This is a genomic window from Acinetobacter sp. Ac_3412 (assembly GCF_013072675.1).
In the GTDB taxonomy this organism is placed as follows: domain Bacteria; phylum Pseudomonadota; class Gammaproteobacteria; order Pseudomonadales; family Moraxellaceae; genus Acinetobacter; species Acinetobacter higginsii.
Map to the genome: position 1 here is coordinate 1 of NZ_LXUJ01000007.1, position 115,343 is coordinate 115,343.

General features: G+C 42.1%; 94 protein-coding genes and 4 pseudogenes. 68 read left to right on the forward strand and 30 right to left on the reverse strand.

The features are described from left to right. The 9 genes from A7P54_RS03435 to A7P54_RS03475 all read left to right on the forward strand — a co-directional run. Positions 1-934 (forward strand): DUF2345 domain-containing protein (locus A7P54_RS03435; protein ID WP_171548663.1); only part of this gene is annotated, 934 nt, incomplete at its 5' end. A gap of 70 nt (positions 935-1,004) precedes the next feature. Then, a complete protein-coding gene (locus A7P54_RS03440; RefSeq protein WP_171548664.1) occupies positions 1,005-5,783 on the forward strand; it encodes an RHS repeat-associated core domain-containing protein in 4,779 nt (1,592 codons plus the stop codon). A gap of 13 nt (positions 5,784-5,796) precedes the next feature. Next, positions 5,797-6,294 (forward strand): hypothetical protein, encoded by a 498-nt coding sequence (locus A7P54_RS03445; protein ID WP_033134565.1) that lies wholly within the window; start codon positions 5,797-5,799, stop codon positions 6,292-6,294. A 47-nt stretch (positions 6,295-6,341) separates the two neighbouring features. Beyond that, positions 6,342-6,764 carry a hypothetical protein gene (locus tag A7P54_RS03450; protein WP_050511496.1) on the forward strand — a complete coding sequence of 141 codons (423 nt, stop codon included), beginning with the start codon at positions 6,342-6,344 and terminating at the stop codon, positions 6,762-6,764. Positions 6,765-6,790: 26 nt separating this feature from the next. Further along, complete coding sequence (locus tag A7P54_RS03455) at positions 6,791-7,243, forward strand: hypothetical protein (protein WP_171548665.1); 453 nt, start codon at positions 6,791-6,793, stop codon at positions 7,241-7,243. A gap of 42 nt (positions 7,244-7,285) precedes the next feature. Further along, complete coding sequence (locus A7P54_RS03460; RefSeq protein ID WP_171548666.1) at positions 7,286-7,756, forward strand: hypothetical protein; 471 nt, start codon at positions 7,286-7,288, stop codon at positions 7,754-7,756. A gap of 179 nt (positions 7,757-7,935) precedes the next feature. Then, complete coding sequence (locus A7P54_RS03465) at positions 7,936-8,394, forward strand: hypothetical protein (protein WP_171548667.1); 459 nt, start codon at positions 7,936-7,938, stop codon at positions 8,392-8,394. Positions 8,395-8,398: 4 nt separating this feature from the next. Further along, positions 8,399-8,782, forward strand: coding sequence for a hypothetical protein (locus tag A7P54_RS03470; RefSeq protein ID WP_171548668.1), 384 nt, complete (start codon positions 8,399-8,401; stop codon positions 8,780-8,782). A 166-nt stretch (positions 8,783-8,948) separates the two neighbouring features. Next, positions 8,949-10,133: a porin gene (locus A7P54_RS03475; RefSeq protein WP_171548669.1), complete on the forward strand. Its 1,185-nt coding sequence runs from the start codon at positions 8,949-8,951 to the stop codon at positions 10,131-10,133. A 52-nt stretch (positions 10,134-10,185) separates the two neighbouring features. Here A7P54_RS03475 and A7P54_RS03480 read toward each other — a convergent pair whose 3' ends face one another. Further along, the gene (locus A7P54_RS03480; RefSeq protein WP_171548670.1) at positions 10,186-11,019 is read right to left on the reverse strand and encodes a DMT family transporter; all 834 of its coding nucleotides are present in this window, start codon (positions 11,017-11,019) and stop codon (positions 10,186-10,188) included. Between the two features lie 75 nt (positions 11,020-11,094). After that, the gene (locus tag A7P54_RS03485; protein WP_171548671.1) at positions 11,095-12,075 is read right to left on the reverse strand and encodes a LysR substrate-binding domain-containing protein; all 981 of its coding nucleotides are present in this window, start codon (positions 12,073-12,075) and stop codon (positions 11,095-11,097) included. A gap of 100 nt (positions 12,076-12,175) precedes the next feature. Here A7P54_RS03485 and A7P54_RS03490 point away from each other — a divergent pair, with 100 nt between their 5' ends. The 6 genes from A7P54_RS03490 (at position 12,176) to cntB (ending at position 19,703) form a co-directional block, all read left to right on the forward strand. Further along, a complete protein-coding gene (locus A7P54_RS03490; RefSeq protein WP_171548672.1) occupies positions 12,176-13,288 on the forward strand; it encodes a tartrate dehydrogenase in 1,113 nt (370 codons plus the stop codon). Between the two features lie 39 nt (positions 13,289-13,327). Next, positions 13,328-14,983, forward strand: a complete 1,656-nt coding sequence (locus A7P54_RS03495; protein WP_171549187.1) for a BCCT family transporter — start codon at positions 13,328-13,330, stop codon at positions 14,981-14,983. Then, positions 14,980-15,933: an alpha/beta hydrolase gene (locus A7P54_RS03500; protein ID WP_171548673.1), complete on the forward strand. Its 954-nt coding sequence runs from the start codon at positions 14,980-14,982 to the stop codon at positions 15,931-15,933. The genes A7P54_RS03495 and A7P54_RS03500 overlap by 4 nt, the downstream gene beginning before the upstream one ends. Before the next feature lie 64 nt (positions 15,934-15,997). Beyond that, on the forward strand, positions 15,998-17,113 hold the full coding sequence (gene cntA / locus A7P54_RS03505) for a carnitine monooxygenase subunit alpha (protein ID WP_005204619.1): 1,116 nt from the start codon (positions 15,998-16,000) through the stop codon (positions 17,111-17,113). A 77-nt stretch (positions 17,114-17,190) separates the two neighbouring features. After that, positions 17,191-18,642, forward strand: a complete 1,452-nt coding sequence (locus A7P54_RS03510) for an NAD-dependent succinate-semialdehyde dehydrogenase (protein WP_171548674.1) — start codon at positions 17,191-17,193, stop codon at positions 18,640-18,642. Positions 18,643-18,746: 104 nt separating this feature from the next. Further along, on the forward strand, positions 18,747-19,703 hold the full coding sequence (cntB, locus tag A7P54_RS03515; protein WP_171548675.1) for a carnitine monooxygenase, reductase subunit CntB: 957 nt from the start codon (positions 18,747-18,749) through the stop codon (positions 19,701-19,703). Positions 19,704-19,779: 76 nt separating this feature from the next. Here cntB and A7P54_RS03520 read toward each other — a convergent pair whose 3' ends face one another. Next, a complete protein-coding gene (locus tag A7P54_RS03520) occupies positions 19,780-21,381 on the reverse strand; it encodes a bifunctional aspartate transaminase/aspartate 4-decarboxylase (protein WP_005204615.1) in 1,602 nt (533 codons plus the stop codon). Between the two features lie 50 nt (positions 21,382-21,431). Next, complete coding sequence (gene aspT, locus A7P54_RS03525; protein ID WP_171548676.1) at positions 21,432-23,117, reverse strand: aspartate-alanine antiporter; 1,686 nt, start codon at positions 23,115-23,117, stop codon at positions 21,432-21,434. A 530-nt stretch (positions 23,118-23,647) separates the two neighbouring features. Between aspT and A7P54_RS18900 the strand changes: the two genes are divergently transcribed. Together A7P54_RS18900 and A7P54_RS03570 are read left to right on the forward strand one after the other, a co-directional pair. After that, complete coding sequence (locus tag A7P54_RS18900) at positions 23,648-32,713, forward strand: ESPR-type extended signal peptide-containing protein (RefSeq protein ID WP_252728585.1); 9,066 nt, start codon at positions 23,648-23,650, stop codon at positions 32,711-32,713. A 63-nt stretch (positions 32,714-32,776) separates the two neighbouring features. Continuing rightward, complete coding sequence (locus A7P54_RS03570) at positions 32,777-33,577, forward strand: OmpA family protein (RefSeq protein WP_171548677.1); 801 nt, start codon at positions 32,777-32,779, stop codon at positions 33,575-33,577. Between the two features lie 181 nt (positions 33,578-33,758). On the opposite strand, the gene pcaU is transcribed toward A7P54_RS03570, so the two are convergent. After that, positions 33,759-34,583 carry an IclR family transcriptional regulator PcaU gene (gene pcaU / locus A7P54_RS03575; RefSeq protein WP_005213079.1) on the reverse strand — a complete coding sequence of 275 codons (825 nt, stop codon included), beginning with the start codon at positions 34,581-34,583 and terminating at the stop codon, positions 33,759-33,761. 252 nt (positions 34,584-34,835) lie between these two features. Between pcaU and A7P54_RS03580 the strand changes: the two genes are divergently transcribed. The 18 genes from A7P54_RS03580 (at position 34,836) to A7P54_RS03665 (ending at position 54,429) form a co-directional block, all read left to right on the forward strand. Then, positions 34,836-35,519, forward strand: coding sequence for a 3-oxoacid CoA-transferase subunit A (locus A7P54_RS03580; protein ID WP_171549189.1), 684 nt, complete (start codon positions 34,836-34,838; stop codon positions 35,517-35,519). 2 nt (positions 35,520-35,521) lie between these two features. Further along, positions 35,522-36,175 carry a 3-oxoacid CoA-transferase subunit B gene (locus tag A7P54_RS03585; RefSeq protein WP_171548678.1) on the forward strand — a complete coding sequence of 218 codons (654 nt, stop codon included), beginning with the start codon at positions 35,522-35,524 and terminating at the stop codon, positions 36,173-36,175. A gap of 86 nt (positions 36,176-36,261) precedes the next feature. Then, on the forward strand, positions 36,262-37,470 hold the full coding sequence (gene pcaF, locus A7P54_RS03590; protein WP_171548679.1) for a 3-oxoadipyl-CoA thiolase: 1,209 nt from the start codon (positions 36,262-36,264) through the stop codon (positions 37,468-37,470). A gap of 8 nt (positions 37,471-37,478) precedes the next feature. Further along, positions 37,479-38,828, forward strand: a complete 1,350-nt coding sequence (locus tag A7P54_RS03595; RefSeq protein ID WP_171548680.1) for a 3-carboxy-cis,cis-muconate cycloisomerase — start codon at positions 37,479-37,481, stop codon at positions 38,826-38,828. A gap of 4 nt (positions 38,829-38,832) precedes the next feature. Next, positions 38,833-39,618, forward strand: coding sequence for a 3-oxoadipate enol-lactonase (gene pcaD / locus A7P54_RS03600; protein ID WP_171548681.1), 786 nt, complete (start codon positions 38,833-38,835; stop codon positions 39,616-39,618). Positions 39,619-39,659: 41 nt separating this feature from the next. Further along, positions 39,660-41,012, forward strand: a complete 1,353-nt coding sequence (locus A7P54_RS03605; RefSeq protein WP_171548682.1) for an MFS transporter — start codon at positions 39,660-39,662, stop codon at positions 41,010-41,012. Between the two features lie 32 nt (positions 41,013-41,044). Continuing rightward, on the forward strand, positions 41,045-41,458 hold the full coding sequence (gene pcaC, locus A7P54_RS03610; RefSeq protein ID WP_005187383.1) for a 4-carboxymuconolactone decarboxylase: 414 nt from the start codon (positions 41,045-41,047) through the stop codon (positions 41,456-41,458). Between the two features lie 10 nt (positions 41,459-41,468). Further along, positions 41,469-42,194 carry a protocatechuate 3,4-dioxygenase subunit beta gene (gene pcaH, locus A7P54_RS03615; RefSeq protein ID WP_004806145.1) on the forward strand — a complete coding sequence of 242 codons (726 nt, stop codon included), beginning with the start codon at positions 41,469-41,471 and terminating at the stop codon, positions 42,192-42,194. Positions 42,195-42,206: 12 nt separating this feature from the next. Continuing rightward, the gene (gene pcaG / locus A7P54_RS03620; RefSeq protein ID WP_171548683.1) at positions 42,207-42,836 is read left to right on the forward strand and encodes a protocatechuate 3,4-dioxygenase subunit alpha; all 630 of its coding nucleotides are present in this window, start codon (positions 42,207-42,209) and stop codon (positions 42,834-42,836) included. 166 nt (positions 42,837-43,002) lie between these two features. Continuing rightward, positions 43,003-43,842, forward strand: coding sequence for a type I 3-dehydroquinate dehydratase (gene aroD, locus A7P54_RS03625; protein ID WP_171548684.1), 840 nt, complete (start codon positions 43,003-43,005; stop codon positions 43,840-43,842). 20 nt (positions 43,843-43,862) lie between these two features. Beyond that, complete coding sequence (locus tag A7P54_RS03630) at positions 43,863-45,323, forward strand: right-handed parallel beta-helix repeat-containing protein (protein WP_171548685.1); 1,461 nt, start codon at positions 43,863-43,865, stop codon at positions 45,321-45,323. Positions 45,324-45,341: 18 nt separating this feature from the next. After that, positions 45,342-46,670, forward strand: a complete 1,329-nt coding sequence (locus tag A7P54_RS03635; RefSeq protein WP_171548686.1) for a carbohydrate porin — start codon at positions 45,342-45,344, stop codon at positions 46,668-46,670. A gap of 16 nt (positions 46,671-46,686) precedes the next feature. Continuing rightward, a complete protein-coding gene (locus tag A7P54_RS03640) occupies positions 46,687-49,110 on the forward strand; it encodes a glucose/quinate/shikimate family membrane-bound PQQ-dependent dehydrogenase (protein WP_171548687.1) in 2,424 nt (807 codons plus the stop codon). 181 nt (positions 49,111-49,291) lie between these two features. Then, on the forward strand, positions 49,292-49,792 hold the full coding sequence (uraD, locus tag A7P54_RS03645; RefSeq protein WP_005204591.1) for a 2-oxo-4-hydroxy-4-carboxy-5-ureidoimidazoline decarboxylase: 501 nt from the start codon (positions 49,292-49,294) through the stop codon (positions 49,790-49,792). Next, entirely contained in the window at positions 49,792-50,127 is a 336-nt protein-coding gene (gene uraH, locus A7P54_RS03650; protein ID WP_171548688.1) for a hydroxyisourate hydrolase, read from the forward strand. Before uraD ends, uraH begins: the two co-directional genes overlap by 1 nt. Before the next feature lie 50 nt (positions 50,128-50,177). Further along, positions 50,178-51,545, forward strand: coding sequence for a nucleobase:cation symporter-2 family protein (locus A7P54_RS03655; protein WP_171548689.1), 1,368 nt, complete (start codon positions 50,178-50,180; stop codon positions 51,543-51,545). 197 nt (positions 51,546-51,742) lie between these two features. Next, complete coding sequence (locus tag A7P54_RS03660) at positions 51,743-53,038, forward strand: OprD family outer membrane porin (RefSeq protein WP_171548690.1); 1,296 nt, start codon at positions 51,743-51,745, stop codon at positions 53,036-53,038. A gap of 17 nt (positions 53,039-53,055) precedes the next feature. After that, complete coding sequence (locus A7P54_RS03665; protein ID WP_171549190.1) at positions 53,056-54,429, forward strand: 8-oxoguanine deaminase; 1,374 nt, start codon at positions 53,056-53,058, stop codon at positions 54,427-54,429. Between the two features lie 49 nt (positions 54,430-54,478). On the opposite strand, the gene A7P54_RS03670 is transcribed toward A7P54_RS03665, so the two are convergent. The 4 genes from A7P54_RS03670 to A7P54_RS03685 all read right to left on the reverse strand — a co-directional run bounded on the left by A7P54_RS03670 (position 54,479) and on the right by A7P54_RS03685 (position 57,898). Beyond that, complete coding sequence (locus A7P54_RS03670) at positions 54,479-55,039, reverse strand: dihydrofolate reductase family protein (protein ID WP_171548691.1); 561 nt, start codon at positions 55,037-55,039, stop codon at positions 54,479-54,481. 34 nt (positions 55,040-55,073) lie between these two features. Then, positions 55,074-55,436: a hypothetical protein gene (locus A7P54_RS03675; RefSeq protein ID WP_216077028.1), complete on the reverse strand. Its 363-nt coding sequence runs from the start codon at positions 55,434-55,436 to the stop codon at positions 55,074-55,076. Between the two features lie 407 nt (positions 55,437-55,843). Then, a complete protein-coding gene (gene hpxO, locus A7P54_RS03680; RefSeq protein ID WP_171548692.1) occupies positions 55,844-57,001 on the reverse strand; it encodes an FAD-dependent urate hydroxylase HpxO in 1,158 nt (385 codons plus the stop codon). A gap of 180 nt (positions 57,002-57,181) precedes the next feature. Beyond that, positions 57,182-57,898 (reverse strand): FCD domain-containing protein, encoded by a 717-nt coding sequence (locus tag A7P54_RS03685; protein ID WP_005204580.1) that lies wholly within the window; start codon positions 57,896-57,898, stop codon positions 57,182-57,184. 164 nt (positions 57,899-58,062) lie between these two features. Here A7P54_RS03685 and alc point away from each other — a divergent pair, with 164 nt between their 5' ends. The 5 genes from alc to A7P54_RS03710 all read left to right on the forward strand — a co-directional run bounded on the left by alc (position 58,063) and on the right by A7P54_RS03710 (position 61,839). Further along, the gene (alc, locus tag A7P54_RS03690) at positions 58,063-59,076 is read left to right on the forward strand and encodes an allantoicase (protein ID WP_171548693.1); all 1,014 of its coding nucleotides are present in this window, start codon (positions 58,063-58,065) and stop codon (positions 59,074-59,076) included. Positions 59,077-59,275: 199 nt separating this feature from the next. Then, a complete protein-coding gene (locus A7P54_RS03695) occupies positions 59,276-59,812 on the forward strand; it encodes an ureidoglycolate lyase (RefSeq protein ID WP_171548694.1) in 537 nt (178 codons plus the stop codon). Between the two features lie 259 nt (positions 59,813-60,071). Beyond that, positions 60,072-60,560: a hypothetical protein gene (locus tag A7P54_RS03700; protein WP_005204574.1), complete on the forward strand. Its 489-nt coding sequence runs from the start codon at positions 60,072-60,074 to the stop codon at positions 60,558-60,560. A 133-nt stretch (positions 60,561-60,693) separates the two neighbouring features. Beyond that, positions 60,694-61,176, forward strand: coding sequence for an Imm9 family immunity protein (gene imm9, locus A7P54_RS03705; protein ID WP_004806186.1), 483 nt, complete (start codon positions 60,694-60,696; stop codon positions 61,174-61,176). Positions 61,177-61,239: 63 nt separating this feature from the next. Continuing rightward, entirely contained in the window at positions 61,240-61,839 is a 600-nt protein-coding gene (locus tag A7P54_RS03710; protein WP_171548695.1) for a hypothetical protein, read from the forward strand. A gap of 45 nt (positions 61,840-61,884) precedes the next feature. On the opposite strand, the pseudogene A7P54_RS03715 reads toward A7P54_RS03710, so the two are convergent. Further along, positions 61,885-62,132: pseudogene (locus tag A7P54_RS03715) on the reverse strand (2OG-Fe(II) oxygenase family protein); the annotation flags it as partial. A gap of 110 nt (positions 62,133-62,242) precedes the next feature. Between A7P54_RS03715 and A7P54_RS03720 the strand changes: the two are divergent. Continuing rightward, positions 62,243-63,013, forward strand: coding sequence for a hypothetical protein (locus tag A7P54_RS03720; protein WP_005204569.1), 771 nt, complete (start codon positions 62,243-62,245; stop codon positions 63,011-63,013). A gap of 72 nt (positions 63,014-63,085) precedes the next feature. Here the strand turns inward: A7P54_RS03720 and A7P54_RS03725 are convergent, their stop codons facing one another. Further along, positions 63,086-64,099 carry an isopenicillin N synthase family oxygenase gene (locus tag A7P54_RS03725; RefSeq protein WP_171549192.1) on the reverse strand — a complete coding sequence of 338 codons (1,014 nt, stop codon included), beginning with the start codon at positions 64,097-64,099 and terminating at the stop codon, positions 63,086-63,088. A 456-nt stretch (positions 64,100-64,555) separates the two neighbouring features. On the opposite strand from A7P54_RS03725, the gene A7P54_RS03730 reads away from it, so the two are divergent. The 5 genes from A7P54_RS03730 to A7P54_RS03750 all read left to right on the forward strand — a co-directional run bounded on the left by A7P54_RS03730 (position 64,556) and on the right by A7P54_RS03750 (position 70,038). Continuing rightward, a complete protein-coding gene (locus A7P54_RS03730) occupies positions 64,556-65,416 on the forward strand; it encodes a DUF4240 domain-containing protein (RefSeq protein WP_171548696.1) in 861 nt (286 codons plus the stop codon). A gap of 492 nt (positions 65,417-65,908) precedes the next feature. Further along, the gene (locus A7P54_RS03735; protein WP_171548697.1) at positions 65,909-66,901 is read left to right on the forward strand and encodes an ABC transporter substrate-binding protein; all 993 of its coding nucleotides are present in this window, start codon (positions 65,909-65,911) and stop codon (positions 66,899-66,901) included. A gap of 77 nt (positions 66,902-66,978) precedes the next feature. Continuing rightward, positions 66,979-67,800 carry an ABC transporter ATP-binding protein gene (locus A7P54_RS03740; RefSeq protein WP_171548698.1) on the forward strand — a complete coding sequence of 274 codons (822 nt, stop codon included), beginning with the start codon at positions 66,979-66,981 and terminating at the stop codon, positions 67,798-67,800. Beyond that, complete coding sequence (locus A7P54_RS03745) at positions 67,793-68,587, forward strand: ABC transporter permease (RefSeq protein ID WP_004806223.1); 795 nt, start codon at positions 67,793-67,795, stop codon at positions 68,585-68,587. Before A7P54_RS03740 ends, A7P54_RS03745 begins: the two co-directional genes overlap by 8 nt. Then, positions 68,584-70,038, forward strand: coding sequence for an amidohydrolase family protein (locus A7P54_RS03750; protein WP_171548699.1), 1,455 nt, complete (start codon positions 68,584-68,586; stop codon positions 70,036-70,038). Before A7P54_RS03745 ends, A7P54_RS03750 begins: the two co-directional genes overlap by 4 nt. 138 nt (positions 70,039-70,176) lie before the next feature. On the opposite strand, the gene A7P54_RS03755 is transcribed toward A7P54_RS03750, so the two are convergent. From A7P54_RS03755 to A7P54_RS03785, 7 genes and pseudogenes are all read right to left on the reverse strand, one after another. Next, the gene (locus A7P54_RS03755; protein ID WP_171548700.1) at positions 70,177-70,917 is read right to left on the reverse strand and encodes a hypothetical protein; all 741 of its coding nucleotides are present in this window, start codon (positions 70,915-70,917) and stop codon (positions 70,177-70,179) included. Between the two features lie 101 nt (positions 70,918-71,018). Next, positions 71,019-71,384: a hypothetical protein gene (locus A7P54_RS03760; RefSeq protein WP_252728587.1), complete on the reverse strand. Its 366-nt coding sequence runs from the start codon at positions 71,382-71,384 to the stop codon at positions 71,019-71,021. A gap of 324 nt (positions 71,385-71,708) precedes the next feature. Continuing rightward, a pseudogene (locus A7P54_RS19055) lies at positions 71,709-72,884 on the reverse strand (OmpA family protein). 135 nt (positions 72,885-73,019) lie between these two features. Continuing rightward, a complete protein-coding gene (locus tag A7P54_RS03770; RefSeq protein WP_005312984.1) occupies positions 73,020-73,265 on the reverse strand; it encodes a zinc ribbon domain-containing protein in 246 nt (81 codons plus the stop codon). 226 nt (positions 73,266-73,491) lie between these two features. After that, complete coding sequence (locus A7P54_RS03775; protein ID WP_171548701.1) at positions 73,492-74,052, reverse strand: dihydrofolate reductase family protein; 561 nt, start codon at positions 74,050-74,052, stop codon at positions 73,492-73,494. Positions 74,053-74,152: 100 nt separating this feature from the next. Then, positions 74,153-75,103 carry an allantoinase PuuE gene (gene puuE / locus A7P54_RS03780; RefSeq protein WP_171548702.1) on the reverse strand — a complete coding sequence of 317 codons (951 nt, stop codon included), beginning with the start codon at positions 75,101-75,103 and terminating at the stop codon, positions 74,153-74,155. 128 nt (positions 75,104-75,231) lie between these two features. Continuing rightward, a complete protein-coding gene (locus A7P54_RS03785) occupies positions 75,232-76,164 on the reverse strand; it encodes a LysR family transcriptional regulator (RefSeq protein ID WP_171548703.1) in 933 nt (310 codons plus the stop codon). 164 nt (positions 76,165-76,328) lie between these two features. On the opposite strand from A7P54_RS03785, the gene A7P54_RS03790 reads away from it, so the two are divergent. From A7P54_RS03790 to A7P54_RS03830, 9 genes are all read left to right on the forward strand, one after another. After that, positions 76,329-77,384, forward strand: coding sequence for an aromatic ring-hydroxylating dioxygenase subunit alpha (locus tag A7P54_RS03790; protein ID WP_171548704.1), 1,056 nt, complete (start codon positions 76,329-76,331; stop codon positions 77,382-77,384). Positions 77,385-77,532: 148 nt separating this feature from the next. Next, entirely contained in the window at positions 77,533-78,285 is a 753-nt protein-coding gene (hutC, locus tag A7P54_RS03795) for a histidine utilization repressor (protein ID WP_101236395.1), read from the forward strand. Beyond that, positions 78,282-78,863: a HutD family protein gene (locus tag A7P54_RS03800; protein WP_171548705.1), complete on the forward strand. Its 582-nt coding sequence runs from the start codon at positions 78,282-78,284 to the stop codon at positions 78,861-78,863. The genes hutC and A7P54_RS03800 overlap by 4 nt, the downstream gene beginning before the upstream one ends. 238 nt (positions 78,864-79,101) lie before the next feature. Beyond that, the gene (gene hutU / locus A7P54_RS03805; RefSeq protein WP_005204526.1) at positions 79,102-80,778 is read left to right on the forward strand and encodes a urocanate hydratase; all 1,677 of its coding nucleotides are present in this window, start codon (positions 79,102-79,104) and stop codon (positions 80,776-80,778) included. 84 nt (positions 80,779-80,862) lie between these two features. After that, positions 80,863-82,401: a histidine ammonia-lyase gene (gene hutH / locus A7P54_RS03810; protein ID WP_159883088.1), complete on the forward strand. Its 1,539-nt coding sequence runs from the start codon at positions 80,863-80,865 to the stop codon at positions 82,399-82,401. 64 nt (positions 82,402-82,465) lie between these two features. After that, positions 82,466-83,878 (forward strand): amino acid permease, encoded by a 1,413-nt coding sequence (locus A7P54_RS03815; protein ID WP_005212992.1) that lies wholly within the window; start codon positions 82,466-82,468, stop codon positions 83,876-83,878. 51 nt (positions 83,879-83,929) lie between these two features. Then, entirely contained in the window at positions 83,930-85,135 is a 1,206-nt protein-coding gene (hutI, locus tag A7P54_RS03820) for an imidazolonepropionase (RefSeq protein WP_171548706.1), read from the forward strand. A gap of 34 nt (positions 85,136-85,169) precedes the next feature. Then, positions 85,170-86,090, forward strand: a complete 921-nt coding sequence (gene hutG, locus A7P54_RS03825; protein WP_171548707.1) for a formimidoylglutamase — start codon at positions 85,170-85,172, stop codon at positions 86,088-86,090. A gap of 32 nt (positions 86,091-86,122) precedes the next feature. Continuing rightward, complete coding sequence (locus A7P54_RS03830) at positions 86,123-87,394, forward strand: Glu/Leu/Phe/Val dehydrogenase (protein WP_171548708.1); 1,272 nt, start codon at positions 86,123-86,125, stop codon at positions 87,392-87,394. Positions 87,395-87,490: 96 nt separating this feature from the next. On the opposite strand, the gene A7P54_RS03835 is transcribed toward A7P54_RS03830, so the two are convergent. Then, entirely contained in the window at positions 87,491-88,126 is a 636-nt protein-coding gene (locus A7P54_RS03835) for a hypothetical protein (RefSeq protein WP_171548709.1), read from the reverse strand. 73 nt (positions 88,127-88,199) lie between these two features. Here A7P54_RS03835 and A7P54_RS03840 point away from each other — a divergent pair, with 73 nt between their 5' ends. The 3 genes and pseudogenes from A7P54_RS03840 (at position 88,200) to A7P54_RS03850 (ending at position 90,991) form a co-directional block, all read left to right on the forward strand. After that, entirely contained in the window at positions 88,200-88,559 is a 360-nt protein-coding gene (locus A7P54_RS03840) for a hypothetical protein (protein ID WP_005313002.1), read from the forward strand. 1 nt (position 88,560) lies between these two features. Beyond that, positions 88,561-89,971: pseudogene (locus A7P54_RS03845) on the forward strand (hypothetical protein). Positions 89,972-90,553: 582 nt separating this feature from the next. Further along, positions 90,554-90,991 (forward strand): hypothetical protein, encoded by a 438-nt coding sequence (locus tag A7P54_RS03850; protein ID WP_171548710.1) that lies wholly within the window; start codon positions 90,554-90,556, stop codon positions 90,989-90,991. 109 nt (positions 90,992-91,100) lie between these two features. Here A7P54_RS03850 and A7P54_RS03855 read toward each other — a convergent pair whose 3' ends face one another. Together A7P54_RS03855 and A7P54_RS03860 are read right to left on the reverse strand one after the other, a co-directional pair. Further along, positions 91,101-91,928 carry an NAD(P)-dependent oxidoreductase gene (locus A7P54_RS03855; RefSeq protein ID WP_171548711.1) on the reverse strand — a complete coding sequence of 276 codons (828 nt, stop codon included), beginning with the start codon at positions 91,926-91,928 and terminating at the stop codon, positions 91,101-91,103. A gap of 36 nt (positions 91,929-91,964) precedes the next feature. Then, complete coding sequence (locus A7P54_RS03860; RefSeq protein WP_171548712.1) at positions 91,965-92,681, reverse strand: enoyl-CoA hydratase/isomerase family protein; 717 nt, start codon at positions 92,679-92,681, stop codon at positions 91,965-91,967. A 118-nt stretch (positions 92,682-92,799) separates the two neighbouring features. On the opposite strand from A7P54_RS03860, the gene A7P54_RS03865 reads away from it, so the two are divergent. Continuing rightward, the gene (locus A7P54_RS03865; protein ID WP_171548713.1) at positions 92,800-93,882 is read left to right on the forward strand and encodes an AraC family transcriptional regulator; all 1,083 of its coding nucleotides are present in this window, start codon (positions 92,800-92,802) and stop codon (positions 93,880-93,882) included. Here the strand turns inward: A7P54_RS03865 and A7P54_RS03870 are convergent. Genes A7P54_RS03870 through A7P54_RS03880 form a run of 4 tightly spaced genes read right to left on the reverse strand, consistent with a single transcriptional unit; the run spans position 93,843 to position 97,912 of the window. Beyond that, positions 93,843-95,273, reverse strand: coding sequence for a PLP-dependent aminotransferase family protein (locus tag A7P54_RS03870; RefSeq protein ID WP_171548714.1), 1,431 nt, complete (start codon positions 95,271-95,273; stop codon positions 93,843-93,845). The genes A7P54_RS03865 and A7P54_RS03870 overlap by 40 nt on opposite strands. 60 nt (positions 95,274-95,333) lie before the next feature. Next, complete coding sequence (locus tag A7P54_RS19015) at positions 95,334-95,456, reverse strand: hypothetical protein (protein ID WP_005154018.1); 123 nt, start codon at positions 95,454-95,456, stop codon at positions 95,334-95,336. Positions 95,457-95,469: 13 nt separating this feature from the next. Next, complete coding sequence (gene cydB, locus A7P54_RS03875; RefSeq protein WP_171548715.1) at positions 95,470-96,474, reverse strand: cytochrome d ubiquinol oxidase subunit II; 1,005 nt, start codon at positions 96,472-96,474, stop codon at positions 95,470-95,472. Beyond that, entirely contained in the window at positions 96,467-97,912 is a 1,446-nt protein-coding gene (locus A7P54_RS03880; RefSeq protein WP_171548716.1) for a cytochrome ubiquinol oxidase subunit I, read from the reverse strand. The genes cydB and A7P54_RS03880 overlap by 8 nt, the downstream gene beginning before the upstream one ends. Before the next feature lie 363 nt (positions 97,913-98,275). Between A7P54_RS03880 and A7P54_RS03885 the strand changes: the two genes are divergently transcribed. From A7P54_RS03885 to A7P54_RS03905, 5 genes are all read left to right on the forward strand, one after another. After that, the gene (locus A7P54_RS03885; RefSeq protein WP_216077042.1) at positions 98,276-99,094 is read left to right on the forward strand and encodes a hypothetical protein; all 819 of its coding nucleotides are present in this window, start codon (positions 98,276-98,278) and stop codon (positions 99,092-99,094) included. A gap of 43 nt (positions 99,095-99,137) precedes the next feature. Next, entirely contained in the window at positions 99,138-99,311 is a 174-nt protein-coding gene (locus A7P54_RS03890) for a cbb3-type cytochrome oxidase assembly protein (RefSeq protein ID WP_171548717.1), read from the forward strand. 225 nt (positions 99,312-99,536) lie between these two features. After that, positions 99,537-101,945 (forward strand): FdhF/YdeP family oxidoreductase, encoded by a 2,409-nt coding sequence (locus tag A7P54_RS03895; protein WP_171548718.1) that lies wholly within the window; start codon positions 99,537-99,539, stop codon positions 101,943-101,945. Positions 101,946-101,974: 29 nt separating this feature from the next. Continuing rightward, positions 101,975-102,763: a formate dehydrogenase accessory sulfurtransferase FdhD gene (gene fdhD / locus A7P54_RS03900; RefSeq protein WP_171548719.1), complete on the forward strand. Its 789-nt coding sequence runs from the start codon at positions 101,975-101,977 to the stop codon at positions 102,761-102,763. Positions 102,764-102,847: 84 nt separating this feature from the next. Next, positions 102,848-103,789 carry a Dyp-type peroxidase gene (locus tag A7P54_RS03905; RefSeq protein ID WP_171548720.1) on the forward strand — a complete coding sequence of 314 codons (942 nt, stop codon included), beginning with the start codon at positions 102,848-102,850 and terminating at the stop codon, positions 103,787-103,789. Between the two features lie 44 nt (positions 103,790-103,833). On the opposite strand, the gene A7P54_RS03910 is transcribed toward A7P54_RS03905, so the two are convergent. The 4 genes from A7P54_RS03910 to A7P54_RS03925 form a co-directional block, all read right to left on the reverse strand. Next, entirely contained in the window at positions 103,834-104,229 is a 396-nt protein-coding gene (locus tag A7P54_RS03910; protein ID WP_171548721.1) for a thioesterase family protein, read from the reverse strand. 85 nt (positions 104,230-104,314) lie between these two features. Continuing rightward, complete coding sequence (gene adeC, locus A7P54_RS03915; RefSeq protein WP_171548722.1) at positions 104,315-105,715, reverse strand: AdeC/AdeK/OprM family multidrug efflux complex outer membrane factor; 1,401 nt, start codon at positions 105,713-105,715, stop codon at positions 104,315-104,317. Between the two features lie 79 nt (positions 105,716-105,794). Next, positions 105,795-108,905, reverse strand: coding sequence for a multidrug efflux RND transporter permease subunit AdeB (gene adeB, locus A7P54_RS03920; protein WP_171548723.1), 3,111 nt, complete (start codon positions 108,903-108,905; stop codon positions 105,795-105,797). Then, positions 108,905-110,074, reverse strand: a complete 1,170-nt coding sequence (locus A7P54_RS03925; protein WP_171548724.1) for an AdeA/AdeI family multidrug efflux RND transporter periplasmic adaptor subunit — start codon at positions 110,072-110,074, stop codon at positions 108,905-108,907. The genes adeB and A7P54_RS03925 overlap by 1 nt, the downstream gene beginning before the upstream one ends. Positions 110,075-110,217: 143 nt before the next feature. Here A7P54_RS03925 and adeR point away from each other — a divergent pair, with 143 nt between their 5' ends. Beyond that, positions 110,218-110,946, forward strand: a complete 729-nt coding sequence (gene adeR / locus A7P54_RS03930) for an efflux system response regulator transcription factor AdeR (RefSeq protein WP_171548725.1) — start codon at positions 110,218-110,220, stop codon at positions 110,944-110,946. 23 nt (positions 110,947-110,969) lie between these two features. On the opposite strand, the pseudogene A7P54_RS03935 reads toward adeR, so the two are convergent. Beyond that, positions 110,970-111,241 (reverse strand): annotated as a pseudogene (locus A7P54_RS03935) (transporter suffix domain-containing protein). Positions 111,242-111,388: 147 nt separating this feature from the next. Between A7P54_RS03935 and adeS the strand changes: the two are divergent. The 3 genes from adeS (at position 111,389) to A7P54_RS03950 (ending at position 115,190) form a co-directional block, all read left to right on the forward strand. Next, complete coding sequence (gene adeS, locus A7P54_RS03940; protein WP_171548726.1) at positions 111,389-112,459, forward strand: two-component sensor histidine kinase AdeS; 1,071 nt, start codon at positions 111,389-111,391, stop codon at positions 112,457-112,459. Between the two features lie 236 nt (positions 112,460-112,695). Next, a complete protein-coding gene (locus tag A7P54_RS03945) occupies positions 112,696-114,051 on the forward strand; it encodes an LLM class flavin-dependent oxidoreductase (RefSeq protein WP_171548727.1) in 1,356 nt (451 codons plus the stop codon). An 89-nt stretch (positions 114,052-114,140) separates the two neighbouring features. After that, positions 114,141-115,190 carry an NADP(H)-dependent aldo-keto reductase gene (locus A7P54_RS03950; RefSeq protein WP_171548728.1) on the forward strand — a complete coding sequence of 350 codons (1,050 nt, stop codon included), beginning with the start codon at positions 114,141-114,143 and terminating at the stop codon, positions 115,188-115,190. Positions 115,191-115,343 lie beyond the last annotated feature (153 nt).

The window sequence follows — 115,343 nt, forward strand, 5'->3', positions numbered from 1 at the left end:
GCAGAATGGCATTAAACAAGTTGCTGCCAAAGGTAAGTTTGAAGTCCAAGCACAGTCGGATGGTATGGATTTACTTGCCAAGCAAGGGATTCAGATTATTTCAACTGAGGACCGTATTGAGATCAGCAGTCCGAAAGAGATTGTGATTACTGCGGGTGGTTCTCAGATTAAGCTGAATGGTTCAGGTATTTTCCCTGTGACCAGTGGTAAGTTTGAAGCAAAAGCAGGTCAGCATTTACTTGCCTCAGGTGCGAGTGCAAGTAGCAATGCACCCCAGTTACCACAAGCAAAATCACTGAAAGGCGCACTACAGTTATTAAGAAGTTATGGGGGAGATAATTTCTTTAAGCAGAACAGCTATAAAGTGATTGATTCTCTAGGTAAGCAACTGACTGGCAAACTGGATGGAAATGGTTTTGCTCAAGTGACAGGCATTGCACCAGGCGCAGCCAAGGTCATTTTTGAAAAAGATGAGACCAGTGCATGGGCATCAAGTAGTGACTTTAAACGTGATTATACTTGGGCAGAGCCAGTAGAAAAAGTTGCCGCCTCATTAAGCAGTGCATTGGGACAGAACATGAAGCAACAGCTGACCAGCAGTTTAGTTTCGATGGATAAAAATAGCCTTAAAAATATAGGTAAAAATACCTTAAATGGTTTGGTTGAGCAGACGGTTGGTCAAATCAAGGATCAAGTCAGCAATACCGCTTTAAGTGCTGTTTCAAAGCAACTGAACCTTAATATTTCTCCAGATCAAATGAAAAGCTTGGCGCAACTCGCCATGAATCCGAGCCAGTCGGTTGACATGATCAAAGCACAAGGTGTGGGTTTTGTAAAAGATCAGGCAGCAACAAAATTGGCGGAGGCCACCCAAATGGATTCGATTCTTCAACAAGGCATCGTTGATCGTTTTCATGGTCAGAACAATGGTTAGGACAGATTTTAATTCACGCGCAGCAATTTAAAAAATAGATGTATTGAAATAAATTAAGGGTTTGAGATTGATGGCTACGGAAAAAACACAACAGGCAACAGATCAAAAAGCGTCGAAGGTTGAACTTGCTGTTTTTAATTTGGACAGCGTACACACGGTAACTGACCTGCAAATGATTGCCAAGCAAATCCAGCTTTATTTACAGGTATGTGGGAATACCAGTCTAGAACAATTACAAGGTAGTGCGAATACTGCAACGGTAGCCAATATTTTTGCTTTAACCGGCAGTGTGCTGGATTTAATTTTATATGCGACCGACAGCAAGACAGAGGATGCTGCGGTTCAACAGGGTGCATTGCTCGCTGCAAATTTAATTGGTTTATTTGCTGAACCAAGCAATGAAGCACATGCGCGTATGGCATTACGTCCGATGTTTGGTCTAATGTCGCAATGTTTATATCCTGAAAATGGAAAGATTAAAGAAGCGGATATTAAACGCTTGGGCCTGCATCTGAATGCGATGGTCGCAGGTGATTTAGAAAAGTTTTTACAAGAAACACAAGCCAAATTAGCGACCTTACTCTCACAGGCAACGATCTTAGGCAGCAGTATTCTGACGAGCTTGTCTGTGCCTGCGACAGCAATAAGTGCGAGCATGGCTGCAACGTCGGCAGGTGCAACAGCAGAGAAAAGAGACCCCAAACTCAAATTTAGCAATTGGGCTGCACCTCTCATTGATTTAATCGGTAAACCGAGTCAGGCAGATTTAACCCCTAAACTACAACCAAATATTCAAACTCACCTGCAACAGAAAGCAACACAAGCAATTGCAACTTTAAGCCAGACTTTACAGCAGCAAGCCAATGCAGGGCAGAAATATAGTTTGGCTTGGTTATTACAACAAACTTTAACTGCGATTCAGGCCAGCGAAAATAAAGGCAATGCCAGTGTGCCGATTAATCAGACGGGAGAATATGAGCGCCATACCAAAGGGGATACCTTAGAGTTTGTGAGCTTACAGGCGGATGCGTTGAATGCACCGCCTTGTGAAGGTAATGGTTCAGAGACGGGTAAGAGTATCAGTTATTCAATTGGCGCAGAGCGGGTTCAGCATGCCGATTTCTATTTACCTAAAGTTGGTTTTGTATTTAGTCGCCAATATAACTCGCAAATGGATGAGTTTGATCAGGGGATGATTGGTGCTCGTTGGATGATGCCTTTTTCCAATGTGATTCTGCCAAAAGAACAAGGTTACGTCTTTATTGATGCGAAAGGGCGTAAACATGCCTTACCATCTACGATTTTGCAGCAGGCTTACACCGTTCCTTATGAAGGAATGACGGTTCATCCAGTTGGAAATGGCGATTTGCTATTAGATTTCGGCGGTGACTGGAATTTCCATTTTCATCAATTTGGTCTTGGTCAGCCCTATCATTTAATTCAACAATTTAATGAAAACACCAATGAAAAAATTAGCCTAAGTTATCTTTTGGCAGATGGTGTTGCTTATCTGCAAACTATTAATTTCCAATTTGAACAGGCTCAGCACCAACTAAAATTTGCCTTTAATGAGCAAGTTAAGATTATTGCTGTATTTGTGGATGATCAAATTGAGCCTTGGGCACGCTATCACTATGATGCACAAGGTAATCTGATTACAGCTTTCGATCAAAATGGGTATGCACGTCAATACGAATATAATCAGGCGCACCAATTAACACGCTATACCGATCGTACAGGACGTGGACAAAATATTCGTTATGAATCGACGTTGCCAAATGCCAAAGCTATTGAAGAGTGGGCGGATGACGGCAGTTTCCATACCAAACTGAAATGGCATCCGCGGTTACGCCAAGTTACGGTTTACGATGCTTATGATGTAGCAACCTATTATTATTTCGATTTGGATGGTTTTACCTATCGTACTCGTTTAGCCGATGGTCGAGAGTCTTGGTATTCTCGTGACGGTGAGAAACGCATTACTCGACAAATTGATTTTGAAGGTCGAGAAACTCAGCAAGAATATAATGATCAAGGGCAACTGGCGAAAATTGTACAGCCGAATGGTGGCGTGATTCGCTTTGCTTATGATGAACAAGGCAATTTAACCGAGACCAAAGATCCAGAAGGCAATATCTGGAAACGTGAATATGATGCACAAGGCAATGTCAGCAAAGAGATTAATCCTTTAGGTCATCTCACTCAATATAAATACAACAGCAATAATCAGGTGGTGGAAGTGGTTGATGCCAAAGGAGGTATCAAGAAAATCCAGTACAATGATCAAGGGCAAATGCTGTCTTATACCGATTGTTCAGGCAAAAGCAGTACATGGGAATATGATGAAGAAGGTGATCTAAGTGCCCAACAAGCGGCGAATGAACAGAAAGTTCAATATCTGTATAGTATGCAAGGCAAAGATAAAGGTCAGCTTCAAGCCATCGTGTATCCAGATGGCTTGAAAGAGCTATTTGAGCATGATCAAGAAGGTCGCCTGCTTAATCACACCGACACCAACGGCTTAACCACTCAATATCAATACAATACTGTCGGCCTGTTAGAACAACGCATTGATGCCAATCAGCATCGTGTGGGCTATCAATGGGATAGACAGGGTCGTATCCAAAAGCTTATTAACCAGAATCAGGCGGAATACCAGTTTGGCTATAACAAGTTTGGTCAGTTGGTCAGTGAACAAGCCTTTGATGGTGAAGAAAAGCACTATAGCTATAGTGAAAATGGGCTATTGTTCCAGATTCGCCAACCCAATATTCTGACCGAATTTAGCTATTATGATGATGGACAGATTGCTTCTAAAACATATACCAATCTGCATACTCACCAAAGCCAGACAGAGCAATTTGAATATAATTTAAATCAACAATTAAGCTCAGCCAGTAATGCTGAGAGCCAAGTTCAACTGTATCGTAATCAGCTTGGACAATTGGTGCGTGAACACCAGCATTATAAGATGTTGAATCTAACGGCTGTACTGCGTTATGAATATGATGAACTGGGAAATCTGGTTAAAACCATTCGCCCTGATGGACAGCAGCAGACCAATCTGAGCTATGGTTCAGGACATATCTACGGAATTGCGTTTAACAAACAGGATGTTGTTTCTTTCCAACGTGATGATTTGCATCGTGAAACGGTACGTTTCTTGGCAAATGGTTTGGTACAAACCAAGCATTATAATGATGTCGGGTTACTGATTTCTCAACAGATTGAGCCTGAGCAAGAAACCTCAGATCGACTCCATTATCAAGCACATAGACATTATCAATACGATAAAAACTATTTGCTCACTCAAGTTGAAGACAGTCGTTTAGGACAGCTTAATTATCAATATGATCCGATTGGACGTTTGATTTCAACCCAGAGTCAGCATAAAAACGAAAGTTTTAAGTTCGATCCAGCGGGGAATCTGATTGACACAATCAACCAGACAACACATGCCAAAAACAATTTAATCAAGCAGTATCAAGGCAAGCATTATCAATATGATGTACAAGGCAACGTGATTGAAACCACGCAAAATGGTAAGGTCTTAAAGCTGACTTGGGACAATCATAACCGTTTGATTCAAAGTAACTTGAATGGGAAAGTGACTCAGTATGGTTATGATGTCTTTGGACGTCGTTTATATAAGAAATCATCAAACCAAGATTTCACTTTATTTGGTTGGGATGGTGATTTGATGATTTGGGAATCTAGCCAAAATTCGAGCCATCCTGAGAGCAGTTATACCAAACATTATGTCTATGAGCCTGATAGCTTTGTACCGTTAATGCAGGCAGGGTATCAGGGCTTTATTCAACTGATAGAAACCCCTGATTATAGTGAATATCTCAACAAGCCTTATTCGGTTTATAAAGATCCGATCTGGAGCAGCGATACACGTAAAAACCGTGTGGCTTTAGAGCAAACCACTTTTTATCATTGTGACCAGGTGGGAACACCACAAACACTGAGCAATGCCGCAGGTGAATGTGTTTGGGAAATTACTCATGATACATGGGGGACCGCACTCGAGATTCAAATGCTAAATAAGGACAATCCATTTGAGCAGAGTAATCTTAGATTCCAAGGCCAGTATTACGATAATGAAACAGGACTGCATTATAACCGTTATCGTTATTATGAGCCGTATAGTGCAAGGTATATGAGTAAAGATCCGATAGGACTTGAGGGCGGTATGAATACCTCTGCTTATGTAAATAATCCGAATCAATGGATTGATCCGAAAGGATTAAATGGAATGAATTTTGGTGAGATGTTTGGTATTCCTGCTAGTGCTCAATCTGGTTTAGCGTACCAAGGAAGGAAGAATTATGATTGTTACGCTGAAACTGGAGAGCTATGTAAGTTAAATATACCACCATTATTTGATTATGTTGCATGTAGTGGTGGCGGATTAGGAGTAGGTGTTGGCTTTGTAAAAAATCAATGGACTGGTGAGTATTATATGAGTGGTTCTAAGGATTCTATTTTAGCACCTGTGGCAAAATCAGCTGCACAAAACAAACCATTTAGCGCTAAAGATTTAGCGGGGATTAGTTGTGTAGGTGGTAATATTCATAATATTCCAAGTTATACAAAATCAATGATGACGATGGGAGAAATTACAAACGAATTTGTAAGTGGAGCTTCTGTCTCAGTTGGAGGTGGAGCTTATGGTGCAGTAGCAAACTTAGTTGTTCCATTAGTAAACAAAAGTAGTCCCGTGCGAGGAGCATGGGCTTCTGAATTTGGTGTAGGAACACCAGGGGTAAATGTTGGAGTCAGTGGCACAGTTAGTGTTGATACAATTTTAGATGCAGTCAAACCTAATAGAGAAAAGAATTAAGAGAGTAATTGTAATGTCTATTATAGTAAGAAATTCGGTTTTGAAATTTATATTATTAATTTTAATTAGCTTAGGTTTTTCTGGGTGTGACTTTAGAAAAAAAAATGAAGTCAAAATTCTCGATAACAACAAGACAATAATTAAAAAATTTGAAAGTGATGCTAACTATGTTTTTGGCGATCGCATCTTAGATAAACATTCATTCTCATCATATAATGCAGATAGATTAATATTTCAAATTCAGAGTGATGGTGGTATTGGCGAAATAGATTTTTTAAACAATATTGAATCTAGTCTTAAAGAAAAAGGATGGGTATATAAAGAAAAATATAAGGAAGCATATATTTACTGTGATAAAAAAAATAATCAACTGGAACTAGTATCTCCAGTTAAATTAGATACTTATAGTTCTGCTGGTGAAGGACAGTCATTAAACCAGTTGGTTGGGTATTGGAATGTGGGTTTTATTCACTCTAGACAGAAACGCTATGTGTGTAATATTGATAGTTAATATTGTTTAAATTCGGTTTTAAGTTGATGATAAGATTTATAAAACTGATGTCTATCTTTACTTTTAGTATTGGTTTATTTGGATGTGATGATAGTGAAGTACTGGATTTGAAGAGGTTCTCCAATGAGTTGTTTGGTAAATATGAGTACGAATATGATACTGATAGGGAAAAGAGCTCAACTCAACTTTTAGTAGTGAAAATAAAAAAACAAGATTTTTCTAGCAAAGATTATGAGGGTGTAAAAAATGATCTACTAAAGAGGAAGTGGGATTTGGTAGACTCTTATAATAGTTATTATAATTTTTGTAAAACCAACCATTATTCGATAGACATATTAAATCCGATTTATGATAAGCATTATACACGAGACGGTGAAGAAGTTAATTTTAAAAGTAAAGATTATTGGTACTTTTCAATTTATTACAATAAGCTAGGCGTTAATAATTGTATGGAGTATTATAGTAAGTAATTATTTTTTATTTTGATTTGGCTTGTATGAAAAAAATTATTTTAATCCTCTCATTTCTGTTAGTCGGATGTGATAAGGAGGTAGAACGAAAACCCTATATAGATAAAGTAAATCAGGACTTTGTAAATGAGGCTAATGTCCTTTTTGATGGTAAAGCTGGCGATCTAAAGGGTTATTCATCTTATAGCTCGAATACGGTTTCATATAAAATTAAAGCAGATGAATTTAAGATCAATAATTTCTTAAACAAGGAAGGTAAACAATTAAAAAAAATGGGATGGGAATATTATCAAAAATATAATGAAAGTTATATATTTTGTAGGAATAAGAGTCAACTTGAAATTATTGCACCGCTAGTTGTTGTGGGTAATAAAGAATTGGCCGAAGGTTCTGTTGCAATGCAATTAAATGATGGTTGGCATGTAATATTTTATAAAGCAAATAATACAACCTCATATATATGTCATAATTATAAATAGAGATGAGTATGTTGAATATTTTGTTTTTAGGTTATTTTGTAAATGAAAAAAGTATTGAATAAAGCTAGTTTTTTATTTTTTATACTATATCTTTGTTCTTGCACTAGCGTTGAAGAAACTCAACAAGGTAAGTATTTTACACATGTCATTAATCAATACTTTGGGCAATATCAACCAAATGAGAAAATTTGGGTTGATAAGCCAGAAAGTAAATATTCAATTACTAAAATAAAAAAATCAAATCTTTCTTTAAATGATTTTTCTAATATTCGTAAGAAGTTGGAAGTTGATGGTTGGAAACTTATTTCTGATCAAGATAATTACTATGAGTATTGTTTGGGTAAGAAAATACATATAGGTATACTTTATCCAATACGACCACATCATTACAACTCTGAAGGGCGTGAAGTAAAATATACAGATATTAATGATTGGTTAGTGGGGTTGTCTTATGGAGAGAGTGGAGTGAATCAATGTAGAAAAGATGAGATACCCGTAATTAAATTAGATTAATTTAAAAAGATAATTTGAATAAGTTTTGAAATACTGTCTTTAGACGTATTCTTAATATTTTTTGGAGATAATATTAGTATCTATAAAACAATAGAAATAGATTTTGGCTGAGAAATTGATGCTGGTGCTTCGATTAGTATTTTATTTTTAACTGTAGGTTAATTATTAAGATTAAATTTATGAAAGTTATTTCAATATTGTTTTTATCTGTTTTGCTGACTGCATGTTCAAGTACTGAGGAAAAAGAGAAAGATCAATATTTTTATAGTGTAGTTAATAAATACTTTGGGAAGTTCAGGCCAAAAGAGAAAGTTTGGATTGATAAGCCTATGAATAAGTACGCCACAGCAGAGGTGAAAAAATCAAAAATGTCATTTGGTGATTTTGAAAGTATACAAAAAAAATTGCAAGATGATGGTTGGGTGCTAATATCAAGTCATGATAGTTTTTTTGAATATTGTTTGGGTAAAAAGATATATATGGGAGTGTTGTATCCAATAAATCCAAAACACTATGGTTATGATGGTGAGGAAATAAAATATGAAAATATAGATGAATGGTCAGTTGGATTGTCATACAGCGAAGCAGGGATTAAGCATTGTGTTAAAGACGAAATTTCAGTTGTTCAATTGAATTAAATATATGTTAATTAAAAATTTGTTAGTGATTTATTTATTATTGTCGGTTGTGTTGTGGGCTATTTTTCACCAATTAGCTGCAAGGTATGTGAATCGTAATGAGTCTTTAAAAAGTATATTTTACGGTAACTTGTATAAGAACAAATCAATGGACGTTGCTAATATTGAAGTAGTAATTTTAAGTGTTATTTTTGTTAATATAATTTCCTTATTTTCTGAGAAGAGCTTAAAAAAAATTTTTGAAAAAAGAAAACTATTCTATGGCTTGGATTTCAACTCGGCTATAAGTGTGGTACAGCAGCATAAAAAGTTATGGTTTTATATTAAGTTATCTATTTTTTTTGGTTCTACGATAGTTATAAGCTCAGTTATGCTCTTTTGGCTGTAATCAATTATTGATGATTTTATCTATCTACAAAGGATATTCCATACTTGTCTGAGCTTAATCCTGTCTCATTAAACACACTCCGTAAAGACCAACTTTATAGTTTAAGCGTTGTTTGTCAGCCTGAATTTCTTCATTTTCTTATGAGGTTAAACAAGGACGTACAACAATGAAAAAAGCACTGCTTCTCTTGGGTTCAATAGGTATCTTGGCAAATACGCCAGTCTTGGCCGCCGATTTCAGTATCGGTGATCCGAAAACCCAAGTGGGTGAACTAAAACTGACAGGTGCCATCCGTACCCGCTATATCCATAAAGACTATATTGTCGAAGCCAATGAAGGCGCCAAAAATGATGACTGGCGATTGGCCGATATCAAGGCGGTTTTGAGTTATGAAAACCCAGACTGGATTGCATCGATGGATGTTCGTTGCTACCAGTACGATCGTTTATGTGATGCACTATTTTTAAAAGATGCTTGGGCAGGCTATAAGTTTTCAGATCAGCAACGTCTGACAGTCGGTTTTCAATCGGTTGATTTCGGCTTTGGACGACTTTGGGGCAATAGTTATTATGAAACTTTGCTCAATACCGTTGGGCTGGAAGATATCCAAAATCTTGGGGTGAAGTACCAGTTTAAGGACAATCTGTATAACTTCATTCTCGGTTTTTACCCGACTGATGGTGGTAACTACAAAGGCACCTCTAAGGATTCCAGTCGCTATAGCGGTAACTTTGTGCGGGCAGACGATCTGACTCAAGGCACCGATATTGATGAAAAGAATATGTGGGTGACACGCTTATCCCGAAAATTTGAGTTAGATCAATCCCAGAATTTCTCCACGGAAATTGGTGGTTCTTACTGGTATTCGGAGCTGGAAAATAACCGCACCAACCGAGATGGGCATCGTAGTACATGGAGCATTTTTAGCACCACCAACTATCAGGCATGGCAATGGTTGTTCTTGGCAGGAGAGCAGGACATTAAAAATGCAGATGATCTTTTGCCGAAAAGCTCGACCATTGGCGCATTTGACTATCCTTATCAAGTGGCCAACAAAGGTAAATATATGGCCAATGAAATTAACTACACCTTTGCCAAACCTTTCCATCAGTTAGAAAATATTAAACCTTATGTTTCGTATAGTCGTTTTTATAAAGATGAATCAGGCTATCAAGATTCGGATCGCTTAATTGCAGGTCTGTATTTTAACTATAAAAAAGTTGGCATACAGGGTGAATATATCTGGAGTCGCAATGACCCAATGACGGGCAGTGGCGCAGATGGCTTGGCGCAAGGTGAGAGCAATCAATGGAATAAATTGTTCTATTTATCGTTAGGTTATTACTTCTAAATTCAGCTTTGAAAATGAGCCAGTCTGTTTGCGATAGATTGGCTTTTTTGCTTTAGGCGGTTCTTAAGATCAAAGCACCAATTAAAATGATGCATGAGGAGATAATCCGTACCGCATTGATGCGTTCTTTTAGAATAAAGATCGAAATCAGCGTCGCAAATAAAATCGAGGTTTCTCGTAGTGCGGCAACAATCGCAACAGGTGCAAGCGTCATCGCCCACAGTGCTAAACCATAAGAGAAAAAAGAACCGATTCCACCAATTAAGCCTAAATGCCAATTATTTCGAAAATACTCACCCATCTGACGATATTCCATTTTCAGGGCAAAGATAAAAAAGATCAGTCCTGAGAGTACGAAACTCCATAGGATATAGGCAATGGCTGATCCTGCAAGGCGAACGCCATGACCATCTAGCAAGGTATAACCCGCAATCAGGATGGCATTGACTAAGGCCAGACCAATGCCTTTGCGTCCTGTTTTAGGGGCAGCCAAAATCATCGATAAAATACCAACGGAAATGGTGATGATGCCTAGCCATGCATTAAATTGCAGTTGTTCATGCAATAACAAAGTGCCTAAAACAGCCACAATCAGTGGTGCTGTGCCACGCATTAAGGGATAAGTCAGGCCCATATCGGCAACGCGATAGATTTTAGCCACCATGCCAAAATACAGAATTTGTATTGCCGTTGAGGCCAGAATATAAGGCCAGCTCTCGCGTTGCGGTATTGGAAAAAAGGGCAGCAGTAGCGCTGCTAAAACTGCTGCAGATGCGGTGACCAATACCGTGGTTAAAAACTTATTTGTACCTGCTTTTACAATGGCATTCCATGTGGCATGACATGTTGCTGCAAGTAAAATAAGGCCAAATATTGCCGTGCTCATAAGCTGCCTGTTAATTCATGATCTTGCTAATGTGCATGATATGGTTGAAAAAAGAAAGCAGGCAGCTTAGCGCGATTATAGAAATACTTTCTCTGTATTTGGATTGATCGGCTCAATCGGTTGGATCAACTGACCACGGCTTAGGTTCTGGATATGCTGTAAACGGTTGATCAGTTCATTTTGAATAAACAGGATACAGGTCTGTAGTTTAGACGAACTTTTTAAACGTGAAGGATAGACCGCCCAAACATCGGCATCTTGCCAGTATTCAGGCAAAATATGCTGTAACTGACCACTAATCAATTCATCTGCGACATCCCAAATCGAACGTAAGATAATGCCATGTCCCTCAATCGCCAACTGGTGAATAATCTCGCCATTATTGGAAATGAAGCGCGGTGTGACATGTACCGACCGATCTTCCGAGAGATGACGCAATTTCCATAAGACTGAGGATTGGTCACGCTCACTGATAGTTAGGCAATCATGGTTGCGTAAATCTTCCAAACTTTCAGGCATGCCTTGTTGCAGTAAGTAGCTGGGTGCAGCGCAGAAAATTCGGAAATTCGACACCAGTTTTTTGGCAATCATATTCGGGGCAATCTCATTGCCGATGCGAATATCCAGATCAATACTGTGTTGAATCAGGTCTTTGGTGTTGTCGATGGTATCAAACTGAATTTCCAGTTTTGGGTACATGGTCATTAATTTAGACAGAATTGGCGCAACATGTTTACGGCCAAAACCGAAGCTACTGACTATGTCGAGATGACCTGTGGGCGTGCTTAAGGGGTTATTCACCAGCTCACTGATTTCATCAAATTCATCCAGAATATTGGAGACCCGATCCAGAATCAGTTTGCCATCTTCGGTCAAACTGACATGACGGGTACTGCGATGGAACAGTTTACAGTTCAGATTGGTTTCTAAAATATTGATGCGTTTACTGATAAATGCAGGTGAAGCACCTAGCTCCTCAGCTGAATCGACAAAACTCTTGCGTTTGGCGACTGTGCAAAAAACCTTTAAATCCGATAGGTTAGGTAGATTATTCACGATCCGTGTCCATTGGGGTGATAGTTTTCTTATTGATCATTTTTGCTGAAAACAGCATGTTTACAGCTAAGGATATTAACCAAAGGTGTAAGGGAGCGTTATGGCAAAAAAGTATAAAGTTGCCACGATTGCGGGTGATGGGATTGGTTTAGAAGTTCTACCAGAAGGCATCAAGGTTGTAAAGGCGGCAGCAGACAAATATGGCATTCAAGTTCAAATGGATAGCTTTGATTGGGCCAGCTGCGATTACTACCTTGAACACGGCAAAATGATGCCGGATAACTGGTTTGAAGTCTTGCAGCAATATGATGCAATTTTCTTTGGTGCGGTGGGTTGGCCTGAAAAGGTGCCTGATCACATTTCACTATGGGGATCATTGCTGCAGTTCCGTCGTCGTTTTGACCAGTATGTGAATTTACGTCCAGTTCGGTTAATGCCTGGGGTGAAATGTCCACTGGCTGGTAAGCAACCAGGCGATATCGATTTTTATGTGGTGCGTGAAAACAGCGAAGGTGAATATTCAGCGATTGGTGGTAAAGCCTTTGAAGGCACTGATCGTGAGTTCGTCTTGCAGGAAGCGGTGTTTACCCGTCATGGCGTCGATCGCATTTTAAAATATGCGTTTGAATTTGCGGATCAACGTGAGGCTAAAAAAATCACGGCTGCAACCAAATCTAATGGCATTGCCGTCAGCATGCCGTACTGGGATGAACGTGTCGATGAAATGGCAAAACACTATCCGCAAATCAAGGCAGATAAACAGCATGTCGATATTTTAGCGGCACGTTTTGTTTTACAGCCTGAGCGTTTTGATGTGGTGGTGGCATCGAATTTATTTGGTGACATCTTGTCGGATTTAGGCCCTGCATGTACCGGTACCATTGGTTTGGCTGCTTCGGCCAACCTCAACCCTGAACGTAAGTTCCCGTCATTGTTTGAACCTGTGCATGGTTCAGCCCCCGATATTTACGGACAGCAAATTGCCAATCCGATTGCAGCGATCTGGTCAGGTGCCATGATGCTGGATTTCTTGGCAGATGGTGATGAACAAGTCATTCAGGCAGGACAGGAGATTATGCAGGCGATTGAGCATGTGTTGGTGCATGGCCCGAAAACGCCTGATGTCGGTGGAACGGCAAAAACCTATGAAGTGGGCGATGCGATTGCAGCCTGTGTGACTCAGCAAAAAATGGATTTATTCGCGATGGAGTAAGTACCCCTGAGGGAATAGTCACTATCCGAGATGGATTGAATAGATATGGATAATCAAATTACAAAGCCTTATACAGATAAGACGCTTGCGATCACCAGTCTTGCCGTTGTATTTACATCGGTGGCTGGGCTGGCAATCTACTCATCTGAATCAATACAACTGGCTGCAAAATGGATGCAGTGGACTACGTCGGTGTTTACCACGCCAGTCCTGTTATTTGCTTTTTTATCAATTATTTTTACCTTCGGTTTGGCCTTTAGTAAATACGGCAAAATCAAACTCGGCGAAGGTAAGCCCCAATACAGCACCATGTCATGGATTTTCATGTTCATTTTGTCGGGGATTGGGTCATCTACCTTGTACTGGGGCTTTCTAGATTGGGCCTATTATTATCAAACGCCGGGTTTGAATTTAGCCCCTGAATCGGCTGAAGCATTGAAATACAGTGTGGCTTATTCTTTCTTTCACTCTGGTTTGAGTGCATGGTCGATCTATGCTTTGGCATCGATTTCACTGTGCTATAGCTACCATGTCAGAAAGAATAAAGGCTTGAGCTTAGCGTCAATGGTGGAAGCGGTCACTGGCTTTAAAGCGACAGGTCCAGTTGGTCGCGTGGTCGATCTGATGTTCTTGCTGTGTATGTTTGGTGCCTTGACCATTTCACTAGTACTGACTGCGGTGACTTTTACCAACATTCTGTCGCAACTCACGGGTATTCCCAATACCTTCATGACCAAAGTCATCATCATCTTAGCGGTGTCAGTGTTATTCGCCCTCAGCTCTTATGTCGGTATGGATAAAGGCATGCAGCGTTTAAGTCATATGGTGTGCTTGGGGGTGGTGCTGTTTGCGATCTATGTGCTGTGCTTTGGCCCAACCCAATTCATTATGAATAATTCATTGATGAGTTTTGGTCTGATGGCGACTAACTTTGTCGATATGAGTCTGTTTACCGATCCGATGGGCGATGGAAAGTTTACCCGTGAATGGACGGTGTTCTATTGGTTATGGTGGATTTCTTATGCACCGGGTGTAGCGCTGTTTGTGACCCGTGTATCTAAAGGACGCACCATTAAAGAAGTGATTCTTGCCATGGTCATCGGCGGTAGCGTTGGTTTATGGTTCATCTTTGGGGTATTTGAAAATTACAGCGTTCATAGCTTTATTCACGGCATGGTCAATGTGCCGCAAATCTTGAGCCAGCAAGGTGGTGAAGTGGCAATTGGTCAACTGTTGGGCTTATTGCCAGCAGGCAAGCTGATGATGTGGTTGTTCCTTGGCATTATGGTGATTTTCCTTGCAGCACATATGGATGCAGTGGGCTATGCGGTGTCTGCAACCTGTACCCGTGGTTTAAGTGAAGGGCAAGATCCATCTCCGAATGCGCGTTTATTTTGGTGTCTGATGTTAACCCTAGTGCCAATTGCGATGATTTTCTCTAAAGCACCTTTAGACACCATGAAAACGGCCACCATTGTGACTGCCTTACCGTTTATTGTGATTATTCTGGTACAGACCTATGGCTTGGTGAAATGGTTGATTGAAGATTATTCCAAAGTGCCATCGCATTTGATTGAACAGAGCAGCTTTAGTGACTTGGAAGCACTTGAGCATACTGACCCAAATCAACAGATGCAGATTGATATTGCGGCAACAGCACTGGCACATAAAAGCAGTCAAAAGGAATTGTCATGACACAGCAACCGAACACGCGCTATGAGTTAAGCGAAGAAATGCAAAGTCTGGTGTATTGGAGCAGCATTTATTCAGCAGCGGATAACGATATTGATTCAATTCGTGCAGCCTACGATGCGATGTGCCTGCACTACACCTTGCCACGCGATGGAACGGTCAATATTGAAGATAAAACCGTTGCGCATACGACTCATCCAGTCAATGTTCGGTTGTATTCACCCTTGGGCCAAGCACCTGCGCAAGGTTGGCCTTGCGTGTTGTTTATCCATGGTGGCGGCTGGATGCTGGGGAATCTGGATTCACATGAATTTATCACCCGTTATTTATGTCGTGATTTGAATGTTGCTGTACTGAGTGTCGATTATCGTTTAGTGCCAGAACATCATTTTCCAGCCGCTTATGAAGATTGTGAAATGGTCTATCACTGGCTCCGCGCGCATGGCGCAGACTGGAACATTAACCCAACGCAGATTGCCTTAGCAGGTGACAGTGCGGGTGGTAATTTAGCCGCGGCACTGGCGGTTCAATTACGACATACAGGCAATCAGGCATGCGGTTTGGCTTTGATCTATCCATGTTTGGGCAGTAGTTTTGATACCGCGTCTTGTCAGCAGCATGCACATGCGCCGTTATTGACGCTCGAGGAAATGCATTATTACCTGAAGGAATATGCACCGAATGAAAGTGACTGGAAAGATACACGTTTAGCACCATTGAACGCACAGGATTTTTCTGACATGCCACGTAGCTTTGTTGCGGTGGCTGAATACGATCCACTGAGTGACGACGGGTGTATTTTCGTGGACAAGTTAAAACAAGCCAATATTGCCGCCGAGTTTTATCTCGGCAAAGGATTACTACATGGCAGTTTACGTTTAGTACGGGATTGTCCTGTGGTGCAGGATTTATATCAGCACATGCTGAGTTCGTTAAAGCAAATGTTCAAGTGATTTGAACATCAGCCAATTTTGATAAAACGGTCGTTAGGACAAAACAGTTTAATGGAGTAAAACCATGAATGCAGTTGAAAAATTACCAGAAGATTTCTGTTCAAACCCAGATGTGGCATGGACATTTCCTAAAGTGTTCTATACCTCATCTCAGGTGTTTGAGCGTGAAAAAGAAGAAATTTTTGCGAAAAGCTGGATTTGCGTGGCACATGGCAGTGAAGTTGCCCAAGCCAATGACTATATTACCCGTAAGGTGATTGGTGAAAATATTATCGTGATTCGCGGAAAAGACAGCGTGTTACGTGCATTTTATAATGTCTGTCCGCATCGTGGTCATGAGCTGTTAAGTGGCAGCGGCAAAGCCAAAAACGTGATTACCTGTCCGTATCATGCATGGACATTCAAGCTGGATGGTAGCTTGGCATTGGCACGTAACTGTGATCATGTTGAGTCTTTTGACAAGCAAAACTCCAGCATGGTGCCGTTAAAAGTTGAGGAATATGGTGGTTTTGTCTTTATCAATATGGACGAAAATGCCACTTGTGTTGAAGATCAATTGCCTGAATTTGCACAAAAACTGAATGAAGCTTGTGCCGTAATCAAAGACTTGAAACTGGCTGCACGTTTTGTGACGGAAACACCTGCGAACTGGAAAGTGATCGTGGATAACTATTTAGAATGTTATCACTGTGGTCCAGCGCATCCTGGTTTTGCTGACTCGGTACAGGTGGATAAATATTGGCACACCACTCATCAAAACTGGACACTGCAATATGGTTATGCACGTTCTTCAGAAAAGTCATTCAAGCTTGATCCATCAGTCAAAGATCCGACTTTTAGCGGTTTCTGGACGTGGCCTTGCACCATGTTTAACGTACCACCCGGTGCAAACTTCATGACCGTGATTTATGAGTTCCCGATGGATGCGGAAACCACTTTGCAGCACTATGACATTTTCTTCACCAATGAAGAATTGACTCAAGATCAGAAAGACCTGATTGAATGGTATCGCAATGTCTTCCGCCCTGAAGACCTCGAATTGGTTGAAAGCGTACAACGTGGTTTAAAATCACGGGGTTATCGTGGTCAAGGGCGTATCATGACCGACAAGCAACGTTCGGGAATCAGTGAACATGGTATCGCTTATTTCCAGAATCTTGTTGCGCAACACCATCAATAATTTTGTCTCAGGTATTAGATCAGGGAGGTGTGGCAAACGATAAAGCCACACCTTGCTTCAATCGATAGGAACATGACATGTCAAGTTTGCAAGCAAGTCCGTTATTTCAACAACACGGGCTGATCAATGGTCAATGGGTGAGTGCACAATCTAATGCCACCATTCCTGTCACTAACCCTGCGACAGGTGAAGAAATTGGTGTCATTCCAAATATGGGTGCAGCAGAAGCCACCGAAGCGGTTGAAGTGGCGTATCAGGCTTTAGCAGCGTGGAAAGGATTAACGGCACAAAAACGTGCAGACCTATTATTGGCTTGGTATCAGCTGGTTTTGAGCCACGCGGATGAGCTGGCGCGGATCATGACCATTGAGCAGGGTAAACCCTTAGCCGAAGCTTTGGGTGAAGTGAAATATGCAGCTTCATTTATTCAATGGTTTGCGGAAGAAGGCAAACGTGTTTATGGCGATGTGATTCCAACCACCAATAGCCAGCAGCGTTTTATTATCACCAAAGAACCTGTGGGTGTGGTTGCAGCGATTACGCCGTGGAATTTCCCTATTGCCATGATTACCCGTAAAGCGGCACCTGCTTTGGCAGCGGGTTGTACGATCGTGATTAAGCCTGCCAATGAAACCCCATATTGTGCGCTTGCAATTGCCAAACTGGCAGAAATGGCAGGCATTCCAGCAGGTGTCATTAATGTAGTTACAGGCAAATCGCAAGAGATTGGTTTGGTCTTTAGCAGTCATGAAAAAGTCAAAAAACTGACCTTTACTGGTTCTACACCTGTGGGGCGTTTATTGATGCAGCAATGCTCAGGCACCATTAAAAAATTGGCGCTGGAACTGGGTGGCAATGCACCATTGATCGTGTTTGATGATGCGGATCTGGATAAAGCGGTACAAGGTGCAATCTTTGCCAAGTTCCGTAATGCGGGGCAGACCTGTGTTTGTGCCAATCGAATCTATGTCCATGACAAGGTTTATCAGGCCTTTACCGAGAAATTTGTGCAAGAAGTACAGAAATTCAAAATCGGCAATGGTTTGGAACCGAATGTACAGATCGGGCCGTTAATCAATGACAAGGCAGTACTGAAAGCAAAACAGTTGATTGATGATGCTTGTGGCAAAGGTGCCCAAGTGGCGTGCGGTGGTAAACAACATGCACTTGGACAAACCTTCTTTGAACCGACCGTGTTAACCGATGTTTCGCGTGATATGGAAATTGTTCAGGAAGAAATTTTTGGCCCAGTAGCACCTTTAATTCGTTTTACTGAGGAAGAGGATGTGGTCGCGCAAGCCAACGATACCATTTTTGGTTTGGCAGCCTATGTGTATAGCGAAAACATTTCACGGATTTGGCGTGTGGCTGAACAACTGGAATATGGCATGGTCGGGATGAACTCAACTGCTATTTCAAATGAAGTGGTGCCATTTGGCGGTGTTAAACAGTCTGGTGTAGGTCGTGAAGGTTCTAAATATGGTTTGGAAGAATTTATGACTATTAAATATATGTGTTTAGGATTATAGCAACAATGCCTGTTGGGACTCTCTTCATCGAGGGTCAACAGGCAATATGCAGTTAAAATTAGAAAATGCTTAGATGAGCAGCATGCGGTAAAGAGGATTTAGACATGGCTAGTCATTATGAAATGTTTGCATCGGTGGTCACACGCGTAGAGCAACTGACTCCACTGATCAAACGGTTTACATTTAAACGTCAGGACGGACAAAATTTCCCTCAATTCAATGGTGGCAGTCATATCATTGTGAAAATGAATGATCAGCTATCCAATGCCTATTCATTGATGAGCTGTGCTCATGATCTATCGACTTACCAAGTCTGTGTCCGTAAAGATATTGAAGGTAAAGGTGGTTCAGTCTTTATGCATGATCAGTGCAATGAAGGCTGTGAGATTCTGATTTCTGAACCGAAGAATTTGTTTCCATTGGCGGCAGATGGTGAGAAACATATTCTGATTGCTGGTGGGATTGGGATTACTCCGTTTGTGCCGCAAATGGATGAGTTGGCTGCACGTGGTGCCGACTTTGAATTGCATTATGCCTACCGTTCCCCAGAGCATGCCGCACTGTTGGAAGAACTCAAACAGAAACATGGCGAACATATATTTAGCTATGTTGACTCAGATGGAAAATGTTTGGATCTGGATCAGTTGATTGGTGCTCAACCCAAAGGTACGCATGTGTATGTGTGTGGCCCAAAGCCAATGATTGATGCAGTGATCGATCGTTGTAATTACCATCGTTACCGTGATGAATATATTCACTGGGAACAGTTTGCATCTACGATACCTGAAGAGGGTGAAGCATTTACGGTTGTATTGGCGAAATCCAATCAAGAAGTGGAAGTGCAAGGCAATCAAACCATTTTGCAAGCGATTGAATTGCTTAATATTGATGTGGAATGTTTATGTCGTGAAGGTGTGTGTGGCACGTGTGAAACCATGATTCTAGAAGGTGAGGCAGAGCATTTCGATCAATATCTGAGTGATGATGAAAAAGCTTCACAGCAGTCGATGATGATTTGTGTGTCGCGTGCCAAAGGCAAAAAACTGGTACTTGATCTTTAATTTAAAGTTTTGAGTTTAAAAATATAAAAAAGCAGCCTAAGCTGCTTTTTTATTGATCAGGAACATTAATTCAGATTTATTTTTTGCCTTTCTTGGTTTTTAGATATTCTTGATAAGATTCTTCGGCAAAGCGTCTTAAGGAATCCCCAATAGCAGCATATTGGTATTCATTCAGGTTGGCCAATGATGCACGGGCAGAAGGATGCTGTACTCCAAAGCCTGAACCTGGTAAAAGCACCACACCCGTTTCATCAGCAACGCGGAATAATAATTCGGTTGGGTTCTTATTCTTCATGACCCAATCTGCAAACTCATTCCCATACAGTGTTCGAGAGGTATTTTCCAAGTTTACTAAAGTGTAGTAATCGACTGAGTTTGGATCAGCAGGAACTTCAACCCCTAATTGGCGATACAGCGCAGCATCACGCTCACGTACCACAGATTTAACCGCCTTCTTATAGTTCTGTTGCGAATCCATCATATTGAATAGGGCAAACAGTACCATTTGCACTTGTTGTGGTGTAGAAAGACCAGCCGTGTGATTGAGTGCCACATTGCGACTATCCGCGACCAGACGATCTATAAATTTAATCTTGGCTGGATCGGTGGTTAAAGAAGAATATCTTTCCTCCAATTCTTTTTTGTCTTTTTTCGACAGCGCAGCCAGTTTTTGATCCAGAATATTATTGTTGGAGAGAGCGATTACCCCGAGTCTCCATCCAGTTGCTCCAAAATATTTCGAGAATGAATACACCAAGATGGTATTGTCTGGGCAGATCGCAAACAGTGATTTGAAATTGTCTGCAAATGTACCGTACACATCATCGGTTAAAATAATCAGGTCAGGTCGTTTTTTCACGATATCAGCCAATATCGCCAAACCTTCATCGCTGAGTTTTACTGAGGGCGGGTTACTTGGATTCACCAGAAAGAAGGCTTTAATCGATGGGTCTTCCAGTTTCCGCAATTCAGATTCAGGGTATTGCCATCCGAGTTTTGGATCGGCCTCGATCAGGACTTCTTCAAGTTGATAGTCATTCAGTTTTGGAATTTCCAAATATGGTGTGAAAATAGGTGCACCAATCGCGATACGATCGCCATTGGCAATAATTTTATTCTCTTTTAAGGAGTTAAAAATATAGGCCATTGCTGCGGTTCCACCTTCGACCGCAAACAAGTCTAAGCCTTCTTTCGGCATGCCTTGGACGCCCATTTCACGTAGGATATATTCTTTGATAATCGATTCACTGATACGTAGCATGCGGTCAGGGACAGGGTAGTTACAACCTAAAATTCCCTCAACCATTTCCAGTAAAAAAGCATCTGGATCTAAACCGAGCTGATCTCGGACATAGGAAATGGCTTTGCCTAAAAATACTACACCGGGTTTATCCCGATTGTGCATAATGAAGTTATCGAAGCGAGATTGCAGACCGACAGGGCGAGGAAAGCCCCCTAAGCCTTCTGGCATATATGAGAACGAAAACTCAGATTCGGTGGTTGAAAATAACCCCAATTGGAAGAATGCCCGACGTGGAATCGTGGCTAAAAAGTTTGGATTTCCGCGCCCTGCATTCAGCATCATCCTGTCTGTTTTACTTTGGGCAAGCTCAATTAAATTGTCTTTTAGTTCGAATGGGCTAAGTTTTGAGTATTTTGAGTAATCAACGTTCCCCATGGGAAGTCTCCTTAATTATAGTGACGGCAATAAAATTTTGAATATGGATGTTAAGCAAGGCCAACAATCAGTGGGCCAAGCAAGGTTAAGAATACGTTTGCCAAGGCATAGGTGATTGCAAAAGGCACGGTCGGAATCGAGTTTCCAGCTTTATCTAAAATTGCACCAAAGGCAGGGTTGGCACTACGCGAGCCAGACAAGGCGCCTGCCATAACAGCAACGTTGTCATAACGCAGTACATAACGTGCAAAAAGCATGGACAGAATCAGTGGTACCAATGTGACCACAACACCAATCATAAATAGTGAAAGACCACTGTCTTTAATGGTTTGAATGGCTTGTAAACCAGATTGCAAACCTACAGCAGCAACGAATCCTGCAAGCCCCAAATCTTTCAGTAGCTGCGATGCCGCTAAAGGCATGTTGCCATGGACTTGATTACGACTGCGCAACCAACCAAACAGAAGCCCTGACAGTAAAGCACCCCCACCTGCACCAAGTGTTAGAGGGACATCGCCGATACGAACCACAAACAAACCAATCAATAAACCGACGACCAAGCCTGCGCCGTGGAAAATCCAATCGGTCTTTAAGCTTTCTGGCAGTGCAGTGCCTGCTTCTTTGACTAAACGATCAAGATCACCTTTAGTCCCATACACGGTAATCACATCCCCTTGATGTAAAACCGTGTCATCACTCAAGCTTTGAGTTTCATCATTGCGTTTAATCGTCAGCACGTAAATCCCATGTTTTAAATAAGCAGGGGTATTGGCTTTGATATCGCCGAGACTGCGATTGATATATTTGGAATTTCTTAGGATGACATCCGTCGTATCCATAATCATTTCCATGCCTTGTGAGGACTGTAACTCAGTACCAATTTGGTCTGAAATAGCAACAACACTGGCACGACGGCCAACCAGCAATATCACATCATCTGTTTGTAAAGGTAGTTCTGGTGCAACATCAATCAATTGATCTTTACGCTTTAAGCGCTCGATGGTAATGCTGGTTTGTTTAGCTTCAAGTTCTGCAACCGTTTGTCCACTGGCTTGTTTGACTTTATAAATGCGTCCGACAATTTCAGGCATCGCCAGTTCTTGACCAGGCGCCAGTTCAAAAGCCCCTTTGAGGCGTTCGGATTGTGCTTTCAAAGCATCATCGTGAATTTCTTTGCCCATAAATTTAGGCAGAATATTCACACAGACAATAATGGCACCCAATGAACCAAAAATATAAGTGACGGCATATCCGATTGCGACATTGGCCTGTAGTTTTTGAATTTCAGCCAGAGGCAGGTCGAGTCGGGAAATTGCATCACCCGCCGTCCCAATAATCGCGGATTGTGTCATTCCGCCAGCAGCGAGTCCTGCGGCTAAACCTTTGTCTAAATGGAATAACTTCGCCATGACCAAGACGGTGATTAAGCCACTGACCGCCATAAAGACAGCTAATAGGATTTCTTTGATTGATTGTGGACCCAGTGATTTAAAAAACTGAGGGCCACTTTCAAAACCAACCGCATAAATGAACAATGCAAACAGAATGGCTTTGACGCCATTGTCGACGGGAACACCAATTAGACTGAGTACGACTGCAACAAGTAGAGAACCCGCCACACCGCCGAACTGAAATTTTCCGAATTGAAATTGACCGATCCAGAAACCTATTGCCAAGGATAAGAACAATAGTATTTCTGGACTATGTTTTAATTCGCCTTGTAACCATTCAATCATTTTTCGATCTCACTTTTCTTATTCGATCTATCTTTAGGTTTGAAATTTATTTATTTTTCATGTTTTTTTAAAATACGCCTCAGAGCGATTCTGTGCAAATCTATTGATTTTATTGTGTTTTTATATATTTAACCTAAGTTACTATAAAAACTAAACTTTTTTATTATAAACTGTTTTTATAAAAACTTAACTTAACGAAAGATAAAATAAAGTTACACAAAGAAACAGGTCGAAATATGAGTAATTACGGGTTATTTGTATTATTTAAATAATTTTAAAATAATAGATAAGTTTTTATAATAAATTATTAATATTTTGATTTATATCGGTTATTTTTTTTATTAATTTCGATTGTGGGGTGGATTTTAAATAATTTAAAAATAAATTGTATTTTTGTAAATTACATTTTAAAAACAAAAGTATAAATAAAGAGTTACTTGAAGTTACCAAGAGTTAAATCAGTTTAAGTTTATATTTTATTCAAACTAAATACTTTAAAAATATACATAAAACGATAAGGTGAAATAATCATGAATAAAGTCTATAAACTGGTGTGGAATGCTTCAACTGGTGTTTGGGTGGCGGTCTCTGAGCTAGCTAAATCAAGTGTAAAATCAAAAACAATCAAAGTCTCAGCTGCGGTCATACTGGTCAATTTGACAGTGGGGATAGGGACGAGCTATGCCGATGAAGTGATTCAAGGAAATAATATACAAGTCGTTACAGATAATAGTGATCCGTTGAATATAAAGCACACAATTTCTACATCGGATAATGTTGCTTTTAAGAATGTCACCGTGGGGACGGTGGTGGTGGATAGTACAAGCAATAAAATCTCTGGATTGAGTGATGGGGTGAATAATGATGATGCTGCAACTTTTGGGCAGTTGAAAACTGTTGATAATAAAGTCAGTCAAAATAGCTCAGATATTTCATCATTAAATTCCAGTGTTGCGAAAAATACAGGTGATATTACGTCAATAAACTCGAGCGTATCTAAAAACACTGGTGATATTTCCTCACTAACTAATCGAGTTACTGTGAATGAAGGAGATATTGCAAATTTACAATCATCGGTTGGGGGAATATCGAATCAAACCTGGAAAATTCAAGCAAATGGTGATGCGGCAACATCAGTAAAATCTTCTGATACAGTACAGTTTTCAGATGGCGCAAATATTGCGATTACCCGATCAGGAAATAATCTGACTGTTGCGACAAAGCCAGAGGTTAGTTTTGATAAAGTTACAGTCGATGGGGTTGTGATCGATAATGGTCAAATTACAGTGACTAAAAATGCCACTGTCGGTTCTGGATCTAAGGAAGTTGTGACTGGTGATCAACTGTATAAAGTTGAACAAGACTTGTTAAATGCAGGGATTGAACGCGCTAAATATTTCCATGCAACTTCAGTTTTAGATGATTCTGTTGCAGACGGTACCGACTCAGTGGCGGTGGGACCAAAGGCTGTGACCAATATAGCGGCTAAAGATGCAGTGGCAATTGGCAATAATGCCGTTGTCGGAACAGCAACTGTTGCGGGTACACCTGCTACTGATGGCATAGAGTCAATTGCGATTGGTAAAGACACCAAAGCACTAGGCAATAAAAATACCGTGATTGGGCAGGCAGCGACGACGGATACGATGGAAATTACCAGTTCGATTGCGATTGGTGATGCTGCAAAAATTAGTGGTACCAGCACCAAAAATGCCGTCGCTGTAGGTTCTAATTCAATTTCAAGTGCCGAGAACGCGACTGCGTTAGGGGCTGGTGCAGAAGCTTCTGCATCCAATGCCACTGCGATCGGTCAAGGGGCAAAAGCAGCTTCTGGTTCAGCAATAGCCTTGGGTGATAGTGCAATAGCTGGTGGAGCAAATTCAACAGCGTTGGGGTCTGGTGCTCAGGCGAATAGTACCAGTGCCATTTCTTTAGGGGCGAATGCGGGTGTAGGTACGGTCAATAATGCAGGGAATAGTAATCAAAACCATATTGCAATTGGTACCAATGCAGGACAAAACATTAAGGGAAATGAAAATATCGCCATTGGTTTGGAAGCGTCCAATGGGACATCGGGAAATTATAATATTGCGATTGGTTCGAAATCGGGTCAGGCTTCCGCGGGCGAGGAAAATGTCAGTATTGGTTATTTATCCAATCAAAATGCCAAAGAAACTGACCATACCACAGCGATTGGTGGACGTTCAATTTCAGGTCAGGCGGCTGTTGCTGTTGGTTATTTAGCAAGTGCAGACAATCAAGGTGCAGTGGCGATTGGGGCTGCTTCAAAAGTAGAAGGTATTGATGACGGTTCCGGTACAGGAACCAAGAAAAATGCAGATAATGGTGTTGCTGTCGGGATTAATGCGTGGTCTAAGGACAATAGTATTGCGTTGGGTTCTAACTCAGTCGCTTCAAAAGATTTAGCTGAAACACAAACGGGTTATTTGACTTCATCTAAAACCAGTAATCAGGGCGTGGTCTCAGTGGGTTCCGATGGTTCAGGGGGTGTAGCCGCATTTAACCGTCGAATCGCCCATGTGGATGATGGTGCAGATGGTTATGATGCAGTTAACGTGAGACAGTTGAAAATTGCTCAAGAAAAAGTAGGGAATTTAATTGGCGGCGATGTCAGCGTAGACAACAACGGCAATTATTCTCAAATCACGCTGAAAGATAATAATGGCAAGGAATATAAATACAACACCGTAGTTGACGCTTTAGGTGCAATTTCAAGTGGTGCTGTGCTGCCAAGTATTGATAATGCTGTGACTTATACAGATGCAACCTCTAAGCAAATTAATCTAAGACCAAATACGGTAATTAGTGGTTTGGCACCAGGTAAAGTGGGTACAGATGCGGTGAATCTGGCTCAAATGCAAGAAGCCGTTGAGGCAAGCCGAGTCAAATATATCAGTGTTAAATCTGAGGCGATTGGTAACAAAAATAATGAAGGTGCTTCTGGGGTCGATGCGGTTGCAATTGGGCCTGAAGCCATTGCCCAGAATAAAAACAGTACCGCCATTGGTTCGCAGGTCTATGCTCTTGGTGATAATGCGACCACGATTGGTTCAACAGGAACGATTGCATATGATGCAGCGGGTGTTGCGATCGGTCAGCATGCGATCAGTCGTGGTGAGAACAGTATTGTCATTGGTAAAGATGCGAAATCAGAGCCACAAACCAGCAATGGTAAAGTCAATGATGCGGTGGCAATTGGTACGAATGCACTGGTGACCAACAGTAAAGGGATCGCGATTGGTAAAGAAACCATTGCACGAGGAGAGGAAAGTATTGCGCAAGGTTATGATGCTCGGGCCAGTGCAGATCGTGCGCTTGCAGTTGGGGTTAGCAGCCGTTCCTCAAGTACAGATGCACTGGCTTTAGGTACGCAAGCATCGGCATCTGGAACCAATGCCTTGGCGACAGGTAAACAAGCCAATGCCAATGCCAGCGATTCAATTGCAACAGGGACGCAAGCCACAAGTTATGCAACCAATGCGATTGCACTGGGGAACAATTCAATTTCAGGAAAAGCCAACCCAACCAAAAATGAAATTGACAACAACCTCAATGCAAATACCATCGCCATTGGTACAGATAGTTTTGCTCAAATCCAAAGTGCAATTGCGTTGGGCAATACTGCTCGTGCAACCGAAGAAAATACCATTGCGGTGGGTAAAAACAGCAAAGTTGAGGCGAAAGATGCAATTGCGATTGGTCTAGATGCACAGACGACTGGAGCAAATGGGGTTGCTTTAGGTAAACAGGCAAAAGCAGACGGGGAAAATGCGTTGGCGCAAGGTGTTTCAGCTAAGGCATTAAATCTTAACTCCATTGCGCAAGGGAACAATGCACAAGCCATTGCGGATAATGCAACTGCGATTGGTGCAAATGCTTTAGCGACAGGTAGCGCAGCAATTTCACAAGGTTTCAATGCCAAAGCATTAAATACCAATACCATTGCTCAAGGTACCAATGCACAGGCAACAGCCGAAGGTGCGACTGCCATAGGTGCAAATACAGTTGTTAATCATAGCAATGCAGTTGCACTTGGTAGTGGTTCGCAATCTGCCGATTATGTACAAACAACCAGTACGGTAATTAATGGCAAGACCTATAATTTTGCGGGTACACCTACCAATTCTTCCAGTGTCAGCGTGGGTAGTACCGGGAATGAACGTACCATCGTTAATGTTGCAGCAGGTCGAATCAGTTCCACCAGTACGGATGTGATTAATGGTAGTCAGTTGCATCAAACCAATACTGCAATTGAGGATTTAGCCAATACAGCACTGACCTTTCAAGCAGATAGCGGTGCCAATGTACAGCGTAAACTTGGAGAAACACTAAATGTCGTTGGTGGCATAACAGATGCGAGCAAATTGACAGATAACAATATTGGTGTTGTGGCTGATGGAAATAACAAGCTCACGGTTAAATTAGCCAAAGATGTAAAAGTCGATAGTGTCAACGCAGCAGGAACATTGATCAATAGCAATGGCCTCAGCTTTGTGGATGGCAGTGGCAACGCGGTCACGAATAGCCCAAGTATCAGTAATAATGGAATTAGTGCGGGCAATCAAAAGATCACTAATGTGGCAAAGGGTGATGTGAATGCGACGTCGACTGATGCGGTGAATGGCAGTCAATTGAATGAAGTTCAGCAAATTGCCAATAAGGGTTGGAACCTAACGACCAATAATAATGCTGCAAGTAAGAGTAATGTTGCACCTGACGGTACTGTAGATATTTCCAATGCAGACAGCAACCTTGTGATCAGCAATCAAGGCAATAATGTGGATATTCGTCTTGCCAATCAGGTCACGATTGGATCAGGCACAGGCAGCAACCCTGTTACGGTGGATGGTGTCACAGGTCGAATCAATGGCTTGACCAATACCACATGGGACCCGAACGCAACTTATAACAGTAAACAGGCTGCGACTGAAGAACAATTAAAGTCAGTCAGTGATGTTGCACAGAATGCCAACAAGGGCTGGAATGTAAAATCAGACAGTAGCTTAGCAGCTACGCAAGTGAAGCCGACAGATACGGTCGATATCGGTTTAGCCACAGGCGAAAGCAATCTTAAATCGACTGCGGTGAATGATGGTAAAGGCACCACCACGATTGATTTTAGTTTAAGTAAAGATCTGAATATTGATACGGTAACCGCGGGAACGGGTAGCAATAAAACCGTGTTGAGTCAGACAGGCGTGACGATTGACAATGGAACGACTCAAACGCAGCTCGAAGCGGGTAAGGTGGTTGTTAAGAACACAGCGAATACCCTGACTTTAGATGCAGGCAAAGGCACGCTTGAAGGTCTAAGCAATAAAGATATCAGTGGTGCTGACTTTGCCACTCAAGGTCGTGCAGCCACAGAAGAACAATTGAAACAAATCCAAACGGGCTTAACTGATAGTGGCTTTGGTTTAACTGCGGCAGATGGTAATTCAGTTCAGAAGAAACTGGGACAAACGGTGGATGTGGTTGGCGCCGACAGCAATATCACCACCAAGGTGGATCAAGGCAAGCTTGCGATTGAACTTTCTAAAGACTTGGCGGTGAATAGCGTCAACGCAGCAGGCACATTGATCAATAGCAATGGTCTCAGCTTTGTCGATGGCAGTGGAAATGCAATCGCAAACAGTCCAAGTATTAGCAAGAATGGAATTAGTGCGGGCAATCAAAAGATCACCAACGTGGCAAAAGGTGATGTGAATGCGACTTCAACCGATGCAGTGAATGGCAGTCAATTGAATGAAGTTCAGCAAATTGCCAATAAGGGTTGGAACCTAACGACCAATAATAATGCGGCAAGCAAGAGTAATGTTGCACCTGACGGTACTGTAGATATTTCCAATGCAGACAGTAACCTTGTGATTAGCAATCAAGGCAATAATGTAGATATTCGTCTCGCTAATCAGGTCACGATTGGTTCAGGTACAGGGAGCAACCCTGTAACGGTGAATGGTGTGACAGGCCGAATCAATGGTTTAACCAATATCACATGGGACCCGAACGCAACTTATAACAGTAAACAGGCTGCGACCGAGGAACAGTTAAAGTCAGTCAGTGATGTTGCACAAAACGCCAACAAGGGCTGGAATGTAAAATCAGACAGCAACTTAGCCGCCACGCAAGTGAAGCCGACGGATACGGTCGATATCGGCTTAGCCACAGGTGAAAGCAACCTTAAATCGACTGCGGTGAATGATGGTAAAGGCACGACCACCATTGATTTCAGTTTAAGCAAAGATTTGAACGTCGATAGCGTCAATGCAGCAGGAACATTGATCAATAGCAATGGTCTCAGCTTTGTCGATGGCAGTGGTAATGCGATCGCAAACAGTCCAAGTATTAGTAAGAATGGAATCAGTGCGGGCAATCAAAAGATCACTAATGTAGCCAAAGGTGATGTAAATGCCACTTCGACTGATGCGGTGAATGGCAGTCAATTGAATGAAGTTCAGCAAATTGCCAATAAGGGTTGGAACCTAACGACCAATAATAATGCTGCAAGTAAGAGTAATGTTGCACCTGACGGTACTGTAGATATTTCCAATGCAGACAGCAACCTTGTGATCAGCAATCAAGGCAATAATGTGGATATTCGTCTCGCCAATCAGGTTACGATTGGATCAGGTACAGGCAGCAACCCTGTTACGGTGGATGGTGTGACAGGCCGAATCAATGGTTTGACCAATACCACATGGGACCCGAACGCAGCTTATAACAATAAACAGGCGGCGACTGAAGAACAATTAAAGTCAGTCAGTGATGTTGCACAGAATGCCAACAAGGGCTGGAATGTAAAATCAGACAGTAACTTAGCCGCCACGCAAGTGAAGCCGACAGATACGGTCGATATTGGCTTAGCCACAGGTGAAAGCAACCTTAAATCGACTGCGGTGAATGATGGTAAAGGCACGACCACCATTGATTTCAGTTTAAGCAAAGATTTGAACGTCGATAGCGTCAATGCAGCAGGAACATTGATCAATAGCAATGGTCTTAGCTTTGTCGATGGTAGTGGCAATGCGGTCGCGAATAGCCCAAGTATTAGCAAGAATGGAATCAGTGCGGGCAATCAAAAGATCACCAATGTAGCCAAAGGTGATGTAAATGCGAGTTCGACTGATGCTGTGAACGGCAGTCAATTGAATGAAGTTCAGCAAATTGCCAATAAGGGTTGGAACCTAACGACCAATAATAATGCAGCCAGCAAGAGCAATGTTGCACCTGACGGTACTGTAGATATTTCCAATGCAGACAGCAACCTTGTGATCAGCAATCAAGGCAATAATGTGGATATTCGTCTCGCCAATCAAGTCACAATTGGATCAGGCACAGGCAGCAACCCTGTTACGGTGGATGGTGTGACAGGTCGAATCAATGGTTTGACCAATACCGCATGGGACCCGAGCGCGACTTATAGCAGTAAACAGGCTGCGACCGAGGAACAATTAAAGTCAGTCAGTGATGTTGCACAGAATGCCAACAAGGGCTGGAATGTAAAATCAGACAGTAACTTGGCTGCAACGCAAGTGAAGCCAACGGATACGGTCGATATCGGCTTAGCCACAGGTGAAAGCAACCTTAAATCGACTGCGGTAAATGATGGCAAAGGTACCACTACGATTGATTTTAGTTTAAGCAAAGATCTGAATATTGATACGGTCACTGCGGGTACGGGAACAAATAAAACCGTGCTGAGTCAGACAGGCGTGACGATTGATAATGGAGCGACTCAAACACAACTAGAAGCAGGCAAAGTGGTTGTTAAAAACACGGCAAATACCCTGACTTTAGAAGCAGGCAAAGGGACACTTGAAGGTTTAAGCAATAAAGATATCAGCAGTGCCGACTTTGCCACTCAAGGTCGTGCAGCGACAGAAGAACAATTGAAACAAATCCAAACTGGCTTAACTGATAGTGGCTTTGGTTTAACTGCGGCAGATGGTAATTCAGTTCAGAAGAAACTGGGACAAACGGTGGATGTGGTTGGTGCAGACAGCAATATCACAACCAAGGTAGATCAAGGTAAGCTTGCGATTGAACTGTCCAAAGACTTGGCGGTGAATAGCGTCAACGCAGCAGGAACATTGATCAATAGTAATGGTCTTAGCTTTGTGGATGCCAGTGGCAATGCAATCGCAAATAGTCCGAGTATTAGCAAGAATGGAATCAGTGCGGGCAATCAAAAGATCACCAACGTGGCCAAAGGTGATGTGAATGCCACTTCGACTGATGCGGTGAATGGCAGTCAATTATTTGCAGTTGGAGATGGCGTGAAAAACATCATTGGTGGCACAACCACTTATGATCCAAACACAGGCACATTTATCAATAACAATATCGGGAACACTGGTGAAAGTACCATCCATGATGCGATTAAATCAGTGAATAATACTGTGCAAACGGTGAGCAAAGGTTGGAATTTAACCACCAATGGGCAAAATTCAAGCCAAGTAAAACCAACAGATACCGTTGATTTTGCAAATAAAGATGGAAATATCAAAGTTAATAATACGGGGAATAATGTCACAGTTGATTTGGCGAAAGATATTAAAGTCGATAGTGTCCAAGCCGGAAATACCACGCTTAATAACAATGGTCTAACCATTAAAGATGGGCCGAGTGTCACTCAAAGTGGAATTGATGCAGGTAATAAAAAAATCACCAACGTTGCAGAGGGTAGCATCGCTAAAAACAGTAAAGATGCTGTGAATGGTAGTCAATTGCATGACATGTTGGGGGATGGAGCTTTCGTTGGTGGTGATGGAAATACCATTACCAATATTGGTGGAACAGGTGCGACCAACATCAATGATGCCATTAGCTCAATTAACCAAAAAGCGGGACAGCATTCTACAGTAGTTGCAGGTCAAAATATGACGGTCACAGAAACTGTAAATAGTTCCGGTGGTAAAGAGTTCAAAGTTGCAACAACCGATGATGTTACTTTTAAAACGGTAACCTCTCAGAAAGTGACCGCGGATAATGTAACCGTTGGCGATGTTCAGATTACCAAAGCGGGTATTAATGCGGGTAATAAAGTCATTAGCAATGTTGCAGATGGAGCCGTAAATAGTACCTCAAAAGAAGCGGTGAATGGTTCTCAGTTGAACGCTTCTAACCAATACATTACCAACTCACTTGGTGGCGGTGCGAAGTATGAAAATGGCAAATTTACTGAACCAACCTACAATGTAAATAATGGATCCTATAACAATGTAGGAGATGCGCTTGGTGCATTGAATCAAGCTAATATTAATATGGGTAATCAAATTAATAACTTGGGTGATCGAATCGAGCAAGTCTTTTATGAAACCAATGGGCGCATTGACAATTTAGAAGAAAAAATGTCTGCGGGTATCGCTGCAAATGCGGCATTAGAACAAGCCCCATATGTAGCTGGTAAAGTCACCTTAGCCGTTGGCGCTGGTTATTATAATAATCAGAATGCTGTAGGTGTGACTCTAAGAAAAACTGCAGATAATGGTCGTTGGTCACTCACCAGTGGTGCTGCGCTTGGCAGTCAAGGTGGGGCATTGGTGCGTGTCGGCGTGAGCACTGTGCTTGATTAAAATAATGAACAAAGGGAGAGCTAGACTCTCCCAACATAAATTTATAAGAATTTGGAGCAAGAAATGAGAAAAAATACATTATTGATGATCAGCGTGTTGGCGATAGGGTTTTCTTCAATCTACGCACAAGCCGATGATATGAAACAGGTTCTGCAGGGTGAAGTCACTTTTCCCAATGTCGATAAAAGCTATCTAAAGCAAGTGAAACGTTATGAATATGACAGCGTTGCACGTTTAGATACGGGTTTAACCAAAGATCAAATTCGTCATCTATTGGGAAATCCACAATTTAGTGAAGGGATTTTTTCTGTTAAAACATGGAATTATGTACTTGATATCCGTATCCCCAAAACACAAAAATATCAACGTTGTCAGCTAAGAGTTGATTTTGATAAACACTATATTGCCGAAAGACTCTCGTGGAAAGGAGAAGCATGTGAGGGTTTGATTGCATGGGGGGAGAATAATCAATTACCTGAGAAACCTGTCGTTGCTCCTGTAGCTGCAACGAAGGCAGCCAGTATCTTCTTTGCTTTTGATCGCTTTGATGAAACCGCGATTGAGACGGGTACAACCTCGATTGTGGATATTGCTCAAAGAATAAAAGCAGAAAGTTCAAATACTCCGATTATTGTCGCAGGCTTTACCGATCCTTTGGGTAAGTTCGCCTACAACTATCGTTTGTCTTCGCAGCGGGCCAATACAGTTGCGAAGTTATTGGTTGCTCAAGGTATTGATGGAAATCGTATTCAAATACAGGCCAATAGTAAAACTGATGTATATCAGCAATGTACAGGCGATCAGCATAATCAACAATTGATCGGTTGTCTTGCACCAAATCGACGCGTCAATGTGAGTTGGTAATTATGGGTTTGGTTAAAGCAGTTTGCTTGACTCCTGTTTACACACCGAGACATAAAACATAATGATCGTTAAAAACTTTAATGTTCATTTAAGCAAGGGTAGGTAATTTAAAGATACGGACATAAGCCGTAGCAGCAATACACCTTTCGCCACATTTCCAGATGTGGCTTTTTTTGTCTGATTAAATGATTTGACGTAAATCGCGAGCCGTTTCTTGTAGTAAAGGTAAAATATGGGCAATTAAATAATCCTTGGTGGTGCGCATAGTCGGAGAAACGATATTTAAGGCAGCAACCACGCTTGCATTGGAATCATATATCGGTACAGCCACAGCATGCACCCCCAATTCATGTTCTTCGCAGGAATAGCACCAGTCTTGTTCTTTGATTTCATGCAGTAATTCTAAAAATAGATCAGTTTCGGTATGGGTATATTTGGTTAGACGTTTTAACGGGTATTTTTCTAACCATCGTTTTTGTTGTTCTGGCGTTAAATGTGCAAGCAGAATTTTGCCAGCAGAAGTTGCATGGGCAGGGAGCCGATTACCTAAATGTAAGCCATAAGGATTGACTCGATCAGTTTGTTGGTGAGCTGCACTACGGGCAATGGTAATTGCTTCATAACCATCTAAAACCATCACCGAATAAATCAATGAGGTTTGATTGGTTAAAAGATTTAATAAGGGCTGGCATATTTTAGGAAGTGTGGAACCATCGAGATAAGCCCCAGAAAATTTAAGAATTTTGGGAGATAAATAATAATAATGCCCATCAAAATCTAAATAGCCTAAGTATTCTAAAGTGAGTAAATGGCGTCGTGCAGCCGCGCGGGTCATGCCCGTTTTTTCAGCGGCGGTACTCATATTCAAGCGATGTCGTTCGGGGCCAAAGCATTCTAAAATTGCCAAGCCTTTCGCGATTCCTGCAATAAAGTCTTCATGCCGAATGGTCTTTTTATTTTCGTTATGATGAATCAAACGCGGATTCTTTTCCTGATCATTTTCCATAATTTAGACATCCTTGCTAAAACGGGTTCTTTATAAAAACATTCTAAGCGAAAGATAACTATTTTACTTGGATAATGTTCGATGATCGAACAGAAAAAATAATCATCGAACAAAATGCACTTCAATGTCTAGAAGTGAGCGCAGAATTTATCAAGAATGAATAGAAGAAATCCGAACAAAGCACTCGACTTAATTTCATCGGTTTTCAGGATGAAATTAAGTCGAGTGCTGCATCGTACAGGAAGTAGTCAGATGATTGATAAAAGCACGCTCTCATTAACCGAGGCGCTATCGCAAATCAAAGATGGGGCAACCATCATGATTGGTGGTTTCGGCACCGCAGGACAACCCGCTGAACTGATTGATGGACTGATCGAACTTGGCATTAAAGACCTTGTCATTGTCAATAATAATGCAGGCAATGGCGATTATGGTTTGGCTAAACTGCTTAAAACAGGTGCAGTACGCAAAATTATCTGTTCCTTCCCACGTCAGTCTGATTCATGGGTCTTTGATGAACTGTATCGTGCTGGCAAGATTGAATTGGAGTTGGTACCGCAAGGTAATCTGGCGTGTCGTATTCAAGCTGCGGGTATGGGCCTCGGTGCAGTCTTTACCCCAACTGGCTTTGGTACCTTATTGGCAGAAGGCAAGGAAACTCGTCATATCGATGGCAAAGACCATGTACTTGAATATCCAATCAAAGCTGACTTTGCCTTAATCAAAGCCCATCAAGGCGACCGTTGGGGCAATCTGGTCTATAACAAATCTGCACGTAACTTTGGTCCGATCATGGCGATGGCTGCGGATGTCGCCATTGCACAAGTGTCTGAATTGGTCGAACTCGGTCAGCTTGATCCTGAACACATCATTACCCCTGGGATTTTTGTACAGCATGTGGTCGCTGTCGATGCGACGACTGGCGTAGGAGAATAAGCATGAGCTATCAAAAACTAAGCCGTGACCAGATTGCTGAACGTGTGGCACAAGATATTCCTGATGGTGCTTATGTCAATCTAGGCATCGGCTTACCAACTAAGATTTCCAATTATCTGCCTGCGGATAAAGATGTATTCCTGCATTCGGAAAATGGCTTGCTGGCATTCGGTCCACCACCTGCCAAAGGTGAAGAAGATCCTGAACTGATCAATGCAGGTAAAGAATATGTGACCATGCTCACAGGCGGCAGTTTTTTCCATCATGGTGATTCCTTTGCCATGATGCGTGGCGGCCATTTGGATATCGCGGTACTGGGTGCTTTTCAAGTGGCAGCCAATGGTGATCTAGCCAACTGGCATACCGGTGCAGAAGATGCGATTCCTGCGGTGGGAGGTGCGATGGATCTCGCTGTCGGTGCCAAGAAAGTTTTTATCACCACCGATCACAATACCAAGCAAGGTGAACCCAAGATTGTTGAAACTCTTTCATATCCAGCAACGGGATTGAAATGTGTCGATCGGATTTATACCGACCTGTGTGTGATTGATGTGACCGTAGATGGTTTAAAAGTGATTGAAAAAGTGGATGGCCTGAGCTTTGAGGAGTTACAGGTGTTGACAGGTGCTCAGTTGATTGATGCGACTCAGGGATAATGAATCCCTCCCAACCTCCCTTTAAAAAAGGGAGGAGTTCCCCTCTTTACAAAGAGGGGCTAGGGGAGATTTTTAAGGAAAAACACATGAAAAACGCTTATATCATTGATGCCATCCGTACCCCATTCGGTCGCTATGCGGGCGGTCTTGCAGCTGTACGTGCTGATGACTTGGGAGCCATTCCAATTCAGGCACTTATACAACGCAATCCAAAAGTAGATTGGCAGCAAGTCGATGATGTGATCTATGGCTGTGCCAACCAAGCAGGTGAAGATAACCGTAACGTTGGACGTATGTCAGCCTTATTGGCAGGCTTACCTTATCAAGTGCCAGCCACCACAGTGAACCGTTTATGTGGTTCGTCACTGGATGCAATTGCGATGGCGGCACGGGCGATTAAAGCCAATGAAGCAGATCTGATTATTGCAGGTGGTGTGGAAAGCATGAGCCGTGCGCCTTATGTGATGGGCAAATCCGACAGTGCCTTTGGCCGTAGTCAAAAGATTGAAGACACCACTATGGGCTGGCGTTTTATCAATCCAAAACTCAAAGAAATGTATGGCGTAGATAGCATGCCGCAAACCGCGGAAAACGTGGCGGAACAATTCAATATTAATCGTGCCGATCAAGATCAGTTTGCGCTCAACAGCCAAGAACGTACTGCAACTGCACAAGCGAAGGGTTTCTTCTCCAATGAAATCATTCCTGTGACGATTCCACAGCGTAAGGGCGATGCCATTGTGGTGGATAAAGATGAGCATCCACGTGCCTCAACGACATTAGAGGCACTGACCAAACTTAAAGGTGTAGTTAAAGCCGAAGGGACTGTTACAGCTGGCAACGCCTCTGGGATTAATGACGGTGCAGCCGCAGTGTTGATTGCTTCGGACGACGCCTTGGAAAAATATCAACTCAAGCCACGTGCCAAAATCATTGCGGCGACGACGGTCGGAGTTGAACCACGGATTATGGGCTTTGCACCTGCGCCTGCAATCAAAAAATTACTGAAACAAGCCAATCTTTCTCTAGCGCAGATGGATGTGATTGAGTTGAACGAAGCCTTTGCAGCACAAGCCTTAGCGGTAACTCGTGATTTAGGTTTGAGTGATGACGATGCACGAATCAACCCGAATGGTGGTGCAATTGCCTTGGGTCATCCACTGGGTGCTTCAGGTGCACGCTTGGTGACGACGGCTCTAAATCAACTTGAACAGATCAAAGGTCAGTATGCCTTATGTTCGATGTGCATTGGTGTTGGTCAAGGCATCGCCTTGATTATTCAACGTGTTGAGTGAGGTCTGTCATGAGCCAGTTATACGCCAGCTTATTTTATCAGCCTGAAGTCACTAACATTTTTAGTGACGAAGCGTTATTGAAATATATGATCCAGACCGAAGTGGCTTTAGCCAAAGCTCAGGCACAGGTCAATGTGATTCCTGCTTCGGCAGCAACGATCATTGAACAGGTTGGACACAATGCTGTAGCACAAATCGATCTAGATGCGTTGGCTACAGCAGCAGGACTGGCTGGTAATGTTGCGATTCCATTGGTCAAACAATTCACCGCTTTGGTGAAACAGCAGGATGAAGAAGCTTCACGCTATGTACATTGGGGCGCGACCAGTCAGGATATTATTGATACAGCAACAATTCTGCAGTGCCGAGACGCCTTGGCATTGATCGAAAAGCAACTGCAACAGGCCTATCAAATTTCCTTAAAGCAAGCCCAGCAATATCGCCATCAAGTCATGATTGGACGCACTTGGTTACAGCAAGCTTTGCCGATTACTTTGGGGCATAAATTTGCACGCTGGGCAGCAGCTTTGAAACGTGATCTTGATCGCTTACAAGCAATGAAAACTCGCATATTGACTGCACAGCTCGGTGGAGCAGTAGGTTCACTGGCATCTTTACAAGATCAAGGTTCAGCGGTGGTCGAAGCTTTTGCAGCTCAACTCAATTTAACCGTACCAGAATGTACATGGCATGGTGAACGCGACCGTATGGTTGAACTTGCCAGTATGCTTGCTTTGATTGTTGGCAATGTTGGCAAGATGGCAAAAGACTGGTCATTGCTGATGCAAACCGAAATCGCAGAAGTTTTTGAACCAACAGCAAAAGGGCGTGGTGGTTCATCGACTATGCCACATAAGCGTAATCCTGTGGCAGCAGCTTCAATTCTTGCAGCAGCCAATCGTGTGCCCGCCTTAATGGCAAGCGTGTATCAAAGCATGGTGCAAGAGCATGAACGTGCTTTGGGTGCATGGCATGCAGAATGGTTGGCAATTCCAGAAATTTTCCAGTTATGTGCGGGTGCTTTGGAACGTGGTTGTGATGTGCTTGAGCATATGCAAGTCAATGCAGAGGCGATGCAACGCAATCTTGAATGTACACAAGGTTTAATCATGGCCGAAGCAGTGATGATGGCACTTGCGCCCAAGATTGGTCGTTTAGATGCACACCATCTGGTTGAGCAGGCCTGCCGGCAAGCCGTTGCTCAACAGCAGCATTTAAAAATCATCTTGTCAGCGATGGATGAAGTTAGCACTCATTTTAATGATCAGGCATTGGATGAATTGTTCATGCCAGCATCTTACCTTGGCAATATTCAAGCCCAAATTGATGCCGTGCTACACGCAGCAAAAGGAGAGTAAGCACATGATCACGCATATCAATAATCGTCAGGGACATCCGCTGGCTGTTCAGGTTCAAGGGCGCAAAGATGCACCTGTGATCATGTTCTCTAACTCTTTGGGAACTGACCACAGCATGTGGCAGGCACAGGTTTCGGCTTTGACCGAGCATTACCAAATCATCACCTATGACACGCGCGGACATGGTACAAGCGCAGTCATTGCTCATACCACCTTGCAAAATCTGGCAGAAGATGCGGTCGATATTCTGGATGCCTTAGCGATTGAAAAAGCTCATTTCTGCGGTATTTCAATGGGTGGGATTACCGCATTGGCTTTAGCAATTCATCATGCTGAACGTTTTCACAGTATTAGCGTCGCAAATTCAGCTGCAAAAATTGGTACTGCCGAAGCGTGGAATACCCGTGCAGAGAGTGTTGAACAAAACGGTTTGGCTGAAATTGTAAAGACCACGCATACACGTTGGTTTAGTGAACACTTTGATTATGCGCATGATGTTTTAGCGCAAAAGACGATTCAAAGTCTTGCCGTGACACCTGCACAAGGCTATGCCAATGCATGTCGTGCTTTAGCTGATGCAGATGTTCGAGATCAACTGTATCAAATTCAGATTCCAACGTTAATTATTGCAGGGCAGTACGATCCTGTCACAACGGTTCAAGATGCAGAGTTTATGCATCAACTCATTGCAACCAGTCAGCTTGAAATCTTGGCAGCGTCGCATTTATCCAATATTGAACAGCCACAAGTGTTCAATCAGACATTGTCCAAGTTTATTCAAAACATATAACCATAAGGGTTAGAAAGGAATTCGCCTACAAGGAGGCAACTATGGCACAGGAATTTGCTGCCCAAAAAAACAGTATGGATGCACAGGCACTGATTAATGAGGCACCTGTGAGCAAGTATCAATGGATGATCGCAATTATTTGTTTTCTGATTGTATTTGTCGATGGAATCGATACTGCCGCAATGGGTTTTATTGCACCTGCTTTGGCACAGGATTGGGGCATTGATCGCTCCCAACTCGGGCCAGTAATGAGTGCTGCACTCGGTGGCATGATCATTGGTGCACTGGTTTCAGGACCAACAGCTGATCGGTTTGGACGAAAAATTGTTTTAACCATCTCCATGTTAATTTTTGGTGGTTTTACCTTGGCTTCGGCTTATGCGCCAGACCTAAACAGTTTGGTGGTATTACGCTTTTTAACGGGTATTGGTTTAGGCGCGGCGATGCCGAATGCGACCACCTTGTTTTCGGAATATTGCCCGCAACGGAGTCGCTCTTTATTGGTGACCTGTATGTTCTGTGGCTACAACTTAGGTATGGCTACAGGTGGTTTTATCAGCAGCTGGCTGATTCCGACTTTTGGTTGGCATAGTCTGTTTTTATTGGGTGGATGGACACCATTAATTCTGATGGTGTTGGTGATTTTCTTATTACCTGAATCTTATCGCTTCCTGATCGTGAAAGGTCAAGACCCTGCAAAAGTCCGCAAAATTTTAAGTCATATTGCACCTGAAAAAGTTCAAACAGTTGAGCATTTTCATATTCCAGAAGAACAGTCTGCTGTTGCAGAAAAGAAAAATGTGTTTGGCATGCTGTTCTCTAAACAATATGCCAAAGGCACAGTTTTATTGTGGTCGACCTATTTTATGGGGTTAGTGGTGATTTATTTGCTGACCAGTTGGTTACCAACCTTGATGCGTGAAACGGGCGCAACCATGGAGCGTGCCGCATTTATCGGAGGATTGTTCCAGTTCGGTGGTGTACTCAGTGCCTTGTTCATTGGTTGGGCAATGGATCGCTTTAATCCAAATCGCATTATTTCGGGCTTCTATTTTATTGCAGGCCTATTTGCAGTTGCTGTTGGGCAAAGCTTGAGCAATCCAACTTTATTGGCTGTTTTGGTGCTCTGTGCAGGGATTGCCATTAATGGTGCGCAATCGTCTATGCCAGCGTTAAGTGCGCGCTTCTATCCAACCCAATGTCGTGCAACTGGTATTGCATGGATGACAGGGATTGGTCGTTTTGGTGCCGTGTTTGGTGCGTGGATTGGTGCCGTGTTATTGGGCAATGACTGGTCATTTACCGCCATTCTCAGTTTGCTGATGATTCCTGCTACAGCGGCAGCCATCGCAATTTTTGTTAAATCGCTAGTTGCTCATACCGATGCAACCTAAGGCTCATATTTTCAAGATGAGGAGCAACGTTCATGAATGATGAACAACGTTATCAACAAGGACTGAAAGTCCGTACCGAAGTGTTGGGTGAAAAGCATGTCGGCCGCTCTTTGGCGAACCTTAATGATTTCAATCAGGATTTCCAGAATTTTATTAGTCGTTTTGCTTGGGGTGAAGTGTGGTCACGTGAAGGCTTGCCACGTCATACCCGTAGTTTGGTCACGATTGCGATCTTATTGGCTTTGGGGCGAGAAGATGAACTTAGAATGCATTTGCGTGCCTGCTTCAACAATGGTGTCACCAAGGATGAACTGAAAGAACTGATCTTGCATAGTTCTTTATATGCAGGTTTGCCAGCAGCCAATGCAGCCATGCATATGGCCGAAGAAGTCTTTAAGGAACTTGGCATTGACGTGCAGCCCATTGCAGCACAACCACAGGATTAAGGAGACAGGCATGTTAAAGCATACATTAGGTGCATACCCACAACGTAATACCGATGATCATCCGCCAGCATATACACCCGGTTATAAGACCAGTGTATTACGCTCGCCAAAGAATGCATTGATCTCAATTAATGAAACCTTGACTGAAGTCACTTCACCGCATTTTTCACCAAGTATTTTTGGTCCTAAAGATAATGACCTGATCCTGAACTATGCCAAAGAAGGTCTACCTGTGGGTGAACGTATCATTGTGCATGGTTATGTGCGTGATCAGTTTGGCCGTCCTGTGAAAAATGCTTTATTAGAAGTGTGGCAGGCCAATGCATCAGGTCGTTATCGTCATCCAAATGACAAATTTATTGGTGCCATGGATCCTAATTTTGGTGGTTGTGGCCGTACCTTAACCGATGAAAATGGCTTCTATATTTTCCGTACCATCAAACCAGGTCCGTATCCGTGGCGTAATCGAATTAATGAATGGCGTCCAGCGCATATCCATTTTTCTTTAATCGCAGATGGTTGGGCTCAGCGTCTGATTTCGCAGTTCTATTTTGAAGGCGATACGCTGATTGATACTTGCCCGATTTTAAAAACCATTCCTTCCGAAGATCAGCGTCGTGCCTTGATTGCACTGGAAGATAAAAACAATTTCATTGAAGCAGATAGCCGTTGTTACCGCTTTGATATTCATCTGCGTGGTCGTCGTGCGACTTATTTTGAAAATGATTTGACTTAAGGGAGACCAACGATGAATGCATGGAATTTTCAGGAATTAAAGGAAACCCCATCACAAACAGGTGGTCCTTATGTTCATATCGGTTTATTACCGCAACAAGCCAATATTGAAGTATTTGAGCATAACTTCGATAACCAGTTAGTCAATGAGCAAACGCAGGGGCAACGTATTCGTCTGGAAGGTCAAGTCTTTGACGGGCTGGGTTTGCCATTAAGAGATGTATTGCTGGAAATCTGGCAGGCGGATGCAAATGGTGTTTATCCAAGTCAGGCGGATACTCAAGGTAAAACTGCCGATCCACATTTTCTTGGTTGGGGGCGTACAGGAGCCAATTTTGAAACAGGATTCTGGAGTTTTAATACGGTAAAACCAGACGCTGTTGCAGGCCGTAAAGGCTCAATTCAGGCACCGCATATCGCAGTCGCAGTTTTTGCACGCGGCATTAATATCGGTTTGCACACCCGTATCTATTTTGATGATGAGGTGGATGCCAATGCCAATGATCCAGTGTTAAACAGCATTGAGTGGGCAGTACGTCGCCAGACTTTAATCGCCAAACGCAGTGACGTGGATGGTGAAGTGGTCTATCGCTTTGATATTCGTATTCAGGGTGATGATGAAACCGTGTTCTTTGATATTTAGACATTGCTTTAAATATCTTCCTTTCAAATATGACTGATTACGGAATCACTTAGATCCTGAAATTGAAAATACTCCTCACTGTTGATGGGTGAGGAGAGATTAAAAATGAGATGAGAACTCGGCAAGACTTCGCAGAGTTGCAAAAAATTTATTAAGGACGATACAGATGAAAATGAAAACACTGGCAGCAGTAATGTTGCTTGTTAGCCCCTTATTGATGGTTCAAACCGCACAAGCTCAAGAGCATCAGCAAAAGCAGGTCGAGTTAGCTGAACTGGCAAAGCTGCCTGTGAAAACTATTGTACCAATCACAGCCAAAACCAAAGAGCAGGCAATTGCTCAGGCAAAAGTGATTGCAGCGAATGCTGATGCAGATCTCGCTGAGTTTCGGATTGATTTACTGAACTTTGCCAATGATAGCGAGCAAGTGATTGCCTTGGGCCAAGAGCTAAAACAGATTCTGGGCGTTAAGCCGATGATTGCCACCATCCGTACCCATAACGAAGGTGGGCAATTAACAATTAGCGATGCAGATTATGGCAAGACCTATCAAGCGTATTTACAGCAGCCATTTATGGACATGCTGGATGTGGAAATGTTCCGTGATCAGCACATTGTGAAGAATACAGTCAAATTGGCGCATGCGAAAAAAGTGCTGATTGTGATGTCAAATCATGATTTTCAAAAAACACCGCTTGAGGCTGAAATCATCAAACGCTTACTCAAGCAGGATGAGTTAGGGGCAGATATTCTTAAAATCGCAGTCATGCCACAAAGCAAGCAGGATGTATTTACCCTGATGAATGCGACCTTAAATGTCAGTCAACAGTCCAAAAAGCCATTACTCACCATGTCGATGGGCAAACTTGGCACGATTTCCCGCATCGCCACGGCCAATATGGGGGGGAGCTTTAGCTTTGGCATGATTGGTGAAGCATCGGCACCCGGTCAAATTGACGTGACTCAACTGAAACAGTTTTTAAAAACGGTTCAACCTACACAATAATTTAAAAAGGATTTTTAGACATGAAAGCAATTTACTTACGTTTAAGCACTTTAGCTGTGGCGATGGCAGTTTCGGGAATGGCAGCAGCAGAAACTTATGTTGTTGATCGTTATCAAGATGATAAAGATAAAGGTTCTTTGCGTTGGGCAATTGAACAAGCCAATAGCAAGCCGACTGAAGCCAGCGAGATTCTGATTCAGGCAGTAGGTAAAGCGCCTTATGCCATTAAGGTCAACAGTCCATTACCTGAGATCAAAGCGCCTGTAAAAATCATTGGGACGCAATGGGCAAAAACAGGTGAGTTTATTGCAGTCGATGGATCGAATTATATTAAAGGAACTGGTGTTGAAGCCTGTCCTGGTGCGGTTGAAGGGCAGTTCGGGACCAATGTCCGTACCACAACTTTGCCGGGTATCGTATTACGCGACATCAATGGAGTAACGATTCAAGGTTTGGAAATCCGTCATTTCTGTATCGGAATTTTAATGAACCGTGCCAGCAATAACCTTATTCAAAACAACCGCATTATGCACAACTATGGTGGTGCAGGGGTGATGCTGACTGGCGATGATGGCAAGGGCAATCCAACAGCGACCACCACCAATAACAACAAAGTATTGAATAACTACTTTCAGGACAATGGTGACGGGCTTGAACTGACTCGTGGCGCAGCATTTAACTTAGTTGCCAATAACCATTTTATTTCTACAGCAGCAAATCCTGAACCTTCACAAGGGATTGAAATATTGTGGGGCAATGACAATGCGGTCGTCGGCAATAAATTTGAAAACTATTCAGATGGCTTGCAGATCAACTGGGGCAAGCGCAATTATATTGCCTATAACGAACTGACCAATAACTCCAATGGTTTTAACCTGACCGGTGATGGCAACATTTTTGACAGCAATAAAGTACATGGCAATCGGGTGGGAATCGCGATTCGCTCTGAGAAAGATGCCAATGCACACATTACCCTGACCAAAAACTTAATCTGGAATAACGGCAAAGACATTAAACGTTGTGAGGCGGGTGGAAGTTGTGTACCGAATCAACGCGTCGGCGCGATTATCTTTGATATCCCGGGTTTAGAGCATGCACATTTTGTGGGTTCACGTGGTCATGGGGTCAAAATTGATCCTGCCAACTTGCAAAAAACCTGTAACGCACCCGATGAGCAAGGCTGTAATGCACAACCGAATCAAAATATTCAGGCACCAAAATTAACCTTGTCTAAAGGACAAATTGCAGTCGAAGTCAAAGGTCAGCCGAACCAACGTTATCAGGTCGAGTTTTTTGGAAACTCATCTGCAAATCCAAATGAAGCAGAGTTTTATTTAGGTTCAGCGGTTGCCGCAACCAATGCACAAGGAACCGCAACGCTGACTTGGAAACCAACAGCGCAAGTTGCTTCAGTGACAGCAACGATCACTGACCGTGTAGGTGCGACATCTGAACTCAGTTCAGCTGTAAAACTGAAATAAACGGCAAGGAGGCCGAATATGAAGTCGAATGCATTATTGCTCAAAATGAGCTGTTTGGCAGTTGCTGTATGTGCTGCTCAATCTAGTTTTGCGGATCAGCCATGGTCACAGGATCGTCAATGGCTACTCGGTGACTGGAATGGTCAGCGTCAGCAACTGGAAAAAGAAGGCTATAAATTTACTGCCTCGATCATGAGTCAAGCTGCGACCAATCTGGATGGCGGCTATAACGATGACAATGCTTTTAAAAATGCTGCACAACTGTCGCTAGGTGCCAATTTCGATTTAGGGAAAATTGCAGGTTGGAAAGATACCAGTGCCAGCCTTTTAATCACAAAACGTGATGGTAATGCCTTAACCTTGGATCGAATTAAAGATCCTCGTTCTAGTGCACTCGGCAATTCACAGGAAATCTATGGTCGCGGCAAAATCTGGCGTTTGAGTCAGGCATGGGTGAAAAAGGGCTTCGTTGATAATACTGTGCAGTTCAAGATTGGCCGTATGGGCATGTCAGAAGATTTTAATGGCTCACAATGTGAATTCCAGAATTTATTATTGTGTGGCGGACAGCTTGGGAAGTCGATTGGTTCAATCTGGTACAACTTACCTGTTGGATTATGGGGCGCCAATGTTAAATATCAATTCGCACCTGAATGGACGTTAGGTGTCGGTGTCTACGAAGTCAATCCAGACAATATTAAAACTGATCGTAATCGTGATGGTTTTAATTTGGATATGGATCATGTCAAAGGTGCAACCCTTCCTGTCGAACTGGCATGGCGACCAAAACTTGCAGCATTTAATGGCTTATCAGGTGAATATAAAGCCGGGGCACTCTATTCAACAGCCGAAGCCAATGATATTGCGACAGTCGGCAAAGTACATGATGGCAAGCATAGTTTTTGGTTGAATGCACAACAACAACTCAGCCAAAAAGGCGACGATCCAAAACGTGGTTTGTACGTCAGTTTCAATGCGGTGGTGAATGATAAAGCCACTACAGCAGTCAACAGTACCCAGCAACTGGCACTTTGGTACAAAGGCCCTTTTGATGGTCGCCCAAATGATTCAATTGGCTTTGGTATTGCCAACTACCTCGTCAATGATCGCTATAAAGATCGTCAGATTGAAATGAACCAGAGCCGTGGTTATGAGCAATACGATGCGCTTGCTGCAGATTATGTACCCGTCCAGCGTGATGAACTCAATATCGAATTGAACTATAGCTATCAGTGGTCACCTGCGGTGATGTTAAGACCGAACCTGCAATATATCCATCAACCTGCAGGTGTTAAAGAGGTGGATGATGCATGGGTTGCAGGCCTGAGCATGCGCGTGAATTTTTAATACAGGAGTATGACAGATGTCTGAATCTTCAAGCTCACATACCATACTGAAAATATGGTGCTTTATTTTAGCGTTGGTTTTATTGCTTACAGGTCTGTTTTTTACAGTCGGTGGGTTTCAACTCGCGACGCTGGGTGGATCATGGTATTTCCTGATCTCGGGTGTATTAACGCTGATCTCTGCTGTTTTTATTTTTAAGAAAAAAGCACTGGGTGTCTGGCTATTCAGTTTAGTTTTTATAGGAACGATCTTCTGGTCATTGATTGATGCCGGTTGGGAGTTCTGGCCTTTATTTTCAAGACTGATGTTTCCAGCAGGTTTATTTGCCGCGCTGATGTTTACTTTACCTGCCATCCGTCGTTATCAATTTCAACCGAGTGCTGATCTACCAGCTTATGGTTTGGGAATAGTGACGGTTATCGGCATGGTAATCGGTTTTTATCAGATGTTCCAGCCACATCCAACGTTTGCGGCCTCTGGGCAGGCCTTGCCTTTGGTTCCAGTAAAAACCGATATGAAGCAGACCAACTGGCAGCATTATGGTCAGGACGCAGGTGGAAGTCGTTTTGCTGCATTGGATCAGATCACACGGGATAATGTGCATCAATTAAAAGAGGTTTGGCGTTTCCGTACAGGTGATTTCACCACAGGTTCGGGAAATGGTGCAGAAGATCAAATGACGCCGTTACAAGTGGGCAATAAGATTTTCCTATGTACTCCGCATAATAATATTTTCGCGTTGGAAGCGGACTCTGGTAAACAACTCTGGAAAGCGGAAGTTAATTCCAAGTCGGATGCATGGGAGCGTTGTCGTGGTGTTGCTTATTTTGATTCAACGCAAGCACTGGTTCAACCGACTCTAGCGGGAGCGACACCTGTAAAAGCGGTGGCAAACAACACCTCATGTCTGCGCCGTGTTTATACCAATACACCAGATGGTCGCTTAATCGCAGTCAATGCAGATACAGGTGAACGTTGTAAAGATTTTGGTGTAGAGGGAACAGTAGACCTACTCAGAGGTCTAGGTGAGGGTACAACTGCTCCACGTTTTGAGGTGACATCTGCGCCAACCATTGCAGGAACTGTAATTGTGGTGGGTAGTCGTATCGCGGATAATTTTGCTGCCGATATGCCGGGTGGAGTGATTCGTGCATACGATGTCATTACAGGTGAATTACGTTGGGCCTTTGATCCACGTAATCCAGATCCCAACCATGTGTTAAAAGAAGGTGAAACCTATAAACGTAGTTCAGCAAACTCATGGGCAGCCATGTCTTATGATCCGCAAATGAACACAGTATTCTTGCCAATGGGTAGCTCCTCTGTTGATGTGTGGGGTGGTAATCGTCAACCATTGGACCACAAATACAACTCATCTGTTCTGGCTTTGGATGCAACCACAGGCAAGGAAAAGTGGGTCTATCAGACCGTTCATAATGACCTTTGGGATTTTGATTTGCCAATGCAACCCAGCTTGGTGGATTTCCCGATGCAAGATGGCAGTAATAAACCTGCTGTGGTGATTGGAACTAAATCAGGCCAGTTCTTTGTATTGGATCGTGTAACGGGCCAACCACTCACTAAAGTGATTGAACAGCAAGTTAAACCTGCCGATATCAAAGGTGAGCAATACAGCCCAACTCAACCACGTTCGGTGGAAATGCCACAGATTGGCAATCAGACCTTAACTGAATCGGATATGTGGGGTGCAACACCATTTGACCAGTTGATGTGCCGAATTAACTTTAAATCGATGCGTTATGAAGGTTTATTTACTGCTCCGGGGACCGATAAATCTTTAAGTTTTCCGGGTTCTTTGGGCGGCATGAACTGGGGCAGCATTGCCTTTGATCCAAGTCATCAATATATGTTCGTCAATGACATGCGTTTAGGACTGTGGATTCAATTGATTGAACAAACGCCAGAAGACTTGGCTGTTCAAGCCAATGGCGGAGAGAAAGTCAATACAGGTATGGGTGCAGTGCCGATGAAGGGTACACCCTATAAAGTCAACAAAGATCGTTTCTGGTCAAAGTTGAATATCCCATGCCAAAAACCACCGTATGGCACTATGACCGCAATTGATATGAAAACCCGTCAAATTGCATGGCAGGTTCCAATGGGAACCGTGCAAGATACGGGCCCGATGGGCATCAAAATGGGGCTTAAAGCACCGATTGGAATGCCAACCATCGGTGGACCAATGGCAACTCAAGGTGGGGTGGTATTCTTTGCTGCAACTCAGGATTATTACTTGCGTGCATTGGATTCATCCTCGGGCAAAGAGTTGTGGAAAGCGCGTTTACCTGTAGGCAGCCAAGCGACACCGATTAGCTATGTGGCTCCAAAAAATGGCAAGCAGTATGTGCTGATTACCGCGGGCGGTGCACGTCAATCGCCTGATCATGGTGATTATGTGATTGCATATAGCTTGAACTAAGTTCTTTTAAGTTTTTAAGATAAAAACGGTGACCCTTGCGGTTGCCGTTTTTTTTATTTCAATCTGAACCTTATAGCTTATTGATGATGTTTGTGGTCTAAGCACAAGAATTGGCATATTCATTGCTTAATTTATGATATCTGGTCTGACCAGTCAGACAATGCGTTAAATTGGAGCAGCGATGCAACTTGAAACATTCAATCAGCTCGATTCAGGTGAGGCCCAACGGGTCTTGCAAGGTTGTGTGCACATTCCAACTTGGATTTCTGAATTGCTACAGCAACGTCCTTACAGCTCTAAAGAACAGCTTTATCAAACTGCGCTTGCACAAGCTCAAACCTGGCAATGGCCTGAAATTTCTGCGGCCTTGGCGCAACATCCACGTATAGGCGAGAAAAAAGCGGCAGCGGTGTTGTCTGAAAAAGAACAGCAGTTTTCTCAGCAAGAACAAGGGCAGATCCAAACCGATGCCGTACTGCAACTGGCACTTTATCAGGGCAATTTAGATTATGAGCACAAATTTGGGCATATCTATCTGATTCGTGCAGCAGGTCGTTCAGGGCAACAGATACTGTCTGAGCTGCAACGCAGACTCAAAAACACAGCAGAACAAGAGCAAGCCGAAGTGAAGCAGCAATTAGGGGAAATTGCACTGCTTCGTTTAAATCAGGAGATTCAATAATGGCGGGTATCAGCACACATATTTTAAATGCATCATTGGGTCAGCCTGCGTCAAAGGTTCTGGTGAAATTACTGCAGCAAGTGGATCAAGGCTACGTGTTATTGGATCAACAACTTACCGATGCCGATGGTCGTATTAAAACATTCAACATCGATGTATTTGTGCAAAGCAATTACCAATTAATTTTTGAAGTTGCCGATTATTTTCAAGCTTTAAATACCGAAAGTTTTTATCCACGTGTGTGTATTGATTTTAAGGTCGTTGATATTCAACAGCATTATCACGTGCCGTTATTAATCAGCCCGTTTTCATATTCAACCTATCGTGGTAGCTAAACCAACTTAAGCAATGTGGACATTATGAATTTAATTTGAGGAATTAACCCATGCAGCAAGACAACCTAGACCGTGAGGTTCACGGATCAGCAGAACATCAGTATTTAGGCATGAACAAAAACCTCATTTATGGTTTGCAGCATGTCTTAACCATGTATGGCGGCATCATTGCACCACCGTTAATTATTGGTGCTGCAGCGGGCTTGCAAGCCTCTGAAATTGGATTATTGGTGGCGGCTGCATTATTCGTTGGGGGAATTGCCACCGTTTTACAAACCGTTGGTTTCAAGCATTTCGGAGCGAAATTGCCGATTGTTCAGGGTGTATCTTTTGCAGGGGTCGCCACCATTCTTGCTATTGTGACCACTGGTGGTGGTTTGGCATCGGCGTTTGGTGCTGTGATTGTGGCTTCGATCATTGGTCTATTGCTCACCCCATTTTTCGCAAAAATCATTCGTTTTTTCCCACCCGTGGTAACAGGTTGTGTGATTACCATGATCGGTATTTCGCTGACACCTGTGGCAATCCGCTGGATTATGGGCGGCAACCCAAAAGCTGAAAACTGGGGGGATCCAGCCAATGTCGGTTTGGCATTAATGACCTTAGCGATTGTGATTATTTTTAGTATGTTACGCAGTCAAATCTTGCGACGGCTTGCGATTTTGATTGCGATTGTGTTGGGAACAATACTGGCTTATTTTGCAGGATTCACTGATTTTTCTAATGTGGGTTCAGGCTCTATTTTTGCTTTGCCGAGCTTTTTCCACTTCGGTTCTCCTGTCTTTGAGTTTTCTGCCATTCTTTCCATGGTGATTGTGACATTGGTGGTGATGACGGAAACCACCGCAGATATTATTGCGATTGGTGAAATCGTAGGTAGCAAAGTCGATTCTAAACGGATTGGGGATGGTTTACGTGCAGATATGTTATCGAGTGCAATCTCACCGATCTTTGGTTCATTTATGCAAACGGCATTTGCACAGAATGTTGGACTGGTTGCGATAACTGGCATTAAGAGCCGATTCGTAGTGGCAACTGCTGGAGGAATTCTGATTGTTTTAGGTTTGCTGCCGATTGTGGGGCGTTTAGTCGCATCCATTCCGATGCCGGTATTAGGCGGAGCGGGGATTGTCCTGTTTGGAACGGTCGCTGCCAGTGGAATTCGCACTTTAGCGAAAGTGGATTATAACGAGCATAAGAACCTGATTATAGTCGCAACCTCATTGGCGATTGGCATGATTCCGATTGTAAATCATGAGTTTTATGCACAATTCCCTGTTTCTGTGCAGATGTTATTACACTCTGGGATCAGTTCGACCTGTATTACCGCAATTCTACTCAACATCATTTTCAATCATCTTCCATTCACTAAAAAATCAGTGGAAGTGGCAAGCTTGCCCTTAAATTCAGGGCATTGATCATCACGGATTCAGGCTTGAATGTTCAAACTGAATCCTGCTTTTTACCTGCACATCGTTAAAAGTCGCTTATTCAATTTTGAATAGGTCTGGGGGAGTTGTGGCTTTAAAAAGTGTAAAGCACGATTTTTAAAGTATCAGCAAGTCAGTTTTAAACGTTTTAAACCAATTTTAGATCAAATATCTAGGGGATAACTATGCAAAAAATTCACTTAACATCGGTTGCTTTCGCAGTCGCTATGGGGACAACACTACCTGCATGGGCTGCCGATACCAGCTTAAATGCTTTATTTAATCTGCAACAAGATTGTCAGCCTCAGGACAATTCAATTGAATCGATTTCCGCTGTATTTGCCTGTGGTAGCGTGCATGGTGTGGTCAAGTCTACTTATTATTCACTCAATAATGGTTATTTTGTGAATAATTTAAATCAAGATACCACGGTGATTGGCGGCTATATCAAATATGAAACAGCGCCTTTTTATGGAGTGCAGGCAGGAATTGGCTATGATATTCAACGCCGATTAGATGAAAAAAACAAAAATGATGAAGTCTCTGAATTAAAAGAAGATCGTGATGGTTTAGCAGAAGCTTATCTGACATGGAAAAATGATTTGGCTCGGGTGACCGTCGGTAATCAACGTCTCAATTTGCCGTTTATGGGGGATTATGCGGACCGCCGTGTTTTGATGTTCTTATATCAAGCTGCGGATGTACAGATCGGGAATAACAATAATTTTCTGCGCCTAACCAAAGTGAATAAATATAAAAGTTATGCGGAAGATGAGTTCACCAAAAGCTCACGTCAAAATTCAAACTTGGAAACTGATGGCGTTTGGTCGATTGGTGCTGGGAAACGCTTTGCACTAGCGGATGATAAGACCCTGAAAACACAACTGTGGTATCAGGATTATGATGATTATCTGCGTTTGATCTATACCCAAGCGGATCTGGCATTTCCAAAATTGAATTATGCTCCTGAGTTTTCACTGCAATATATGTCTGGCAAGGATCAGGGCAAGGCACTTGCAGGCGAGGTCAATAGTCAGGTTTGGGGTGTCCAAGCTGCGTTGAAAGTTTTACCCGCTGCCACTTTGAAGCTGGCCTATAACTATATTAAGCCCGATCAGAACAGCTATCTAAATGGTGCGCTGCTTATGCCTTATGCCAGTCAGACCTCGTCTGGTGAAATTTTTGCACAACCTTTTTTTACCAGTACCCAAGATTTAGGTGCGGGCAATGCCTTGATGGTGTCTTTGGAGGGCAAACTGACAGATCAAGTGATTGCAGGAGCACGTTATTCATTTATGGATTTAAAAGAGGCTGAAAATGTCGCCAGTCGAAACCAATCTGAATACATGCTGTTCGGCATTTATAACTTCACGGGTGCTTTGAAAGGTTTTAGTGTCAGTAATTTTGCAGGGATTCAGACTTCTCCGCGCTATGACAAGAATTTTTTACAAAACCGTTTTGCACTGAGCTACAAATTTTAAAGGACGAGGTAATGACAATGATGGCCAGCTTAAATAGCCGTTCAAGAATCTGGATTAAACAACCACTTGCAATTTATACCGCGAATCAACTCGATGCGAGTAATGGCTTGGTGATTGAAAATAATAAAATCATCGAGGTTTTGGCAAAGGACCAGCAGCCTAGTCTGCCATGTGATGACATATTCGATGCCAAAGACTTGGTGGTGATTCCTGGGTTGGTGAATAGCCACCATCATTTTTATCAAACCTTGACTCGGGCTTGGGCACCTGTGGTTAATCTACCTTTATTTCCATGGTTGGTTAATCTGTACCCGATATGGGCACGTCTAAATCCAGAACAGTTACATGTGGCGACTCAAGTGGCTTTGGCCGAGTTGTTGTTATCGGGCTGTACCTTTGCTGCGGATCATCATTATTTATTCCCGCAACAATTGACCGATGCGATTGATATTCAAGTTAATGCCGCGCAGCAATTGGGAATGCGGGTGATGTTAACCCGTGGTTCGATGAGTCTCGGACAAGAACAGGGTGGTTTACCGCCACAGCATACTGTGCAAAGCATGGAGGTCATTTTAAGGGACAGTGAGCGCTTGGTGCAGACATATCATCAACGGGGGGATAATGGCATGGTCAATATTGCTTTGGCTCCATGCTCCCCCTTTTCGGTCACACAGGAGATTATGCGAGAAAGTGCGCAACTTGCTCAGACACTGGATGTTCGATTGCATACACACCTTGCAGAAACCTTGGATGAGGAAAGCTTCTGTCTGGAAAAGTTTGGCATGCGTACGGTGGATTATTTAGAACACGTGGGTTGGCTGAATGAACGGACTTGGTTGGCACACGGTATTCATTTTAATGCGGATGAAATTCAGCGTTTAGGGCAGGCGGGTGTAGGGATTTGTCATTGTCCCCATTCCAATATGCGCCTCGCCTCAGGGATTTGTCCAACCCTCGATTTAATGCAGGCAGGTGCCAAGGTCGGTTTGGGGGTTGATGGTTCTGCGTCTGGAGATGCTTCAAATTTAATTCTGGAAGTTCGTCAGGCCATGTATTTACAGCGTTTAAAATACGGTGCCGAAAGGATTACCCCTGAGTTGGCCTTGCATTGGGGAACCCATGGTTCTGCGCAACTATTAGGGCGTGGACAGCATTTAGGACAATTTGCACCTGATTATCAGGCCGATTTAGCCTGTTATAAACTCGATGAATTGAAATTCTCCGGCAGTCATGATCCGATTGCAGCCTTACTTTTGTGTGGTGCAGATAAGGCAGAACATGTGATGGTTGCAGGTCAGTGGCAAGTCAAACATGGCGAGATTCAGGGGCTTGATTTAGAGGAACTGAAAACGAAGCATCGTGCCGCAGCAAAAGCCTTATTGGCGGCTTAACAAGCCGTTGTTGATTTTATATCGGTGTTCTGATGGATTGAGTGAATTGTTAGTCGCGCTCTCGCCGATAGTGGACGGCGATTGCGCCATTGCAAAGCGGTTTTGCTGACACCAACTCGAGTCGTCGCGTGCTAGGCAATCCACTTTGATAAAGGGTCGGACCGTGTCCAGCGATTCTGGGATGGATAAGAAACTTGTACTCGTCAATTAGATCCAACTGGTCTAGCTCGGTCGCAAGCTTACCACTACCTAGAAGCACACCATTCGGGATCGTATCTTTAAGTTTCTGTACACTGGTACGTAGGTCGCCAGCGATGTGGTGGCTATTGGTCCACGGGAAGTTCTTTCGCACCGATGACACCACGTACTTTGGTTTGGTCTCCAGTTTGATGGCCCACTCACGTACTGCTGAGGGTGCCTCCACGTTACCGCGAGCGACCGCTGGCCAGTAGCTCTCCATCATCTCGTAGGTAACGCGGCCCCATAACATGGCCCCGTTATCGTCCATAAGGCGGGTAAAAAAGGCGTGGGTCTCGTCGTCAGCGATCCCCTCCTGATGGTCGATGCAGCCATCCAAGGTAACGTTGATACAGAAGGTCAAAAGTCCCATTTAGTAAGTCTCCAGCTAATGCTCGAATGAATTGTTAGGTGTCACCGCTGGGCATTGGAAGGCATTCCATAATTTCAACAGAATCACCTGGAAACAATGAAAAGTGTGGATGGCTCATAAATAGTTCAGCAGCATCCATATGAGATGCCGCCTCGATGAGCACATAACCAGTAATGTGATTACTTGTATCCTCGATTCCTTTGGACGAAACGCGCTTCGTCGCGCCGATAGGAGTACCGGGGTCGACTATGGCTGTTTGGTGGTCTTGCATCCATTGGCCCCAAGCTGCCATTGCCTCTTGTTCGCGAGTTTGGCGCGTAATTGAGTCCATTGCATTCCAGTCACTCTTTTCCTTCGCGGTTGCAGTTCCAATGTAGATTGCTAAAAATCGAGCCATGGTTATCTCCTTTTCGCGGTGCAGAAGCGAGCTACAACTTCACACATTGCACTTCATAATTAAGATTAAGTACAATGGAGGTCGAGCATCCTTTACTATCTCAACTCATTAAGATGGTATGCAATTGGGCATGTAGTTTCAAGGGCCCAATTTTTTCGCGAATGAGCAGCACTGCTGCACAAGAGTTTTGGCTTTTGATGGAGTTTCATTTATTAAGTGATTGTTTTTTTTTGGAAGGGCAAAAAACCATACTTACGCAGCAGTGCTTCGCTGCCCCAGTCTCAGGAGCTTCGCTCCTTGAACCCCTTATCTAAATTGCACTTACTAGATGGATATTATTCAAAGCTTCCTTAAGCTGTTTGTAGAAATAAAAAGCCTAAAATACAAGCGTGCTTTGGAGAGAAAGCTCAATCCAGTGGATTGCCAATAATATTACTGATGATGCCTTGCATGATATGTGAACCTTGTTCCTGATACAGCGATTGATACCATTCTTCAGTCACCTGTGGATCTTTCATATGGGTGACATCGCAACGCTTACGTGCTCGAAGGACCATTTCTTTGGTACGATCATTGCGCTTATTTTGATAACGTGCCAGTGCATCCTCTAAACCAAAGGTATTGATTTGTAAGGCACGAGCGAGATAAATCGCATCTTCCATGGCTTGGCAGCCGCCTTGTCCAATATCTGGGGTGGTACTATGCGCTGCATCACCGAGCAGCACCACACATCCTTTATAAAAATCCATAAAAGGTTCAATGTCATGAATTTCGACACGATTGGTTTTTTGTTCATCTAAAGCTTCAATCAGTTTTTGTACAGGTTCACACCAGCCGCTGAAATGGGATTTCAGGTCTTGCTTATATTGTTCACGTTGATTGGCCAGCCCAGCCACTAACGGAACATCAAAGAAAAAATAAAAACGATTTTGGGCAACAGGCATCAGTGAGACACGTTTACCTTCACCGATATACGTCGTCCATTGCATGGCAGGTGCAATGGCTTCATCAATATCAACCAAACCGTTCCAATTCACATAACCTGCATAGCGACGTTCAACCTGATAACCGAGGACAAATTGTCGGGTGAGCGAATGTGTGCCATCTGCACCAATCAGTAAATCGGCTGTAATTTGTGAGCCATCCTGAAAATGAAGGGTGACATCATCTTGATGGCTTTCAATCGCCGTCATTTTCATGCCTAGTTTGATATCTTCCAGACCAAATTGCTGCATTAATAATTGTTGTAGATCTGCTCGGGCGACAGGGTAGGCACGTTGCCCGACTTCTTTATATAAAGGTGATAAGCTAAATTGGGTCATGGTTTGTTGGCTCAATCCATCCACATAAGCCAAAGATTCCATTTGTCCACCAAGCGCCTGAATTTGATCGGTTAAGCCCAAATAGTTGAGGCACTTAACCCCATTTGACCACAGTGAAATAGCGGCACCGACGGGTAATATTTCGGCAGCTTGTTCATAGATCGTGACCTGATGACCAAATTTTTTTAAAGCGATACCAGCAGTCAAACCGCCCATACCTGCACCTACAATCGCAATATTCATCGTTCAGACCCTAAATATAAATAAGTTTCTAAACAGTTCTAAGCGAGAAGTGTGCCAATTTTATCAACTGGTTTTACTGGTCATACCAGATAATTTGCTTTATTAAAAAGCAAAAATAGAAAGGTTGCATCGATGTAGTTCAAAGCTTGGGGCAAAGTGGTGCAGATTTAATTTTAATGCTTAGATTGAGCTGTTATGTCGAGAAAAGTACACACCCGCCCGTTGCGCAGCACCAATAATATGCGCCTGCATGGCTTTTTCAGCCGCCGCTGCATCCTGATTAAATAAGGCTTGTAGAATTAATTCATGTTCTTGAATGGTTTTAAATGCCAGATTAGGTTGAACAAAAGGCAGGATCTGGCTTTTTTTAATCCATTCAGTATGCATTTTAAGTGTTTGAATAATTGATTGATTATGACTAAGTTCAATAATGTGCTGATGAAAAGCGTAGTCAAATTCAGAGGCTGCTTGCCAGTTCTGTTGTTTGATGGCACTGGCAAGTGATTGGTAGTGTTGCTGGAGGGTCGATTTATCCTCTTCGGTTAAGTATTCACATGCAAGCAGGGCACAGAAACCTTCCAATACATAACGTAATTGATAGAAATCTTTAAGCGAAACACGGTGTTCGCCATCCCATTGTTCTGCGGCTTGGCTATGCTGTGAAATCACATAAACCCCTTTACCCGCCTTGATTTCCAACAATCCTAAAGCGGCAAGACGGGTTAATGCCTCACGTAAAGAAGCACGGCTGATTCCCAACTGGAGGGCAAGATCACGTTGCGAGGGTAAGGCAGAACCGACTGCATAAGTATTCTGCTGAATGCGTTGATGAATCACTTCCACCGCTTGCTCAGTCACCTGAGAGGATTTTCCATTGAGCATAGCTTGTGGACTCATCAGCAACGCACCTTAAATATAAAAATAAACAGTTTGATTCTACACAAAATTTATCTTTTTGTTGGCGCTGTTGCTTAAAAATAGCTATATTTTTAATAACAGGTCAGACCAGTTGGACTGGATTTTGCATAATAGAATAGAAATGAAACCTTCAGGAATGATCAATGACAGTGCATGTTGCTAAAACCGTAGCTTTACCGACCCATTTGCAGGCGTTCACCAATCTTGCTGATGCCAGAATTGGTGCAACTATCATAAGTTGTTCTGATGAGTTTTTTGCAGAAGCTGCAAGAATGCTGCAAAGCACACCCGCTCAATTCATTGAAGGAAAATATGATGACAATGGCAAATGGATGGATGGATGGGAAACGCGACGTAAACGTGAGTCTGGTTATGATTGGTGTATTGTTCGTTTAGGTGTGACAGGGCTTGTATCTGGATTTGATATTGATACTTCATTCTTTACAGGTAATTATCCAGCCTCTGCTTCCATTGAGGGTTGCTATGCACCAGATAATCAATTGCAAGGTATTACATGGACTGCTTTATTAGAAAATTCAGTTTTATCTCCAGACCAGCATCATTTTTTCGACTGTGCTGTTCAGAAAATTACCCATATTCGCATTAATATTTTCCCTGATGGTGGTATTGCCCGTTTAAGAGTCTATGGCCGTGTGCTACTCGAAAATGTTGATACAACTCAGCAGATGGATTTGATTGGTTTAAAAAATGGTGGGCGCATTGTAGCCTTTAGCGATGCACATTTTGGCCATCCGAATAATCTGCTCAGTCCTGATCGTGGTTTAAATATGGGCGATGGTTGGGAGACCAAACGTCGCCGTGCCCCTGGTTTTGATTGGTGCATTATTGCTTTGGGACAAACAGGGCAGATTGAAAAAATTGACGTAGATACCGCCTATTTTAAAGGGAATTTTCCTGCGTTTTGTTCGATTCAAGCTGCTTATGTTGAAGATGCAACCGATGCGCAACTTATTCCACAGAGTATGTTCTGGCCTTTTTTATTGGAACAGCAACCTTTGAGCATGGACAATATTCATGAATATGTTGCAGAAGTGCTTCAGCATCAAAAAGTGAATTATATCCGCGTCAATATGATTCCTGATGGTGGGATTAGTCGGATTCGTTTATGGGGGAAAGCGGCACTGGTTGCAAAATGATTTTTCAGGGATTTAAGGGGCGAAGCCCCTTAGCACACCCTCAAAAACCAATGGCGCAGCCATTGGTTTTTGAGCTTTTGATTTTAATTTGATTGCATAACCTGTAGTTATTTTTAAGCAGAATAAAGCAACAGCGCAAAAGTTGCCTTGCGCGACAGTGTTGCTCACGCGATGCAACTGATCTAAAGAGAATCAACCTATGCATGAAAAAAATATTGAAATTCGGCCTTTAACTCAAGACAGTTTTGCTGCTTTTGGGGATGTGATTGAAAAGAGCAACAAAGACTTTATTCCGATTAATCAGGGACTCACTGAACGCTATCACGCCTTATCTCTGGCACAGGTGTCAGGGGAGCAGGTCGCCGTAGGGATGAGTATTTTTCATAATCTGTTTGCAACTCCCATTCCATTTCAGATTGAGATGTTAGAACGACATCCGTATGGTTCACAGTCTTTTATTCCATTGCAGCAACAGAAGTTTATTGTTGTTGTGGCGTTGCCTTTTGATCAAACGCGACCTGATGAGCAACGGATTCAAGCTTTTATCAGCAATGGGCAGCAGGGAATTACCTACCATCAAGGGGTATGGCATCATCCTTTAATTACTTTGGAAGCAAATAGTGATTTTCTGGTCGTAGATCGCATTGGTGGTGGCAGTAATTGTGATGTCCATCATTTATCTCAACCGTGCTGGATCACTGAGGCTTTAGTACAGTCAGAGATCGTGAATTTGTAACCATTAAACCATGCTTTTATATTTTCTTTTAAATGGCCTATTCTGTTCAGTAATCTAGTGCATTCAGAAGCTTTTTTAGATTCTTTTCTTGATATAATTTTATTTCTTATAAGGTTTACGAAATAGAACCAGAAGATACCCTGCAAGAGAAGCCTTGTGTTCTTGATTGGAATATGAAGTAGTTTTTGAATCAAGAGTTTTGCCTGTTTTTATAAATCTTAATATTTGAAAGATATTGAATTGATGTCGAGCGATCATAATGAGTATTGATAAAAAGCAGTTCATTAAAGTTGCACAAGCACATTTAAAATCTATAGAACATCAATTAAACACAGAGTTAGCCATGTTGTCTAATCGATCATGGCATGACACAACAAAGTTCTTGCTTATAGAATACGATTCATCACAGTTTGATAGTCAGTTTTCTGTGAGCTTATGGGCGATGGATGAGTACGGTAATTCTATTAATTCTAATAAACATGACTTTCTAATTGATAATACGATTGCAATTCCTGTGGAGATATATGATTACGATAATTATGCTAATGATGAAGAATGGGATGAAGTTGATCCTTGGGCAACTGCGTCAACATTGATAGAACATTGGTTTGCGCAACAATGGAATAATCATCCATTAATAAATTTTCCCGCATATATCGGGCACCATGACAGTTACTTCAAAACTGAATTGTCGAATCTCATGCAGATAGATTGGGATGCTATTCTCAAACGTGCTCAGACCCGATAAAACTATTTTTAGAAAGGCGGACTTTTTTTTTCAAATTCGTATCGATTTGCGCTTAAGTACTCTTTTACCATGATAAAGAACAATTCAGATTTGAGCTATTACAGTTTACGATATACAAATTTATAGGGAAAAAATGCACAATTATCCGAAGATCAGAGTTCTTTCATACATTGGAGTGATGAAGCTGAATGATGTCGTAGATATAAATGCGATTGAGGCGTTGGCTAACAAATACATTGAGACACTCACGCCGTCGATAAACACTGAAGATTTGGGTGAGTGGCGACTCTTGATGTATTTGGTGTTTAACCACGGCGATGTTATTGGGCTTGGCAAGCGTTGCGTCACCTATCCGTCAGACAAAGAAAAAAGTTGGTCGATTGGCATTCCTGTTCCTGACCTGAAACAAGCCGCTTATGGTCTGGAAGAAAAACATTTCGTTCGTACTAGCGTTGATCGACGAGCCGAGTTTCATGACCCTGTTAATGCTAAATTCGCTGATTATTCCGATTTGCAGACGTGTCTAGCTACGAATGTCATTCGTGGCTTGGAGGCTGCATTTTTGCGTGGCGTGACCATTGCAGGGAAGCGCATTAAGCTTATACGGCCAGTGTAGTAGTCGCTATGGTGGTAAAAGTTAATGCTTAAGGATTAAGTTGGCAAAGGATTGATAAATATTATGTTATCTACAGTTAATATATTAGTGCAATTTGTCGAAGGTCATATGGAAACGCGCTTATTCGAAGATGCTTTATACAATGATCCTGATATTGAAAAATTATTATCTGCTGAGCTAGCTCCACAATACGCACTTGCTGCCCACACGCTTTATCATTATTTGATCACTCTAAATTATCGCAATCCGATTGATATGTTGAATGCCGAATCCGTGATTGTAAAATATTTAAAAGAACAACAAGGGATTAACATGCAAGTGTCTAGTGATAGGGCTGATATGGTTAAGCTTATTGCTGTAGTTCAACCAAAGTGGTTGGAACTTGATCCAAGTTATGTACAACAACTTATGCAAGAAGCCCCAGAAAAACTATCAAAAAATGAATTAAAAAAATGGCTACAATGCAGGATATTGGAACTCTTTCGCTATGCAAAGAAACCACCTAAATGGCTCCAAGCACCAGCTTGGCCGATGGGAGAGAAAAAACCATTAGTCTTTCTGGGGCAAATTACAATTCCAGATTATTTTCATGATGAGGCTGCTGCATACGTCTTTCACGATCCAGTAACTCAACAATGCCAAACCATAGTTCAAGTATATTAAAGACTAGATAGGGTTCGAAAATTACTTCAAACCCTATCTAAATAATTAGTATTTCCCTTTAAAATTCGCACTAATTCGTTGTTTTAGATATTCTTTGGCTGTATTGCTGGATATTTCTTTAGTGGGCTTTCAATCAGCACATCTTCATTCGCTTGGCAGAAGAAGGCTAGGCTATAACGTGCTACTTGATACTCATCTGCTTCTGGATTTTTGACTCGGTGGAAATTAGAAGGTAATTGATCACCACTCCAACGCATTAACATATCGCCAATATTACAGGTGATCACATCATCACTTGGAAGGTTGCTCATTTTAATTTAGAATTCTCGATCCTATGAATATTCGCGTATCTTTATTATTTTCTAATTAAGATTTTTATATAAAACATAAATATTGATTTTCTATGTCAACAAAACGTTATGTAGCAAGAGAATTGCTTGAGCAGCACACAAAGCAAAAGAAGCAAGAAAAATTAGAACAAAGACGTTTGGCGCACGAACAACGAGCTAAAGAAAAAAGACAGGCGAAAATACATATTAGCCTTTTGATTATTGTATTTATTTTACCGTTATTTTTATTTCCAGCATATCCACGCAATCAGTGGCAGTATGAGATTTATCGTTATATCACAGAGCAGATGTTGATTACGGTAGGGACTAAAGGTCCATTGCCATTTTTTACTATTCTTTCAAGTATTTATTATACGATTGTAACCTCTGTTTTCGGAGGTTATTTGTGCTTCTTATTCATTAAGAGAGTCGGCGTGAGCAAGGCGTTTCAGGAAAAAATTTATAGTAAATTTTTTCAGGCCGAGTTTAAAGCATCGGAGAAATATCCATGGTTGGAAAAACCATTAATTAAAAAAACAATAGTTTCAGGTATATTTTTCTTATTCCTCTTAATCGGCATCCTACATTTTCTACATGATGAAATTTCCTTTCAGGATGGTAGCCGTAGAGGTGCACTCATCCAGTTAAGTTATAATTATCGAATTGGCGTAATTTTTTGGGAAGCATGTATTAGCACTATTACGATCTTTCCATTTTTCTATTTTGGTTTTTTATTCATTTATCTTGTTAACTATTTTTTCAGAGGTTTAGGTACGGGAAAAATCAATATTCCCCAAAAAGCGGTACCTAAAAGAACCAAGAAGAGATCACGGAAAAGATCATAAACGGAAAAAATAAATCGATATTTTTGAAGAGTAGACAGAGACGATTTGCCTCTGTCTACAATGAATCAACGATTAGTATTTCCCTTTAAAATTCGCACTGATGCGTTGTTTTAGATATTCCTTCGCTGTAATTGCTGGATATTTCTTTTGGGGGCTTTCAATTAGCACATCTTCATTTGCTTGGCAGAAGAACGCCAGACTATAACGTGCTCCTTGGTATTCATCTGCTTCTGGATTTTTGACTCGGTGGAAATTAGAAGGTAATTGATCATCACTCCAACGCATTAACATATCGCCGATATTACAAGTGATCACATCATCTCGTGGTTCGATACTGGTCCATTGTTGCTGTTCCATATCTTTACCTGGACACACTTGCAGACCACCTTGACCATTACGTTGAAACAATAAGGTTAAACAATCAAAATCGGTATGTGCACCTGCACGCCATAGACCTAATTGATCTTTCAGAGCAGGATCAATAGCATAGTAATGCAACATTCTTAAAGTGCTTTGATAGCTGTCTTGTTCAGGATCATGAGCAAGGCTAAAAAAGTTATCTGCAAAACCCAGTTTATAAGCAAAACAGGAGAGTATTTTCATACCCACGTGCCAACACGCTTGTTCAAATTCAAGCATGGTATTTTTAAAGTCAGGCAGCTCTTGCTCGGTTGGATAAAGTCCATCCATACGTGGGCGAGTGATTTGGTAGGATTCTTTCTGGTCTGGAGTACTGGTCGATGGACGAACTTGAGCCTTACTTTCCCAACCTGCATTTCGATTAAGTGGGTAGCGTGCTTTGACCGGTTCAGGCAGATCAAAAAAATGTTGTGTCATGTCAAATGCAGTTTGAATCTGCTCAAGTGGAATACCATGATGCGAGATCTGAAAGAAACCAATATCAGTGGCAGCAGTCCAGAGTTGTTCCGCAATCTCATATTTACGTTGTTCAAAGTTAGATAAATCAATCACTCGAACTTCTCGTTCAAAGGTTTCTTGACCCAAAGCTCCCATACGAGCTTCTTTTTGCAGTTCTTCTAAGCTGTAGTCTTGTTCAGCTAATGCAGTCATATTGGCGCTATTCATATTTCCAACCTCATCTTTTGGATAAACCGTGACCCAATCAAATAGATTGAAATAGACGGGGTCACATTCAAAAAAGAGCCGCACTTTTTCCATAAGAAAAAGCTTATAAAAAAAGTGAGCTGATTTCTGAGCAATGACCCACATAGCAGCCGATGTGACTGACTATGCTGAACGCTTCTACTCTGACAGAAAGAATGAAGCACTTTTTGTGCCAGTTTATAAAGTGAAATAGGTCAATATGAGGAGAAACACTGCAATTTCTTGTGAAAATGTTGAAAATCAAACAACAGTGGACTTTAATCTGTCTAAAGATGGCACTGAATTAAATGACTTTTAGAAGGGATGTTGTCATATGAGCAATTTATCTCACCAACGTCAGTGATCACTCATTGAATAACAGAGTGTTCCCGCTGAAGATTTTCGATTTTTACTCTCTTTTGATGGAATAAACGACCAATGACCACTTTGCCCTCCCTTATGCCAGAGTCCCAGTTTTGGGCATTGATGACAAAAGTAGATCATCCATTGCTATTGTCTGGACAAGATGTTGCAAGCTTACTTCCACTCAAATCCACATTGAGCAATCTGCATCCCGATGAGATTGTTGGCTTTGCGTTACGGTTGACAGAGCGATTGGAGAAGTTGCTGATAGCATCGCGTGCAAGACGAGGTCCCTTTGGCGATGATGCGCTGCTTTATGCTGCCTGTTATGCGATTGCACGAGGACAGGCGTGGTTCGAGGCATCACTGCGCTGGCCGAGGATATTCGACGATAGAGTTAATCCTGAGTTGAATTGGTGTGAATCTCTGCTGTATGTGGGTGGGCAAGCTTGGAGTCTAGCGACTGGTGGCAAAAAGGATGATTTTCCAGTTTGGACGCTGGAAGATGGATTACAGCCTTTTGTGAACAAGATGCCCATGATGGAAATGAGTATAGAAAATCGTGCCTTAGCAACCGCCACATGGGACAATTTTGTCGTCTATGCTCACTTCGAACAGCACCCCGCCATTGAGCGGACGGTAGAATTTGACTCGGAAGTTCGAGTGACATTTACCGACTTGTTGGATGATTATTTTTGGTGCTTGCTGGACTTAGGTGATTACCTTGGCTTGGTCGATGAAACAGGTCAAAGCTTTCAGATACTGCACGATGCAAGCAAGAATCTATACTGGGCTGAGGTTCCGTACGAAGCTGAGCGAGCTTCTTATGGGCAAGAGTTTTCAAGAGAAGAGATATTGGCTTTGCTCAATCAATTACCAAGGTATTTCAGTACAGGGATGTTCAATTGCCCGCAAAAATTGGTCTGGGACGAATAAGGTTGTCGTAAATATTTAGGATACGATTTGAATGATACAGGAAAAGAGGTAAATGATTCGGCTTATGCATCAAGCTAATTACTGTCTTGGTCAATGAATTAACTCAATATAATTCTTTCACAAAAGATTTATTGAAACCTCAGCACCTCGAGAGTGCATCTGCACTTACTTAACGCACCATTAAACTGCACTCAAAATACAAGACTCAATGCAGTTGATTCATCTAAAAACAACTAATAATAAATCTAACGTATAGAATTACTATAAAAATCAAGATCAAATCAATCTTGGCATAGAGCTTGCTAAATCATGATTGAGTATAAGCGGTCAGTATGTTGCAAGCATACGGGACATTGCTCTACAGCGTTTGCTGTTCCTCTTTTGGGGACAAAGCCAATTGATTTGGCTTTGAGAGAAATGTGTAGCTTATACATTGATTGACCCCCTAAAAAGAATAGCAAGATGAATCTATACAGATTTAGGGGTCTTAATATGAATATTCAGCACTATGTGGGCAAAGGGCGACGTACTGTTATCGCGGGCGTGCTATTGGGACTAGGCACAGTTCTTAGCTCAACCAGTTTTGCAGCCGATAAACTGGTTTTACAAACCACTTGGTTTGCACAAGCCGAGCAAGGGGGATATTACCAAGCACTGGCACAAGGAATTTATAAAAAATACGGGCTTGATGTCGATATTAAAATTGGTGGGCCACAAGTCAATAACATGACCTTATTATTGTCAAAACGTGCCGACATTATTATTAATTATGACCTACAGGTTTTAAAAGGCATTGAAAGCAACTTTCCCATCAAAGCGGTAGCAGCACCATTCCAGTTTGATCCACAAGGCGTGCTTACTCACAGCGATGTAAAGTCTTTGGCCGATCTTAAAGGAAAAACTATTCTTGTTTCGACCAGCGGACAAGCAAGTTGGTGGCCTTGGTTAAAAGGCAAATATAAATTAGATGCTGCACAGGCACGCCCTTATACCTTCAATATGCAGCCATTCTTAGCAGGCAAAAATGTAGTCCAGCAAGCCTATGCCACCTCAGAAGTCTTTCAGGCGAAAAAAGCAGAACCTTCGAGCAATTTCTTTTTATTTGCTGATGCGGGTTATCCAGCCTATGGCGGCATTTTAGTGACCCGCAATGATGTGATTCAAAACAAACCTGATGTGCTGCGCCGTTTTGTCCAAGCTTCGATGGAGGGATGGAAAAACTATTTAGCAGACCCACGTTTGGGCAATAGCATCATTAAAAAAGAAAATCCGAATATGAATGATGAATTACTGACTTTTGCGGTCGGGCAAATGCGCAAATTAAAATTGATTGATGGTGGAGATGCCAAGACCCAAGGCATTGGCGTGATGACGGATGCACGTTGGAAAGCAACGCGAGATTTTATGGTGAACGCAGGTTTACTCAAAGCTCAAACCAATTGGAAAACCGCTTATACCACGCAGTTTGTTAAAGCTGCCAAATAACCTGAGATACTTTCCTTAGAAGGAAGTCATGGTGAAAGGGTTAACAAAATAGGGCACTCGCACGAAGGGGAAACCACATGAATTCTGCTTTACCAATTGATACGCCAATACATGAATCTTCAACCTTTATCACGCCGATGATTATGGCTAGAGGGGTTGAAAAAACCTATCCCAATGGGACCAATGCCTTACAGCGACTGGATTTAAATATTGCCTGTGGTGAAATTGTGTCATTACTGGGACCGTCAGGCTGCGGTAAAAGTACCTTACTAAAAATGTTTGCCGATCTGGAACAGCCTTCAGCAGGTTTGGTGCGCTGGAATGGCAAGGCTGAAATGCAGTCCCAATGCAAAATGGCCATGGTATTTCAGGAAGCAACACTAATGCCCTGGGCCAATATCGAAGACAATGTACGTTTACCTTTGGATTTACAGCATATTGCCAAATCAACCAGTACGCCCAAAGTCCAAGCTGCTTTAAAAGCCGTTGGTTTAGAAAAATTCGGCACCGCTTATCCGCGTGAACTTTCTGGGGGGATGCAAATGCGTGCCTCTTTGGCCAGAGCCTTAGTGACAGAACCTGATCTATTGTTGATGGATGAACCTTTTGGCGCATTGGATGAGTTTACCCGCCATAAACTGGATAGTGATATTCGTCAATTATGGTCAGAACGAGATCTTACAGTGGTGTTTGTGACCCATAGTATTTATGAAGCGGTGTATCTGTCTTCACGGGTCATTGTGATGGGTGCACGACCAGGACGTGTGGTGGCGGATCTGAATATTAAAGGGCCTTATCAACGCGATGAGTCTTTCCGAAGTTCAGACATCTTTATTCAACAATGTTCGCATCTATCGCAATTATTGGCTGAGGCAAGCGGAGGGCATGCTCATGATTAAACCATTGCTACAACATCCAACCGTACAACGTATTGCCGCGCCATTGGGACTCGGTTTGATCTTCCTGCTGTTTTGGCAACTGAGTTTTCAACAACTTGAAGTCCCTGTTTATGTCGTACCTAAACCCAGTGATATTGTGATGGCACTGATTAATCAGTCCAGTGTGCTATTCGGTAGTTTATGGGTGACTTTAAAAATCACTTTATTGGCTTTTGTCTGCGCCGTAATGATTGGCACATTGATCGCTTTTGTATTTGTACAAAGTCGTGTGCTCGAAGCCTGTTTTATGCCGTATGCCATTTTATTTCAGGTCACACCGATTGTCGCGATTGCACCTCTAGTCATCATCTGGATTCAAAATACCACTTTGGCATTGGTAGTGTGTGCCATGTTAGTTGCGGTTTTTCCAATACTGACCAATACCACCTTGGGTCTGCGTAGTGTCAATAAAGGCTTGCTCAATCTTTTTCAAATCAATAAAGCCAGTCGCTGGCAGATTTTAATGCGTTTACGTGTGCCGAATGCTTTGCCTTATTTCTTTGGTGGCTTACGGATTTCCTGTGGCTTGGCACTGATCGGCGCTGTGGTTTCCGAGTTTGTTGCAGGTGCGGGTGGCACCAGTGCGGGCTTGGCTTATCAAATTTTACAAGCAGGTTTTCAGTTGGATTTACCCTTAATGTTTGCTGCATTATTTCTGATTACTTGCACGGGGTTGGGCTTATTTGTGGTGATGTCTTTATTAAGCCAGTTCTTTTTAAGCAAATGGCATGAGAGTGAACAAGTATGAGTTCGAAGCAACTAAATCAAAGCTATTTAATTCAAAATGCGCATGCCATTTTGACAGGCTTAACTGGGGATGCAGAACGTTGTTCATCCACTGATATCCGCATCCAATCAGGTAAAATTACTGAAATAGGGCGGTTAAGCGTTCAGCCGAATGAACAAGTTGTTAATGCTCAAGATTGTGTGATCTACCCAGCATGGGTAAATACCCATCACCATTTATTTCAATCTTTATTAAAGGGTGAGCCACAAGGTTTAAATCAAAACCTGACCTCATGGCTTGCCAGTACGCCGTATCGGTTCCGTGGCGCATTTGATGAAAGCACTTTTCGGATTGCTGTACGTATTGGCTTGATTGAATTATTACGTTCAGGTTGTGCAACGGTAGCAGATCATCATTATTTATATTGGCCGCAGATGCCGTTTGATGGTGCTGCAATTTTATTTGATGAAGCTGAAAAACTGGGTATGCGCTTTGTGCTATGTCGTGGTGGTGCAACCTTAACGCGTGGTTTGGAAAGTGAGCTACCTCAAGCCCTGCGTCCTGAGAAGTTTGAAGACTATATGTTGGATATTGAGCGTTTGGTGAAGCACTATCATCAGCCAGAATCAGATGCTTTTCGAAAAATCGTGATGGCACCGACTTCAACCTTGCATTCGATCACAGCGCAGCAATTGCGCGAAAGTGCCAGAATTGCCAGACAATTGGGGATTCGGATGCATAGCCATTTATCTGAAACAGTGGATTATTTGGATGCAGCTAGAGCCAAGTTTGGCATGACCCCAGTCCAGTTCTGTGCCGAGCAGGATTGGATTGGCAGTGATGTCTGGTTTGCGCATTTAGTGAAATTATTACCCGAAGAAACTCAGTTGTTAGGTCAGACCAAAACAGGTATTGCGCATTGTCCGCAGAGTAATGCTCGTTTGGGTAGTGGCATTGCCGATCTTGTTGCTCTGGAACAAGCCGGTATGACCATTTCGATTGGGGTAGATGGTGCGGGTTCCAATGAAGCCGCAGATATGTTGTCTGAAACCCATGCTGCTTGGTTATTACAACGAGCCAGAAAGGGGATGTTGGCGACACCACAATATGAGGGTGGGCAATTTGAAGGTGGTGCAGATGCTGCCCGTATTGAGGATGTGATCCGTTGGGGAACAGTGGGTGGGGCCAAGATTTTAGGGCTTGATCAAGTCGGGACAATTGAGGTGGGGCAACAGGCTGACTTGGTTATTTATCAGTTAGATGATCCTCGTTATTTTGGCTTGCATGATATGTCGATTGGGCCTGTGGCAAGTGGCGGACGAGCGCATATTAAGGCGATGTTTGTAGCAGGGAAAATGGTGATGGAAAATGATCAGATTCCTGATCTGGATATGATGGAGTTGGCTTGGCAAGCCAAGCAATCGGTAAAGCTGTTACAACAGCGGAGTATGGAAATGGCGAAAATAGCCTAAGCTATATTAGTTCACGAATATCTGATAGTGGTTTATTTTTCAATATACATTGTCAGATAATGAGTGAAATCAACTATATAACTTCCCTGAAATTCTAGCTTTTTGTTTTTATAGATTATTTCACACACTTCTTCAGTTTTAACACAAAGAAATTAGAAATCCTGCAGCACTAAATTTATTGTTTACATTGAAAAGTTGTTCTAGTGAGACGTTAAACACAAATAAGTTTTGTCCAAGTGGTTTTAAAGAATTTTTTCCGAAAGTTTTAGTAATAAAATCCCACAGAGTACAATCATTTATTGAGAATAAGAGTTGATTTTGAGTGAAATAATTTACAGGATAAATCATTCGTGGTTGTTGAATAATATTGTGATGTACGGTGTACCAAGAGAAATTAGACTTTTCATTTTTATGTACTTTATATGTTCCTGCATTGAATAAGTAGGAGATCCCAGCTAGAGCTGATTCGGTACTGGTTTGAAAGGCATAATTTGCTTCAGACGCTATGATTAATTGCCTCAGACTTTCCTGAATAATGTCAGCATACTTTTGAGGGATATGTAGGTTAATGTGAGGATGAATAACATGCTTTTCATCTTGTATATAAGCAAAATATCCTTCTAGGTCTTTAAGGTCTTGTGTTGTTCCCATACTAAAAGAAAGAATCTCTCCAGAGCGGATTCCTATTTCTAAATTTTTGAGGCTAATAGATTTTGCTTTATGGTCTTTAGGGTGGTTGGCTTTGTTTGATTCTAATAAGTATAGATAATGAAATTTAGATGTCTTTATACCTATAGTTTGTTCGATCTCACAAAGTATTTCGTAGAGTTTTAATAGCTTGGAGTTCTTATATCCATAAATAAATAAGTTCAAGTGCATCATATATTTCCATGCTTTCAGGTTATGTATTTAGGTCTACCATCCATGACCCACCTACGATATCTTTCATCAATATGGCTTGCCAGTTTGTCGTAATTTTCTCAAGTATCAGTGACTCTATACACGTTATTCGTATCTACTGAAAAGCTAAGCAAGTAGTCATCAATATATCGACTATCATTATTTAATCCTTCGTAATACGCCAAAGCAAAAGCATTACCTTCTTCGTTAAAATCATTGTCAGTGAGCTTTTCATCAAGTTCATCAATGAGAAAATGTGCTCCTGTAATTTGTTTTGTCTTTAGATGCTCAATTGCATCTTGTGAATCTTCCATTAATTCTTCACTAGCAAAGTTGTGAAAAAGCATCCATGTTAAAAACATTCCAATATGGGTTGCTCCTGCCTTTTGTGGAAGATCGGCAGGGAAGTCTCCTCCATAATGCCAAGAAGCATCGTCATATTTCATGATTCATATCTCCAAAAACTGCGTCCTTACTCACCATTCAAATAATGATACTGATTTAAATTTTAGTTTTATCGTAGTTAGTTATTTTCCATTTGAGCATTAAGAAATGTCGAATAAACGCATCTCGTCGATTCGTAATCAGGTCATAAAATTGTATCAGTTCAAAGATGGGAAAATTCTTCCGAATAACCCATTTTATTTAACAGAATGGGCTAATTCGATTGAGTTGAGGAGTCCTTTAATTGCTTTACCAGTATTTACCGGCTAGATAAGACATTCAACATATTGCCAATAAACGCGGCCATCGTTGGCCCGATAGCATCATCAAGTGCGCACGAAGATTTCCACCCGCCGGTTCAACTGCCGGCCAGCAGGGTTGTCTTGGCCGCTGACCTCGTTGGGCGCTACTGGCTGCGACTCGCCGTAACCACGCGTGCTGGCGTTGGCTGCAGCGCCACGCTGGCGCAAGGCCATACCCACTGATTTGGCACGATGCTCGGACAAATTCAGATTGTAGGCGTCACTGCCCTTGGCATCGGTATGACCACGAATTTCGATTGCCTTGGCTGGCACTTTCTGCAAGGCCATGGCTAAGGTGTCCAGTACCTTGGCTGCGTCAGGACGGATATCCGATTTGTCGAAATCGAACAATACCTGATCATTGAGAGTGATGATGAACCCACATGGCACACCGGATGGAGCGAATTTTTTTAACGGCGGGAACTTGCCAGCTGGAGTGACCTTGGGAACTGGTGCCATTTTCACTTGACGTGCTGGTGTGCCAATGCTGCCATTGCCTTTACCGTCGTTGCTCACCAACCCGTGCGGACCGTTCCATGTACCGCTGCCGTCGGCGTTGATGGTGACGATGCCTTGCGGACCATTCCAACTGCCTGAACCATCACCTTGGTTGCGAATCACCCCGTGGTCGCCGTTCCAAGTGCCACCACCTTTGCCGTCCAGCACGATGATGCCGTACTTGCCGTTATACGTGCCCGAACCGTCGGCCTCGACCGAGATGATTCCATCGTCAGCGCCACCGTCGCCATTGCCGTTGATTGTGCCACTGCCATCTGCGTTGACGACGATGACGCCGCCTTCGTAGTTAGCGGTACCACTGCCGTCTGCGTCGATATGGAAGATGCCTTCATCACCGTTGCGCGACAGATTGCCTTACGCATCCATGCTGGTAATACCCGCATCGTTGACTAATGCGCCGTCGGTGGCACAGTTGGCGGGCTTGACACTGATGCCAGCCACTGGGTCAATGATATCTTGCATCGATGTTTCCAACGCTCGCTGGGCTGGGCCAATACCGATGATCTCTGGCACGACGATCTGTGGGATTACTGGGAAGTCGACATCCCCAGCGGACTTTGCTGCGACTTTGGTTGTTTTCGTCGTCGCATTGGCCTTTTCCTCGTCAGCCGAGGGTGACTTCGTGCAGGAGCACGCGAGCAATGCTATTCCAAGCACCATGAATCTGTTCATTGAAAACATGTCTAATCACTCTACTTATATGTTGACCGCATTTTGTTTTAATTGAGTCGCGTTAAGTCCTTCGAATACCTATCTTTGGCTACAAAAAACACGTGTACAACTAACAAGGCTATGTAGTTCTTTAATTAAGCTTATTCATTCGCTCTTGAGTGAAAGATAGGCAAATACCAGCACCGCTAGTCCGAAGAGGAGTCGCGCAATCCAAGGCGTGATCAGCCAAGCGCCGAGTGCCATGATGGTGCGGCTTAACACATGCGGTGATTGCAATGCTCTTGGCTCGGGTGTGTTATGTTGCGTCTGCAGAGGATAACCGCAATGCGGGCAGGAGTTGGCTTGGGTCGAAACCTGACGGCTGCATTCGGGGCATGAAATAAGCGCCATAAGCATTTTTCCTTTTTAATTTTTCCTATTTGGGCATTAAGAAATGTCGTATAAACGCATCTCCTCGATTCGCAATCAGGTCATAAAATTGTATCAGTTCAACGATTGGAAAATTCTTCCGAATAACCCATTTTATTTGACAGAATGGGCTAATTCGATTGAGTTGGGGGAGTTCTTTAATTGTTTTACCAGTATTTACAGGCTAGATAAGGCATTCAACATTTTACTAATTTTTTTTACGTTCAACGCTATAATGTAATTCAACCATACCTTCACCCATTTGATAAGCGGAGATCAATTTAAGTGTTGGAGCAAGTACTCTTCGGGGGAAAAGCGCTTTTCCTTTTGCAAGAGTAACCGAACCAATTTGTATAATGAGTTCATCAAGCAAATTTGCATCATAGAACTGACCCGCTAATTCGCCACCGCCTACAATCCAAATATTCTTATCCCCAATGATGGATTGTATTTCAGCATAAACAGGAGCGATGTCTCCTTGTACAAAATGGATATTTGCACCTTCAATCAAGGGCAGTTTACGGCTGGAAAATACCCAAGTTGGCTGAGTATAAGGCCAAGGAGAACCTGTTTCGGCAGCAACTTGCTCTGCGTTATTCAATATCCATTCATAAGTTGCCGATCCCATCACCAAAGCACCAACATTTGCAATAAACGTGGGATAACTTGAGTTATCTAGTTCGCCTAATGCAAATAACCATTCCAAAGAATCGTCTTCGGTCGCAATAAATCCATCTAGTGTACTCGCTGCAAAATATTGTACTTTCATCCTGATCATCTCCTTATTCTAAAGGAGTAGCTTAAAGCTTATTTTGTTTGGATAAATTGTTTAAATCGGATATACGACACATGATGACGCTTTAATAAAGCTAAGCTTGAAAAGGATGATGTGTATACCAATGCTCCGCAATCTGCTGACGGGTGCAAATCCAGACCCGATCATGATTTTGCACATAATCAAGGAAACGTTGTAATGCCTTAAAGCGGGCAGGACGTCCTAAAATTCGACAGTGCATACCAATCGAAAGCATCTTGGGTGAGGTTGCTCCCTCTGCATAGAGGACATCAAAAGCATCTTTTAGATATTCAAAAAAATCCTCACTGCGATTAAAACCAGTAGGAGATGCAAACTTCATATCATTGGTATCAAGTGTATAGGGAATAATTAAATGTGGACGGGTTGCACCCGCTGCATTGCTGAGTGTTGTCCAAAAAGGTAAGTCATCACCGTAATAATCGCTGTCATATTGCACCTGACCGTATTCCGCCAATAATTGACGGGTATTGGGGCTATCTCGGCCTGTATACCAACCTGTCGGCATTTCACCAAATAAATCTTTAAGGATGTGCATGGCTTCAGCCATATGCTGCTTTTCGGTTTCGACATCCATATTTTGATAATGAATCCAGCGTAAGCCATGCGAGACCACATCATAATGGTGCTGTTTAATCGCTTCGACCACCAATGGATTCCGTTGCAAAGCCATCGCCACAGCAAAAATGGTCATGGGCAATTGGCGTTTGGCAAATTCCTGCTGAATGCGCCAAAAACCGACCCGTGAGCCATATTCATAAATCGAGTCCATCGAAAGATGGCGTGCAGGATAACTTTCTGCGCCACTAATTTCAGACAAAAACTGCTCTGACCCTTCGTCGCCATGCAGGATATGCTTTTCACCCCCTTCTTCATAATTCAGCACAAATTGAACCGCGATTTTTGCTTGATTGGGCCATTGGGCATGGGGCGGTTGATCGGCATAACCGACCATATCTCGTGGATAATCTGCTGTTAAATGAGTGTCTGTATTGGGCCAAACCATAGCAATACCTAAATCGTGAAAAAGGTGAATCTTCACATCAACTTACCCGATTAAATCTTTGGGTGTCAAACACTATATTGATTTAAATCAATAGCTTGTGTGTTTTATTTTGGTGCAAAAATACCATGTTATTGATGAATATTCATTAGCATGCGCGATTTTAGTGCTTCCATCTCGATAATGATTTGATTCATCATGATTTGAGCAATCCGAGAAAGTTGCCGTTTTGGTGCAACACAAAGTGCGACCGTAATTGGATGTAGGCCATGGTCATTGATCGCTCTAAATTCAAATTCAGCATTTTCAATATAAGGGGCTGCATCCAGATAACTCATGATGCTGATACCTAAGTTTTGCCTAAGCAATGAAATCATCATATGGATATCGTTGCATTCGATGGTATGGCGTGGGTGAAAGTCCTGCTTTTTATATAAGGCCGTAACATGGTCATGAATAACCAAAGGCTCGGCAGGAATAATATGATTGAATTCCAGTGTATCGGAGAAGTAGATTTTTTCTTTATGGGCTAAAGGATGCTGTTTGGGAATCACGAAACCCAAGGGCATTTCAATAAAGGTGCTGATCTGCAATTGATGCTGATGTTTGGGATTCAGAATCAAGCCAAAGTCGAGTTCAGCATTGATCACCAGATCAGCGATACGATCACTGTCCAAGACACGAACCTTAAAATTAATCCACGGATATTGCTGAACAATAGACTGCATCACGGCACTGACAAAGCTTTCATTGAGTGCTGCAATCATCCCAAAATCAATTGAACCGCGTTGTATGCCTTGGATTTCATTCAAACGTTTCTGTGTGATTTGAAACTCTTTTTGCCAGCTGCGTAGATCGGCATAGAGTAATTCACCAGCCAAGGTCAGCTTGAGTCCACTGGGCAAACGTTCAAATAAAGCCACACCGAGTTCTTCTTCTGCCAAAACAATCTGCCGATGTACCGCGGAGACAGAAATAAACAGTTGATCGGCTGCTTTTCTTAAACTGCCTGTTTTGGCAACGGCAATAAAATAATCGGCAAAACGTGAAAATGGCAAGGCCATTGCAAACTCACTTGAGATAAAGCAGGTTTTAATACAAAAGCAATTTTAGTGCCTAGGCTGTTCTAATTTTTAGAATGATGCATATAAATCATTCTAATAGACGAGAATATTGATCTATTCCACACTGCTCATGAAGAGAAAAATCTTAAAAATGAGCACAGGATATGAACGCAATTCCATTCATCAATCTTCCAAATAAGCCATGTCATAGCCAATTTGATGATCAGGATTGGCAGATTCTTGCACAACATTGGTATCCCGTGGCACGTATTGAAGATGTGAGCAGTAAACCGCAGCAAGTCACCTTATTGGATATGAATCTGGCTTTGTATAAGACCGAAACAGGGCAGATTCACTTGGCTCGGGATATTTGCCCGCATCGCGGTGTGCCTTTGAGTAAAGGCTGGGTTGAGGGAGATACTTTGATTTGTCCTTATCATGGACTTCATTTTAATGAAGATGGCAAATGCTCTAAAATCCCAGCTCAGCCTGATTTAACTAAAATCTCAGAGCGCTTTTCGCTGACCAAGTTTCCCGTAGTTTTAAAATATGGACTGGTCTGGACCAGCATTTTGGGCAGAGATGAAAGTTTGGCAAACTTCCCTGTATTAGACACATGGGCACAGGAGGAGCATCAAGCCATTTTACCGCCTTCTGTGGATATTGCCGGTTCAAGCGGTCGTCAATTGGAAGGTTTTATTGATGTGGCACACTTTGCTTGGGTACATCATCAGGCCTTTGCCGATCGAGATAATCCTGTTGTACCTAAATATTCGACTGAACGTACTGAATATGGCTTGCATACAAACTACACCAGTAATGTCAGCAACTATCCGCATGGCATGCAACATTTAGCACCCGATGATTTTGTGTGGGAGCGGATCTTTGATGTTTATCCGCCATTTTCAGCAGTGCTAACCATTCACTTCCCGAATAACGGGGTACTTAAGATTTTAAATGCCTGCTGTCCCATCTCGCATAATAAAACTCGCTTATTTGTACCGTTAACCCGTAATTTCGATACCACGGGAGATTTACAGGCCGTCTATGATTTTAATGCGCAGATTTTTGCCGAAGATCAAGAGATGGTAGAGGCACAAAAGCCAGAAGAGTTACCCTTAGATATTGGTATGGAAGCACATTTTGAAGCAGACCGTTCTTCGACCATGTATCGCCGTATTTTGGCTGAATGGGGTTTAAGCAAAAGATATACGGTTTAGCTCGAATAAATTTGGGATATTTAAGAGATTAAAACGGAGTTGTTTATCTTCTATTAAACCTAAATTGTTTATTTGTATAGGCTTGTATATACAATTGCGCTAAATTCAATATACAATGAGTTATAGTATTTAGTATGAGTTTTAGCCAATGTCAAGAGCGACAAAGCAAAACGATTTAGATTTGTCCTTAGAAGAAGATAGTCCTGTTCCTTTGTATTTGCGTGTGAAACAAATGATTTCGCAAAAAATCTATGAAGGAACATGGACCGTCAATAAAAAAATTCCATCAGAAAGTGAATTGGTTAATTTACTCGGCTGTAGTCGCATGACCGTGAATCGTGCCTTGCGCGAACTCACCAGTGAAGGTTTGTTGGTGCGTATCCAAGGTGTTGGTTCTTTTGTTGCCGAAGGACAAGGGCGTACTGCTTTGTTTCATGTCAATAATATTGCCGAAGAAATCATTGCCCGAAATCATAAACATCATGCCGAAGTTTTGGTACTGGAACAGATTCAGGCCAATGCTGAACAAAGTATGCTGATGCAGATTCGAGAAGGGCAAAAGCTATTTCACTCGATCATCGTGCATTATGAAAATGATGTGCCTGTACAAATCGAAGATCGACTGGTTGATCCGATGTTGATTCCAGATTACTTGGCACAAGATTTTAAGTCCATCACACCAAATGCTTATTTAATGTCGAAAGCACCCGTGACTGAAGGGGAACATGTGGTGACAGCAATTCTTGCGTCAGCACAAGAATGTAAATGGCTGAAAATTAATAAGACCGAACCTTGTCTGTTGATTCGTCGCCGTACATGGTCGAATAAACAACTTATTTCCAGTGCACGTCTGATCTATCCAGGCAGTCGTTATTATCTGGAAGGTAAGTTTAGCCAATGATTCAACACTTAGACACGGCTGACTATAAACAGATGCTGTGGAAGAATGGTGCAGGTTATACCATTGAGCTTGCCAGAAGTGACGGTGACAGTCTGGATGCGTTTGATTGGCGTATTTCGATGGCGGATGTCAAAACTTCGGGTGATTTTTCCAAGTTTAATGGCATGCAGCGTATCCTCACGGTATTGGAAGGCACGAGCATCGTATTGAATATTGATGATGATTCCGAGCATCTGAAAACTTTAGAATCCGCTCAATTCAGTGGGGATAGCACAACCAGTTGTGAACTCAATGATGGGCCGATTCGGGATTTTAATCTGATTTATCATCCTGAAAAATGGCGTTCTCGCTATCAATGGATTTTTGAGTCAGCAAGCACTGAGATGTTCAGTTCAGCCGATCTGATTTTTATTTTTAATCAGAGTCCAGAACCATTAGAAATTGAAGTGAATCGGCAGGTTTTTTGTTTAGCACACCAGCAAAGTCTTAAAATCGAGCAGCAAAAAGCATTGAAAAAACTGGTTTTAAAATCTGAGCGTTTTAAGCAAGCTTGTCTGATCGAACTCACAAAAATCTAATTTTTTGCAAATTTCACGAAACACATATGACTTCAGGTTGTATGTGTTTTTTATTGCCGATCAAAAAATAAATCTATTTATTTCATAAGTTTGTAATTTATTTTCATAAAAGAATTGAAAAGCATCTTTTCAATATAAAAGTTTTGTGTAGTATATGGATGTATATACAAGTTAATACATTGCTATACAGTAAAGCAGGTTAATTTGCTGATTCAAACTCAATGGAAGGAGTCCGATTGTGACAACAACGACAACAAAATTTCGTGATGTAGAAATTCGCGCACCACGTGGTACAAAGCTCAATGCAAAAAGCTGGTTAACAGAAGCGCCTTTACGCATGCTGATGAACAACCTTGATCCTGATGTTGCAGAGAATCCAAAAGAGCTTGTTGTTTACGGTGGTATCGGTCGTGCTGCACGTAACTGGGAATGTTTTGACAAGATCGTTGAAACGCTAAAGAATTTAGAAACTGATGAAACCTTGTTGGTTCAATCTGGTAAGCCTGTGGGTGTGTTTAAAACCCATAAAGATGCACCGCGTGTTTTGATTGCAAACTCGAATCTTGTTCCACATTGGGGAACGTGGGAGCATTTCAATGAATTGGATGCGAAAGGTTTGGCAATGTATGGTCAGATGACAGCGGGTTCTTGGATTTATATTGGTAGCCAAGGCATTGTACAAGGTACCTATGAAACTTTTGTAGAAGCAGGTCGCCAACACTATAACGGTGATTTGACAGGTCGTTGGGTCTTGACTGCTGGTTTAGGTGGTATGGGCGGTGCACAACCTTTAGCTGCAACATTGGCAGGCGCATGCTCACTCAATATCGAATGCCAACAAACCAGTATCGATTTCCGTTTACGTACGCGTTATGTCGATGAGCAAGCAACTGATTTAGATGATGCTTTGGCGCGTATTGAAAAATATACCAAAGAAGGTAAGGCTGTTTCGATTGCATTACATGGCAATGCAGCAGAAATCTTACCTGAATTAGTCCGTCGTGGCGTACATCCAGATATGGTGACTGACCAAACCAGCGCACATGACCCATTAAATGGTTATTTACCAATTGGCTGGACATGGGAAGAGTACCGTCAGCGCGCTAAAACTGAGCCAGAAGTTGTTGTTAAAGCAGCGAAACAGTCGATGGCACAGCACGTTCAAGCGATGCTGGATTTCCAAAAAATGGGTGTTCCAACCTTTGACTACGGCAACAACATCCGTCAAATGGCACAAGATGAAGGCGTAGCAAATGCCTTTGATTTCCCAGGCTTTGTTCCAGCTTATATCCGCCCATTGTTCTGTCGCGGTGTTGGTCCATTCCGTTGGGCTGCACTTTCAGGTGATCCAGAAGATATTTATAAAACAGATGCCAAAGTAAAAGAACTCATTCCAGATGATGAACATTTACATCGCTGGTTAGATATGGCGCGTGAACGTATTAGCTTCCAAGGTTTACCAGCACGTATTTGCTGGGTGGGCTTAGGTTTACGTGCAAAACTCGGTTTGGCATTTAATGAAATGGTTCGTAGTGGTGAACTTTCAGCACCTATCGTGATTGGTCGTGATCACCTCGATTCAGGTTCAGTGTCTAGTCCAAACCGTGAAACAGAATCAATGAAAGATGGTTCAGATGCCGTATCTGACTGGCCGTTATTAAATGCCTTGCTCAACACTGCAGGCGGTGCGACTTGGGTGTCATTACATCACGGCGGTGGTGTAGGTATGGGCTTCTCGCAACACTCAGGTGTGGTGATCGTGTGTGATGGTACAGATGAGGCAGCAGCACGTATTGCACGTGTATTGACCAATGACCCTGCAACAGGGGTGATGCGTCATGCTGATGCAGGTTATGACATTGCGATTGATTGTGCCAAAGAGCAAGGCTTGAACTTGCCGATGATCACACAATAAACAGACAAGGACATTACGATGCTTTTTGCAATTGTGTAAGCAGCATCGTAAGCGAACAATAGAGTGCAAAACAGGACGCCAATAATGGAACTTCTAATTCAACCCGGCAAACTTAGCCTAGCAGATCTGCGCCACGCTTATTTAAATCCAATCAAAGTAAAACTCGATGAAAGCGCTTCTGCTGGCATCAATGCGAGTGTTGCTTGTGTCGAACAAATCGTCAATGAAGGCCGTACTGCTTACGGGATCAATACGGGTTTTGGTTTACTTGCATCAACTAAAATTGCACCAGAAGACCTAGAGCAATTACAGCGTTCTTTGGTGCTATCACACGCTGCTGGCGTGGGCGAGCCACTTGATGATGCGATGGTGCGTCTGATTATGTTGCTTAAAGCAAATAGTTTGGCACGTGGCTTTTCGGGTATTCGCCGTAAAGTGATCGATGCCATTCTTGCCTTAATCAATGCAGAAGTTTATCCACATATTCCATTAAAAGGTTCTGTTGGTGCTTCAGGCGACTTGGCACCATTAGCACATATGTCTTTGGTGTTATTAGGCGAAAGCAAAGCACGCTATAAAGGTGAATGGTTACCAGCGGTTGAAGCACTTAAAATTGCGGGTTTAGAGCCAATTTCTTTAGCTGCGAAAGAAGGTTTAGCACTTTTAAACGGGACACAAGTTTCTACAGCATATGCATTACGTGGTTTGTTTGAAGCAGAAGATTTATTTGCTGCTGCAACCGTATGTGGTGGTTTAAGTGTTGAAGCAATGTTGGGTTCACGTGCACCATTCGATGCGCGTATTCATGAAGTTCGTGGTCAACGTGGCCAAATTGACGTTGCTGCTGCATATCGTGACTTACTGACTGAATCAAGTGAAATTTCACATTCACATGAAGATTGTAGCAAGGTTCAAGACCCATACTCACTTCGTTGCCAACCTCAGGTGATGGGTGCGTGTTTGACTCAAATTCGTCAAGCTGCAGAAGTGTTAGCAATTGAATCAAATGCGGTATCTGATAACCCATTGGTCTTTGCTGCTGAAGGTGATGTGATTTCAGGTGGTAACTTCCATGCTGAACCAGTGGCTATGGCTGCGGACAACCTTGCATTGGCAATTGCCGAGATTGGTTCACTGTCAGAACGCCGTATTTCGATGATGATGGACCGTCATATGTCACAATTGCCACCATTCTTGGTTGCCAATGGTGGGGTCAACTCAGGCTTCATGATTGCTCAAGTAACAGCCGCTGCGTTAGCAAGTGACAATAAAGCACTTGCACATCCTGCCAGTGTTGATAGTTTACCGACCTCTGCAAATCAGGAAGACCATGTTTCTATGGCGCCGAATGCGGGCAAACGTTTGTGGTATATGGCTGACAACGTTCGCGGCATTCTTGCAGTTGAGTGGTTAGGGGCATGTCAGGGTCTTGATTTCCGTGAAGGTTTGAAGAGTTCTCCAAAACTTGAGCGTGCGCGTAAAGTGCTTCGTGACCAAGTGCCTTATTACAGTGAAGATCGTTTCTTTGCACCAGATATTGAGCAAGCGAGTGAATTGCTTGCAAGTGGCTGCTTGAACGAATTACTCATTCCACAGCTATTACCGAGTTTGTCTGAAGTGTGATCAATAAATCGGTCACATGGAGTGGCCGAATCTAACTAAATTTCCTCAAGGATTGGAGATTATAATGTCACAACACTCCACATTACAGCGGGGGTTAAACACCCGCCATATTCGTTTTTTGGCATTGGGTTCAGCCATTGGGACAGGACTCTTTTACGGTTCGGCAACAGCCATCAAAATGGCAGGTCCGTCTGTATTAATCGCATATATCGTTGCAGGGATTGCAATTTATATCGTGATGCGCGCATTGGGTGAGATGGCTGTACATAACCCAGTATCGGGTTCATTCAGTCACTATGCCTCACAATATATTGGTCCGCTTGCAGGTTTCACTACAGGGTGGACCTACGTTTTTGAAATGATCATTGTGGCTTTGGCCGACGTCACTGCCTTTGGGATTTATATGGGGTTTTGGTACCCCGATGTGCCGCGCTGGATCTGGATTCTGTCGCTGATTATGTTCCTTGGGGCAATTAATCTGATTCATGTCAAAGTATTTGGCGAACTGGAATTCTGGCTTTCGATTGTCAAAGTGACTGCGATCGTTGCGATGATTGTCGGTGGTTTAGGTTTAATGTTCTATGGTTTCCATGCGGATCATAGTGGTTTTACCACAGGCATTCAAAACTTGTGGATTCATGATGGTTTTATGCCAAATGGTATTGCCGGTTTAGTTGCCTGTTTATCTGTAGTGGTATTCGCGTTTGGTGGGATTGAAATTATCGGGATTACTGCAGGTGAATCACAAGATCCGAAAACTTCTATTCCTAAAGCGATTAATGCGGTGCCAGTACGTATTCTGTTGTTCTACGTGATGACGATTTTTGTACTGATGTCGATTTTCCCATGGAATCAAATTGGTAGCCAAGGTAGCCCATTTGTACAGATCTTTGAAAATCTTGGGATTGGATCTGCGGCGACTGTTCTCAATATCGTAGTGATTACTGCGGCGATCTCTGCGATCAATAGTGATGTATTTGGTGCTGGACGTATGCTGTATGGCATGTCGAATCGTGGACAAGCACCTCAAGTATTCCAAAAAATCTCCAAAAATGGTGTGCCTTGGATGACGGTTGTGGTGATGGCAGGGGTGTTATTGATCGGTGTGTTGCTGAACTATCTGATTCCTGAAAATGTATTCATCATTATTGCTTCAATTGCGACCTTTGCTACGGTTTGGGTGTGGCTCATGATTTTACTTTCTCAAGTTGCGATGCGTCGTAAGTTGTCTAAAGCAGAAATCAAAGCCCTCGATTTTCCAGTGATTGGCTGGCCATATGCCCCTGCATTTGCAATTGCATTCATGTTGTTTATTTTGGCGATGATGGGATATTTCCCAGACTCACGACCTGCAATTTATGTTGGCGCAACGTGGTTAGTTTTACTTTGGATTGCTTATACCATTTGGGTGAAGCCCAAGCAAAACACGGTAAAAGAAAATCAAAGCATGCAACAAAATATCGAAATGGAAAGTTAAATATCAAACTGCTCAGGTGTCATCCCGCCTGAGCAGTGAGAGGAACTGTGAATGAAAAAGCTTTGGAAAAACTGTCATATCGCCACCATGCAAAATGGGCAATATTCCAGTATTGAACATGCTGCAATGGTCACTTCAGGGCAGCATATCCACTGGATTGGAACATTTGAAGAGCTTCCTGCCGATGCTTATTCCGAAACCATCGATTTGAATGGCGCATGGATCACACCGGGGTTGATTGATTGTCATACCCATAGCGTGTTTGGTGGCAACCGTAGTGTTGAGTTTGAAAAACGTCTGCAAGGTGTCAGCTATGCTGAGATCGCGGCCAGCGGTGGTGGGATCGCCAGTACGGTTCGTGCTACGCGTGAAGCCAGTGAACAAGAGTTGCTTGCATCTGCTTTGAAACGAGTTCGCTGCTTGCTTAAAGATGGTGTCACTACCATTGAGATTAAGTCAGGTTACGGTCTGGATTATGCCAATGAGCGGAAAATGCTGCGTGTGATTCGTCAGATTGCAGAAACTTTGCCGATGACAGTTCGCAGTACCTGCTTGGCAGCACACGCGTTGCCACCTGAGTATAAAGATCAAAGCGATGCCTATATTGAGCATATCTGCAATGAAATGCTGCCAAAACTGCATCAAGAAGGTTTGGTTGATGCAGTGGATGCCTTTTGTGAATATTTGGCATTTTCGCCAGCTCAAGTCGAACGTCTATTTAAAACAGCCCTGTCTTTAAATCTTCCGATCAAGCTACACGCTGAGCAACTGTCTGCATTGGGCGGATCGAGTTTGGCTGCACGTTATCAAGCCTTATCGGCAGATCATTTGGAATTTATGACTGAGGATGATGTCAAGGCGATGGCAGCTGCTGGAACGGTGGCGGTGTTATTACCGGGTGCATTCTATTTCTTGAGAGAAACCAAATATCCACCTTTAGACAGTTTGCACCAACATGGTGTACGCATTGCGCTATCCAGTGATTTAAATCCAGGCACATCACCAGCCCTATCTTTACGCTTAATGATGAATATGGGCAGTACCTTATTCCGTCTAACACCTGAACAGACTTTGGCGGGTGTGACGACGCATGCGGCACATGCGTTGGGTCTGCAAGAGACTCACGGCACGTTAGAGACAGGTAAAGTTGCAGACTTTATTGCTTGGGATATTGAGCATCCATCTGAGATTGTTTATTGGTTGGGTGGCGACTTAGCAAAGCGGATTATTCAGCATGGTAATGAAATCTTAATCTAACAGTGAAGCTCATTTTTAAAGGACGCTAGACATAATGAATCATTCATTTACATGGCAGGGACGCAAAGATGGTGAGGGTGCTGAACACTTAAGGATTCACCAACTCGTCGATACCACGCCACGAGCTGATTATGCCCTCATTGGCTTTAGCTCGGATGAGGGTGTTAAGCGCAATAAAGGTCGATTGGGCGCAGCAGATGCACCTGACAGTATTCGCGCGCAATTGGCTAATTTACCCGTGCATCAACCAGTCACGATTGCTGATATTGGCACAGTGGTATGTGACGGCTCAAAACTGGAACAAGCACAGGCTGAATTGGCTGAACAAGTTGAAAGAAGCCTCAAACAGGGTATGAAGCCGATCGTGTTAGGCGGTGGTCATGAAGTGGCTTTTGGTAGCTTCTCAGGTCTGTTTCAATATCTGCAAAATAATGAGCCGAATAAGAAGATCGGCATTATCAATTTTGATGCACATTTCGACCTGCGTGAAGCTGAACAGGTGACTTCTGGCACACCTTTTTTAAATGCAGCAAAACTGTCTGAACAGCATCAACAAGAATTTAATTATTTGTGCATTGGCGTAGCGAAACATTCAAACACCAAGGTTTTATTTGAAACCGCAGATCTGCTGAATTGTACTTATATTTACGATTATGAGTTGCAGCAACAAAATGTTGAAACTTTAATCGAAAAGTTGACAGCTTTTACCGGAAAAGTTGACTATTTGTATATTACAGTTGATCTTGATGTATTTAGTGCTAGCATTGCGCCAGGTGTAAGCGCACCTGCGGTTAAAGGGATTGATTTATCCGTCTTTGACCCATTACTAGAGGCCATTAAGGAAACCGGAAAGATTAAAGTTTTTGATGTGGCGGAATGTAATCCACGGTTTGATTTGGATAGTAGAACTGCCAAATTAGCCGCTTATATAATTTTTAACTACATATTTGATTGATGGATCATGTGAATTCATCAAAAGGTTAAAACATGTCTAATTTATCTTATGTCTCTCAAAATGACGGTCCATGGGCAACTTATCTTGAACAGATCGAGCGTGTTGCTCCATATCTAGATGGTTTAGAAGACTATGTGGACACATTGAAGCGCCCAAAACGTGCTTTGATTGTCGACGTGCCAATTGTTATGGACGATGGCACAATTCGTCATTTTGAAGGTTATCGTGTGCAACACAACTTGTCACGTGGTCCGGGTAAAGGCGGTATTCGCTATCACCCAGATGTAGATTTAAATGAAGTAATGGCTCTTTCAGCATGGATGACAATTAAAACTGCGGTGGTAAATTTACCATTCGGCGGTGCAAAAGGTGGCATCCGTGTTGACCCGCGTCAACTTTCACCACGTGAATTAGAACGTTTAACACGTCGCTATACCAGTGAAATCAGCCATATCATTGGCCCACAAAAAGATATCCCTGCACCAGACGTGGGTACCAATCCAAACGTGATGGGTTGGATCATGGATACTTATTCATCTGGTCAAGGTCATACTGTTACAGGTGTTGTAACGGGTAAACCAGTCCATCTTGGTGGTTCTCTTGGTCGTATTAAAGCGACAGGCCGTGGTGTATTCATCACAGGTCAACAAGTTGCTGAAAAAATCAAATTACCTTTAGAAGGCGCGAAAATCGCAGTTCAAGGTTTTGGTAACGTAGGTAGCGAAGCTGCATATTTGTTTGCAGACTCGAAATCGATCATCGTGACGATTCAAGATCACACAGGTACGATTTTCAACCCTGAAGGGATCGATCTTGCTGCATTAAAAACTCACATGGAAACTCACCAAGGTGTGGGTGGCTTTGCTGGTGCGCAAGTGATCAGTGATGAAGAGTTCTGGAATGTAGAGATGGATATTTTGATCCCTGCTGCATTGGAAAGCCAAATCACAGTTGAACGTGCTCAAAAATTAACTGCGAAGTTAGTGCTTGAAGGCGCGAACGGCCCAACATTCCCTGAAGCGGATGATGTTTTAGTTCAACGTGGTATCACTGTTGTACCTGACGTGATCTGTAATGCGGGTGGTGTAACCGTATCTTACTTTGAATGGGTTCAAGATATGTCGAGCTACTTCTGGTCTGAAGAAGAAATTAATGAAAGACTGGATAAGTTGATGATTCAAGCCATTAACGATGTATGGCACAAATCAAGCGAAAAAGAATGTACTTTACGTACAGCAGCCTTCATTTTAGGTTGTGAGCGTATCTTAAAAGCACGTAAAGAGCGTGGTATTTTCCCAGGCTAATTTTAGCTGTGCTTTTGAAACGACCTTAAGGTGTAAACTTTAAGGTCGTTTTTTATTGTTCAGTGCATTCCAGATTTTAGGTCATTCTTGATTCCCTTATACTATACTGGTATTACTAATATATTTATGTAAATAATCATCCTTTGTTTGAAAAAATATATCAAAACTCGCACTCATCATCTGATCTATTTGGGCTTGTTTTTTAAATATTGTTTTTAACTGTTCGAGATAATAATTTATCCATTCATTTTTATTATTAAAATAGTAACAAGGTTTTAGATTGGCATATAATGTTTTGAATTCAGTCCTAATATGTAAAATATCTGGATTGAAGAACCATAATATAATTTCATTGACTTGGAATTTTTCTAAGCGATATTCATCATTCTTGTTTGGCTGTATTGTATAAAGCTGAGCCCCTGATGGTGTGCTCTTGGAATACATTATTTTTGTCGTTGTTATTTGGAAGTGTTTTGCTTCTAATTCTCTCATAAGCATTGATATTTTAAGACATTTTGGTAGGTCTTTGATATTCGATTTTGATAACTTTATAAAGAATTCAACTGCACGAGATATAACAGTCATTTCACCCGAACCCACTATAATCCCATTTTTCCATGCATATAGTTTAGGTGTTTGATCTGAATGAATTTTATAATCAACGGTTGCACTTCTATTATCTGTAGCAACAATAATACTGTCTTGTAATTGAATGGCTATAATAAAAGTCATACGATGAATTTTAACTGTGGTAGATAATATTATTGTATTATTTTGGAGAGTTGTGTCAAATAAAGGGATGTTTATGGCTGGTGGGTCTCAAATAATTATTAATACAGATGGAATTACTTTTATTACCCCTGCAAAATTTGAAGCAAAAGCAGGGCAACATAAATTCGTTGGTGGGCAGAAGGTTTCTGTTCAACTTCCCAGATTAGCTGTGGTGGATCAACCCTATATTCTTCAATATTTGGTGAAGAATAAAGACAACATTCCATTGGCAAATAAGCCGTATCTCATGATTGACCAAGCGGGAAATTTGCAAAAAGGTATCACAAGCGCCGAGGGTTTAATGAAACTCACGACAACACCGTCAGCTCAAAATTTGATTACGCATGTGATGGTGAGTGAAGTGGAAGAAGCACAAGAAGCGGGAGAAGAATAGTATGGCAACACATTATTCCCGATTGCAATTTAAGCTCAAGCCGCCCTTACAATTTAAAGATTTCAGCTTTCAGTTCTTGGTTGTGAACCGAGAACTTGGCAAGACTGTTTTTAAAGACGAGGGAAATTTTGACGATCATGGTTTTGGCAAATGGTTTCATATCTATCAACCCAATCGATTGTTGATGTATAAAATTAAATATCGTGGTGAGGTCATCAAAACTGTTACAGCCAAAGCATATCCTGAGCCCAATAAGTGGAGTCTATTTGAGTTTAAAACGACTGTTGAAGCAACAGTAAAAGCTAAGGAAAATATAAAAGAAATCCAGATTCATGATGGTGAAGTTGCATGGTATCTCATTAAAAAAGCTGAACCCGTGATGACGTGGTCACAGCGTATTTTTAAAAAACCATTGAGTGCAAAAGACTGGGAAATTTTAAAGGCAAATAACCCGCATTTATCTAATCTCGTTTCCATGGGGGTTTTACAGCCTGGGCAGGTGGTCATTATTGCGAATTCAACCACGGCGAAGGAATTATCTGAATATAAAAAAACAGGCACAACAAGCCCAACAAAATCTGGAGCAAATGAAAAGGGATAAAGATTTTGATGCCGAATTTTTTGCTCAGAATTATGAATTTTTCTATGATGCACTATTACGCGAAAATACAAAAATTGTTGGAAAAAAAGTATTAAATAACAATGAACATCCTTTAACCATCTTATTTGATCAAGATGAAAAGAAGGACAGTTTTTTTGAGCAGAAAATGGCGGCTGATGCAGCTTTAGTGATGGTGGAAGGGCAAGCAACTCGAATATATCGAATTCATGGTGAACTTGCACAAAAATTTGCGGAAGAAAGAGCCAGCGGTTCAGGGCTTGCAAATCCGAAAAATTTTGCCAGATTCAAACAAAAATATGCCAGCCTATATAATCAGCTAGATCAGGAATCGGTAAAAAGGTTTTTAAGATGGGATCAATCGATTCGAACCAATAATATGCGTCGAATGCTGAGTCAATCTGCATTTGTAAGAGACAGTAGCTATCAAGGCGGGATTAAAGATTATGTGAAAAAAATGGGTGAAATTGGAAAATTTGCCAGTCAGTTGAAAATCGCAGGTTATATGTCGATTGCGGCGGATGTGGTGAGTTCTGGGGTTACTGTTTATGAAGCTGCACCAGAGGATAAAGCAAGAACAACAGTGGTTGAGACAACTAAAGTAGTTACAGGTATTGGTTTTGGCGCAATCACAAGTGTCGTTATAATTGGTTTTGCTACAGGAGGAACTGGTTTAGTTGTTATTGGTATTGCTGCAATTACTGCCCCTATAGTTGGTAAAATTGCAGGCGAGGGATTGGGATGGGGCGCAGGAAAAATATATGACATTGTTGAAGAAAATAAGAGTAGGTAATAATGGAAATTGTTTTTATAGTTTTTAGTAAAATTCCTCTGATAGCAACTAGTTTTTTACTTTTCGCAGTTTTTTTATTTTTTTATTTGGTTCTTTATATATATAAATGTTAATTGTAAAGGTATATTTAGAATTATTTTTCCAGAGAAAAAAATATATAAAAGACCGCTTGAGCCTTTTTATTTTTTCTCTGTGAGCATTTTGCCAACAACTTTTTGGCGTGAAATAATAAATATAAAGTATAATAAATCTTTTAAAAAATTATATGGGAAGGAGTTTTATTATCCTATTAGTAAGGAGCAATTGATTGATTTGCTTAAAAAATATCCTTTATTTTTTTTAATTCAGTATTTTATTTTTTTTACTGGTTTAATTTCAATGTTGATAATTTTATATGCCTATATGTTAGATCACTATTTTTAATTTTTCTATTTGGTTTTGGGCTCTTAATAAGTAGAGTGGGATTGGTGGTTGTTAGTGTTTTTGGGGCTTAGCAGTGTTAGCAGGAAAAACTACAACAGAACTTGCAGGTCATTTTGCTGGAAAATCCTATGATTTAATTGAGAGGACAATGGAAAATAAATGATAGATTTTATTGTCAAATTATATAAAGCTGAGCCATCAACGTTTGTGGGAATGATTGGTTTATTATTTTTTATCTTACTATGGGTGTTTTTTGTAAGTCTTTATGTTTATACAAATATTTATATAAAAGAAATATGTGGAATTGTATATAAGGATGAGAAAAAATTTAAAAGATTGATGGAGCCATTTGATTTTTTTTATCTAAGTATGTTACCCAGTGCATATTGGAGGGAAATATTAAATTTAAAGTTTGATACCTCTTTTAAAGCCCGTTATGGAAATAATGTATATCAAAAAATAGGTGACTCTCAGTTAAATGAATTATTGAAGAGCTATCCAGTGTTTTTCTACCTTCATTATTTGGTTATTTTGTCAGGAATTCTCGGTACATGTCTTCTACTCTTGGGTATAGGATTAGAGAAGTATATTTTTTAAATAAATTTTAGAGTTCTTTCTATGAAGTTGCATTAGAGAATACTTACTTTAGCTGTGCTTTTGAAACGACCTTAAGGTGTAAACTTTAAGGTCGTTTTTTATTGTTGAATCAATCAAGAAAGAAATCTTTTTGTAGCTGGGTGTTGCCACTGACACAGGCATACTGAGCGAAATCAGTGATCCCAATACGCGCCAACGCTTGTTCATCGGTTAGGCTTTGTCCCGTCAGTTCACCTTTCGCCGTACTGTAAATTGCAAATGCCGCATCTGCCATGATTTCAGGTTTACGACTCAATTGACGCGTATTTTCCTCACCTAGGTTCTTCGAAACTGCTGCTGTAGCGATATAGGTTTCTGGCCACAGGGTATTACAGGAAATACCATAGTGTCGAAATTCTTCTGCGATACCTAGCGTCAGAATCGTCATACCATATTTAGACAAGGCATAGGGCGAGAGCATGCCTAACCATTTCGGTGACATATTCACAGGTGGCGATAAGCTTAAAATATGCGGATCTTTTGCTTGTTTGAGATAGGGTAAAGCGGCTTGCGCACAAATAAAGGTCGCACGGTGGTTAATGCTTTGGATCAGATCATATTGTTTTAATGAAGTGGCTTCGACACCTGTGAGTGCAATCGCACCTGCATTATTTATTAATACATCAATACCACCAAAGTTCTTGGCTGCTTGTTGCATGGCAGCATGGATCTGCTGTTCATCTCGTACATCTAACAGTAAGGGCAGTGCTTTGCCGCCAGCAGCTTCAATCTCTTCAGCGACGCTATAAATCGTGCCTGTTAATTTGGCTGTTTCCATTTCGGTTTTTGCAGCAATGACAACATTTGCCCCAGCTTGTGCTGCTTTCAGCGCAATGGCTCTGCCAATTCCTCGGCTGCCACCAGTAATAAAAATGGTTTTTCCTTGCATATTACTCATGTCGATGTCCTATATTTAGTTTTTATTGAAATGTCGTTAAATCATAAAAGGGTGTGCAAATTTTTCTGGATTGTAGAGTTGTCGTTGTTTGGCAATCTCAACAATACGATGGCGCAACTGACGTTTGATTACGGCATATGTTAGACGATGCTTTTGTGACATTTCTTCTGCAAACTTAAATACCTCTGTATTTAATGATTCGGCAGGATGAATCTGATGGACCACTTGTGCGTCTAAGCACTCAATCCCTGTCATGGATTTTCCTGTTAAGGACATCTCCCAGATCGCATGTTGATTGGGAAGGAGTTGCACAATTTCTGCAATACAGTCAGTAAAAGGAATGGTCAGTTTGACTTCGGGGAAGCAAAAGCGTCCTTTATCTGCCCGCATCAAGCGGAAGTCACATGCAGATGCCAAGATTGCACCACCTGCATAAGCATTGCCATTAATCTCAGCAATCACTGGTAAGTTGAGTAAGGCCAAACGCAGTAGCATATTTTCCAGTTCTAAGGTAAAAGCTTTTTTATCTTGCATGGATTGCTGCATTAACCAAGCGAGGTCTAAGCCATTGCAAAATGTTTTAGGATGGTCGCTTTGAATGACTAGGCAAGCATTATGCGAATGACGCTCGATTTCATCAAAGATCTCGATATATTCATTTAGCACATCTTGATTTAAGACATTGTCCTGATCGCCATTGGTTAATGTCAAAACATAAATGGACTGCTGTTGATCAAGCCTCATGGTGGTCATTGAAGCGCTTCCTTGTTGTGCCGTTGTTTATTATGAAAGCTATTATTTCGAATAAAATACTCGCGCAATAGGTGTGACTATGCCATATTGATGATCATTTTAGGACAGTGGATGTGCGATGCGAGATCCTTTTGGATTGTTTCAAGAAACCATCTCGGTTTCTTATGCACATCTATTATTAGAAATTGTGCATGATTATGCGATTGATATTGAAATAGTTTTATCTGGCACAGGATTAGTGCTGACAGAAATGAAACAAGCCGATGCCAAAATGAGTGCGCATCAATGGTCAAAGCTGGTGGTGAATGCTTTAAGGCTGACGGAGAATCCACGGCTTGGGATTGAATATGGTTTTAAATTACGTCCCACTTCACATGGAGCCTTAGGTTTTGCATTTCTGAGCTGTACGGATGTTGAAACTGCATTAACGCTGTGCCAGCAGTATTTCTGTACACGAATCCAGAACTTCACCCCTGAATCGTATATTGATGAAGACTTTGTCTATGTCTATTTGGATGGTGTACATCCTGTTAAATTTGGCAATGAGCAGCAATCTGATCAATTACGGCAGTTTATGATTGAAAGTTTGTTATTTGGCGCAATTCATTTTTTAGCTTTGTTTTCTGAAAAAATTGTTGAACGTTGTGAGGTCTTTGTTGATTGGGCCGATGCACAGAGTTATAAACGTATCGATTTATCTCAGATCAAGATTCATTTTAACCAGCAACGTAATGGCCTGCGTTTTCCCAAGCAATATCTGCATTGTAAAAATCCCAATGCTGATCAAGTCGCATTCCAGCAGGCATTATTGTATTGCGAAAATGACAAATTGAAATTACTCAAAGAGTCGGCACGCGATCTGCAGAAAAGTATTCGTTCTGAGTTGTTGTATCGAGCTGGCAATACTTATCCGACATTAGCGTTGATTGCACAGCGGTTGAATATGTCTGAACGAACCATCAAGCGACATTTACAGGCACAAGGAACGACGTTCTTGCAGATTTTGGCTGAGGTGCGTTTTAGTCAAGCCAAAAAGTTACTGCAACAACCACAATATAGTATTCAGGATGTTGCAGCTCTGGTGGGGTATGAAGAAGCCACTAATTTTATTCGCGCTTTTAAAAAGATGTTTGGGGAAACACCCAGTCAGTATCGGAAAAGCTATTTGTCCAAGGCCGATTCATCCGACATCGCCAATTGAACCGTTACAATAAAGCGTTCTAGCGAATGCTGAATCTGTTCTGTCCATTCAAAGGAACAATTCATACGAATAAAATGTTGATGTGAGGGCAACACATTAAATAAAGGGCTTGGCGCAACGCCGACCTGTTGTTGAATCAGCTGTTCATAGATTTGCATACTGCTGACTTTGTCTGGCAACTGAATCCAAAGAAAATAGCCACTTGGATAGTTATATACTTTACAGTCTTTTGGTAGATGTTGTTTGAGATATTGAAAGAATTGTTTTTTATTCTTTTCCAAAGCCCGCCTAAGCGTTCTTAAATGCTTTTCATAATGATGATGGGAGAGAAACTCAACCAGTGCATTCTGGATCAGTGCATTGGCAGAAATGGTGCTCATCAATTGCAAATGCTGAATATGCTCGGAAAACTTGCCAGCATAGACCCATCCCATACGGAACCCTGAACCCAAGGTTTTGGAAAAAGAAGAGCAGTGCAACACCAGATTTTGTTGATCGAAATACTTCATGGGTAGCGGCTTTTGATTGCCATAAAACAGTTCTTCATAAACATCATCTTCGATCAAATGAATTTGATGTTCATGCAACAGCTTAGCAATTTTATATTTGATGTCATCGCTGACGGTAAAGCCAATCGGGTTATGTGCGTTCAACATAAACCAGCAGACTTTAATCGGATAGCTTTTAATGACTTGTTCAAAAGCTTCAATATCAAAGCCATGTTGTGGATGTTCTGGGAGGGTAATCACCTTGAGTCCCAAACGTTCAGCTGCCTGCCATGCGCCATAGAAGATGGTTTGCTGCAATAAAATATAATCGCCCGGTTGAGTAATCGCTTGCAGGGAAAGATTCAACGCTTCTAAACCACCAGATGTAATGACAATGTCATCTGCATCGGTTGGAATCCCTTGCATACAATAGCGTTGTGCAATCAGTTTTCTGAGGGCTAAATTCCCAGGCGGTAGGTTGGTGGTCTGATCATAACTATGGCGATTGCGGGAAAGTTGCCCCATGATCTGAATCAGTTTGGGTGGATAGAGTAACTGACTATCTGGAAATGCAGAACCTAGTGGGCTGACCTGTTTGGATTGAATCGACTTCAGGTATTTAAACACCAAGGAGTTAATTTCAATTTTGGGGTTTAAAGAGACCACCGAATAAGCTTGTGGAATTTGGATATTATTTTGCTCAGCGACAAAATAACCTGACTTTTCTTTGGAATAAATCAATCCTTGCGCTTCCAGTTCTTGGTAAGCGTTCATCACGGTAATTAAGCTAAACCCTGATCGTTGCACTTGCTCACGTAAAGAAGGAAGTTTGCTGTGTGGTTGCCATGATCCATTTTCAATGAGAAGTTTCAGGTTGTGCGCTAATTGTTCTGATTTATACATAAAGTAAAGTGAATCCATCTTGATGGAACAGCTTGGTATGCAAGCTGCTCCATCTCTTTTTTAATAAGCAAACATCAATAGCAGTCTAAAGAGACCTGCAATGATGGCGAGTGCAAAAAAACCAACTAACCATAAGATTATAAACCATTGCGTTTGGCTTAAATGCAGAGATTTAATTTTCATGCAAAGCTGCTCCTTAGTGATAACCCGTATCTCCAACCCGTACTTTATCTCTAAATACCCAATATGACAGGATGGTATAGGCGATAATGATCGGGATCAGAATTACCGCACCAACCAGTGCAAATTTCTGACTAGAATGTGGTGCTGCTGCTTCCCAAATCGTGACCGATGGTGGAATGATATTCGGCCAGAGGCTGATCACAAATCCAGTAAAGGCCAAGAACACGAGTGCCAAGGTATAAATAAAAGGTTTAAAGTCCTGACGCTCTTTACATGCTTTTAAAATCAAGAACGTAAATAGCAGTACTAAGACGGGCACAGGGCTAAAATACAGCAGATTCGGCAAGGCAAACCAACGCGCTGCAATTTCAGGATGGGTCAGTGGGGTATAGAGACTGACACCTGCAAAAACCACAAATAGCAGCATGATCAGTTTAGGCATCAGTGCATACATCTGATCTCGTAGCTCATGGTCGGTTTTCATAATCAACCAGCCACAACCGAGCGCTGCATACATGGCAACTACACCCAACCCCGTAAATAAGGCGAAAGGAGTGAACCAATCCAAGCCTGAACCAGAGAAAATACCATTGGTGGTTTGGATGCCTTGAATATAAGCGCCTAAAATCACGCCTTGCAGGAAGCTGGATAGAATTGAACCCCAGATAAAGGCCTGATCCCATAAATGTTTGGTGCGGTTCGCCTTAAAACGAAATTCAAAGGCAACGCCACGGAAAATCAATGCAATCACCATTAAGGTAATCGGCATATATAAAGCTGAAAGGACAGTTGAATAGACCAATGGGAAGGCCGCAAACAAACCTGCACCACCGAGCACCATCCATGTTTCATTGCCATCCCAGACAGGCGCGACGGTATTCATCATCACATCACGTTCTTCGCGGCTTTTGATGAAAGGAAACAGAATTCCGATCCCGAGGTCGAAGCCATCCAAAATGACATAGATCAGGACACCTAGACCAATAATACCGACCCAAATTAGAGATAAATCAATCATGGTGCTTCTCCTTATTCGGGTCTTGCTGATCAATGCTTTCATCAACGGCACTTAAAGGACGCATTGGGGTTTTGAAATGCCCATGGCCAGCTGGCTCAAGATCAATCGCTTCAATAAATTCAGGACCTTTTTTCAATAGTTTCAGCATGTAGTAAATACCGCTACCAAACACGATGGCATAGACCACCACGAAAATGATCAGACTGATACCGACTTGATCGGCAGTCACCGTATGCGACAAACCATCTTTGGTACGCATCACCCCATAAATCACCCAAGGTTGACGGCCAACCTCTGTGGTGACCCATCCCGCCAGTAAGGCGATATAGCCTGTAGGTCCCATGACAAAAGCGAATTTATGAAACCAAGATGAACCATAAAGCTTGCCTTTTTTACGCAACCATAAGGCAACGAAAGAGAGCAGCACCATTAACATGCCAAGTCCGACCATGACACGGAAACTCCAAAACACAATGGTTGAGTTTGGTCGGTCTTCTGGGGCAAAGTCTTTTAAGCCTTTGACTGTACCATCCGTAGAATGAGTCAAAATCAGACTGCCTAGATTTGGAATCGCAATCGCGTATTTGGTACGTTCTTCTTGCATATCTGGAATGCCAAATAAGTACAGTGGCATTCCTTCATCATAATTGGTCTCCCAATGACCTTCCATTGCGGCCAATTTTGCCGGCTGATGCTTCAAGGTATTTAAGCCATGATTATCACCAATCACCACTTGCAAGCAGGAAGTGACCAGCACCATCCAAAGCCCCATTGAAAATGATTTTTTGATCAGTTCATCACGACGGCCTTTGATCAGATGCCATGCAGCAGTACCCACCACCAGTAAGGAAGACACTAAAAATGCAGCAGCGGCCATATGCGCAAAGCGATAAGGGAAGGAGGGATTAAATACGATCGCCCACCAATCGGTTGGCACAATAATGCCATTCTCGATCGAAAAACCTTGCGGTGTCTGCATCCAACTGTTGGAGGAGAGAATCCAAAACATGGAAATACAGGTGCCGATGGCAACCATCAAGGTGGCAAAGAAATGGGCTTTGGGACTGACGCGTCCCCAACCAAATAGCATGATGCCCAAGAAGCCCGCTTCCAAGAAGAAAGCACTCAATACTTCATAAGTGAGCAAAGGGCCAGTCACGCTTCCCGCAATACGGGAAAATTCACTCCAGTTGGTACCAAACTGGTAGCTCATCACTACGCCAGATACTACACCCATCCCAAAGGCAACAGCAAAGATTTTGATCCAGAATTTGAATAAATCTTTATAAATGGGGTTTTGAGTACGCAGCCATTTCCATTCCAGCATAGCAAGAAAACAGGCGAGACCAATCGAGGTAGCGGGAAAGATAATGTGAAATGAAACAGTAAATGCAAACTGTATTCGGGCTAATTCTAAAGCAGTGAGACCGAGATCCATATATCCTCTCCTATAACAGACCAGCAAAAGCAGTCGCTAGGAAAATGTGAAAGAACGGACTTAAATGTTTGAAAATAAGCAGAACCTTAAAAAGTTGTGGCTTGGATATTTAAAAGCGATTTAAGTTTTATTCATCATCCAATCTTCTGTTGTATATGAGTAGGTACAATTTCTTTTTGTTTTTTTATAACAGATGGGGTGTCCATAAATGATCTGTTATATTTTTTTAGCGAAACTCTGTAGCTATTCAGTTGTTTGTACCTGATTCAAAATAGCATCAAGCAACGATGCAGTGTGTTAAATATTGATCAAGCATTGTAAGTCGTTTGAATGACACTAATTCGGACTGAATGGCGTATGACTATGTTTATCACTAAAGAACTTAATGCGTTGACTCAGCTTTTTCAAAGCAAAGTCCCTTCGCAAGCAGTACAACAACAGCTAAGTCTAGAATATGTAAATCTTGAAGCAACTTTATTAAGAGGCAAGGTACTCAGAGATTTTTCTAAGGAGAAGGTCGCTTATATTGCTCAAGCTGAAATAGTGGAAAATGATAATAATCTCGCCTATTTATTTGCACCATTTACGATTGCTAATTTAAATCAGCCAGTGATTTATACCACGCCAGTCTCATCCTCTGTACTTAAGATATTGAATCAATACTATCAAGCCGATAAAAGCGTCAATCTTAAAATCGAAGATGTCATCCACAGCCTCAAGCTTTATATCGAGCTGGTCGAAGATGCAAAAGCAGAGCAAGATTTTCTGTTCCGTTGTTTAGTCAAAGCATTGTGTCGTACAGATATTTTTCATATTTTCTTGGTTACACATTTATCTTTAGATCAGCAACAGATTCAGATTTTAGAAGATTATTTTGATGTAAAAATTGATGTGATTGATGCTGATCGTAGGCCAAGCATGCTCAATGATGAGTTGATTAATACGCGTAAACTGCTATTTAAAAACAAAGATGAAGCACACAAAAGCTTATGTACTTTGTTTTCCAGTCTTAATGCAAATCTAGTCGCGAAGATTGGTCAGTTTAGTCCGGCCCAAGCGGCACATTTAATCGAGGATATGTTCTATTCGGAACATATTTTTGAAAAGTTATCGGTCTATGCCGAATACATGCAAACCCGTATTCAAAATGGCGCTAGTTTTAAGGCTTTATCCACCATGTAATTGTTATGAATTAAATTTTAGTCTTTCAATAGGAGCAGAGCTCATGTCTCAACAGCAATCAAAATTCCCATACCTTGCGGTTGGAATCAGTATTTTATTGGGTTGTTTATTCTTAGTCTTTTTCTTTCTGGCTGTGAGTAATCAACCAGATTATATGCCATCGCAACAGAAGCAAAATGCTGCTCATGTACAATCAACAGTTCAAGCGAATCAATAGCTTATGTTTTTTAATCCGAAGCTTGGTTTTTCTCTCTTACTGGTGATTTTGAGCACTTGCCAGTAAGTTTTTTTTATTTTGGGCTTGGTTGTAATTGTTAAAATCAAGAGAGATTGTAACGCTCTAATTGATCGAATGAGACAAATCAAGAATAGAAAAGAAGCACAATTCATGTTAATCCTATCTGTAGCCAATGTTAAAAATAGCTCAGATGAGGGCAACATAATGGATAACTCAGAACAAACCATTCATAAGCAAGAAAATACCAGTTTTGCCAGAATTGAACCCTATACCCAACCCGCAGGCGGATGGGGCGCATTGCTGAGTGTTGCCCGAAATCTAAAAAGGCAAGATATTTTAAAAAAAGGTTCAATCACCTTACTTAATATTAATCAGCCGACTGGTTTTGACTGTCCGGGCTGTGCATGGCCTGAGAAGAAAGATGCACATGCCTTTAACTTCTGTGAAAACGGTGCCAAGGCGGTGGCTTTCGAAGCAACCAGTAAAACGGTAACACCTGAATTTTTTGCACAGCATACCGTGAGCTGGCTCGCTGAACAGAATGATTTCTATCTGGAAGATTTGGGTCGTTTAACTGACCCGATGCGTTATGACCCAGTCTCGGATAAATATGTACCGATTTCTTGGGATGAAGCTTTTCAGTTGATTGCCAAACATCTACAGGCGCTTGATCATCCTGATCAAGCGGCATTTTATACCTCTGGTCGTGCCAGCAATGAAGCCGCTTTTTTGTACCAATTATTTGTCCGCAGTTTCGGCACCAATAATTTTCCAGACTGTTCCAATATGTGCCACGAAACCACCAGTGTTGGCTTAAAAGATGCGATTGGTTTAGGTAAGGGCACGGTCATTTTGGATGATTTCGATCAGGCAGATGCTATTTTTAGCTTTGGGCATAATCCAGGTACCAACCATCCACGGATGTTGGCAACCTTAAGAGAGGTTTCGCGTCGTGGTGGTAATATTGTTGCCATTAATCCTATTAAAGAGCGTGGTTTAGAGCGTTTTCAAGACCCACAAGCGCCGCTAGAAATGATGACCAATGGCAGTACTCCAATTAGTCGTTATTACTTCCAGCCCAAAATTGGAGGGGATTATGCCCTGATGTTTGGGGTGATGAAGCATTTACTGGAATGGGATAAAAAGGCACTTGCGAAAGGAAAAGCAAGCGTTTTTGATCGTAGCTTCATTGAAATGAATACCATTGGTTTTGACGAGATGTTGGCGGAGATTGATGGTACAGCGTGGTCTGAAATTCATAAGCATACGGGACTTTCACCTGAGCATTTAGAATCGATTGCCAAGATGTATTTGGATGCAAAAACGGCTATTTTCTGTTGGGGGATGGGGATTACTCAGCACCGTCATGGTACAGCCAATATTCATATGCTGGCGAACCTGATGCTGGCACGAGGGCATATTGGTCGTCCGGGGGCTGGCCTTTGTCCAGTACGTGGGCACAGTAATGTGCAAGGCGATAGAACGATGGGAATTAATGAAAACCCAAGTGAAGCCTTACTAGACAGCATTGATCGGGTATTTGGCATCAAGTCACCGCGTAAACATGGTTTTGGTGTGGTCGATACCATTAAGGCGATGTATGAAGGTGATGTAAAAGTCTTTATTGGTTTGGGCGGGAACTTTGCAGTTGCAACCCCTGATACACCTTATACCCAAGAAGCATTACGCCGTTGTAATTTAACCGTCAACATTACCACCAAGTTGAATCGTAGCCATCTGGTCTGTGGCAAAGATGCGTTGATGCTACCTTGCCTAGGGCGTACCGAAGTTGATATGCAAGTTCATGGCGCACAAGCAATTTCTGTGGAAGATTCCATGAGCAATGTGCATCTTTCAGCGGGACGTAATCCTCCGATCTCTGAAAATATTTTGTCTGAACCCGATATTGTGGCGCGTATGGCGGAAGCAGCACTGCCTGAGAGTAAGGTGAAATGGCGTTGGTATATCGAAAGTTATGACCGTATCCGTGATTCGATTGCCGAGGTTTTTGATGAATTTCATGATTTCAATCAACGAGTTTATCAACCAAGTGGTTTCCATTTAGAACATCCTGCCAATCAGCATGTCTGGAATACACCAAGTGGTAAAGCCCAGTTTTTGATTACACCACTGGCCGAAGTTTACGAAGATAAAGAAAACCAATATGCAGCCGCTTATAGTGAACAGCAGGTGTATACCTTGATGACCACTCGTTCGCATGACCAGTACAACACCACTTTATATGGTTTGGATGACCGTTATCGCGGTGTATTCGGGCAACGCCGTGTGTTGTTTATGAATCAAACAGATATTGATGCAGCGGGCTTTGAAGCAGACCAATGGGTTGATATTGAGAGTGTATTCTCGGATGGTGTGAAACGGATTGTACATAGTTTCCGTATTGTGCCATATAACATTCCGCAAGGCAGTCTAGCGGCTTATTATCCAGAAACCAATCCATTGGTGGCTTTGGGTAGCCATGATAAATACGCCAAAATTCCAGCCTCTAAAAGCATCCCTGTGATTTTGCATGCAGGTAATGCACCAGCACATTTTAATTTGAATGTTGAAGTTGACCCTGAGCATGCCAATGAACGCGTCAGTAGCGCATAGCTCGAATCAGTGATGCAAATGAGGTAAGTGTGGATACAAAAACACGAGGTTATGAAACGATGCAAGTGCATCGTTTCCATCGCGATGTCTCTGAAAATGAACTGGATTATATTGTCCAAGAGTATCCTGTTGCCTTAATTTATAATGGTATTTCACATGCCGTGATGATGGCAACACCATCGGATATTGAGGTCTTTGCCAAAGGTTTTAGTCTCTCGGAAGGGATATTACAAAGTTTAAGCGAGTTGTATTCACTCGATATTCGGCAGAATGAACTGGGGGTTGAAGTGGATATGACCATTTCATCCCGTGCTTTCATGGCTTTAAAAGAGCATCGGCGTATGATGGTCGGGCGTACAGGTTGCGGCTTATGTGGTATTGAAAGTCTAAAGCAACTCTATGCAAATCTACCTGCGGTCAGTACCCATGTTTCTTCAACATGGTTAAGCCAAATTCCAAATGCAATTGCACAATTAAAAGTCAGACAAAAAATTACTGAACTGACCGGTGGAGCACACGCCGCAGCATGGGTCGTGAAAGGTCAGATCGTAGCGTTATTTGAAGATGTTGGTCGGCATAATGCTCTAGATAAATTATTGGGGTACTTGGCTGAACAGAAAATGGATGTGGCGGAGGGTTTTGTGGTGATGACCAGTCGTGCCAGTTATGAGTTGATCCGCAAATGTGTGCAATCCAATATTGCTCTATTGGCGACCATTTCTGCACCCACCAGTATGGCGATTGAGATGGCAAAACAATTAAATCTCACCTTAGCTAGTTTTTGCCGTGGTGAGAGCTTTGTTTTATATACCGAATAATGGTAAAAATTTGTGATTTGTCTGATCTCTAATGCATTGATTTGTGTAGGATATGAGCATTAAGTTTTTTTATTCCCAAATATTATGAATACACCTTTAAGACCTCAGCCTGTGATCAATAATCTTTCAGGTGAAAATGCTTTATTTATCGTACTCGGAATCAATAGCAATCCTGATCATTCAGGTGTAATTGATTTTCTTGCGAATTTTTCAGCCTTAGTCCGTAGCTTAACCAATCGTTTTCCGAATAGTCATTTTAGTGCTTCGGTAGGGATCGGCTCAAATGCTTGGGATTTACTTTTTCCTGATTTAAATAAGCCGAAAGAACTTGCGCCATTTCAAGAGATCAAAGGGCCACGGCATACTGCGGTCGCAACAACAGGCGATTTATTCTTTCATATTCGCGCCAATCAAATGGCAATTTGCTATGAACTTGCCTCAATTTTGCATGAGCAATTAAAAGAAGATACCTACCCAATTAGCGAGACCAAAGGTTTTAGATACTTTGATGGTCGTGCGATTATTGGCTTTGTCGATGGGACTGAAAACCCTGAACATGAAATTGCCAAAGAGATTGCTTATGTCGGTTCGGAAGATGCCGAGTTCCTTGGCGGCAGTTATGTGTTTATCCAAAAATACTTGCATAACATGGAGATGTGGAAGGGTTTAACGACCGAAGAACAAGAAAAAGTCATCGGTCGAAAAAAATATGATGATGTTGAACTTGGCGATGATGTCAAACCGCAAAGTGCACATAATGTGGCAAGTAAGGCACATGATGCGGACGGTAACGAGCTTAAAATCTTAAGAGCCAATATGCCATTTTCCAATCCAACAGAAGGAGAGTACGGCACCTTCTTTATTGGCTACTCTCGTTCTTTTAATATCACCAAAACCATGCTTGAAAATATGTTCTTAGGTAAAGAAACTGGACATGTCGATCGTTTACTTGATTTTAGTACTGCAGTTTCAGGCAGCTTATTCTTTGTGCCAACCTTTGATTTTCTTGAAGATTTAGGCGAATAAGTTTAATCCGCTGAAATAAATTAGTTTATTTCAGCGGAAAATATTTATTGGCCCATCAAATATTGTTGTAACTGGTCGCGGAATTGATCTGGGATACGACCTGATTTTTGCGTGCTGAAATCAAAATACACTTGAACCGCTTTGCCACGTGCAACACAGTGATCTTTTTGCCAAGCTTCATGTGCCACGATAAAAGAAGAATTGCCGATATGTTCAATCCATGTCTTGATTTCGATATCAGCGCCGTAATAGATTTGAGCTACAAAATCGACTTCCACCCGAGCGAGAATCAAAGGCAGATTTTTGATTTCCATACTTGGGTTGAATAAGCGAAAAACAGGTTCACGCGCAGTTTCAAACCAGCCTGTAATCACGGTATTGTTGATATGTCCAAAAGCATCAGTTTCATAGAATCTTGGTGTAATCGAAAGTGTAAACATAGATCAACTGTTATTTTTTCATTTAAAGCTCAATACTATAAGGGCTGAATATGTAAAAATCAGCCCCAATAACAGACTTAAGCGTTTATGAATGCTGAGATAGTCCACCGCCTAAAGCTTTATACAATTCAATCTGATTATTCAACTTGATTTGTTCAAGCATCAGTAAGCCTTGTTGTGCTGCATAAGCAGAACGTTGTGCATCCAATACAGTCAGATAACTGTCAATCCCTGCTCTAAATCGGGCGGTGGATAATTTATAAGTGGTATCGGTTGCAGCAACCAAACGGCGTTGTGCACTCAAACGATCCTCAATATGGGCACGGGCAGCCAGCGCATCATTGACCTCACGAAAAGCGGATTGTATGGCTTTTTCATATTCTGCCAGTGCAATTTGTTGTTCAGTTTCTGAAATTTTAATATTGGCTTTACGCGTCCCCCAATCGAAAATAGGCAGGTCGATACTTGGCCCAATTGACCAAGAAAAACCACCTGATTTAAATAAATCTTTAAGATCTGTGGACGCATAGCCAGCTGAACCTGTTAGGCTAATGGTAGGGAACATACGTGCTTTGGCTGCGCCAATATTGGCTCCAGCAGCACGTAATTGATATTCAGCAGCTTTTAGATCTGGACGGTTATTCAGTAAATCACTACTTAAGCCCGTTGCAAAGTTGCTTTCAGCACTAATCGTTTTTACGGCTTGATTCGGCAGGAGGTTTTGAGGAACATTTTTTCCAGCCAGTAAATTGAGTAAGTTTTGTGCTTGTGCCACTTGAGTTTTATAGGCGGCAACATCATTTCGAGCAGTTTCAACCGATATTTGTGCTTGACGCAGCGGAACTTCGCTATCAATTCCGACATCAAAACGTTTTTTATTCAGGTTATAGGAATCAAGTTGTGCTTTTAAGGTTTGTTCTGCAAGATTGAGGTTGGCCTGAGCAAAGGCATAATCTAACCAAGCTTGTGAGACTTGGCTGACTAAACTGATCTGTGTGGCTTCTCTGGCACTTTGGGTTGCAAAGTAATTATTTAAGGCCATATCTTTTAAGCTTTTGACTCGGCCCCAAAAATCCAGTTCATAAGCCGTCATTCCTAGTCCAACTTGAAAAGTTGAATAAGGATTGTTTGGGTTCGCAGATGGATTCACCTGTCGAACAGCACTGCCATTTGCTCCAATAGTAGGTAACTGGTCATTTTTACTGATCTGATATTGCTGTTGGGCACGCTGAATATTGAGTGTTGCAGTACGTAAATCACGGTTGTTATTTAAGCTGATTTCAATCACTTGTAATAAATGTGGGTCAGAAAAAAATTGTTGATAACCTTGATTGGCAATCGAATTTCCAGTTGTGGTTTGAGAAAAATTTTGTGGAATATCCGATTTGATCACAGGTTTTGGTGCCTGCAGATTCATACATGCAGTTAAGGCAATCGAAAGCGTAGAGACAAGCAGGCCACGAGATAAGACAGTCGCTTTAGACATGGTCTTCTCCAAATAAGATGAGGATAGATACTGAGGAGGAGTCAGAGGAAACCCATTGATTCCCTCTGCTCTATGTCATTTAAGATGGATTTTTTTGTTTCGATGAAAACAGCTTTTCAACTGTACCCAGAATGAAAATAAAGAACACTGGGACAAAGAAAATTGCCAGAATCGTCGCTGAAATCATGCCGCCAAATACACCTGTACCTAAGGCATGCTGTGTTTCTGAACTTGCCCCTGAGGCGATGACCAATGGAATGACACCACAAGTAAAGGCTAAGGAGGTCATCAGAATCGGGCGTAAACGAAGTTTTGCTGCGGCAACGGTGGCCTCGACTAAACTCATGCCTTCTTCTTTCAGCATCTTGGCAAATTCAACAATCAGAATCGCGTTCTTGGCAGATAAACCAATAATGGTAATCAGACCAATTTTAAAGAACACATCATTCATCAAGCCTCGAGACATAATCGCAACCACTGCGCCAAAAATACCTAAAGGGACGACCAGCATCACTGAAAGCGGAATTGCCCAACTTTCATAAAGTGCAGCCAGAACAAGGAATACCACCAGCATAGAAAGAGCAAGTAAGAACGCCATCTGCGATTCAGATTGCTTTTCCTGTAAGGAAATACCCGTCCATTCATAGCCGATGCCTTTTGGCAATTTGGCAATCAGGTTTTCCATTTCGCGCATGGCATCGCCTGATGACGTATCGAAGTTTGGGATACCTGCAATACTCAACGATGGGCGACCGTTATAGCGGTTATATTGCTGTGGCGCTTTATTCCACTGCGGTGTGACCACTTCAGATAGCGAGACCAATTGACCATTTGAGCCCATCACTTTCAGATTCAAAATATCTTTGAGTTGCATTCGTGATTTGGCATCGACCTGTACGATCACTTGTTGCATGCGTCCCTGATTTGGGAAATCGTTGATATACATCGAACCCATTGAAGTTGAAATAATGTCAGAAACATCAGAGAACTTCACACCCAGAACATTCAATTTTGCACGGTCGATTTTTAAAGAAATATTGTCGCCTTGCGGTAAGCCTTCATTCCAGACCATATAGAACTTTTTGTTCTTGGCGGCCATTTCCATGAGCTGGTCTTGTGCAGCTAAAAGTGCAGGCATACCTAAGTTGGCACGGTCTTGCAAGCGTAAGCTAAAGCCTGAAAAGGTACCCAACTCATCAATGGCAGGAGGTAATACCGCCATTGTTGCACCTTCTTTACTGTGCGCCATGGTGGCATTAACGGCATTGGTCATTTCAGTTGCTGTTGACGTACGGTCTTTAAAGTCGGTTAATGTAGTAAAAGCCACAGCCACGTTTTGACCCGCGCCACTAAAGCCCCAACCCATGATGGTCGTATTACTTTTTACATTTGGATTGTCTTTTAGACTGTTTTCAAATTCATTGACTACACCTCGTGTTCTTTCAGCAGTGGCATCCGATGGCAATTGGAATGACGTCAGGAACCAGCCTTGGTCTTCTTCGGGCATAAATGCTGTCGGCCAATACTTCATACCTGCAAAGGTAAGGCCAGTAATCACTACAAAGATCACCATCATCGGAATAGTATGTTTAATTACTTTAAGCAGGATCAATTCATACTTTTTAGTGACCTTATCGAAGCTGCGATCAAACCATGCAAAAAAGCCTTTCTTCTGATGATGGCCATCAATTGGTTTAAGAATTGTGGCACACAGTGCAGGAGTCAGGATCAATGCCAATAATGCTGAAAACAGAATTGAGACTGACATGGTTAAGGTAAATTGTTGGTAGATAATGCCGACCGAACCACTGGCAAAGGCCATCGGTAGGAACACCGCTGCCAAGACTAAGGTAATCCCAATAATCGGACTGGTAATTTCCTTCATAGCCTTGGAAGTTGCTTCTTTTGGAGGAAGCCCTTCAGTCGCCATAATTCGTTCAACGTTTTCGACCACCACAATCGCATCATCGACGATGATACCAATCGCAAGTACCATACCAAACATGGTCAGTACGTTAATCGAGAAACCTGCCAGTAGCATCACCGCAAATGTACCGAGTAGCGCAATTGGTGCAACAATGGCTGGAATTAAGGTATAACGAACATTATGCAAGAATAAATACATGACAATGAAAACCAGTACCATGGCTTCAAGTAAGGTATGAATCACTTTTTCAATCGAAATTTTGACAAAAGGTGCGGTGTCATAAGGAATACTGAACTGCATACCTTCAGGTAAATTGAGTTTTAATTCTTCAATCTTGGCTCTGACACCTTCCGCTGTTTTGACAGCATTGGCACCAGGACTGAGTTGAATCGCCGCAGCCGTTGCTGGTTTGCCATCTTCTAAAATCGCAAAGTTGTAAGCCTGTGAGCCAATTTCGACTTTGGCAACATCAGACAGTTTAATCACGCTGCCGCTGGTTTTACTTTTTAGGCTGATATTTCTAAATTGCTCCACATTGCCCAATTGTCCTTGAGCAGATAGGGGAACAGTAATGAGTTGACCTTGTTCAGCAGGCATATCTCCAAGACGACCCGGTGCAATCTCGACGTTATTTTCACGAATCGCATTATTGACTTCACTAATCGACAAGCCATAAGACACCAGTTTATTGGGGTCGACCCAGATGCGCATGGCTTTTTCCGCACCGAAGGATTGAACTTTACCTACACCTTCAACACGTTTTAGTTCTTCCACTACGTTGCGAACCAGATAATCACTCAGATCGACTTCGGAATATTGACCATTGGGTGAATTGATTCCAACCAGCATCAAGAAACCCGATGAAGATGCTTCGACCTGTAAGCCTTGTTGGCGAACCACTTGCGGCAGACGGGCTTCAACGGCCTTGATCTTGTTTTGCACATCAACCTGTGCCATTTCGACATCAGTTCCGGGTTTAAAGGTCGCAGAAATTTCTGCCGTACCTGAGGTATCTGTGGTTGAGCTGTAATAGAGCAAGTTTTTTACACCCGATAACTCGCGTTCGATCAAGGTGACCACGCTGTCATTAATGGTTTTTGCTGTTGCACCCGGATAGGTCGCACTAATATTCACTTGCGGTGGCGCGACACTGGGAAAGCGGGCAATCGGTAGTTTGGGAATACTCAGCAGCCCGAACAAGATAATGAAAATCGCAATCACCCATGCGAAGACAGGACGGCGAATGAAGAATTGTGACATCATCATTGAGCTCCTTGCGTTGCTGGCGATGTGCTATTACTTGAAGCTGGTGTTATCCACGCGGCGAGTTCAAGTTTTTGATTCGGCTGGATACGTTCAACCCCTTCAACCACGATCCTGTCACCCGCTTTTAGACCCTTGCTGGCAATGTAGAACTGCTCATATTGTTGACCCAATTCGATTGGACGAATATCTGCCGCACCTTTGGCATTGATCACATAAACTTGCGGATCACCATTGATATTGCGTTGAATCGCTTGGGCAGGGACGAGCAAGGCTTGAGGAACAGAAGCACGGTCGATATTGACGCGGACATACATGCCGGGCAGAAGTTTACGTTCTGGGTTTTTTACTTCTATTCGAATGGTGACATCGCCGGTTTCAGGGTCAACATTGATGTCTTCAAACAGCATTTTTGCACTGACGTTATAAGGATGACCATGACTGTTAGAAATACGCACGGTTTTTTCATTATTGGCGGATAACTCACCACTTTGCAGTGCAGCCTGTAGACGTTCATATTCACTAATCGATTGTTTTACATCGACATAAACTTTATCAATCTGCTGTACTGTCGACATGGTGTTGGCATCGCCTTGACTCACCAATGCACCCTCAGTGACAAAAGACTGTCCGATCCGACCTGAAATTGGTGCGCGTACCGTGGCGTATTGCAAATTCAAGTTTTGACGCGTAAGCAGGGCCTTCATTTGCGCAACATCAGCCAAAGCTTGACGATATTCGGCTTGCGCATTACTGACTTCTTGCTTACTGATCGCATTGCTTGGAAGCAATTGCTCATAGCGTTCTAATTGAACTTTTAAACGAACTACTTCAGCTTCGGCCTTATTGAGGGAGGCCTGATTACTATTCACATCAGCCTGAAAAGTTTCCGCGTTAATTTTATAAAGTGCTTGACCTGCTTTAACTTCACTGCCTTGTTTAAATAGCACTTTTTCAATAATGCCACCGACTTGTGGGCGAATTTCAGCAGTTCGGAAAGCCTGTACCCGTGCTGGCAAGTTTTCGCTAAAGTTCACCGATTGCGGCTGAATATTTAAAACGCTCACTTTGGCAGGAGGTGTTTCTGCTGGCTTTGCCTCCTCAGAACCACAGCCTTGTAGCACCAGTCCGATCGATAAAAATAATGGAAGTAATAGATGCTTTTGCATTCTGTCCAAACCTTGGGAGTTTTTGATGCTGGCATTATTTTCGAACTTTGTGTAACGATCATCGCTGAAGTGTGGAAAAAGTGTGGAGATCAACAGATAAATCAGCGTATGATGAATCGATTGTTTTATTGATTTAGATGGTTATGTTTGAGCACTCTTTTTCTTTCGATTGCCATGACAAGCTTATTCTTGTCGTAGAGGATGAGTATGATATTGGGGACATCATCGAGCACTATCTTAAGCGTGAAGGGATGCGCGTGATTCGGGCAATGAATGGTAAACAGGCGATTGAAATTCATGCCGCACAAACAATCGATCTGATTGTGTTGGATATTAAATTACCTGAACTGAATGGCTGGGAAGTATTAAGCAAAATTCGGCAAAAGGCGCAAACCCCCGTGATTATGCTCACCGCATTGGATCAGGAAATTGATAAAGTCATGGCATTACGGATCGGTGCCGATGATTTTGTCGTCAAACCATTCAATCCGAATGAGGTCGTGGCTCGCGTTCAAGCGGTGCTGCGACGAGCTCAGCAAAGCCAGCAAGCACCTAATAAAAATCTAAGTTATAAAAATATTGAAATTAATACCGATATTCATAGTGTCTATATTCATCAACAGCATAAGAAAGTGATGCTGAATTTAACCCTGACTGAATATAAAATCTTGCTGCAAATGATTGATCATCCTCATAAAGTCTTTACCCGAAGTGAACTGCTGAATCATTGTCTGCCTGATAGTGATGCCTTAGAGCGTACAGTTGATAGTCATGTCAGTAAGCTGAGAAAAAAACTGGAAGAACATGGCCTGCAACAGATGTTGATTAACGTGCGTGGGGTCGGTTATCGCCTCGATCATCCTGTGGAATGAGCATGTTTTGAATGTTGATGGTTTTAATTTAAGTTATCAGATTTGCTCTTCTGTGATCTGAAGGAAGTAAATAAATGTTTGAATCCATTTTTGACCTTTGCCCAATATTCTTTACCCAATAAGGCAATCACAATTAACAGTAGAATTTCACCCCCAATCGCCATTGCTGTCATGATCAACGCTTTACGCGGGATGTCTAAGAATGGAATGATGGGAAAGGCAAGCCAGTAAGCGATGACAATGCTCAACAGAAAGAAGCCAATTTTTTACGTAGATTGAGTTTTGATTTATGCATTTCGGTCACATCAATAAAATTTTGATGCTGCTATTTTTGGAAAGGTTTGAGGAGCAATGATCTTGAATGTGTGAAAAAAGTGTGTAAATCACTAAAAAAATCAGCGTATCATGTGAAAAATTTAGGTTAATTGATTGGAAAAATCCAATGAAAAATAAGTCAGGTATCAGTAAACAGTTGTTTATCGCATTAAGTATCGTGAACTTAAGTGTGACGCTGTTTTCTATTTTGCTTGGCTATTTTATTTATAACTATGCCATTGATGTGGGTTGGATCACATTGAGTTCCTTGCAGGAAGATTGGACCGAATTTCATTTTGTCGACTGGATTTGGCTATCTACAGTGATTTTTTGTGGGGGTGTCATTTCCATTATTATCGGAATGCATTTGGCCCAGCGTTTTATTAAGCCGATTAATTTCTTGGCAGATGCAGCAAAGAAAATCAGTCAGGGTGATCTGTCCGCACGGGCAGATGATAGTCAAATTCACTCCACTGAAATCGCTGAGTTAATGCAGAATTTTAATCATATGGCGCAGCAACTAGAAAGTTCGGTTGAAAATGCACAGGTCTGGAATGCTGCAATCGCACACGAATTGAGAACGCCAATCACGATTTTGCAGGGGCGTTTACAAGGCGTTTTGGATGGGGTGTTTCAACCTGACGAAGCATTATTTAAAAGTCTACTCAATCAGGTAGAGGGCTTATCACATTTGGTTGAAGACCTGCGGACACTTAGTTTGGTGGAAAATCAGCAGCTGAGATTAAATTATGAAAAGATTGATTTTAAATTGCATGCGGAGAAAGTTTTAAAACTGTTCGAAGATCGCTTGGCAAAAGCGCAACTTATTCCTGTATTGGAGGTTAGCGCCACATTTATAAATTGTGATCGTCGGCGTATCGAGCAGGTTTTGATTGCTTTGATTGAAAATGCAATTCGCTATGCCAATGCAGGCACATTAAAAATTTCCTCAAAGCAAGTCTCGGATGAATGGATCTTACAAATAGAGGATGAAGGACCAGGTATTGCGGAGGATTATCAACAGGATTTATTCGATCCTTTCTTTAGATTGGAACAGTCTAGAAATAAAGAGTTTGGTGGGACTGGCTTAGGTTTAGCGGTTGTACATGCGATTGTTATTGCACATAAAGGTTCAATCGAATATAAAAACCTGAATCACAATAGTGTATTTACGATCCATCTGCCTGTTCACGTTTAATCTAAGTGATTTAGGTGATTGTTAGCGTTCGACTACGCTCATAAATATCTGCTATGAATAAAAGAAGAGGTGTTGATTTATCACCACCTCATCAACAGAATCGTGCTGTTGCTGAAACATTGATAAAATTAATAATTTTTAATTGATTGATATTTATAAATAAAAAACATGGCATTCAATTTGTATTAACCACAGTGAAAGATAAATTGTGTTTAACAACAAATTTGGAGCAGAACATGAGTAGAAAAATTCGATTAGGTGCATTTATTCCAGCAACTGGACAACATGTCGCTGCATGGCGGCATCCTGAATCGCAACCGAGCAAAGCAGTGGATTTTGATTTTATTAAAGAACAGGTACAGCTAGCTGAAAAAGGCTTATTTGATGCTTATTTCTTGGCAGATGGTCTCGCCGTTAATTTCGGGCAAGCTGAGAAAACAGGCTACAGTGATAAAGTAGCAGGCTTTGAACCTGTCACACTATTTGCGGCTTTATCAACGGTGACCAAACATATTGGTTTTATTGCAACTGCATCAACCACCTATGAAGAACCATATTTATTAGCTCGTAAATTTGCCTCTTTGGACCATCTTAGTCATGGTCGAGCAGGATGGAATGTAGTGACCTCTGCTTCGGAAGCTGCCGCAGCTAACTTCGGTTATGAACAACAAATTCCACATGCAGAGCGTTATGAGCGCGCGCAGGAATATGTCGATCTGATTAAAAAACTGTGGGACAGCTGGGAAGATGACGCCTTTATTCATGATAAGGCATCAGGTGTGTTTTATGATCCTGAGAAAGTTCATAATCCGAATCACAAAGGCAAATATTATGCGGTAAAAGGTGCTTTGAATGTGCCGCGTACACCACAAGGTTATCCTGTGATTGTGCAAGCAGGACAGTCAGGGCCGGGACGTGATCTAGCAGCCCGCTATGCCGAAGTCATTTTTACCGCCAATCAAAAGCTGGAAGATGCACAAGAGTTTTATCGTGATGTAAAAAGTCGTTTGGCCAAATATGGACGTTCAACCGATGAACTTTTAATCTTGCCGGGGGTTTCTGCATTTGTGGGGCGTACTGAAGAAGAAGCGCGTGCCAAATACCAACAGCTTACGGACCTGATTCATCCAGAAGCAGGGCTTGCCTTGTTGAGTGGCTTAAGTGGCGGCTTTGATTTCTCAGGTTATGATCTAGATGGCCCATTCCCTGAATTGGGTGAAGGTCAAGGCATGGTGAGTCGTCCTGCTCTAATCGCAGATATTGCCAAGAAAAATAATTTCAGCATTCGTCAACTGTATGAATGGGTGGCGGGTGCACGTGGACATTGGCAACTGATCGGCACACCTGAGCAGATTGTCGATCAATTACAACAATGGTTTGAAAATGAAGCCGCGGATGGTTTTAATATTTTGCCGCCAAGTACACCTGCTGGGTTAAATGATTTTGTTGAATTGATTGTGCCAGAGCTACAACGCCGTGGCCTGTTCCGTACTGAATATGAAGGCACGACCTTACGTGAAAACCTAGGTTTGGCACGTCCAGAAAATCAATATGTCATTGCTCGACAGGCTGAAAAAAACAAAGCCAGTTAAAATCATGTTAAAACTAAATCATGAATCAAAGTAACAAGGGTGACTTTTAAGCGTCACTCTTGTGTTATCACAATTGAATTGAGTGAAAAATGCAATATAGAAAATTAGGTCAAACTGATATTGATGTTAGTGTTATCGCCCTAGGCACCATGACTTGGGGCGAGCAGAATTCTGAATCCGAAGCCCATGAGCAGTTGGATTATGCAGTGGAGCGTGGCGTAAATCTGATTGATACGGCTGAAATGTATCCGGTTCCACCGAAACCAGAGACACAAGGCTTAACTGAACAATATATTGGGACATGGTTAAAGCAGTCACAGAAACGAGATCAAGTGCTGATCGCAACCAAAGTGGTAGGCCGTTCAGGGAAATTAACTCAAGCCTCGCATTTTCGTTCAGGTCAAACCAAGTTAGATCGAGCCAATATTGAAACTGCACTACATGATAGTCTGAAACGTTTACAGACGGACTATGTTGATCTATATCAACTGCATTGGCCTGATCGCAGTACCAATCATTTCGGTGAATTGGGCTATACCCATGTTGAAAATGAAGACACGGTGCCAATTTTAGAAACCTTAACAGTTTTGTCTGATCTGATTCGAGCAGGCAAGATCCGACATATTGGCTTATCCAATGAAACACCCTGGGGCGTGAGTCAGTTTTTAAAGTATTCCGAAACATTGGGCTTAGCGCGGGTCGTTTCCATCCAAAATCCATATAACTTATTGAACCGTAGTTTTGAAATTGGTAATGCCGAAATCGCCATACGAGAGCAGGTCGGATTACTGGCTTATTCACCCTTGGCTTTTGGTGCTTTGACAGGAAAATACTTAGATGGTGCACAACCTGTCGGAGCTCGTTTAAGCTTATGGGAACGCTTTGCCCGTTATAAAGGTCAAGCCTCTGAAGATGCAATTCGTCGTTATGTGGCATTGGCCAAACAATATGATTTAGATCCTGCTCAGCTGGCTTTGGCTTATGTAAATAGTCGTCGTTTTGTCACCAGTAATATTATTGGTGCCACCAATCTCAATCAGCTTAAAACCAATATTGAAAGTATTGACCTAAAGTTACCTGATGAGGTCATTCAGGGAATCGAGCAAATCCATCAAGCCCATCCTAATCCAGCACCTTAAGGCATAGATAATCTCCTACAATTTAATTTTCGTTTTGTTCAGGACAGTTGAGTCAATCCAACTGTCTTTTTTTATTTTTAGAACAAAGCGACTGAGTCTGTATATCAAAAAATAAGAAATAGAAACCTTGAAATGTGCTGTTTTGGTATAAGC

Bases quoted from the DNA above. Each gene is read 5' to 3' on its own strand.
- aspT (WP_171548676.1), bottom strand. From the start codon at position 23,117: ATGATTGAATGGTTACAAGGCGAATTAAAACATAGTCCAGAAATACTA.
- A7P54_RS03950 (WP_171548728.1), top strand. From the start codon at position 114,141: ATGCAATATAGAAAATTAGGTCAAACTGATATTGATGTTAGTGTTATC.
- adeR (WP_171548725.1), top strand. From the start codon at position 110,218: ATGTTTGAGCACTCTTTTTCTTTCGATTGCCATGACAAGCTTATTCTT.
- adeS (WP_171548726.1), top strand. From the start codon at position 111,389: ATGAAAAATAAGTCAGGTATCAGTAAACAGTTGTTTATCGCATTAAGT.
- pcaC (WP_005187383.1), top strand. From the start codon at position 41,045: ATGAATGATGAACAACGTTATCAACAAGGACTGAAAGTCCGTACCGAA.
- A7P54_RS03475 (WP_171548669.1), top strand. From the start codon at position 8,949: ATGAAAAAAGCACTGCTTCTCTTGGGTTCAATAGGTATCTTGGCAAAT.
- A7P54_RS03945 (WP_171548727.1), top strand. From the start codon at position 112,696: ATGAGTAGAAAAATTCGATTAGGTGCATTTATTCCAGCAACTGGACAA.
- A7P54_RS03870 (WP_171548714.1), bottom strand. From the start codon at position 95,273: ATGTATAAATCAGAACAATTAGCGCACAACCTGAAACTTCTCATTGAA.
- A7P54_RS03605 (WP_171548682.1), top strand. From the start codon at position 39,660: ATGGCACAGGAATTTGCTGCCCAAAAAAACAGTATGGATGCACAGGCA.
- A7P54_RS03885 (WP_216077042.1), top strand. From the start codon at position 98,276: ATGTTTATCACTAAAGAACTTAATGCGTTGACTCAGCTTTTTCAAAGC.
- aroD (WP_171548684.1), top strand. From the start codon at position 43,003: ATGAAAATGAAAACACTGGCAGCAGTAATGTTGCTTGTTAGCCCCTTA.
- A7P54_RS03895 (WP_171548718.1), top strand. From the start codon at position 99,537: ATGGATAACTCAGAACAAACCATTCATAAGCAAGAAAATACCAGTTTT.
- pcaH (WP_004806145.1), top strand. From the start codon at position 41,469: ATGTTAAAGCATACATTAGGTGCATACCCACAACGTAATACCGATGAT.
- A7P54_RS03675 (WP_216077028.1), bottom strand. From the start codon at position 55,436: ATGGCTCGATTTTTAGCAATCTACATTGGAACTGCAACCGCGAAGGAA.
- uraD (WP_005204591.1), top strand. From the start codon at position 49,292: ATGCAACTTGAAACATTCAATCAGCTCGATTCAGGTGAGGCCCAACGG.
- pcaG (WP_171548683.1), top strand. From the start codon at position 42,207: ATGAATGCATGGAATTTTCAGGAATTAAAGGAAACCCCATCACAAACA.
- A7P54_RS03730 (WP_171548696.1), top strand. From the start codon at position 64,556: ATGACCACTTTGCCCTCCCTTATGCCAGAGTCCCAGTTTTGGGCATTG.
- A7P54_RS03840 (WP_005313002.1), top strand. From the start codon at position 88,200: ATGGCTGGTGGGTCTCAAATAATTATTAATACAGATGGAATTACTTTT.
- A7P54_RS03660 (WP_171548690.1), top strand. From the start codon at position 51,743: ATGCAAAAAATTCACTTAACATCGGTTGCTTTCGCAGTCGCTATGGGG.
- A7P54_RS03850 (WP_171548710.1), top strand. From the start codon at position 90,554: ATGATAGATTTTATTGTCAAATTATATAAAGCTGAGCCATCAACGTTT.
- A7P54_RS03695 (WP_171548694.1), top strand. From the start codon at position 59,276: ATGCATGAAAAAAATATTGAAATTCGGCCTTTAACTCAAGACAGTTTT.
- A7P54_RS03750 (WP_171548699.1), top strand. From the start codon at position 68,584: ATGAGTTCGAAGCAACTAAATCAAAGCTATTTAATTCAAAATGCGCAT.
- A7P54_RS03455 (WP_171548665.1), top strand. From the start codon at position 6,791: ATGAAAAAAATTATTTTAATCCTCTCATTTCTGTTAGTCGGATGTGAT.
- pcaU (WP_005213079.1), bottom strand. From the start codon at position 34,583: ATGGAAAATGATCAGGAAAAGAATCCGCGTTTGATTCATCATAACGAA.
- A7P54_RS03725 (WP_171549192.1), bottom strand. From the start codon at position 64,099: ATGAATAGCGCCAATATGACTGCATTAGCTGAACAAGACTACAGCTTA.
- A7P54_RS03865 (WP_171548713.1), top strand. From the start codon at position 92,800: ATGCGAGATCCTTTTGGATTGTTTCAAGAAACCATCTCGGTTTCTTAT.
- uraH (WP_171548688.1), top strand. From the start codon at position 49,792: ATGGCGGGTATCAGCACACATATTTTAAATGCATCATTGGGTCAGCCT.
- A7P54_RS03640 (WP_171548687.1), top strand. From the start codon at position 46,687: ATGTCTGAATCTTCAAGCTCACATACCATACTGAAAATATGGTGCTTT.
- A7P54_RS03790 (WP_171548704.1), top strand. From the start codon at position 76,329: ATGAACGCAATTCCATTCATCAATCTTCCAAATAAGCCATGTCATAGC.
- A7P54_RS03670 (WP_171548691.1), bottom strand. From the start codon at position 55,039: ATGGGACTTTTGACCTTCTGTATCAACGTTACCTTGGATGGCTGCATC.
- A7P54_RS19015 (WP_005154018.1), bottom strand. From the start codon at position 95,456: ATGAAAATTAAATCTCTGCATTTAAGCCAAACGCAATGGTTTATAATC.
- A7P54_RS03720 (WP_005204569.1), top strand. From the start codon at position 62,243: ATGTCAACAAAACGTTATGTAGCAAGAGAATTGCTTGAGCAGCACACA.
- hutI (WP_171548706.1), top strand. From the start codon at position 83,930: ATGAAAAAGCTTTGGAAAAACTGTCATATCGCCACCATGCAAAATGGG.
- imm9 (WP_004806186.1), top strand. From the start codon at position 60,694: ATGCACAATTATCCGAAGATCAGAGTTCTTTCATACATTGGAGTGATG.
- A7P54_RS03800 (WP_171548705.1), top strand. From the start codon at position 78,282: ATGATTCAACACTTAGACACGGCTGACTATAAACAGATGCTGTGGAAG.
- A7P54_RS03440 (WP_171548664.1), top strand. From the start codon at position 1,005: ATGGCTACGGAAAAAACACAACAGGCAACAGATCAAAAAGCGTCGAAG.
- A7P54_RS03880 (WP_171548716.1), bottom strand. From the start codon at position 97,912: ATGGATCTCGGTCTCACTGCTTTAGAATTAGCCCGAATACAGTTTGCA.
- A7P54_RS03860 (WP_171548712.1), bottom strand. From the start codon at position 92,681: ATGACCACCATGAGGCTTGATCAACAGCAGTCCATTTATGTTTTGACA.
- A7P54_RS03570 (WP_171548677.1), top strand. From the start codon at position 32,777: ATGAGAAAAAATACATTATTGATGATCAGCGTGTTGGCGATAGGGTTT.
- adeB (WP_171548723.1), bottom strand. From the start codon at position 108,905: ATGATGTCACAATTCTTCATTCGCCGTCCTGTCTTCGCATGGGTGATT.
- A7P54_RS03760 (WP_252728587.1), bottom strand. From the start codon at position 71,384: ATGAAATATGACGATGCTTCTTGGCATTATGGAGGAGACTTCCCTGCC.
- hutH (WP_159883088.1), top strand. From the start codon at position 80,863: ATGGAACTTCTAATTCAACCCGGCAAACTTAGCCTAGCAGATCTGCGC.
- A7P54_RS03585 (WP_171548678.1), top strand. From the start codon at position 35,522: ATGAGCTATCAAAAACTAAGCCGTGACCAGATTGCTGAACGTGTGGCA.
- A7P54_RS03685 (WP_005204580.1), bottom strand. From the start codon at position 57,898: ATGAGTCCACAAGCTATGCTCAATGGAAAATCCTCTCAGGTGACTGAG.
- A7P54_RS03815 (WP_005212992.1), top strand. From the start codon at position 82,466: ATGTCACAACACTCCACATTACAGCGGGGGTTAAACACCCGCCATATT.
- A7P54_RS03510 (WP_171548674.1), top strand. From the start codon at position 17,191: ATGTCAAGTTTGCAAGCAAGTCCGTTATTTCAACAACACGGGCTGATC.
- adeC (WP_171548722.1), bottom strand. From the start codon at position 105,715: ATGTCTAAAGCGACTGTCTTATCTCGTGGCCTGCTTGTCTCTACGCTT.
- A7P54_RS03830 (WP_171548708.1), top strand. From the start codon at position 86,123: ATGTCTAATTTATCTTATGTCTCTCAAAATGACGGTCCATGGGCAACT.
- cntA (WP_005204619.1), top strand. From the start codon at position 15,998: ATGAATGCAGTTGAAAAATTACCAGAAGATTTCTGTTCAAACCCAGAT.
- A7P54_RS03855 (WP_171548711.1), bottom strand. From the start codon at position 91,928: ATGAGTAATATGCAAGGAAAAACCATTTTTATTACTGGTGGCAGCCGA.
- A7P54_RS03775 (WP_171548701.1), bottom strand. From the start codon at position 74,052: ATGAAAGTACAATATTTTGCAGCGAGTACACTAGATGGATTTATTGCG.
- hutC (WP_101236395.1), top strand. From the start codon at position 77,533: ATGTCAAGAGCGACAAAGCAAAACGATTTAGATTTGTCCTTAGAAGAA.
- pcaD (WP_171548681.1), top strand. From the start codon at position 38,833: ATGATCACGCATATCAATAATCGTCAGGGACATCCGCTGGCTGTTCAG.
- A7P54_RS03460 (WP_171548666.1), top strand. From the start codon at position 7,286: ATGAAAAAAGTATTGAATAAAGCTAGTTTTTTATTTTTTATACTATAT.
- A7P54_RS03925 (WP_171548724.1), bottom strand. From the start codon at position 110,074: ATGCAAAAGCATCTATTACTTCCATTATTTTTATCGATCGGACTGGTG.
- A7P54_RS03835 (WP_171548709.1), bottom strand. From the start codon at position 88,126: ATGACTTTTATTATAGCCATTCAATTACAAGACAGTATTATTGTTGCT.
- cntB (WP_171548675.1), top strand. From the start codon at position 18,747: ATGGCTAGTCATTATGAAATGTTTGCATCGGTGGTCACACGCGTAGAG.
- A7P54_RS03905 (WP_171548720.1), top strand. From the start codon at position 102,848: ATGAATACACCTTTAAGACCTCAGCCTGTGATCAATAATCTTTCAGGT.
- A7P54_RS03665 (WP_171549190.1), top strand. From the start codon at position 53,056: ATGATGGCCAGCTTAAATAGCCGTTCAAGAATCTGGATTAAACAACCA.
- pcaF (WP_171548679.1), top strand. From the start codon at position 36,262: ATGAAAAACGCTTATATCATTGATGCCATCCGTACCCCATTCGGTCGC.
- A7P54_RS03655 (WP_171548689.1), top strand. From the start codon at position 50,178: ATGCAGCAAGACAACCTAGACCGTGAGGTTCACGGATCAGCAGAACAT.
- A7P54_RS03770 (WP_005312984.1), bottom strand. From the start codon at position 73,265: ATGGCGCTTATTTCATGCCCCGAATGCAGCCGTCAGGTTTCGACCCAA.
- A7P54_RS03520 (WP_005204615.1), bottom strand. From the start codon at position 21,381: ATGGGGAACGTTGATTACTCAAAATACTCAAAACTTAGCCCATTCGAA.
- A7P54_RS03490 (WP_171548672.1), top strand. From the start codon at position 12,176: ATGGCAAAAAAGTATAAAGTTGCCACGATTGCGGGTGATGGGATTGGT.
- A7P54_RS03445 (WP_033134565.1), top strand. From the start codon at position 5,797: ATGTCTATTATAGTAAGAAATTCGGTTTTGAAATTTATATTATTAATT.
- hutG (WP_171548707.1), top strand. From the start codon at position 85,170: ATGAATCATTCATTTACATGGCAGGGACGCAAAGATGGTGAGGGTGCT.
- A7P54_RS03740 (WP_171548698.1), top strand. From the start codon at position 66,979: ATGAATTCTGCTTTACCAATTGATACGCCAATACATGAATCTTCAACC.
- A7P54_RS03890 (WP_171548717.1), top strand. From the start codon at position 99,138: ATGTCTCAACAGCAATCAAAATTCCCATACCTTGCGGTTGGAATCAGT.
- A7P54_RS03700 (WP_005204574.1), top strand. From the start codon at position 60,072: ATGAGTATTGATAAAAAGCAGTTCATTAAAGTTGCACAAGCACATTTA.
- A7P54_RS03580 (WP_171549189.1), top strand. From the start codon at position 34,836: ATGATTGATAAAAGCACGCTCTCATTAACCGAGGCGCTATCGCAAATC.
- A7P54_RS03755 (WP_171548700.1), bottom strand. From the start codon at position 70,917: ATGCACTTGAACTTATTTATTTATGGATATAAGAACTCCAAGCTATTA.
- hpxO (WP_171548692.1), bottom strand. From the start codon at position 57,001: ATGAATATTGCGATTGTAGGTGCAGGTATGGGCGGTTTGACTGCTGGT.
- puuE (WP_171548702.1), bottom strand. From the start codon at position 75,103: ATGGTTTGGCCCAATACAGACACTCATTTAACAGCAGATTATCCACGA.
- A7P54_RS03910 (WP_171548721.1), bottom strand. From the start codon at position 104,229: ATGTTTACACTTTCGATTACACCAAGATTCTATGAAACTGATGCTTTT.
- A7P54_RS03710 (WP_171548695.1), top strand. From the start codon at position 61,240: ATGTTATCTACAGTTAATATATTAGTGCAATTTGTCGAAGGTCATATG.
- A7P54_RS03635 (WP_171548686.1), top strand. From the start codon at position 45,342: ATGAAGTCGAATGCATTATTGCTCAAAATGAGCTGTTTGGCAGTTGCT.
- A7P54_RS03595 (WP_171548680.1), top strand. From the start codon at position 37,479: ATGAGCCAGTTATACGCCAGCTTATTTTATCAGCCTGAAGTCACTAAC.
- A7P54_RS03465 (WP_171548667.1), top strand. From the start codon at position 7,936: ATGAAAGTTATTTCAATATTGTTTTTATCTGTTTTGCTGACTGCATGT.
- A7P54_RS03785 (WP_171548703.1), bottom strand. From the start codon at position 76,164: ATGGCCTTGCCATTTTCACGTTTTGCCGATTATTTTATTGCCGTTGCC.
- A7P54_RS03630 (WP_171548685.1), top strand. From the start codon at position 43,863: ATGAAAGCAATTTACTTACGTTTAAGCACTTTAGCTGTGGCGATGGCA.
- A7P54_RS03500 (WP_171548673.1), top strand. From the start codon at position 14,980: ATGACACAGCAACCGAACACGCGCTATGAGTTAAGCGAAGAAATGCAA.
- A7P54_RS03480 (WP_171548670.1), bottom strand. From the start codon at position 11,019: ATGAGCACGGCAATATTTGGCCTTATTTTACTTGCAGCAACATGTCAT.
- A7P54_RS03745 (WP_004806223.1), top strand. From the start codon at position 67,793: ATGATTAAACCATTGCTACAACATCCAACCGTACAACGTATTGCCGCG.
- A7P54_RS03470 (WP_171548668.1), top strand. From the start codon at position 8,399: ATGTTAATTAAAAATTTGTTAGTGATTTATTTATTATTGTCGGTTGTG.
- A7P54_RS18900 (WP_252728585.1), top strand. From the start codon at position 23,648: ATGAATAAAGTCTATAAACTGGTGTGGAATGCTTCAACTGGTGTTTGG.
- A7P54_RS03735 (WP_171548697.1), top strand. From the start codon at position 65,909: ATGAATATTCAGCACTATGTGGGCAAAGGGCGACGTACTGTTATCGCG.
- cydB (WP_171548715.1), bottom strand. From the start codon at position 96,474: ATGATTGATTTATCTCTAATTTGGGTCGGTATTATTGGTCTAGGTGTC.
- alc (WP_171548693.1), top strand. From the start codon at position 58,063: ATGACAGTGCATGTTGCTAAAACCGTAGCTTTACCGACCCATTTGCAG.
- A7P54_RS03450 (WP_050511496.1), top strand. From the start codon at position 6,342: ATGTCTATCTTTACTTTTAGTATTGGTTTATTTGGATGTGATGATAGT.